Here is an 80,875-nt window from a genome sequence, read left to right as displayed (position 1 = left end):
ACCTACCGCACCGCACCCAGCCACCAGCCCGGCACCACATCGCGGCCCGCGCACCGTGCGTGCGCGTCCGCCGCGCATCGCACCGGCACCGCACCGTGCGGAGTCCGTCAACCCGTGCGCCGTTGACCGCTCCGTGCACACCTACCGCGCCGCACCCAGCCACCAACCTCGCACCGGGTCGCGTCCGGCGCACGGTGCGTCCCACGGCCTGGAGGCCCGGCGCACGTCCGCCCCGCACGCCGCGCTCGGTAGACTGCCGCTGCTCGCGGGAGTGGTGGAATCGGTAGACACGCAGGATTTAGGTTCCTGTGCCCCAGGCGTGAGGGTTCGAGTCCCTCCTTCCGCACCGAGTCCCTCCTTCCGCACCGTTGCGGTCATCCGCACGCCTCGAGCGGGTCAGCCCAGCGGGGGATGGCCGCGTCACCTCCGGGCGGTACCCTCATCCCGCGGGAGTCTCCCGTGACCCCGCCTCCACGACCGGAAGAACCATGCACTCCGTCGCACTCGCCCTGATCCCGTGGCTCGATCCGCAGTACATCCTCGACCACTTCGGGGCCATCGCCGTGCTCGTGGTGTGCGCGATCGTGTTCGCCGAGACCGGGCTGCTCATCGGCTTCATCTTCCCCGGCGACAGCCTGCTGGTCATCACCGGCCTGTTCGCCTTCGACCGCGGCGGCGAGATCGGCGGCATCCCGATCTGGATCGCGGCGCTGATGATCGGGGTCGCGGCGTTCCTCGGCGGCGAGCTCGGCTACTACATCGGCAAGAAGGCCGGGCCACCGATCTTCGAGCGGAAGGACAGCGGTCTGTTCTCGAAGGAGAACGTCGACCGTACCAACGCGTTCTTCCACCGTTTCGGTCCCGCCGCGGTCATCCTGGCCCGCTTCGTGCCGGTCGTCCGCACCTTCGCCCCGATCGCCGCGGGCGTCGGCCGGATGAACTACAAGAAGTACTCGCTCTACAACGCGATCGGCGCCGTCGTCTGGGGTGTCGGCGTGACGTTCCTCGGGTACTTCATCGGGCACATCCCGTTCGTGGCGCACATCGTCCGCGAGTACATCGACATCATCCTGCTGGCCGCGGTCGTCGTGACCGTCGTGCCGATGGCGCTGACGTACCTGCGCAACGCCCGCAAGGCGAAGCACGCGCACGACGCCGAGGCCACCACGGCCCCGACCGCTCCGACGGTCGACCCGACCGTCTGACCGCGCCGCGCCTCCACGGGGCGCTGGCACCCGTCCGTCGGCGCTCGTCGGGCCCGCGCACAACCGAAGTCGCCCCGAACCACGGACTTCCGTGGTTCGGGGCGACTGTGGTTGTGCAGATCGGAAAGCGCGTCAGACGCCGAAGTGCTCCCGCACGATCGGCGCGATGCCTCGGAACGCCTTGCTGCGGTGCGACAGCGCGTTCTTCTCGTCGCGGCTGAGCTCCGCCGACGAGCGATCGGCGTCGTCCGGCCGGAACACCGGGTCGTAGCCGTGCCCGCCGTCACCAACGGGCTCGGTCAGGACCTCGCCGTTCCAGACGGCCTCGACCACGTGCTCCTGGCCGTCGGGCGTGACGAACGCGGCGGCGCAGACGAAGGCGGCGGTGCGCTCGACGACGCCCTCCATGTTGGCGAGCAGCAGCGCGATGTTGTCGGCGTCCGACCGGGTCCCGGCGTACCGGGCCGAGTGGATGCCCGGTGCCCCGCCGAGGGCGTCGACGGCGATCCCGGAGTCGTCGGCGAGCGCCGGCAGCCCCGTGTGGGCGACCGCGGCGCGGGCCTTGATCAGGGCGTTCGCGGCGTAGCTGTCGCCGTCCTCGACCGGCTCCGGGCCGTCGTACCCGACGAGTTCGACGCCCTCGCCCAACGCCGACCCGAGGATCTCACGCAGCTCGACGACCTTGCCCTGGTTGTGGGTGGCCAGCACCACCTCGCGGGACGTCACGCCAGACCCAGGACCGAACGCTGGATCGCGGCGAGCGACTGGTTGCCGGCCAGGCCGAGGTCGAGCAGGACGTTCAGCTCGTCACGGTCGAACGGGGCGTGCTCGGCCGTGCCCTGCACCTCGATGAACTTGCCCGACCCGGTCGTGACGATGTTCATGTCGGTGTCGGCGGCGGAGTCCTCGGTGTAGGCGAGGTCGAGCATCGGCTCGCCCTTGACGATGCCGACCGAGATCGCCTGCACGCTGTCGGTGAGCGGGGTGGCCTTCTTCGCGATGAAGCCCTTCGCGCGGCCCCACTCGATCGCGTCCGCCATCGCGACGTACGCGCCGGTGATCGACGCCGTGCGGGTGCCGCCGTCGGCCTGCAGCACGTCGCAGTCGATGACGAGGGTGTTCTCGCCGAGCGCCTTGGTGTCGACCACGGCACGGAGCGAGCGGCCGATCAGCCGGGAGATCTCGTGCGTGCGCCCGCCGACCTTGCCCTTGATGGACTCACGCTGCATGCGCTCGTTCGTCGACCGCGGCAGCATCGAGTACTCGGCGGTGACCCAGCCGGTGCCCTTGCCGGCGAGCCAGCGCGGCACGCCGTTCGTGAAGGAGGCGGTGCAGAGCACCTTCGTGTTGCCGAACGAGATGAGCGCGCTGCCCTCGGCCTGCGTGCTCCACCCCCGCTCGATGGTGACGGGACGGTGGTCGGTGGCGGTGCGGCCGTCGACGCGGAGTGTGTCGGTCATGGGGTCCTTTCGGTGCGGGGCAGCGTGATGGCCCCCGTCTGGAGGTGGCCGACGCTCGAGACCTCGGGACCGAGGAAGCGCCGGGCGAGCCGGATGAAACCGTTCTTGTCGTCGCCCGTCGCCTCGAACGAGTACGTCGGGGCGGTGGTCGCGGTGCGCTCGAGCCCGTGCTCCACGAGCCGTCGGTAGACGTCGTTCGCGGTCTCCTCGGCGCTGGAGACGAGCGTGACCTCCGGGCCCATGACGAACTGGATCGCGGCGGACATGAGCGGGTAGTGGGTGCAGCCGAGCACGAGGGTGTCGACGTCGGCGGCACGGATCGGGTCGAGGTACCCGGCCGCGATCTCGCGCAGGGACGGTGACGAGGTGTCCCCGGCCTCGACGAACTCGACGAACCGTGGGCACGCGGCGGTGGTGAGCCTGACGTCGGCGGCGACCGCGAAGGCGTCCTCGTAGGCGCGCGACGCGATGGTGCCGACGGTACCGATGACCCCGATGCGGCCCGTGCGGGTCTGCTTGACGGCGGCGCGGGCGGCGGGCTGGATGACCTCGACCACCGGGATGCCGTACGCCTGCTCGTACCGTTCGCGAGCGTCGCGGAGCACGGCGGACGAGGCGGTGTTGCAGGCGATCACCAGGGCTTTCACGCCCTGCTCGACCAGGTCGTCCATGACCTCGAGCGCGTAGCGGCGGACGTCCGCGATGGGCTTCGGGCCGTACGGCGAGTGCACGGTGTCCCCGACGTACCGGATGCTCTCGCGCGGGAGCTGGTCGATGATGGCGCGGGCCACGGTGAGGCCGCCGACCCCGCTGTCGAAGACTCCGATCGGTGCATCCGTCACGGCACCAGCGTACCGACGCTCGCCCCGGACCCTCGCACCGTGCGAGGTCCGCCCACGCGCCGTGCGAGGTTCCGGACTCGGTGCGACCCTCGGCGGGTACCACCGAGTACGGAACCTCGCACGGACCGAACCGTGACACCGGGCGGCCGAGGTGATCCGGGCCTCCCCACCGTCACGTCACTAGTGTCGGAGACGTGACCAGCGCGCTCCTCACCGACCAGTACGAACTCACCATGGTGGACGCCGCCCTGAAGGACGGGACCGCGAACCGCCGATGCGTCTTCGAGGTCTTCGCCCGGCGGCTGCCCGACGGGCGCCGGTACGGCGTCGCAGCCGGGCTCGGACGCTTCCTCACCGCACTCGGTGACTTCCGCTTCGGCGACGAGGAGATCGGCTTCCTGCGCGACCGCGGCGTCATCGACTCCGGCACCGCCGCGTGGCTCGCCGACTACCGGTTCCGCGGCGACGTCCGCGCCTACCGCGAGGGCGAGGTGTACTTCCCGAACTCCCCCATCCTGCAGATCGAGGGCACCTTCGCCGAGGCCGTCGTGCTCGAGACGCTCGCGCTGAGCATCTTCAACGCCGACTCCGCGATCGCCTCGGCCGCCGCCCGCATGGTCTCCGCCGCCGACGGCCGCCCCCTCGCCGAGATGGGCTCCCGCCGCACGGGCGAGTGGAACGCCGTCGCCGCGGCCCGAGCCGCGTACATCGCCGGGTTCGGTGCGACGAGCAACCTCGAGGCGGGGCGCACCTGGGGCATCCCGACGATGGGCACCGCCGCACACGCCTTCACGCTGCTGCACGACTCCGAGGAGCAGGCGTTCCGCTCGCAACTCGACGCGCTCGGCAGCGGCACGACCCTGCTCGTCGACACCTACGACATCGAGGCCGCGGTCGAGACGGCCGTCCGGCTCACCGACGGCAAGCTCGGCGGCGTCCGGATCGACAGCGGCGACCTGCCGTCCGTCGTCGCGGCCGTGCGCGCGCAGCTCGACCGCCTGGGGGCGACGGGCACGAAGATCACGGTGACGAACGACCTCGACGAGTACACGATCGCCGCGCTCCGGGCCGCCCCGGTCGACTCGTACGGCGTCGGCACGTCGGTCGTCTCGGGCTCCGGCCACCCGGCCGCCGGCATGGTGTTCAAGCTCGTCGCACACCGGGACGCCGACGGCGGCGACTGGGTCCCCGTCGCCAAGAAGTCGGCCGACAAGGCGTCGATCGGCGGCCGGAAGGAGGCGGGCCGACGGCTCCGCAACGGCGTCGCCACCGCCGAGATCGTGCTCACCGGCGCGCAGGTCGGCCCGGACGAGCGGCCGCTGCTGGTCCCCGTGGTCACCGGCGGCGAGGTCGACCCGGCGTTCCTCGGCACGCAGGGGGTCGAGGCCGCACGCGCGCACCACAAGCGCGCGAAGGCGGAGCTGCCCGCCGATGCGTCGCGCATCGGTCGCGGCGACCCCGTCATCCCGACCCTGGTGATCTAGGGCACGCACGCACGCACGCGTGTGCGTCGCGGCGCATCGCGGCGCATCGCCGCTTCGTGAGCAGAAATGGTCGGGTGTCCCAGGGCGACCCGACCTTTTCTGCTCACGATGTGCGACCAGCAGCGCAGACGACGGACGGGAGGCCCGTGGCGGCGTCGCCACGGGCCTCCCGTCCGTCTGCTGGTCGCGTCTACTCGGCCTTCATCTTCTCGTAGATCGCCTTGCAGTCCGGGCAGACCGGGAACTTCTCCGGGTCGCGACCCGGGATCCACTTCTTGCCGCACAGGGCCTTCACCGGCTTGCCGGACAGGGCCGACTGCAGGATCTTGTCCTTCTTGACGTAGTGCGAGAACCGCTCGTGGTCACCGGGTTCGATCGCTTCGTCTTCGAGGAGCTTCTCGAGCTCCCGGTCCATCACGTCGAGGCCGCCGCCTGGTTCCGTCATGCTCATGCAACCAGGGTACGACGGTCTGCCCTCGGGCGCGTTGCTCCTGGTCGGGTTGCTAGTTGCGCTGCGCCGCCGCGAGCAGGTCGGGGCCGCGACGGTCGAACAGGCGACCGCCGGCGGCGACGCCGATCACCAGCACGACGGCACCGACCCCGATGCCCACCAGGAGCGTCAGCACCGACCAGGGTTCCGGACCCTGCACGGCGGCGAGCACCGCGAGCCAGGCGGCGGGGACCGTGCAGAGCACGATGCCGATCACCATGGACGCCTGCGCCACGGTGGCGGTGACGCCTGCGGCCTGCGGCTGCTGGAAGGGGTGGTCGCCCGGTCGGACGGTCGGGTACGGCATGAGCACGGACAGGACACTCGACAGCCCGAGGCCGGACAGCAGCGCGCTCGCACTCACCCCGATGAGGAGCGGGAACGCCGCCCAGTCACCGAACAGCCGAGCGGACAGCGCGGCTCCGGCCACGATCGCCGGTGCGCCCACGACGAGCACGGGCACGACCCGACCGAGCCGGTCGCTCCACCCCGGTGCTCCCGAGGCCACGTGCAACCAGACGGCGGTGTTGTCGTAGGAGACGTCGTTGTGCGGCAGGAACCCGGCGATCAGGGCCATCAGCGGCAGCGGCACGAGGGCCGTCCACTGCCACGGCACCCCGGCGACGCCGAGCGGGATGACGACGATCGGCACCAGCAGGATGATCAGGTAGGACGCGCGGTAGCGCGGGTCGCGCACCCAGTACGTGAGCGCCCGGGCCGCGACGGCGGACACCGGGGCCGACCCGAACCGGTCGAACCAGCCGAGGCCCTGGTAGCGGCGGGTCCGGGCCCGGTCGTCGACGGTCTCGAGGGCACGGCCGACGAGCGACCACCACGCCCAGGCGAGGAGGGCGACGACGGCGACCGCGACGAGCAGCTTGAGGACCCCGGTGCCGACGTGGCCGCTCGCGACCTCGGCGGGCACGGCCCAGGCGGCGCCCCACGGCGTCCACCCGGCGACGTCCGCGACGCGCTGCATCTCGGCGCCCTGCGGGTCGAGCCAGTCGACGCGCAGCAGCAGCGCCACCGTCGGGATCGAGAGCGCGATGATGACGAGTGCGACGAGCCACCCGGCGTCGCGGGAGCGGTCCGGGCCGATCAGCCGCGAACCGACGGTGCAGCAGACGCGGACCAGGAGCGCGCAGGTCGCGACGGCGAGCAGCCCGCCGACGACCGCGAGCAGTGCGAGCCCTGGGTCGCGGGCCCAGGCGACGACCTGGCCGACCGCGACGACGACCACCCCGATGACCGGGATGCCGACGAGACCGGCCACGACGAGCCCGACCGCGAGTCGACGTCGTTCGATGCCGAACACGGTGAAGCGACGCGGGTCGAGCTGGTCGCTCCGGCCGACGACGAGCGGCACGACCGTGAACCCGAACGTGATCAGGGTGCCGACGGGCACGACGACGGCACGGGCGACGTCCGGGTCGGCGCTGCCGAGCGCGATGGTCTGCGCAGCGACGAACACGGCGGCGAGGAGTCCGGCGAGGCTGCCGAGCACGACGGCGACGGACCGGCGGGCGGTGCCGCGGACCTCCCCCGCGAGCAGGTCCGCCCTCAGCCGGAGAAGCTGTGCAACCATTCCATGCTCTCTGCGACGACACGTCCGCCGGCGAGTTCGACGAACTTGTCCTCGAGGCTCTTGCGCCCTCGGACCTGGGCCATGGTGCCGGAGGCGAGGACCTTGCCGCCGACGATGATGGCGACCGAGTCGCAGGTGCGCTGGACCAGCTCCATCGAGTGGCTCGACAGCACGACGGTGCCGCCGCCCCGGGTGTACCGGCGGAGGATGTCCGTGATCGTTGCCGCGCTGACGGGGTCGACCGACTCGAACGGCTCGTCGAGCACGAGCACCCGCGGTGAGTGGATGAGGGTGGCGGCCAGGGCGATCTTCTTCGCCATGCCGACGGAGTAGTCGGCCACCTGGCGGCCCAGTGCCTCGCCCAGCCCGAAGGCCTCGGCGAGGTCGTCGCTGCGCTGGCGGGCGGTGGCCCCGTCGAGCCCGCGGAGCGTGGCCGAGTAGTAGAGGAGCTGCGCGCCGGTCAGCCGGTCGAACAGGCGGAGCCGGTCGGGCAGGACACCGAGACTGCGCTTCGCCGCGGTCGGGTCGGCCCAGACGTCGTGGTCGAGCACGGTCACCGATCCGGCGTCGGGGCGGAGCAGTCCGGTGATCATCGACAGGGTCGTCGTCTTGCCGGCGCCGTTCGGTCCGACGACGCCGAAGATCGAACCCTGCCGGATCTCGAGGTCGACCTCGTCGACGGCCAGGGTCTGCCCGTACCGCTTGACGAGTCCGCTCGCGGCGAGCACGACGGGCTGGAGCTTCTGCGGCTGCTTGGGCGCGGCGGTGCGCGGTGCGCGCTTCTTCGCCGGGGGCGCGGCTGCCGTGGCGGCGGTGTCGACGTCGGTCGCGCTTCCGGCGTCCGTCACGTCGTCGTCCGCAACCGGGACGGGAGGCACGGCGCCGGTCGGAGCGTCGGCCTTCGCCGGGCGCTTGGTGCGTCCCTTGCCGGCACGCGCCTTCGCGGGGCGCGGCACGGTGGGCGTCGCGTCGCCGCCGAGCGTGTCCGTCGTGTCGTCGGTACGGGTGTCCGTCGTGTCGTCGGTACGGGTGGCCGTCGTGTCGTCGGTCATCGCGTGATCAGTGGCGGCGTCGTCCGCATCCGTGTCCCCCGTGTCGTCGTCGACTGCGTCGTCCTGCGCAGCCGCGGCGTCCGCCTCGTCGGCGTCCCCCGCTTCGGTCATCCAGGCAGCGTCGGCCGTGGCGTACACGTCCTCGTTCTCCGCGCGGGCTGGCATCGACCCACCGTACCAACGCTCTCCGCGCGGCGGGAACCGTGCTGCCCAGGGTCACGAATTGAGTACGAAGCGCGCAGACCCGTACCCCACGAGGGGGTGTTTCCGTATCATTCACCAGGGCACGAAGGAGTGTTCACCACTTGGAAACCTGCTCCAGCAGGCGATCCCGGCGGCCTCCTCGCACCGACGTCCCACGTCGACGCGATCGGTTCTCGGGCAACTCGGACGTTGGAAGCGCAGACTCGACGAGGCCCGCCCGTACCCCAGGGTGCGCGGGCGGACACCAGAAGGGACCAGCATGACCACGCAGATCGTGATCCTCGCAGCGGGGATGGGCAGCCGCCTCGGCCGCAGCCTGCCGAAGCCGCTCACGGAGCTCAGCGACGGCCGCACCATCATGCAGCAGCAGTTCGACAACATCCGCGCCGCGTTCGGCTCGAGCGCCCGCGTGACGATCGTCGTCGGCTACAAGTCGGAGCACATCGTCGAGGCATTCCCCGACGCGAACTTCGTCTACAACGAGTCCTACGACTCCACCAACACCTCGAAGAGCCTGCTGCGCGCCCTCAAGGCGACCGGCAAGAGCGGTGTCCTCTGGATGAACGGCGACGTGGTCTTCGACCCGATGGCGCTCGTCCGCGCGGCCGACATGATCGACGAGGGCCGTTCCTTCGTCAGCGTCAACACCGACAAGGTCTCCGACGAAGAGGTCAAGTACACGGTCGACGCCGAAGGCTTCATCCACAAGCTCTCCAAGCAGGTCGTCGGTGGCCTCGGCGAAGCCGTCGGGATCAACTACGTCTCCGCTGCCGACAAGCAGGCCCTCATCCGCCAGCTCGGGCGCGTCGACGACCAGGAGTACTTCGAGGGCGGCATCGAAGCTGCCATCGCCGAGGACGGGCTACGCTGGACGCCGATCGACATCTCCGACCTGTACGCGGTCGAGATCGACTTCGCCGAGGACCTCGAGCGCGCGAACAACCTGTTCGCCTGATCCACCGTCAGGACCCCTCGGCGGTTCCGCCCGAAGGGAAACCGTGACCACAGCGAGTGCGCCGACCGCGCCCGCGGCTGCCGCACCCGCGACGCCCCGGAGCGCCGGTCGGCGTTATCGTCAGGCCCTCTGGCTGCTGACCGTCCGCGACCTCCGGGTCCGGTACTCGACGTCGGCGCTCGGCTACGTCTGGTCGATCCTCGACCCGCTCGTGATGTCGGGGATCTACTGGTTCGTCTTCACGCAGGTGTTCCACCGCGGGTCGGTCGGTGAAGATCCGTACATCGTGTTCCTGCTGTCCGCGCTGCTGCCGTGGATGTGGTTCACCGGGGGTGTCTCGGACTCCACCCGGGCGTTCATCAAGGAATCGAAGCTGATCCGCTCGACGACGATCCCCCGCACCATCTGGGTGGCCCGGATCGTCGCGTCGAAGGGCATCGAGTTCCTGCTGAGCCTGCCGGTCCTGGCGGCCTTCGCGATCGCGACCGGAGCACACCTGCACTGGCAGGTCGTGTTCTTCCCGCTGGCGATCGTGCTGCAGTGTGCGCTGGTCTACGGGCTGGGGCTCATCGTCGCCCCGCTCGTCGTCTTCTTCCGCGACCTGGAGCGTGCGACCAAGCTCGTGCTGCGCTTCCTGTTCTACGCGTCGCCGATCATCTACGGCACGCACGCGCTCCCCTCCGCCCTGCGCGACATCGCCGCGATCAACCCGCTCACCGGCATCTTCGGCATGTACCGCGCGGCCTTCTTCCCCGGCCAGCTCGACTGGCTCGAGGTCGGGGCCTCGGTGGTCGTGACCGGCATCGTCCTCGTCATCGGCTTCGCGGTGTTCCGTCGCAGCGAGCACCGCGTGCTGAAGGAGCTGTGATGACCGCGACCGACCAGACCCGCCGCACCGAGACCGTCGCCCCGGTCATCTCCGTGCGCGACGCCGGCATCTGCTTCAAGCGCAACCGCCGGGCGAGCCGGAACTTCAAGGACCTGTTCGCCGGACGTGGCCGCCGCAAGCGCGCAGACGAGTTCTGGGCGCTCCGCAACGTGTCCTTCGACGTCCGCCCGGGCGAGGCGATCGGTGTCGTGGGTCGCAACGGGCAGGGCAAGTCGACCCTCCTGAAGCTCGTGGCCCAGGTCATGCTGCCGGACGAGGGCCGCATCGACGTGGGTGCCGGCGTCGCACCGCTCATCGAGATCACCGGTGGCTTCGTCGGCGACCTGACGGTGCGCGACAACGTCTACCTGACGGCCGGCCTGCACGGGATGTCACGCGCCGAGATCCGCGACGCCTTCGACGAGATCATCGACTTCGCCGAGATCGCTGACTTCGTCGACACCCCCTACAAGCACCTGTCGAGCGGCATGAAGGTCCGCATCGCGTTCGCGGTGATCTCCCGGCTGGACGAGCCGGTGATCCTCGTCGACGAGGTGCTGGCCGTGGGCGACAAGGCCTTCCGCGAGAAGTGCTACAAGCGCATCGAGGAGCTCCTGGCCGGCGGCCGGACGCTGTTCTTCGTGTCGCACAACGACAAGGACCTCCGTCGCTTCTGCGACCGCGGCCTGTACCTCGACAAGGGCCGGCTGCAGCTCGACGACACCATCGACGCCGCGCTGGCCCGGTACGCGGCGGACTACGGCTCCTGATCGGCCGGGGTACTCCCCCTGCACGAACACGGGTGCCGCGGGCTCCCTCCACAACCCCGGCCCCTCGTGGTCGCTCCCGGGGGCCCACCGTCAGACCCTCCCCCTAGCGTTCCCCCCATGCACCACCCACCAACCGCGTACGCCGTCCCGTTCGCCGTCGACCGATCGCACGCCCCGCGTCGGTACGACCTCGTCAACACCGGCCCCGAGCCGGTCGACGGACTCTCCCTCACCCACCTCGGCAACGGCTACTGCCCACCGCTCGCGGTGCGCCGACTCGAACCGGGCCGGTCGCTGTCACTCGCGGTCTTCGGCGCGGACCCCGAGGACACCGGGGTCGTCATCGTGCGGTGGCGACGACCGGACCGGTCCGAGTACCTCTGGCGGATGTCACTCGTCGGGCCCGGTCTGCAGCCGTGACGCCGTTCCGGGCGCCGGCGGGGACGGGCCGGCTTGCCGACCGACCGTCAGCGCCCGTCGCGCTCGGCGGCGACGGTCCGCCACCGCTCCAGCAGCCACTCGACAGCCGCGTGGAACCGCCTCGTCGCGACCCCCGGGGTCGTGTCGCCGAAGTACCGGACGACCCAGTGCTGCAGGCGCGCGAGCTCCTCGGCGTCGCTCGCAGCGGCGTCCACACGGGCGAGCACCGACGGCGCATCGGCCGCGGTCAGCCAGTTGGCGTCGCTCAGGTACCCGCGCTCGTCGACGTCGGCCTCGGGCGACACCGGACGCGTGACGATGAGCGGCTTGCCGACCGCCAGCCGGTCGTAGATCATCGCGCTGATGTCGGTGATCGCCACGTCGGCGTCCGCCAGCTGCCAGCCCAGGTCGCCGCCGTCGTCGTGCAGGTGGTGTGCCGCCGGGTCAGCGGCGTTCGCGGCCGTGATCGCCGCGACGATCCGCTCGTGCGCGGCGCGGTACGCCGGGTCGAGCACTCCGCTCCGTGGGTGCGGGCGGTACACCAGACGGTGCCGGGGCGATGCGAGCACCTGCTCCGCGATGGTCGTGCCGTGGGACGCGATCGACCCGTACGCCGCGGCGCCCCGGTCGCCCTCCCACGTCGGCGCGTACAGCACCACGGTCCGGTCGTCGTCCGGGTACGGTGCCGCCCCGGCGAAGTGATCCGCCTGCGGACGACCGATCGCGATGGTCCGCGCGTCGAGGTCGTAGTCCCACAGCGCCTCGGCCAGACGATCGCGGGCGGCGTCCCCGGCGATCAGGGCGTAGTCGTACGCCTTGAACTGGTTGGTGGTCATGTACATCTTGTCGCTCTCGCCGTGGTTGACGAAGACGTGCCACATCCGCCCGTACCGCATCATCTGGAAGTTGCGGGCGTTCTGGTTGACGTACAGCACCACCTTCGGCGCCTGGGTGTCGACGAAGTGCTCGAGGTCGACCACCTGCCGAGCGTAGACCGCGGGCACGGGCGACTCGTCGAGCAGGGTCAGCATGGTGCCCGGGCTCCGCGAGACGATCGCCACCGGGTGCGTCTTCGCGAGCTCGGCCAGCGGCGCGTACCACTGGCGCACCTGGTACATGTTGACCGGGCCGTCGGCGAAGTACACCGCGATCTCGATCGATCCGGGCGCTGGCCGGGCGGCGGACGGCAGTCGTCGTGCGAGCTGCCGACGGCTCCGGCGCGACGTCAGGAGTCGCTCGACGAGCCGCAGCGCGGTCCGCAGGTCGCTGATGATCGACATGGTCCTTCTCCGGGTCTGCTCTGGTGTGACGGGGCGGGCGGGTCAGACGACCGGCGGCCGCCCTGCGATGGTCATCCGTGCGACTGTGAGCCAGCCCATCGGGCGCACCGGCCCGCAGTCGGTCGTCCATCCTTCACGGATCCCGGCGAACCAGGTGGCCAGGCGTCGCGGGTGACGCCACCAGCGCGCGATCTGGATCGCGGCCCACGAACCCACGTAGAGCGGCCGCAGCACCGCCGGCAGGTTGCGGCGGGCGAGCCACACGCGGTTCCGGGCGTTCAGCCGGTAGTACTCGGTGTGCCGTGCCGGGTCGATCGCGGGGTGGTGCGCGACGAGGTCTCCGGCGTACCAGGTGCGACGACCGGCGTCCCACACGCGCCAGGCGAGCTCGATGCCCTCGTGGGCGTAGAAGTACTCGGCGCCCCAGCCGCCGACGGCCCGGTACACGTCCATGGGCAGGACGACCGCACCTTCCCACACCGAGAACACCGGCGACGAGTGGTCCGGCTCGCCTTTCCGGATGCGCGGCACCCAGCGGCGGGGGTTCGCAGCACCGGCAGGGTCGACGACGCGGGGCTGCACGAGCCCGAGCGACGGGTCGTGCTCGAACAGTGCGACGGCGTCCCGCAGGAACGTCGGCGACGGCACCGAGGCATCGTCGTCGAGGAAGAACACGTAGTCACCGTCGACGGTCTCGGCTCCGGCGTTCCGCCCGGCTGGGATCCCGACGTTCTCGGGCAGGGCCAGCGCCCGGACACCGTCGGGCAGGCCCGTCGGCACCCAGCCGTTGCCGACGCAGACGACGTCGAGCTCGACGCCCTGCTGCGCGAGCACGCTCTCGAGGCCACGACGCAGGTCCTCCGGCCGGGTGCCCTGCGACAGGCTCACCACGGCGACGCGGGGTCGTTCGCGGTGCACCACCGCGTGGCGCCGGACGGTGCCGGGCACGGTCGGGGACTCGGTCACGCCTTGACCCGCTTCGAGGCGATGATCGCCAGGAAGTGCCCGACCGTCGCCAGCACGGCCAACGGCAGCAGGGCGCCCACCAGGATCCGGCTGGCCAGCGGATCGCCGATCACCAGGGCGAGCAGGGCGAAGACGAACGCGAGCATGCTCAGCTCGACCGAGTGGTACAGGCGGTGGAACGGCAGGAACCGTGCCAGGCGGCGGAGCGAGGCGAGCTTGCGGCCCGACGGTGCGGTCGAGGCGTCCCGACGGTCGACCAGCTTGTCGAGGCCGGCGTTGGCGCGAGCAACGTGCACCATGTCGTTGAGCGCCTTGTTCAGCACGATGACCAGGCCGAGCGCGCAGCCGATCGTGGTCCACATCCAGTCGGCGTCGTGGATCGGCCAGGTGGCGGCCCGGATGCCGAGCGCGATCGGGATGAGCCCCTCGGTCGTGTAGTGCCCGACCTTGTCCAGGAACACCCCGGCCGGCGACTTCGTGCCGCGCCACCGGGCGACCTCGCCGTCGGAGCAGTCGACGAGCATCTGCAGCTGGCCCAGCACGAGCGCCAGCGCGGCACCCCAGATCCCGGGGATCAGCAGGGCGGCCGCGACGCTCCAGCCGACCAGGATCATGAGGCCGGTGACCTGGTTCGCGCTGACGCGGGTCTTCAGGAGCACCCAGGTCAGGTAGGGCGAGACGTCTCGCAGGTACAGCGAGGCCGTCCAGTGCTCGGCGTTGGCGCGGGCACGGACCTCGTCCGGCTGGGCGACGGCCCGGAGCTCGGCGATCGAGGTCGGCCGTGCGGATCCGCGGCCGGTCGTGGGCTGGTCGGTCATTCGGTCACCGTCCCGTGTGGGTGGTCAGCTCGGACGTGCGGGTCAGGAACCCGATGATGAACCCGAGCCCCCAGCCCACGTGGATGCAGGGCAGCACGACGAGCAGCCAGAGGAGCGTCGGCAGCCCGGAGCGGCGCGCCACCACGACCGACCCGAGCACGACGAAGAGCAGGTAGACGGCGGGCACGACGAACCCGAGCAGCGCCCACGCGAGCGGGGTGCCGAGGACGGCGCCGACGATCCCGACGAGCCCCGCGACGATGCCCAGGGCCATCGCCGCGACCATCGCCGGCGGCACGAAGTAGCGCAGGCCGTTGTTGGCCGGGAACCGGCGGGCGAGCTCACCGCGCCAGAGTCCGGTGGCGACGAACTGCCGCACCAGGCGCTTCAGGCTCGGCCGCGGCCGGTAGGTCACGACGAGCTCGGGCGTGAACCAGACGGTCCCACCGGTCTGCCGCAGCCGCCGGTTGAGCTCCCAGTCCTGCCCGCGCTTGATGCCCTCGTCGAAGAGCCCGACGTCGAAGAGCCGTTCCCGGCGGAAGACGCCGAGGTAGGCGGTCTCGGCCGGCCCGGCGGTGCCGCCGACGTGGTGCGGCGTGCCCCCCAGCCCGACACGGCTGCCGTAGGCCAGGGCGACGGCTCGCTCGAAGGGGGTGCGGCCCTCGGCGCGCATGATTCCGCCGACGTTGTCCGCGCCGGAGTCGAGGAGCGTGCGCACCGCGATGCGCGTGTAGTCGGTGGGCAGCACCGAGTGCGCGTCCACGCGGATGACGACGGGGTGGACGGACGCCCGGATCGCGACGTTCAGACCGGCCGGCGTCGATCCGACCGGGTTGTCGATCGCGCGGATCCGCGGGTCGGCGGCGCTCATCTCGGCGACGAGTTCGTTCGTGCCGTCGATCGACGGCCCGAGCGCGAGGATGACCTCGAAGGGGCCCGTGTAGTCCTGGTCGAGCAGGCTGCCGACGGCGGCCCGGACCTCGGTGACCTCGTTGAGCACGGGCATCACGTACGAGACGCCCGGCAGGGGCTGTCCGTCTGACTGCATGCGTACCTCGGGGTGCTGGCTGGCGGCACGGGACGCACCGGGGACGGTGCCGCCCCGCAGAGCGACCATGAGCCTATCAAGAGGCCGAACCAGTCACCTGCGCGGGCGCGCGACGCACCACGGGACGCACTGGAGGCCCGGCGCACGTCGTGCCCCGGGCCTCCTGTCCGTCTGGTGGTGGCATCAGCCCTTGCTGTCGAACGTCCCGAGCTTCACGTCGGCCTGCCGGGTCTGACCGTCGCGGACGTAGCTGATCGTCGTCGAGGCGCCGCCGGCGAAGTACCGCACCTGCGCGGTCAGGTCGGTGGCGTCGGAGACCGTCGCCGAACCGATCTTGGTGACCACGTCGCCCTTCTGCAGGCCGGCCTTCGCCGCTGCGCCGCCGGAGGAGACGGACTTGATGAGCGCGCCCGTCTGGGTGGCCGTGGCGTCCTCGGAGGCGTCGCCGACCGAGGCACCGAGCAGGCCGTGCGTGGCCGAGCCGTTGTCCTTGATCTCGTTCGCGACGCGCTTGACCAGGTTCGACGGGATCGAGAAGCCGACGCCGATGCTGCCGGCCGCCGACTCGGACGACGACGAGCTGCCGGCCGAGGCGATGGCGACGTTGATGCCGATCAGGCGGCCCTTCGAGTCGAGCAGCGCGCCACCGGAGTTGCCCGGGTTGATCGAGGCGTCGGTCTGGATGACCGGGAGCGAGACGGTGGTGTTCGCCGACGAGCTGCTGCCGTTGTCACCGTTGCCCCAGAAGTCGAACGGGCCGGAGCCGCCGTTGCCGCCCTCGTTCGAGTCGCCGCCTTCGCTCGGCGCGCTCGAGGTGACCTGGATGCTGCGGTTCAGCGTCGACACGATGCCGTCCGTGACGGTGTTCGACAGACCGAGCGGCGCACCGATCGCGACGGCCGTGTCACCGACGTTGAGCTTGGAGGAGTCCGCGAACTCCATCGGCTTGAGGTCGGTCGCCTCGATCTTGATGACCGCGAGGTCCACGGTCGGGTCGGTGCCGATGAGCTTGCCCGCGTAGATCTTGCCGTTCGAGGTCGTCACCCGGATCGAGCCGTTCGAGCTGTCGCCGTCGAGGGTCACCACGTGGGTGTTCGTGACGATGTAGCCGTCCTTGCTCATCACCACGCCGGAACCGGTGCCGGCCTCGTTGCTCGAGGACACGTTGATGGTGACGACGGACGGGGTCGCCTGTGCGGCCACCGCGGTGACGACGGTGGCGGAGTCGTAGTCGTTGACGGTCAGGTTGCCGCCCTGCGAGGAGCCGGAGGACACGACGGTGCCCCCGTCGTTGCTGGAGGAGACGGCCCAGCCGGCACCTCCGCCCACCAGACCGCCCGCGATCGCGGCAGCGATGATGGGCAGGAGGAGCCTGTTCCGGCCGGAACGGTCCTTGGTGGTCGTGGTCGCCGCGCCGGAGGCGTCGTCGCTGAAGTAGTGGCCGTTCCGCTGGTTCGCGCCGTCGACGTCGCCGAAGGCGCTCGTGGCGGACTGCGGGGCGTGCGCCGAGGCGGTGGCGTACTCGGACGACGAGGTCGGAGCGGCCGATGACGTCGGCTGGGCGTACTCGCCGTAGCGGGGGCGTTCGCCGCCGGGCTGGCCGTACTGCGACTGCTGACCGTACGGGTTCTGGGCCTGCTGGGCCTGCTGGCCGTAGGGGTTCTGGGCCTGCTGACCGTACGGGTTCTGGCTCTGCTGACCGTACGGGTTCTGGGGCTGCTGACCGTACGGGTTCTGGCTCTGCTGACCGTAGGGGTTCTGGGCCTGCTGGCCGTACTGGGACTGCTGGCCGTACGGCGACGTCTGCTGGCCGTAGCCGCCCTGTTGCGCGCTCGAGGCGTCGCCGGAGACGGCGGGGTACGGCGCGGTGTAGCGGTCGGTGGGGTGGTCCGTCGACGACGGGATCGCGTCCGTGTGGTCGGCGTTCGCCGCGTCGTTCTGCTGCGGGCGAGGCGTGTCGCCCTGCTGGTCGGAGTCGTTCGGCATCGACGTGTTCCCTCTCGTGGCCGCTGCTGCGGCGTCCTCACTGGCGGCAGGCGGAGCCGCATCGTCCGGACGGCGGTCGTCGCCCTGCCCGTTGGGCGTGGTGTCGGTCATGCTGGACGTGCTCCTTTCAAGCTCGTGCAGTCTGTCGCAGGCACCTGAGCGGTCCTTCTGGCGAGGCTGCGAGCCACCCCTGGCGATCTTATGCGTGCCCTGTACGCCGGTGTCCCGGTTCGCCGCTGGACGGACAGCTAGGTTGGGGTCCGTTCAGCGCGACACGTCGTCGCCGGCACGGGAGGGGAACCACATGCGTCAGGCAGGACCGTGGCTGCGAGCCGCCGACGGAGCGATGCTGCTCGGACCGGACGGGGTCCCCGCACCGACGGTGTTCGCCGAGATGAGTGCCCTCGCCGCCAGCACCGGCGCGGTCAACCTGGGACAGGGGTTCCCCGACGAGGACGGCCCGGCCGAGGTGCTCGAGGCCGCGGTGCAGGCGATCCGCGACGGCGTGAACCAGTACCCGCCCGGCCGGGGCACCCCGGACCTGCGAGCGGCCGTTTCGGAACACCAGCAGCGGTGGTACGGACTCGAGGTGGATCCCGACCGTGAGGTCCTCGTCACGGCCGGTGCCACCGAGGCGTTGGCCGCGACGCTCCTCGCCCTGGTCGAGCCCGGTGACGAGGTGGTCACCTTCGAACCGTTCTACGACGCCTACGGGGCGCTCATCCGGCTGGCCGGCGGCGTGCACGTCACGGTCCCGCTCAGCGCGCCCGACTTCCTGCCCGACGAGCGCACGCTCCGTGCGGCCTTCACCGACCGCACCCGCGCCGTGCTCGTGAACACCCCGCACAACCCGACCGGTCGAGTCCTGCCCACCGAGGTCCTGCAGGCCGTCGTCGACCTCGCCACCGAGCGCGACGCGGTGATCATCACGGACGAGGTCTACGAACACCTGACGTTCGACGTCCCGCACACGCCCATCGCGACCCTGCCCGGCGCCGCAGAGCGGACCGTGTCGGTGTCGAGCGCCGGCAAGACGTTCAACACGACCGGCTGGAAGATCGGCTGGCTCACCGCTCCCCCGGCGCTCGTCGACGCGATCACCACGGTCAAGCAGTACCTGACGTTCGTGAACGGCGCTCCCTTCCAGCCGGCCGTCGCCGTGGGCCTGCGCCTTCCAGACGCGGTCTTCACCGGCATCGCGGCCGACCTGCGCGCGAAGCACGAGCTGCTCGCCGACGGACTGCGGACAGCGGGCTTCGACGTGATGCGACCCGACGGCGGCTACTTCGTGCTCGCCGACGCGGCGCCGTTCGGGTACGACGACGCCCGTGCACTCTGTCTCGAACTGCCCGCGATGGCGGGGGTCGCCGGCGTCCCGGTCTCGGCGTTCGTGCGACCGGACCGCGTCGCCGGGTACCGGTCCCTCGTGCGCTTCGCGTTCTGCAAGCGGCGGAGCGTCCTCGAGGACGCCGCCACCCGCCTGGCGACCCTCGGAGCGCGGCCCCGCGCCTGAGACGCGACCGCGTCGGGACGCCACGTATGCGTCAGAGCTGCTCCGGGCCTCCCGGCTGGGCGCGCAGCGTGACGTCGTACCGCCGGAGCGACAGCGACGGGTTGACCCGCCGGACCGCGTCGGTGACGGCGGTGTCGACCGTCGCGGTGAGCGTGCCCGGCGTGGCGCCGGCCGAGGCGACCGCGACGCCGGACGGGTCGAGGACGACGGACCCGCCGACGCCGATCGGGGGCGTCTGTCCGACCCCGACCACCCAGACGGTGTTCTCGATGGCACGGGCCGTGAGCAGGGTGCGCCAGTGGTGCTCCTTGCCGGGACCGCGTACCCACTCCGCGGGGAGCACGACGACGTCGACCGCACCGAGCTCCGGGGCCGCGAGCCGCCGGGTGACCTCGGGGAAGCGGAGGTCGTAGCAGGTCTCGAGGCCGATGCGGAGCCCGCCGAGCTCGAAGACCGGCAGCTGCTCGGGATCGCCCGACTCGATGCGGTCCGACTCCCGCGAGCCGAAGGCGTCGTAGAGGTGGACCTTCCGGTACGTCGCGGCGAGCTCACCGGTGGGGAGCACGGCGACCAGGGTGTTCCGGAAGCGCTCCGGAGTGTCCGCGGACTCGGCGACCCCGACCACCAGCGCGATGCCGGTCTCGCGGGCGACGTCGCGGAGGCCGGAGACGAACGGCCCGTCCAGGGGCTGCGCGGCGGCCACGAAGCGGTCGTCGATGTCCACGGTGAAGTACGACGTGTACTCGGGCGTGACGAGGAGGTCCGCGCCGCGCGCTGCCGCATCCACGGCGGCGGCGCGCACGGTGTCGAGGTTGGCGACGGGATCGTCCGCGGGGGCGAACTGCGCCGCCGCGATGGTGAGGGTGGCCATGCCGCGAGCGTACCCGGGGGGCTGTGTCCGGCGGACGTCCGGGGACGGGGCGCGGGACGCTGCGGCGCTCTCGGGTACGAAGAAGGCCCCGGTCCTGTCGGACCGGGGCCTTCATGTGACGCTTGGTTGCGGGGGCAGGATTTGAACCTACGACCTCTGGGTTATGAGCCCAGCGAGCTACCGAACTGCTCCACCCCGCGGCACGTTTAGAAGCCTACACGGGGCCGTGGCGGGACACAAATCGAGTGTCCCGCCACGGTGTGTCTCAGTTCCCGTTCTCTGCTGCGGTGGCTGCCTCGATCGCGTCCTGGAGGCGCTGATCGGCTTCCGCCGCCGCCACCAGGTCGTTGTCGGCGTACGCCTCCTGGCGGTCCTGCAGCGCGTCCTTCGCGTCGGCCAGGGCTTCCTGCAGGGCGTCGTTGTCGACCGTGCCGGTGCCCGTACCCGTGCCCGTACCCGTCGACCCACCGGTCGAACCCGAGTCCGTGTCCGAGCCGGAGCCCGTGTCGGTGTCAGTGTCCGAGCCGGATCCGCTTCCGGAACCTGAACCGGAGCCGCTGCCGCTCGCGCCGGAGTCGCCGGCCGCGGCACCCGAGTCGCCGCCGAACAGCGAGTTCAGCGCCTCGTCGAGGGTGTCCTCGAACGCGATCTTGTCACCGAAGGCCACGAGGACCTTCTGCAGCAGCGGGTAGGACCCACTCGAGGTCGACTGGACGTAGACCGGCTGCACGTAGAGGAACCCACCGCCGACCGGGAGCGTGAGCAGGTTGCCCTGCTTCACGGTCGAGTTGCCGCGCTTCAGGATGTTGAGCTCCTGCGACACCGTCGAGTCACCGTTGAAGAGGCTCTGCACCTGTCCGGGACCTGGGATGTTGTCGGTCTTCGGCATCGTCAACAGCGTGAGCTTGCCGTAGCCCGACGCCTTCTCGCCCTTGCCGGCACCACCCGCGTCGGAGTTCACCGCCAGGTAGCCGGTCAGCACGTTGCGGTTGTTCGCCCCGGCCGACTGCTGCGGGATGTAGGTCGTGTACAGCGAGTACGCGGTCCCCTGCCCCGGCACCTTCATCGTCAGGTAGTACGGATCCTGCAGGTTCGCCCTGCTGGCCGTCGTCGTCGTCTGCGCGCCGAGCGCGTTGGTCGACGTCGCCGCGGTGTCGGCGTCGCTGTCCGACGTCGCCGTGCTCGTCGGTTCCTGCGGGGTGTTCCACGCGTCGTCACCCGAGTAGAACGAGTTCGCGTTCGTCACGTGGTACGTGCCGAGGATGGAGCGCTGCACCTTGAACAGGTCGGTCGGGTAGCGCACGTGGTCGAGGAGTTCGGCGCTCATGCTCGACACCGGCTTCATCGACGTCGGGAAGATCTTCTGCCAGGTCTTGAGGACCGGGTCCTTCGTGTCCCAGGTGTACAGCGTCACCTTGCCCGTGTACGCGTCGACCGTGGCCTTGACCGAGTTCCGGATGTAGTTCACCTGGTCGGTGCGGTAGGTCGAGGACTCGGCGCCGGCGATGCTGTCCGACAGGCTCTGGCTCTGCGAGTACGGGTACGCGTCGCTCGTGGTGTAGCCGTCCACCACCCACTGGATGCGGTGGTCGACGATCGCCGGGTAGGCGTCGCTGTCCACGGTCAGGTACGGCGCGACCTTCTGCACGCGCGTGATCGGGTCGCGGTCGTAGAGGATCTGCGAGTCCTTGTTCACCGCGTTCGAGAGCAGGACCTGCTCCGACTGGAACTTCGCGGCGTAGACGAGCCGGTTGAAGAAGTTGCCGAGGCTCGGACCGCCGTCGCCGGCGTACGTCGTGGTCGCGTTGCCGCCGTTGGCGTCGTCGGACCCGGCCGGGTAGTCGAGCTCGACGTCCTTCGTGCCCTTCGGGGCACCGACGATCGAGTACGGCGGCGAGGTCTCGCCGAAGTACACGCGCTGCTGGAAGTCGCCCAGTGCGCCGTTCGAGGGGATGCCCGACTCGAGGAACACCGGCTTGCCGTCGCTCGCGCGCTGGTTGCCGTACGCCGCGGTGACGCCGTAGCCGTGGGTGTAGACGAACGCCCGGTTGTACTGGGTGTTCGCGGCCGAGCTGAGGCCATCGAGGTCGATGTCACGCACCGCGATCACGGTGTCCTCGGTCTCGCCCTTGACGTCGTAGCGGTCGACGTCGAGCTCGTCCGGGAACTGGTAGTACTGCCGGTACTGCTGCAGCTGGCTGAACGTGTCGGAGACGATCTTCGGGTCGATGAGGCGGATGTTCGCCGTCGTCTGGGCGTCCTGCGCCAGGGCGCCGGAGCTCGCCTCGGTCGTGGCGTCGTAGTTCTGCTCCTCGACACCGGCGACGCCGTACGCGTCACGGGTGGCCTTGATGTTCCGCTCGATGTAGGCGGATTCGAAGGTGCGCTCCGAGGGCTTCACCTGCAGACGCTGGACGATCCACGGGTAGATGCCGCCGATCACGATCGCCGCGACGAGCAGCAGACCGGTGCCGACGATCGAGATGCGCCAGCGGCCGATCACCGCGGTGACGATGAAGAGCAGGGCGACGATCGCCGCGATGCCCGCCATGATCTCGCGCCCCGGGATGACCGCGTTCACGTCGGTGTACTGGGCACCGGTGATGAGCGAGTTCGACTTCGTCAGCGCTGCGTACTGGTCGAGCCAGAGACTGACCGCCTGCAGTGCGACGTAGAGCGCTGCCGTGACGGCGAGCTGGATCCGAGCGGCACGGGAGATCCGGACCTCACGACCGCCGAAGCGGAGCGCACCGTAGAGGTAGCTCGCAGCGAGGGCGGCGAGACCGGCGATGAGGACGACCGCGGACGAGTAGGCCACGATCGAGCGCCAGAACGGCAGCTCGAAGACGTAGAACCCGATGTCGAGGCCGAACTGCGGGTCCGTCTTGCCGAACGGCGTGCGGTTGAAGTACTCGAGGACCATGCTCCAGCGCCCCGCGGTCGAGAGCCCGGCGAAGATGCCGAGCACGACCGGGATGCCGATCATGACGGCGCGCCGCAGCGGTTCGATGACCTGCTGGTAGCGGTCGAGCTGCGAGTTGAGCTTCGCGTAGACCGGCCGGAACCGGAACGCGAGCGCGATGCTCACGAAGACCGGGACGGCCATGCCGAGGAAGCCCGCCAGGAACATCAGCGTCCCGGCGACCCACCGGGTCGTGAGGACCTGCTGGAACCCGAGCTGCGCGAACCACGCGTAGTCGGTGTACAGGCTGGCGAAGATGAAGAAGGCGATCACCAGTGCGGCCAGCACGATGATCGTGACCACGATGGGGACCCGCGGCGAACGCCGCCCCGAGGTGGACGAGGTTGTCGTCACTTGATGTGCTCCAGACGTGTCGGACCGGCGGGCCCGGCTCGCGGCGGGCCGTCAGTGACACTGATCCTATGGGACCGGACCGGACGTGAACCTGTACGGGGGCTCAGGACCGGGTCAGGAACCGCAGCGGGCGAGCTTCGCGGTGCTCTTGCCGTCGGCGATCGTCTGCAGGTCGGTGACGGCCTGGTCGAGCGTGGAGACGCTGTAGACGTCGAGTCCGTCCGGCACGTGCCCGACGACCTCGTCGCAGTTGTCCGCGGGGGCGAGGAAGACCGTGGCTCCCGCGTCCTTCGCCCCGTAGAGCTTCTGCCGGATCCCGCCGATGGGGCCGACCTCGCCGTCCGCCGTGATCGTGCCCGTGCCGGCGACGTGCTTGCCGCCGTTGAGCTTGCCCGGCGTGATCTCGTCGATGATCCCGAGCGCGAACATCATGCCGGCGGACGGTCCGCCGACGTCCTGCAGGCGGATCGACACCTTGAAGGGGAACTCGTAGCGCTCGGTGACGCCGACCCCGAGCAGCGCCGTGCCCTGCTCGCTGCGCGGCGTCACCCGGACGTCCTTCGTCGCGCCGTCCCGTTCGACGGTGACGGTCGCGGGGCGCGAGGTGCCGTGCTGCGCGACGGCTTCGCGCAGGCTCGCTGCGTCGGCGTTGGTCGTGAGCGACTTGCCGTCGAACGCCGTGATGACGTCGCCCTCCTCGATCGCGCCGTCGGCCGCTGAGCCCTCCTGCACGGCGCTGACCTCGAGTTCCGTGGGCAGGTCGTTCCCCTGCTGGATGAGCGCGGCGGCGACGGCCGACTGCTGCGACGCCTGCATGTCGGCGGAGTCCCGCTCGTTCACCTGCTCGGTCGTGGTGCCGCTCGGGTAGATCGCCTCGACCGGGATCACCGCCTGCGACCTGGTGAAGATCGCGCGGATCACGCTGGTCCAGGACGGGCGGTTCGTGGCGTCGCCCTGGATGCCGACGGTGAGCATGTCGAGGGCGCCGGCCGTCGGGTACGTCTCATGGCCGGACACCTGGATGAGCTTGACGTCCTTCGCGTCCTTGCCCGTCCCCTGCTTCTGCGTGCCGATGGTGTTGTAGACCGGCCCCGGGACCTCGATGAGGTAGGGGCTGGGCAGCAGACTCGCCAGCAGGCCCAGCACGACCGCGCCGATCAGGAACGCCCACCCGACCGTGCGGGCACGCGAGCGACGACGGGGCGCGGGGGCGAAGAGGGTCACGCGGGGTCCTTCCGGGGTGGGCACCCGCGCCTGGCGGCAGGGTGGTCGCCCACGTCTCGCGACGGGGCTGTTCGCCCTGGGCGCAGCGCTTCGGGCGTTCCCACGGGGGCATCCCAGGTGCGGCCCCGTGAGCAGCGATTAGCGTAGTCGGCATGCCTGATGAACCACAGCCGGGGCCGGACGACGACTTCCAGGAGATGCTGCGCAAGCTGCTCTCGGGCGAGGGGCAGATCGACCCGTCGCAGCTCGCCGGTGCCGCCGGTCTGCCGAACGACCCGGCCTCCGTGGCGAACCTCATGAGCCAGCTCCAGCGCGCCGCGCAGTCCGGTGGTGACGGCATCGACTTCTCGGCCACCGCGGAGCGCGCGACCGCGATCGCCCGTGACGGCGGGCACCCGGTCGACCCGGCGACCTCGCAGGCCGCCGACCAGGCGTTCCAGGTCGCCGCGCTCTGGCTCGACGAAGTCACGACGGTCGCCGAACTGACCGCGACGCCGAGCCTCTACACGCGGGAGCAGTGGGCGAAGGCGACCACCCCGGTGTGGACGCAGATCGCCGAGCCGGTGGCCTTCAGCATCGCCGACGCCCTGACCGAGGCGATCGACCAGCGTGCGCCCGAGCAGCTCAAGGCCATGCTCGGCGACGTCTCGAAGGCGATGCGGGGGATCGGCGGCGCGCTGTTCGCGATCCAGCTCGGCCAGGTCGTCGGCCAGCTGTCGAAGGAGGTCGTGTCCGGCGGTGACGTCGGTGTGCCGCTCCTCGACGAGCAGGTCGCCGCGCTCCTGCCCCAGAACGTCGCCGAGTTCGCCGAGGGCCTCGACGTCTCCGAGGACGAGGTGCGCATCTACCTCGCGGTCCGCGAGCTCGCACACGCCCGGCTGTTCCGGTCGGCACGCTGGCTCCGGCTGCACATCATCTCGTCGATCACGGACTACGCACGGGGCATCCACATCCCGTTCGACCGCGTCGAGGAGCTCGCGGCCGACATCGACCCGACGAACCAGGAGCAGCTGCGCGACGCGCTGGCCTCCGGTGCCCTCATCCCGCCGCGCACCCCCGAGCAGGACGCCGCGCTCGCCCGCCTCGAGACGATGCTCGCCCTGGTCGAGGGCTGGGTGGACACGGTCACCGCGGCAGCCACGGTGCGCCTCCCCAAGGCCGGGGCGATCGCCGAGATGGTGCGCCGTCGCCGGGCCGCCGGCGGCCCGGCCGAGTCGGCGTTCGCCACGCTCGTCGGTCTCGAGCTGCGGCCGCGCCGACTGCGCGAGGCCGCGGCGATGTGGCAGCGGGTGACCGACGAGCTCGGTGCGGAGCAGCGCGACGCCCTCTGGTCGCACTTCGACCTGGTGCCGACCTCGGAGGACGTCGACGCGCCCGACGTCCTCGTCGCGCGGCTGCGGAACCCGTCCCAGACCGACGAGGACGACGCCTTCGACAAGGCGCTCGAGGACCTGCTGAACGACTCGACCGGTGCGCGCCCCCACGAGGACGAGTCGGGCGGCGTGGCCGAGGACACGGGCACCGACCCCGACGGGCGCGACGGGTCCGACGGGTCCGACGGCGAGCCGGGGAACGACACCGGCGACCAGCCCGGCACCGATCCCCGGCCCCGCTGAGTTCTCCACAGATCCATCCCGTGACCCCACGCCTGCCGCACACTCCGGCACCGTGGGGTCATGGGCATCCGCATCGATCCGACGCTCGAGTTCGTCTGGCGTGACCCCGCCACGGTGCAGCTCGGGGTCGATCCCCCGCGTGCCGTCGTCGCGGTCCCCACGACGGGTGAGGAGCGGTTCCTCAGTGGGCTCCGGCGCGAGACCGGACACGACGTGCTGTCGGGCCTCGCCGTCGCGTCGGGGTGTTCGCCGGAGCGCGCCGCCGGGGTGCTCGGAGCGGCGTCGCCCGCGGTGGTCGAGGTCCTGCCCGAGCCACTCGAACGGGTCGAGGTGCACGGCGACGGGGTCCTCGCCGACACGGTGGCGACGTTCCTCTCCGGAGAAGGTGTGACGGTCAGCCGCACCTCCGCCCCCGCCGGGGGCCCGGTCGTCCTGCCCGACCCGGAGCCCCGGCTCGCCGTGGTGGTTGCCGACCACGTCGTCGACCCGGCACTCCGCGCCGCGTGGACCCGCCGGGGCGTCCCGCACCTGGCGGTCGTCGTCGGCGACGGACGCATCCGTCTCGGACCGTTCGTCGTCCCGGGAGCCGGGCCGTGCCTCCAGTGCGCGGAGTACGCGCGCGTCGACCACGACCCCGCCTGGCCGGCCATCGCGGCGCAGGTGTGGGGACGGCACCCCGCACCGCTGTCACCGTGGCGCTCGGCGGCGGTGGCCGCCGCGACGACGCGCATGCTGGCGGAACGCCTGCCGCTCCGGACCCAGCGTGCAGCACCCGACCAACTCGTCTTCGAGCGCGACGACCTGTCGGTCAGCCGTTCGACGGTGCTGCCCCATCCGCGGTGTGCGTGCCGAGCGCTGCCAGGAAGCGACTCGGAGCCCGGGCTCCCCCACGCCTGGAGCCCTGTTGCGACCACGTGATCGTCACCGACCGGCGGGCACGGGTGAGCCCGACGTAGAACAGACGCCGTTCCTCGTCCACCTCGGTGTCAGTGGTCGCGTGCGAGATCGGCAGGAGCCCCTCGGCAGCGCCGGCGATGACCACGTGCGGCCACTCCAGACCCTTCGACGAGTGCAGGGTCGCGAGGGTCACGGCGTCGACCTCGGGTTCGTGGTGCGTCGCCGCCCGGTCCACCAGGTCCTGCGTGAACTGCTGCATGGTCGTGCCGGCCGGCGCGTCCTCGGCGAGGCCCATGATCGCCTGCAGGGCCTCCCACTGCTCGCGGACGGCCCCCGTGCCCTCCGGCGGCGTCTCCGACCAGCCGCTGACCTGGAGCACCAGCCGGACCCGTCGGGTCAGCTCGTCGTCCGTCTGCCGGATCGCCTCGCCGCGCATGTGGTGGACGGCCAGCTTGACCTCGGGGCGGTTGAAGAACCGGGTCCCGCCCTGCACGCGGTACGGGATGCCGTTCCGGCCGAGTGCGGACTCGAGCGCGGCCGACTGCGCGCCGACGCGGAAGAGCACGGCGCAGTCCCCGTAGGACGCCCCGGCACCGACGAGCTCGGCGATGCGGCGTGCGATCGTCTGTGCCTCGTCACCGTCGTGGACGCAGGACAGCACGATCGGTTCGGGGCCCGGCTCCTGGCTCTGGGCGATCAGGTCGAGCGCACCAGGCTGACCGCGCATCAGGGTGTTCGCCGCGTGCACGACCTCACGGGTGGAGCGGTAGTTCCGCTCCAGGCGCAGGACCGAACCACGCGGGAACTCCGACCCGAACCCCAGCAGGTAGTCGCTCGACGCCCCGGCGAACGAGTAGATGGTCTGGCTGGCGTCGCCGACGACACACAGGTCGTCGCGGCCGCCGAGCCAGGCCCGCAGCAGGTCGTGCTGCACCGGCGAGACGTCCTGGTACTCGTCGACGACGAAGAAGCGGTACTGCTGCCGTACGTACGACGCCACCCGCGGCTCGGACTCGACCATGCCGAGGGTCGCGAGCAGGACGTCCTCGAAGTCGAGCTGCCGACGGTCGTCCTTCAGCCGCTCGTACGCCTTCATCAGGTCGATGACGCGGCGCGGTGTGGTGTCTCGCGGCATCACCCGGTCAGCCGCGGCGGCCTCGTACTCGTCGAGGGAGAGCATCTGCACCTTGCGCCACTCGACCTCGGCGGCCAGGTCGCGGAGCACCGGGGTGTCGACCTGCATGCCGACGGTGTCGGCCGCGTGCGCGATCATCCGCCCCTTGGACTCGACGATCTTCGGCGCGTGCCCGCCGACGGTGTCCGGCCAGAAGTAGCTGAGCTGCGCCATCGCGGCGGCGTGGAAGGTGCGCGCCTGGACGGTCCCGGCACCGAGCGCCCGCAGTCGGGAGCGCAGCTCACCGGCGGCTCGGGTCGTGAAGGTCAGCGCGAGGACGTGGTTGGGCGCGTAGGTGCCCGTCGCGACCCCGTAGGCGATGCGGTGCGTGATGGCGCGGGTCTTGCCCGTCCCCGCACCGGCCAGCACGGCGACCGGACCGAGCAGGGTGCGGGCGACCGTGCGCTGTTCGGCGTCGAGCGCGGCGAGCAGTTCGTCGGGCGACGGCGGCCGGGGCTCGACGGCCCCTGCACCGCCCGCAGCGGCTGCGCCACGTGGACCGGCGACGCTCACGGCAGGTCCAGCGGCCCGCCGTACCACTCCTCGATGATGGCGCGGGCGATCGAGGTGCGTCCCGGCAGCAAGAGGGTGTCCCCGGCGCGCTGGCGGATCTCGTCGCGCGAGAACCACCGCACGTCGAGGATCTCCACCCCGTCGGGACGGGCGGTGGTCGGGTCGCCGCCGGCTGCACGTGCGCGGAAGCCCACCATCAGCGACGCGGGGAACGGCCACGGCTGCGAGCCGAGGTACTCGGGCTCCTCGACACGGACCCCGGACTCCTCCCAGACCTCGCGGCGGACGGCGTCCTCGAGCGACTCCCCCGGCTCGACGAACCCGGCGAGCAGCGAGTACCGGTTCGCGTCCCACGCGGCGTTCGAGCCGAGCAGGATCCGGTCGTCGGCGTCGACGACCCCGACGATGATCGCCGCGTCGGTACGCGGGAAGTGGTCGTGCCCCTCGGGGTCACGACGGACCCATCCACCGCTCACGACGGCGGTGGCCGACCCGGTACGCGGGGAGAACCCGTGCACGGCGTGCCAGTTGGCCATCGCCACGGCCTCGACCGCCAGGCCCTGGTCACGCGGCGACAGCTCGGTGCCGAACATCCGGAGGCTCTGCCACGCGTCGTCCGACGGTTCGATGGCGGTCGCCGTCCCGCCGTCGATGAAGGCGGCGACGAACCGGGTGCCCGCGGCGGCGTCCGGTGCGTCGGAGACGGCGCGACCGAGGTACAGGGTCACGGTGTCGACGGGGATCTCCGCCGCGGTCACGAAGCGCAGGGTGCCGTCGGGGTTCCGGAGCATCTCGGCTCCGCGCACCGGCAGGTACCGGGTGCGCTCGTCCTCGCGCAGGACACGCTCGAGGTCGTCGGTCGTGCGGAACTCGGCGTCGCGGTCGAGTTCGTTGCGGGAGAGCGGGAGCCGGGCGGCGAACTCGACGGTCACGGCGGGAGAGCTCCTCGGATCGGGTGCGGACGTGCAGGAGACGTGCGGTGGGCGTGCGGGCCGCCGAACAGCGTGGCGTGCAGCCGTGTACGCGTCACGCGCCTACCCTGAGGGGCATGGCGGGATCCCAGTTCACTCTAGCCGCGTTGGCGACGACGGCCGTTCCAGGTCTCCTCGTCACGGGCACGCGCACGCTCGGCTCGGCCGCGGCCGGCGACTACGAGTCGGCGCTCCTCCGCGACGCCGACGGCACCGAGATCGTCATCCGCCGTCCCCGGAACCAGCGCGCCGAGGCCCGGCAGTCGGCCGACCTCGTCGCCATCCGTGCGTTGAGCGCGGGGATCCGCACACGCCTGCCGTTCGGGGTGGCCGAGTACCGCGGACAGGCACCGATCGGTTCGACGCGCGCCATCGTCACGACCCGCCTGGCCGGGACCCACCCGACCCTCGCGTCGCTCGTCGACCGCCCCGACCTCGCCACCAGCGTCGGCCGTGCCGTCGCCGCGATCCACCAGCTGCCGACGAGCTTCGTCTCCGACGCCGGACTGCCCTCGCTGACGCCGTTCGAGGTGCTCCGCTCCGCCGTCTCGGTGATGGACCGCGCGGTGGCGACGAAACTCGTCCCCGCCGCGCTCGTCGAACGCTGGGAAGGTGCGGCGCGCGACCAGCAGCTCTGGCAGTTCACGCCGACCGTCGTGCACGGTTCGCTCGGCACCGGGGCGCTGCTCGTCGACGGCGATGCGGTCAGCGGGATCCTCGACTGGGGTGAGCTCCGGCTCGGCGACCCCGCCAAGGACCTCGCCTGGGTGCTCGCCGGCCGCCGTGACGCCTTCGACACCGTCCTCAGCGCCTACGAGGCGAACGGCGGCGGGCGTGACCGTCAGCTCGCACAGCGTGCGCGGGTGCACCACGAGCTCGAGACGGCGCACTGGCTGCTGCACGGCGTGCAGGCGAAGAGCACCGAGGTCGTCGATGACGCCGTCGCGATGATGCACCGCCTGGTCGACGCGGTCCACGCACCGAGTGCGGAGCCGCTGCAGTCCGTCTCACCGGAGACGATGGAGATCGGCGAGGTGGAGCAGTTGCTGTCCTCCACCGAGCGACGCCACGGCTGACGCCGTCGGCCTGCCCTTCGTGAGCAGGAATGGTCGGGTTGCTGCGGCGTACCCGACCATTGCTGCTCACGAAGGCCCGGCAGGGGCCGTGCTCGCGACCGCCTGGAGGCCCGGTGCCGTTCCCTGGGACCGGCTTCGGGCCTCCAGGGCGGAGCGCGCCCGTCCAGGGCGGAGCGCGCCCGTCCAGGGCGGAGGGGCCCGCAGGACGTCAGCCGATCGCCTCCGACCACGCGCGCTCGAGACCGGCGCGGTCCAGCAGCTCGGTCGGACGGACCTCGAGGTCGTCGGCGACGAAGTAGAACACCGCGTCGACCTGGTCGAGCGGCCGACCGGTGAACTCGGCGTACGCGACGCGGTACAGCGCGAGCTGCAGGGTGCGACGGGCGAGGTCGTCGGCGCCCGACGGTGCCTTGCCGGTCTTCCAGTCGACCACCTCGGCGCGTCCGTCGATCTCGTAGACGGCGTCGAGCTTGCAGACCACGCTGTGCCCGAGGAACGGGATGTGGATCTCGCGTTCGACCTCGATGGGGGTCAGCCCGGCCCACCGGGAGCGGGCGAACGTGGCCTGGAAGTCCGCCAGTCGACGGGCGTCGTCGTCGGTGACCACGGCGTCCGGTGATGCGTCCGCGAGGTCGTCGGCGTCGAGGTCGAGTTCGCCGTCCCACACGTCGAGCGTCTCGAGGGCACCACCGCTCCGCGCCCGCTGCTCCACCCACTGGTGGAAGAGCGTGCCCAGCCGGGTGGCGCGGTACGGGCGCTCCGGCATCGGCCGACGGAGCCGCTCCGCCACGGAGTCGGGTTCGGTCAGGTAGTCCTTGAAGCCCGACGCCGGGACGCGGTGCGGGACGGCGACCGCGTGCCTCGCGTTCCGGGTGGCATGCCGTTCGGCGAGCAGCAGGTCGATGTCGGCCGCGAACCGACCGGAGGCACCGGGGTTCGCGTTCCGCACCCGCTCGGCGGCGGCCAGGACGCGCGGTGCACGCTGCCCGAACGGCACGTGCGGCCAGGTCTGGGTCGCGCCGCTCTCACCCATCGGGTTCTCGTCGTGCACCGTGGTCTCCGGGATCGCCGCTCCGTCGATGACGCCCGCGTCGACCAGGTCACGGAGGTACCGGCTCGGCTCCGTCGGCCGGACACCACCGGCCCAGAAGGAGCCGGACACCAGCAGGTCGTGCTTGGCACGGGTCAGGGCGACGTACGTGAGTCGACGTTCCTCGTCCTCGTTGCGGGCCTTCACCTGTTCCTTGAAGGCGTCGATCGCCGTGGTGACGTCCTTCTGGGTCTCCTGCCCGCGCCACGCGAGCCGGGGCAGTTCGGCGGCGTCGCCGCGGAACTCGTACGGCAGTCGGCCGAAGCCGAGCCACCCGGACGAGCCCTCCTGCGGGCGCGCGGGCAACCCGCCCTCGACCATCCGGGGCACCGCGACGGCGTCCCACTCGAGGCCCTTGGACCCGTGGATGGTCAGGATCTGGACGGTGCCGGCCTCCGGTTCCTCGGACCGCGGGCCCATGTCGTCGCGCCGAGCGGCGGCGTCGATCCACCCGAGGAACGAGCCGAGGTCGGCACGGTCGTCGGTCGAGACGAACCCGGCGAGCTCGTCGATGAAGGCGTCGAGGTAGGCGCCGCTGCCCTGCTCGTGCGCGGCGACCTCGATGTCGAGCCGCATCTCCTGCACGACCAGGGTCACGAAGTCGACCAGGTCGCTTCCCGCACGGGACCGGAGCATCGCGAGCTGCTCGCCCAGGGCACGCATCCGGCTGCGACCGGCCGGGGTGATGCCCTCGAGCGCGCCGTGCTCGTCGGGGGCGGTCGCCACGAAGTCGAGCGCATCGACGATGGAGCCGTGCTCGCCGGCGGCCACGGAGGCCCGGAACGCAGCGGTCAACTCGTCGTCGAGGCGCTGCTGGGTGTGGTCGCGCTGGAACAGCCAACGGGCGAGCTGGTGCAGGGCGACGATGTCGGCCGCACCCACCCGCCACCGGGCTCCAGCGAGCAGCCGGATCAGGTCGTTGCCGGCGGCCGGGTCGTGCAGCACGCGCAGGCAGGCCACCAGGTCGACGATCTCCGGGCGCTGGAGCAGGCCCCCGGTGCCGAGCACGTGGTACGGCACCCCGCGGGCACCGAGCGCCGCCGTGAACGACGCCAGGTCCTTCCGGGCCCGCAACAGGAGCGCCATCGAGCCGGCCGGGTCCCGGCGGCGGCGGTCCTGGAACCAGGCGGCGACCTCGTCGGCCTCTTCCGGCAGGGTCTCGGGGAACACCACGCGCACGGTGCCGGCATCCGCACCGGGGCGCGGCGAGAGCCGCTCGACGTCCACCTCGGACGCCTCGGAGAGGGGCGCGACGATCGCGTTCGCCCCGGCGAGCACGTCGACCGGGTTGCGCCAGCTCGTCGACAGCGCGAACGTGACCGGTTCGGCGACCCCGGGCTCGTCGCCGCCGAAGTCGTGCGGGAACCGGGCGAGGTTCGCCGCACTGGCACCGCGGAACCCGTAGATGGACTGGTGCGGGTCGCCGACCGCCATCACCGAGTGCCCGCGGAACAGCCGGGCGAGGAACCGGGTCTGCACCACCGAGGTGTCCTGGTACTCGTCGAGGAGCACCACGCCGTACCGGCTCCGCAGGTCCGTCACGACCCGCGGAGCCGACTCCGCAGCGGCGAGCGCCAGGGCGATCTGGTCGGAGAACTCCACGAACCCGCGGTCGACCTTCTGTCGGCGGAACTCCGCGACGAGGTCAGCCAGGGGTTCGAGGGCACCGATGGCGGCGACCGCGTCGGTGATCGCCTTGTAGGGCTTGCCGCGGTTGCCGGGGAGTTCGAGCAGTTCGGAGAACTCCACTGCGAACCGGCGGAGGTCCTCGGGCTCGACGAGGTGCTCGGAGGAGGCTCCGGCGAGCGCCACCACGGCGGCGGTCAGCGTGTCGACGTCGCGGTCGAGCCCGGCGAGCCGGTCGTCGCGAGCGGCCACCACCACCCGGCGGGCGAGCTGCCAGGCCGATGGCTCGGTGAGCACCTGGGACTCGCCGTCGCGGCCGACGAGCAGCGCGTTCTCGCGGAAGACGGCGTTGGCGAAGGCGTTGTAGGTCGAGACGGTGGGCGCTTCGAAGGCGTCGCCGGGGGTGATCAGGCCGACGTCCTCGAGCGCGCGGATGCGGTCGTTGATGCGGACAGACAGTTCACCGGCGGCCTTGCGGGTGAAGGTCAGGCCGAGGACCTCGTCGGGGCGGACGTGGCCGTTGGCCAGCAGCCAGACGACGCGCGAGGCCATCGTCTCGGTCTTCCCGCTGCCGGCACCCGCGACGACGAGGGCCGGCACGAGCGGCGACTCGATGACGGCACGCTGCTGGGCCGTGGGGCGCGGTCGGCCGAGGGCGTCGGCGATGGCGTCGGCGCCGTGCCGGACGACGGGCGGAGCAGCGGCGGCCGTGCCGGCCATACCGGCCGCGCCAGCCACATCAGCCGCGCCGGCCACGCCAGCCCTGTCGGCAGTGTCCGCCGTGTCGGTCGTGTCCGCCGTGTCGGCAGTGTCGGTCGTCTCGCTCACCAGGTCACCTCCGCCACCACGTGGATCCGGCACTCGACGCCGGTCCGGGCCTTCTCGCAGTGGTCGTCCACGTTCGCCACGAAGGTCCTCCCGGCCATGCCCCGCGCCACACCGTGCAGTCGTTCGCGGTACGCCTCACGTGCCTCGGCGTCGAACGCGTGCTGCGTGCGCTCGGAGAAGGCGTTCCCACCGCGGGGGTTCTGGACGAACACGAGCCGGGCATCGGCCATCGGCGATCCGGCCGGCACGCCCTCGACCGCGCCGTCCTCGACCGCGAGCTGGTAGGCGCCGAGCTGCGGGTGGTCGGGCATGTCGTTCTTCTCGCTGGGCATCGAACGGCCGGTCTTCAGGTCGACCACGCTGACGCGTCCCTCGGGGTCGACCTCGATGCGGTCGATGCTGCCCCGGATGCGCGCGGGCCCGGTGACGAGCGCGAACGAGGTCTCGGCGCCGAGCAGCCGTCGACCGGCGCTGGCGAACGTCCGGAGGTAGTCGCTCAGTCCCTCGATCATCCGCCGGGTGCGCGCGCGTTCGCGGTCGGCGACCCAGGGCGACTCGAACGTCAGCTCGTCCCACCGTGCCTCCACCCGGTCCCACAGCGACTCGACGTCGATCTCGGTGGCGTGCTCCATCGCTTCGTGCACGATCGTGCCGATGCCCATCGCGGGGCTCGGGGCGCCACCGCCGAAGGTCTGCGCGAACCAGTGCACCGGGCACTCCTCGAAGGTGCCGATCCGCGACGGCGACACCGACACGGCCGGTGCGACGGGCTCACCGCCCTCGACCTCGGGCGCAGGCTCGGCGTCGAGGTCGACCAGGGGGTCGTCCGTGGTCGGCTCGGCGAGTCCGTACCACTCGTCCGGGGCGGCGCCGGGCACCTCGGCCTCGGCCAAGCGGGCGAGGGCGGACGCGGCCTCGTGGTCACCCGAGGCGACGACCCGACGGCGCAGCGACCCGGCGAGGCCGCGCAGGGACAGCGGGTGCACCGTCGGCTGGCGGTCCGGCGGCACGGGGACGAGTCGGACGAAGGGCGACGGGGATTCGTCGTCGTTCGCGACGGTGCCGATGACGACCTGGGTGGTCGCACGCGACACGGCCCGGGCGAACAGGCGGAGTTCGTCGGCGACGACGGCGGCGCGGTCGTCGATCGGCGAACGTTCGACGCCGGCGGCGGCGCGGACCAGGCCGTCGGGGTCGAGCAGGCTGCCGCGGACCCGGGTGTTCGGCCAGACGCCGTCCTGCAGGCCGAGCACCACGACCACGTCGCACTCGAGTCCGATCGTCGCCGAGGGCGTCAGCACCCGCACCCGGCCGGCGGTCCGGTCCGGGCCGATCGAGTCCTCCGGCAGGTCGGCGCCGAGCAGGTCGTCGACGAAGACCCGCGCGGGGGCGTCCGGGGTGCGCTCGACGAAGCGCTTGGCTGCGGTGAACAGGCCGACGACGGCATCCAGGTGTCGATCGGCCTCGCCGGCACCGACCCCGCCGGCTGCGGACTGGGCACCCCAGGACTTCGCGAGGCCGCTGCGTTCCCAGAGCCCCCAGAGGATCTCCTCGATGCTCGAGCCGGACTCGGCGTCGGTGCGGGCCTGCACCAGGCTCCGGGCCAGCCGGGTCGCCCGACGCGCGAAGCCCGCGTCCACCGTCGCGAGGCGCTCCGGTGCCCCCAGCGCGTCGACCAGCAGCTCGTCGGCGGTGCGGCTGCCGTCGCCCGCCAGTTCCTCTCGCCGCAGCGCGAGCCGGAGCCGTCGCATCGCCAGGGTGTCGAGGCCACCGAGGGGCCCGGTCGCGAAGGCGGTGGCCAGGGCCGCGTCGAGCGGCAGGACGCCGAGCGCCACAGCGGCCGCGTCGAGCAGGGCCCGCGCCGCCGAGTCGTCGCGCGGACGGACAGGTGCGGCACCGGCGGTCGCCGGGACCTCGGCCACGGAGAGCGCACGGACGAGCTCGGGGATGGCCGCACCGCTCCGGGTGACCACCGCCATCCGGTGCCAGGGCACGCCGTCGAGCAGCCGGTGTTCACGCAGCCGGCGGGCGATGGCGACCACGAGGGCGGACCGGCTCGCGGCTTCGAGGTGCACGACCGCGTCGGAGCGGGCGTCCGCGTCGTCCGCGGTCGCGCTGCGTTGCCGTCCGGCGGCTGCGGTGCCGATCCGGCCGGTGACGCCGGTGACCAGCGCGCGGATCGGGGCGGGGTGGCGGTGCACCGTCAGGAGGAAGAGCTCGTCGACGCGGTCCACTCCGAGCCGCACCGCGAGCCGACCGAGCACGTCCGGTTCGGCGCCGCGGAACGCCGACGCGGCGATGTCCGGGTCGCCGAACGCCACGACCTGCACGCCGGAACGAGCGAGTGCCCCGAGCAGGGCGATCTCGCCCTCCACCAGTTCTTGCGTGTCGTCGACCACGAGCAGGCGGAGGGCGGCGATGCTCGCGGGCAGCTCGTGCCGCAGCACCGCTGCGGTGGCGTAGGCCACGAGCTCGCCGGAGTCGAGTCCGGTGGGCCGGAACGCGGTCACGGAGGCCCGGTAGTCGTCGACGAAGTCGCCCACCGACCGCCACTCGGGGCGTCCGAGCTCGTCGCCGAGTTCCCGCATGTCGTCCGGTTCGACACCGGCGGCGACCGCGCGCATCATCACGTCGCGCAGAGCCGTGCGGAACCCCGCTCGCTCACGGACGACGGCGGTGATCGGGTCGGGCCACGCGGGTCCGGTGCCGTCGAGTTCGTGCCCGGCGAGCAGGTCGGCGATGATGCGGTCCTGCTCCCCGCCGGTGAGGAGCGTCGGCGGTTCCTGGTCCTGCGTCGCCGCCGCGTGGGTGACGATCTGGAACGCCAGTGAGTTCACGGTGCGAGCGAGGGCGCCCGGCACGACCCGGTCGACCGCCGTGGCCAGTCGGTCACGCAGCGCGGTCGCGGCCGTGCGGGACGAGGTCAGGGCGAGGACGGTCGCGTGGCCGTCCGGGGTGATCGCACCGGCGCGGTTCAGCCGGTCGGCGACGAGCCGTGCGAGCGTGGTCGTCTTGCCGCTGCCCGGCGCACCGATCACCGCGGCGTGACGGCCGTCCGGCAGCGCCAGCACCGCCGCCTGCGAGGGGTCGTCCACCAGTGCGCGCGCGAACCCGGCATCCTCGGGAGCGGGCATCAGCGTGGTCAGCGGCACGCTCGTACGGTACCCAGGACCGCCGACAGCACCGCTGCGGACGCGCGGGGCTCTGGTCGTGTGACCGGCCGAGTGCGCCCGCGGCGAACGGCCGATACCGCACGGGACCCCTCGGATACGCTGTGGTCGTGGACATCAAGATCGGCATCATCAACAGCCCGCGCGAGATCGCGTTCGAGACCGCCCAGACCGCGGACCAGGTCGAGAAGGCCGTGTCCGAGGCCCTCACCGCGCAGGCGACCCACCTGTCGCTGCAGGACGACAAGGGCCGTCGCTTCATCGTGCCCGTCGCATCGCTCGCCTACGTCGAGGTCGGCGCGGAAGAGGCACGGCGCATCGGCTTCGTCGCCTGACGACGTGGAACTGCTCTTCGCCGTCCTCGGCGGCGTCCTGATCGGTGCCGTCGCGCACGTGGTCCTGCCGTGGCGGTCGAGCCGTGGCGTGCTCGTCGGCCCGGCGGTCGGCGGCATCGCCGCGGCCGTCCTCTGGGAAGCCCTGACCTGGGCCGGGTGGCGGTACGACGGCACCTGGATCTGGGTCGTGGCCCTGGTGGGGTCCGGCGTGGTCGCACTGGTGGTCGAGTGGCTGCTCGGGACGCAGCGCGACAAGCGCGACGCGGCGTACTACGAGCAGCTCAAGACCCGCGGCGCCTGACCCTCGAGCAGTCTGACCGCTCAGGCCGTCAGCCCGAGGGCGTCCATCCGTCGGGTGTGCGCAGCGATGAGCTCGGTCCAGACCGGCTCGAGTCGCTCCTGGTCCTCACGGGCATGCGACGCCAGTGCCGATCGCGCCACCAGCAGGGTGTCGCCGACCAGCCGTCGGCCCCACATCGCGAGCCGCGACCCGATCTGCGGGTCGTCCTCGATGTGTGCCGTGAGCTCCACGACGACCGCGGCTTCTTCACGCGCGTCGAACACCGAGCGCAGGCGCTGCCGCACGTCGACGGGCAGCGAGCGGAGCAGGTTGCCGAACAGGTCGTTCAGGATGCCGGCGGTGACGTACCCGGTCAGCATCGACTCGTACCAGTCGGCGCCGCTCGTGCGCTCGAGGAACAGGTCGATCGCCTCGCGGTGCGGGGCCATCAGCGCCGCCGGGTCCTCGCCGAGGCGCTCGATCTCGGCCACGATCGTCCGGTGCCGCTCGAGCGCCGTGGTCGCCAGGACCCCGGTGACCAGTCGGCCGGACAGGGTCGGAGCCGAGGCACCGGCCCGTCCCATCGTCTCGTAGACGGAGAGCTGCAGGTACGCGGCCTGCCCCAGGTAGACGTCGAGCTCGGGACTGACGTCATCGAGCGCGAGACGCTTGACCTGTGCGGCTCCGCGGGGGTTCCGCGATGCGAGCCATGCGGCAGCGAGCTGCGCCGCGCGCTTCCGGTTCCACCACGACACCACCCGACCAGCATAGAGGGCGCACCCCGAGGGACCTGCCGGTCGCCCCGCCAGGTGCCCGGACCGGACCGCCCGACTCCCCCAAGCACCCCGGCGCGCCCCGGAGGACGGCCCCATCGGTAGACTGGCCCGGACTTCCACCAGAACTAAGGTGATTCTTTGACTTTCTCAGACCTCAACATCGACCAGGACATCGTCGATGCACTGGCCGGCAAGGGCATCATCGAGCCCTTCCCGATCCAGGAACAGACCATCCCGCTCGGCCTGACCGGCCAGGACATCATCGGCCAGGCCAAGACGGGTACCGGCAAGACGCTCGGTTTCGGCCTGCCGCTGATCCAGCGACTCGGCGCCGACCCGGCGCACGGCGTGAAGGCGCTCGTCGTCGTCCCGACCCGTGAACTCGCGGTCCAGGTCACCGAGGACCTCGAACTCGCGGCCTCGAACCGCCCGACCACGATCGTCTCGATCTACGGCGGCAAGGCCTACGAAGGCCAGGTGGAGCAGCTCAAGGCCGGCGCCCAGATCGTCGTCGGCACGCCCGGGCGACTCATCGACCTGCAGCGGCAGCGTCTGCTCGACCTCTCCCACGTGCAAGAGGTCGTGCTCGACGAGGCCGACCGCATGCTCGACCTCGGGTTCCTGTCGGACATCGAGCGCATCTTCCAGGCCGTCCCCGAGGTGCGGCACACGATGCTGTTCTCGGCGACGATGCCGGCGCCGATCGTCGCCCTCGCCCGCCGGTTCATGAGCCGTCCGGTGCACATCCGGGCGACCGACCCGGACGAGGGCCTCATGCAGGCCAACATCAAGCACCTCATCTACCGGGCGCACTCGCTCGACAAGGACGAGGTCATCGCCCGCATCCTCCAGGCCGAGGGCCGCGGCAAGACCGTGATCTTCACCCGCACCAAGCGTGCGGCGGCGAAGCTGGTCGAGGAGCTGAAGGACCGCGGGTTCAACGCCGCGGCGGTGCACGGCGACCTCAACCAGGAGCAGCGCGAGCGCGCGATGGCGGCGTTCAAGGCCGGCAAGCGCGACGTGCTCATCGCCACCGACGTCGCCGCCCGTGGCATCGACGTCGACGACGTCACGCACGTGATCAACCACACGATCCCGGACGACCCGGACACGTACCTGCACCGTGCGGGCCGCACCGGCCGCGCTGGCAAGACCGGCATCGCGGTCACGTTCGTCGACTGGGACGACCTGCACAAGTGGACGCTGATCGACAAGGCCCTCGAGTTCGGCATCCCCGAGCCCGTCGAGACCTACTCGTCGTCGCCCCACCTGTTCGAGGAACTCGACATCCCCAAGGGCACCAAGGGCCGCCTGCCCGGCTCGTCGTCGCACGCGGCTTCCGCGGGCGCCCCCGCCGAGAAGCGCAGCGGCGACCGCCCGGCCGCGGGTGCTACGGGTTCGCGTGACGCGTCGCGTTCCCGGTCGCGCAGCCGCACCCGGTCAGGAGGCTCGGAGCAGTCCGCCCCGCAGGCGGCACCCACCGAGTCGGTCGCCCCCACCGCCGCGGCCGGCACCGAGGACGGCGCAGCCGCCGAGGGTGGTCCGACCACCGACGGCGCCGCGAAGCGCCGCCGTCGTCGCCGTCGTCGCGGTGCCGGCACCGGCGATGCCTCCGCGACCACCTCGGCACCGCAGGCCACGTCGGACGGCGAGTAGCGCCTCCAGACCGAAGGGCCCGTCGCTGACGCGACGGGCCCTTCGTCGTCCCCACCCGCGGACCGGCCCACGCGCGCAGCGACGGTTCACGTGGATGCAGGCGCGTGACCTGTCGCGCAGGCCGAAGACTCGTCTGTCGGCAGGTCGGCCGATGGGCCTGCCGTCAGGCCAGGCGGGAGCCGGGGCCGACGACCGGCGCGCTGCCGGTGGCCTCGGACACGATGGTGTCGAAGGAGACACGTGCGGTGCGGTGCTCCCCCAGCCGGTTCGGCTTGCCGGTGCCGTGGTAGTCGCTCGAACCGGTGACGAACAGGCCGTAGCGCGTCGCCCAGTCGAGCAGGGTGCGCTTGCCGTGCGCCAGGTTCTCGCGGTGGTCGACCTCGAGCCCGCCGAGCCCGGCGTCGACGAGGTCGCGGAGCATCGGCTCGTCGATGACGATCCCGCGCGAGGACGCCGCCGGGTGCGCGATGACGGGCACGCCGCCCGCCTGCCGGATGAGTTCGACGCCGCGCAGGGGCGAGGGTGCCTCGTGCGGTTCGTAGTAGCCGGACGCCGGGTGCAGGATGCCGCGGAACGCCGCGGACCGGTCGGACTCGAGCCCGCGGGCGACCAGGGCGTCGGCGATGTGCGGACGGCCGATCGTGGCACCGGGGCTGGACTGGGCCAGCACGTCCGCCCAGGTGATCGGGTGGTCCTCGGCGATGCGGTCGACCATGCGGTGGGCGCGGGAGAGCCGGCCGTCGCGGATGCGGGTGGTCTCCTCGACCAGGCCGGGGTGCTCGGGATCGACCAGGTAGCCGAGCACGTGGACGCTGCGGTACCCGATGCGGGTGCTCAGCTCGAGCCCGGGCAGCAGGGTCAGGGGCAGCTCACGAGCCGCGGCCGTGGCGTCCGCCCAGCCCGCGGTCGTGTCGTGGTCGGTCAGCGCGACGGCGTCGAGTCCGGCGGCCGCGGCCGCTCGGACGAGCTCCGCGGGACGCTCGGTGCCGTCGGAGACACTGGAGTGCGCGTGCAGGTCGATGAACGGGTCTGGCACGTCGCCAATGCTATCCACAGGTGAGCGGCCGCACAGGCCGGGTGTCCCCGGGCGGTGCGATGATGGACGCATGGCCGACACGACTCCCCGCGCGACGAGCAACCGATCCACGACCCCCGGGTCCTCGACCTTCAAGGACTTCATCGGGTCGCAGTGGGCCGACCGCGGTGAAGAGCAGCCCGAGCCCCGCGAGCAGGCCGCGTTCGCCGCCGAGCGTCGCGCCCGCATCTCCGAGCTGCACCCTGGTCGCACGATCGTGGTGCCGGCCGGGCAGGCCAAGGTCCGCTCGAACGACTGCGACTACCCGTTCCGCCCGCACTCCACCTTCGCGCACCTGACCGGCTGGGGCACCGACACCGTCGTCGGCTCCGTGCTCGTGATGACGCCGAACGGTTCCGGCCACGACGCCACGCTGTACTTCCGCGCCACCGCCGGCCGCGACTCCGAGGAGTTCTACGCCAACCCCGAGATCGGTGAGTTCTGGGTCGGTCCGCGTCCATCGCTCGACGCCGTCGCCGCCGACCTCGGGCTGGCCACGGCCGACCTCGGCGAGTTCGCTGCCGTCGCCGACGCACTCGACGCCTCCGCGCTGCTGGTGCGCGAAGCCGACGACGACCTGACCCGCTCGCTCGACGTGCGCATCGGCAGCGCGATCGGTGGCGCCGACGAGACCGAGGGGTCCCCGGCGACCGACGACCTGCTCGCCCGCGACCTGTCCGAGCTGCGGCTGGTGAAGGACGCGTACGAGGTCCGTGAGCTCCGCAAGGCCGTCGACGCCACGAAGCACGGGTTCGACGACGTCATCGCCGACTTCGACGCCGTCCTCGCGCACCCGCGCGGGGAGCGCATCGTCGAGGGCACGTTCAACCGCCGCGCCCGCGCCGACGGCAACACCGTGGGCTACGACACCATCGCGGCCTCGGGCCACCACGCCTGCATCCTGCACTGGACCCGCAACGACGGCGCCGTGCAGCCGGGCGACCTCATCCTCATCGACGCCGGGGTCGAGGTCGACTCGTTCTACACCGCCGACATCACCCGCACGCTGCCGGTGAGCGGCACGTTCTCGCCCGTGCAGCGCATGGTCTACGAAGCCGTGCTCGAAGCCGCCGACGCCGCGTTCGCGATCGTCAAGCCGGGCATCACGTTCCGCCAGGTGCACGCCACCGCGATGGAGGTCATCGCACGCAAGACCGCCGAGTGGGGCTTCCTGCCGGTGTCCGCCGCCGAGTCGCTCGAGCCGGACAACCAGTTCCACCGTCGCTACATGGTGCACGGCACGAGCCACCACCTCGGTCTCGACGTGCACGACTGCGCCAAGGCCCGCCGCGAGATGTACCTCGACGGCGTCGTGCAGGCCGGCATGGTATTCACGATCGAGCCCGGGCTGTACTTCCAGCAGGACGACCTGACCGTGCCGGAGGAGTTCCGCGGCATCGGTGTCCGCATCGAGGACGACATCCTGGTGACCGAGGACGGCGCCGAGAACCTGTCGATCGGCATCCCCCGGACCCCCTCGGAAGTGGAGGGGTGGATCGCCCGCTCCGGCCGCTAGCCTGAGCGGGTGACGACGCCCGAGGTCTCCCCGAACACCTTCTCGATCGAGGTCGAGCACTTCGACTCCCCCGACGCGCAGCGGCTCCGCGCAGCCCAGCGCCTGGAGATCGACCGGGCGTACGGCGGTGACACCGAGCCGGGCGAGAAGCCGACGGCCGAGTCGATCGCGGTGTTCTTCGTCGCGCGTGACGAGTCGGGCACGCCGTTGGCCTGCGGGGGCCTCCGGGTCGTCGAGGACAGCATCACCGAGATCAAGCGGATGTACGTCCGACCGGAATCCCGCGGCTCCGGTGTCGCGGCCGCCCTGCTGCGTCGGCTGGAGGAAGCCGCGCTCGACCTCGGGTCCCCGGCACTCGTGCTCGAGACGGGCACCGAGCAGAAGCGTGCCGTCGGCTTCTACCAGCGTGAGGGGTTCCGCCGGATCGCGAACTTCGGGCCCTACGTCGGTGCGCCCCTGTCGGTCTGCTACTCGAAGCTCCTCTAGGCGCGCCGAAGCCGCCCGGACCGCGCCGCGCGCAAGACCGCACTGTGCCCGCGCCCGCACTTCGCCCGGTCATAACGTGCCGTCTACTCGAGGTCGAGCGGTCACGAACCGTCGTCGGGGCCGGCGCCGAACGACGATCTCTGACCGCTCGACGCCGTGCGCACGGGGTGTTGCGACCGCTGGACCGCCCGGACCGCCTGGACGCGCCGCTGCGGCCGCACGAAGTGCCGCCCGCGAAGCTCGTCGGCGACATTTCGTGCGACTTCGGCGGACGTGAGTGGCGTGTCGAGCGACCTGGCGGTCCACCGACCACGGAGCACGCGCGCCGGGGCCCGAGCGCACCAGCCGGAGCGCGGCTAGCGGCGGTCGCTGTCCCCGCCGCTGTCGCCGTCACGCTGGGCGTCCGGCGAGGACGAGGGCTCCGGCGGCGTCGCCCCGGTGACCCGCTCGCCGTAGCGCGGCGGTTCCTCGGGCCGGCGCTCCGGGACCGGCGGGGCCGCGGGGGCTGGTGCCGTCTCCGGGGTCTCCCCGTACCGGGGTCCGTCGTTCGTGCCGTAGCGCGGCGGGCCCGAGGGCGCACCGGTCTGCGCGCCGGGTGCCGACGTGCCGGGGTGCTGCGGGCCTCCCGGCTGCTGGTGCGGCGTGGCGTGCCCGCCGTACGGCGACTGCTGCGGCGGGACCCCACCGGGGCCCGGACGCCACTGCTGCTGCTGCTGCTGCTGCTGGGGAGCGTCGTTCCAGTGCGTGGACGGGGTCGCCCCGTGCTCGCCGAGGATCCGCTGCGCCTGCCCGGTCAGCTGCGGATTGACGACGATCTGGTAGTTCGTGGCGAGCACCTGGTGCACGCTCGTGAAGTCCCGCTGCCGCTTGGTGATCGCGAACGAGGCGATGCCGTAGAGCATGCCGAACGCCGCACCGATGATGGCCGCCGCGAGGATCAGGCCACCCGCGCTCGGCGAGAAGAGCGTGAGCACGATGCCGAAGAAGATGCCGAGCCAGAGGCCCGACAGGGCGCCGGCGATGGCGGCACGGCCGTAGGTCATCTTGCCGGTGACCCGCTCGACCGTCTTCAGGTCGTTGCCGACGATGGAGAGCTGGTTGACGGGGAAGTCGGCCTCGGCCAGCTTCGCCACCACGCGCTGCGCATCGGGGTAGCTGTCGTACGTTCCCAGGACGTCGCCCTTGGGCAGCGTGGGGAACGCCTGGGCGGTCCTGCCGGCGAAGGGGCTCTGATTGCTCACCCAGCCATCATTCACCGCACACCTTGCAATCGCACGTGCACTCTCAGGGAAGCAGCCGATCCGAAGCCGCCGTCCGGCGCGAGGGAACGTCCACACGCGAGCGACTACGCTGGGTCGGGTGAGCGCCACGAAGGTCTTCGTCGCCCGCCTCGCCGGGTGCTCCGTCTTCGACCCCGCGGGCGACCGCGTCGGAAGGGTCCGGGACGTCCTGGTCGTCTACCGCCGGGCCGACCCCCCGCACGTCGTCGGGCTCATCGTCGAGGTGCCGGGCAAGCGCCGCATCTTCGTGAGCATCGGCCGCATCACCTCGATCGGTGCCGGGCAGGTCATCACGACCGGGATCGTGAACATGCGCCGCTTCGAGCAGCGCGGCGGCGAGGTCCGTGTCATCGCCGAGATGCTCGGCCGCAAGGTGCTCATCAAGAACCAGCGGATCCGCGCCACCATCGAGGACGTCGCGATCGAGGACCGCGGGCAGGGCGACTGGGAGGTCGCGCAGCTCTTCCTCCGCAAGCCGAAGACCACGCCGTCGCCGTTCGGCAAGGGCCCCACGACGTTCGCGACGTGGAACGAGGTCACCGAGGACGAGCTCCCCGGCGAGGCCCAGTCCGCCGAGCACGTCATCGCCGCGTACTCCGACCTGGTGCCCGCCGACCTCGCGTCGACGCTGCTCGACCTGCCCGCCGAGCGCCGGTTCGAGGTCGCGGAGGAACTCCCCGACGACCGGCTCGCCGACGTGCTCGAGGAGATGCCCGACCAGGAGCGCATCGAGATCCTCACGCGGCTGACGGACGCCCGTGCCGCCGACGTCCTCGACCAGATGCAGCCGGACGACGCCGCCGACGTCCTCGCCCAGTTCTCCGACGAGCGGAGCGAGGCGCTCCTGCAGCTCATGGAGCCGGAGGAGGCGCAGGACGTCCGCATGCTCCTGGAGTACGAGCCGGACACCGCCGGTGGTCTGATGACCACCGAGCCCGTGATCGTCTCCGCCGACGCCACCGTGGCCGAGGGCCTCGCGCTGGTCCGCCGCCACGAGCTGGCCCCGGTGCTCGGCGCCGCCGTCTGCGTCACCCTGCCGCCGTACGAACCGCCGACCGGCCGGTTCCTCGGGCTCGTGCACTTCCAGCGGATGCTCCGCTACCCGCCGAACGAGCGGCTCGGCACGCTCATCGACCAGCAGACCGAACCGGTCCGGGTCGACGCGAGCGCCGCCGAGGTCACCCGCATCATGGCGACCTACAACCTGCTGTCCGTCCCCGTGGTCGACGACGCCCACCGTCTCGTCGGGGTGGTGACGATCGACGATGTCCTCGACCACGTCCTGCCGGACGACTGGCGAAGTCAGGGCGAGGGGGAACCCTCGCCGCTTCCACGCCAACGCCCGCGCAGGACACCCGTGACGACGGGAAGGAGGACCACCCGTGGCCCGAACGGATGACAACCGTCGCGACCGAGACCGTCAAGAGGTCCGGCTCGACTCCCCCAAGGGCATGCGCACGCGTGTGCTCCCCACCCGCCGCCGCGGTCGCGGGGACACCTTCGGTCGCGCGACCGAAGGCATCGCACGCGGCATGGGTACGCCGTGGTTCCTCATCGGCCTCACGCTGTTCTGCGTGGTCTGGATGGGCTACAACACCCTCGCGCCGAAGCCGTGGCAGTTCGACTCGGCCGCGATCGGCTTCACGGCACTGACACTCGTGCTCTCGCTGCAGGCGTCGTACGCCGCCCCGCTGATCCTGCTCGCGCAGAACCGGCAGGACGACCGTGACCGCGTGCAGTTCGAGCAGGACCGTCAGCGGGCCGAGCGGAACCTGGCGGACACCGAGTACCTGGCACGCGAGGTCGTCGCCCTGCGCCTCGCGATGCGGGACATGGCCTCGAAGGACTTCATCCGCGCCGAGCTCCGCTCCCTGCTCGAGGAACTCGATCGCCGCGACGCCGACGAGGCTGGCTACGCGGACGAACACGACAGCTCCACCCGTGGCTGACGCCCTCCCCACCGACGAACAGCTCGGCACGGCGGTCCTCGCCGCGCTCGGCCGCGTCATCGACCCCGAGATCCGTCGCCCCGTCACGGAGCTCGACATGATCCGTGGGGTCGACGTGCAGCCGGGAGGCGCGGTGCGCGTCGACCTGCAGCTCACGATCGTCGGGTGCCCCGCCGCCGACACCATCGAGCGCGACGTGCGCGTCGCCGCCGGTTCCGTCCCGGGGGTCGCCGCGGTGGACGTCGACGTGTCCGTGATGGACCCCGCGACGCGCGCCGCGCTGACCGAGCGGCTGCGGGCTGGCCGGCCCAAGGAGGTCCAGTTCACCGCGGACTCGCTCACCCGGGTGATCGCCGTGACGAGTGGCAAGGGTGGCGTCGGCAAGTCCACGGTCACCGTGAACCTCGCCGTCGCGCTCGCCCGCCGGGGCTTGCGGGTCGGGGTCGTCGACGTCGACGTGCACGGCTTCAGCGTCCCCGGGCTGATGGGCCTGACGGACGAGCACGGCGTCGCACCGCGCCCGACTCGCGTGGACAGCATGATCCTGCCGCCGGTGGCCCACGACGTGAAGGTCGTGTCGATCGGCATGTTCGTCGACGACGTCTCCACCGCGGTGTCGTGGCGCGGCCCGATGCTGCACCGCACCGTGAACCAGTTCCTGACCGACGTGTTCTTCGGCGACCTCGACGTCCTGCTGCTCGACCTGCCGCCGGGCACCGGCGACGTCGCGATCTCGGTGGGGCAGCTGCTGCCGCACGCCGAGGTCCTCGTCGTCACGACCCCCCAGGCCGCAGCCGCCGACGTCGCCGAGCGCAGCGGGATCGTCGCCCGTCAGACCGGGCAGCGGGTCATCGGCGTGATCGAGAACATGGCGGGGCTCGTGCAGCCCGACGGCTCGGTCCTGCACCTGTTCGGCGAGGGCGGTGGCGCCGAGACCGCCGCACGGCTCTCCCGGGGGCAGGACAGCCCCGTGCCGGTGCTCGGCAGCGTGCCGCTGTCCGTGCCGCTCCGGCAGGGCGGGGACACCGGCCTCCCCGTGGTGCTCGGTGCTCCCGAGGACCCGTCGGCGGTGGCCCTGACGGCGATCGCGGACCGGATCACGACGATGGGACGCGGGCTCGCCGGCCGGAAGCTCGGGTTGTCGCTGTCCTAGGCTCGACGGCATGAGCTCGGATCACGTCGACGTCGACTGGGACCACGCACGCGCCACGAACCGGGCGAACTGGGACGACCGGGTGCCGATCCACGAGGGCGCCTACGCGGTCGACGCCCTCGCCGACCCCGACCACCGCTCCGACGTCGTGCGCGAGGACCTGCCTGCCCTGACGCCCTGGCTGCCGAACGGCTCGCTCGACGGCCTCGACGTCTGTCACCTGCAGTGCCACATCGGCACCGACACGGTGTCACTCGCCCGCGAGGGCGCCCGGCTGACCGGCGTCGACTTCTCCCCCGCCGCACTCGCCTCGGCAAGCGGGCTCGCGTCGCGACTCGGACTCGACGTCACCTGGGTCGAGACCGACGTCCTCGACGCCCGGGCAGCGGTCACCGGGGACTTCGACGTCGTCTACACGAGCATCGGCACGATCTGCTGGCTCCCCGACCTCGATCGGTGGGCCGCGCAGGTCGCCGGCCTGCTGCGCCCCGGCGGGGTGTTCTTCATCCGGGACGGCCACCCCGCCCTGTACGCCCTCGACGAGGACGCCGACGAGCTCGTCACCCGCTACCGCTACTTCCCGGACGGCACGGCACAGCAGTGGGACGATGCCGGCACCTACGCGGGCGACGGCACGGTGGCGAACACCCGGACCTTCGAGTGGCCGCACCCGCTGTCCGAGATCGTCAACGCCCTGCTCGGCGCCGGACTCCGGCTCCGCCGACTCGACGAGGGTCGCACCCTGCCGTGGCGGTTCAGCCCCCGCATGGTCGAGACCGGCACGGGGTCGTGGGCATGGCCGGAACACGACCGCGACCGCATCCCGACCACCTACACGATCGTCGCCACCCGCGACTGACGACGCGACCCCACGACGGACTGGAGGCCCGGTGCCAGCTGGCACCGGGCCTCCAGTCCGTCGCGTGGGGACGTGACGGGCGTCAGGTCGCCTCGGCGTCGAAGGGTGCCGGTTCACCGGCTGCCAGCGGCACGACGGGAGCCGTCGCACGCACCTTGGACGCCGTGACCTGCGCCGTCTGGACGGCTGCGGCACCGGAGCCGGAGTCGAGCAGGGCGTCTCGGATGATGCGGCGCGGGTCGTACTGGCGCGGGTCGAGCTTCTGCCACTCGATGTCGTCGAACTCGGGGCCCATCTCGTCGCGCATCCGCTCCTTGGCGGTGTCGGCGAACCGGCGCACGGCCTTGACGAACTCGGCCAACTTCTGGGCGTACATCGGCAGGCGCTGCGGCCCGAGCAAGAGGACGCCGATGACCCCGATGATCAGGATCTTGTCGAGCGGGATGTCCACGCGAGCGAGCCTAACGCGTGCTGCTGCGTTGCACCTCTAGAGTTGTCTCCCGAACGGAGTGTGCGTGTCAGAGAAAGAGTCGAACTGGAAGTTCGCCGAGGACATCGTCTCGGAGACCGAGGCGATCGCCCGTGCTCGGGAGCACTCCCTGGAACTCGGGGTCGAAGCGATCTCGCCCGCGATCGGTGCGCAGATCGGGGTCATCGCCGCAGCCTCGCGAGCCACGAGCATCATCGAGATCGGCACCGGACTCGGCGTCTCCGGCCTGTACCTGCTCGCCGGTGCCCCGAACGCGACCCTGACGACGATCGACGTCGAGGTCGACCACCAGCAGTTCGCCCGCGACGCCTACATCAGCGCCGGCACCGCCCCCGCACGGATCCGGCTCATCCCCGGTCGGGCGAACCAGGTGCTCCCCCGCATGAACGAGGCCTCGTACGACGTCGTGCTCGTCGACGCCGACCCCGAGCACGTCATCGAGTACGTCGAGCACGGACTTCGGCTCGCACGCCTCGGTGGCACCGTCCTGGTGCCGCACGCGCTCTGGCGCGGACGTGTGGCCGACCCGGTGAAGCGCGACCGTGCCACCACGGACTTCCGGCTGCTGCTGACCGAGGTGTCGACCTCCGGTGCGGTGCGCAGCGCGCTGTCGCCGGCCGGTGACGGGCTGCTGCAGCTGACGAAGGTCACCAACTAGCGCTTGACCCGCCGGCGCTCGCGCAGGTCAGTCCAGGTGCCGCAGGTACCGCTCGGGCGACTCGAGGAACGCCCGCTGGTTCCGTACGAGGTCGAGATCGCTCCACGTGGTGCGCCGCAGACCCCACTCGCCGACCTCGTGGATCTCGGCCCCGGGGAACGCCGCGAGCACGGGTGAGTGCGTCGAGAGCACGATCTGTCCGACGCCGGTCTCCACGATGGACTGCAGCAGCCCGATGAGCGCCAGGCAGCCCGAGAACGACAGGGCCGACTCCGGCTCGTCGAGGATCCAGAGCCCGGGCCACTGCGACCGGTGGATCACGAAGTCGAGGAACGACTCCCCGTGGCTGCGCTCGTGGAACAGCGGTTCGTTGCCCCCGGGGTGCTCCTCGAGGTAGGTGAACACCCCGTGCATGGTCTCGGCACGCAGGAAGAACCCGGACCGCACGGCCCCGGGTTCGCGGTGCAGGGCGATGTGCTCCCAGAGCTGGGATTCGCTCGGGCGGGTGCTGTGCCCGGACTTCGTCGAACCGCCCTCGGGTCCCATGCCGAACGCGAGCGCCATCGCCTCGACCAGGGTGGACTTGCCCGCACCGTTCTCGCCGACCAGCACCGTCACCGGAGCGAGGTCGAGCCCGTCGTCGAGCAGCTGCCGGACGGGCGCGAGGGTCGCGGGCCAGGCGTCCCGGCGCATCGGGTCCGGCGCGTACTCCTCGACGCGGCGGATCGGCAGTCTCGTCCTCGGCACGGCCCCATCCTGCCGGAGCCGACCGACACCGCGGAGTGCAACCGGCTGCGGGCGGACAGACGGGAGGCCCGGAGCGTACACGCTCCGGGCCTCCCGTTCTGGTGCTTCGACGTACTAGGCCGAGACGACCTCAGCGAGTGCGTCGTGGAGTTCCTTGGCCTCGGCATCGTTGACCGAGACGACCAGGCGGCCTCCACCTTCGAGCGGAACCCGCACGATGATGAGTCGACCCTCCTTAACAGCCTCCATCGGCCCGTCACCGGTCCTCGGCTTCATGGCTGCCATCAGATGTCCCCTTTCGTGCAGTAAATGCAGCCCCATTATCCCGTATGGAGGGGGCAACTGCGAAACCGCCCAGGTTGGGGGTGTCGAACGTGCCGTCCGGATGCTCCGCAGAACGCGGATCCACGGGCCTCCGGCGCCCCGCATCGATCACGGCGGGGTCCAGTCGTAGCCGTCGACCCACCACGTGTAGTACAGCCAGACCCACTGCAACCCGACGAACGCGACGACGACGGCCACGCGGTACACCCGCGACCGCGGCAGCGCGACGATGCCGAGCAGCGGTGCGATCGGCACGAGGATGCGCCAGGTGCTCGACTGCGGGAAGAACACCGCGAGCAGGTACACCAGGTACGCCACGCCCCAGAGTCGCAGCTCGATGCCGATCCGGCGTGCGGCCGGCATGCAGACGAACGCGGCGAACCCGACGAGCGCCACGACGAGCAACACGGTGCCCGCGGGCTGCCCGAACCACCACCCGAACCCCTGCACCCAGGGCGCGAACGGCACGAGTTCCTTCCAGCCGATGTACGACGACCGCCAGGCGAGTTCGGTGTCCGTGTACGCCTTCGGCACCCCGGTGACCGCCCAGGCGATCGCGGGCCAGGCCAGGCCGACCAGACCGGACACCGTGGCGACCACGGCGGGCGGCACGAGCCCGCGGAGGGTCAGCGGCTCCGACGACCGCACCCACGCCGGACGGATGGCCCACGCGCCCACGAAGAGCACCACGAGGAAGGCGAAGGCGAGCCCGGTCGGCCGGGTCATGCCGAGCAGCAGCACCACGGGCAGCATCGCCCACCACCGCCGGTCCACCATGAGCAGCAGCGCGACGAGCAGCAGGAAGAGGCCCATCGCCTCGGCGTAGGCGACCTGGAACATCGCCGACACCGGCGCGACGCAGAACAGCACGGTGGCGAACGTCGCCCGGGCCGGGTCGAGGAACCGGCCCATGAGCCGGCGGAACACGAGCGCGGCACCGAGGCCGGCGAGCAACGACACCGAGACCGCGACGAACTCGAACGACGCCCCGGTGAGCAGCATGAGCGCCCGGACCAGGAACGGGTACGCGGGCATGAACGCCCACGCGTTCTCGGTCACGTGCCCGGCGGCGTCGACCGGCAGCGTCGACGGGTACCCGCCCGTGGCGATCACGCGGTACCAGGCGCCGTCCCAGATCGACGCGAACGACAGGTAGCCCGGGCTCTCCACGGTGAACGAGTTCGCCGCCTGGACGCCCGCGAACGCGAGCATCATCGCGCCGGTGACGAGCCGGGCGAGCACGTAGACGATCGTGATGCGAACCCACCACGGCACGACCCGGTACCGGGCGCGCCAGCGGGTGCGAGCAGGGGTCCTCCGGGTGGCCCCCGCCGTCGTCAGGCCGTCAGCCACCGACGCAGCCCGGCCTCGACCGCGGTGATCTGCGCGACCGGGACCTGCTCGTCGTCGTGGTGGGCGAAGACCGGCTCACCGGGGCCGTAGTTGACCGCGGGGACGCCGAGCGCCGAGAACCGGGCGACGTCGGTCCAGCCGTACTTCGGGCGGGGTGCCGGACCGCCGACCGCTGCGACGAAGTCCTGCGCGAGCGGGGCGTCGAGGCCGGGGCGGGCGCCGGCGGCGAGGTCGACGATCGTCACCTCGTACCCGTCGAACAGCTCGCGGATGTGCGCGACGGCCTCGTCGGCCGAGCGCGACGGGGCGAACCGGTAGTTCACGTGCACCATCGCCTCGTCCGGGATGATGTTGCCCGCGATGCCGCCGCTGATGCCCACGGCGTTCAGACCCTCGCGGTACTCGAGCCCGTCGACCGTGACGGTGCGCGGCTCGTACGCGGCCAGGGTGGCGAGGATCGGGGCGGTCTTGTGGATCGCGTTGTCGCCGATCCAGCTGCGCGCACTGTGCGAGCGCTTGCCGAAGGTGCGGATCTCGGCGCGCAGGTTGCCGTTGCAGCCGCCCTCGATCTGCGCCCCGGAGGGCTCCCCCAGGATCGCGAAGTCACCGGTGAGCAGCTCGGGCCGCGTGCGTGCGAGACGGCCGAGGCCGTTCAGGGCGTCGCTGACCTCTTCGTGGTCGTACCAGACCCAGGTCACGTCGACGGAGGGGTCGACCAGGTCGTACGCGAGCTTGAGCTGCACCGCGCAGCCGGCCTTCATGTCGACGGTGCCGCGGCCCCAGAGGATCTCGGTGCCGTCCTCGGCGGTGCGGAACTCGGTCGGCAGGTTGTCGTTGAGCGGCACGGTGTCGATGTGACCGGCGATGACGACGCGGCGGTCGCGGCCCAGGTTCGTCCGCGCCACGATCGCGTCGCCGTCACGGATCACCTCGAGGTGCGGCAGCGGTGCGAGCACGGCCTCGATCGCGTCGGCGAGGGCCTGCTCGTTGCCGGACACCGACTCGATGTCGCAGATGGCACGGGTGATGTCGATGGACGAGGCGGTGAGGTCGAGGTGCTCCGGCATGCGGGCAGCCTACCGGCCACCCCTCGCACCGCCCCGGCAGTCCGGACGGTCGGGAACCCCGCCGCCCCGGCCGTCCGGCCGGACGGTGCCCGTCGACCGGCGCTCGGTACCCTGGAGCCGTGACCGACACGATTGCCTCCGACCGCCCGACCCACGCCTGGGGCCACGGCCTCGCGACGATCGCCGCCGACGGCACGACGCTCGACACCTGGTACCCGGAGACGCGCCTCGGGGCGCTGCCCGCCGACGCCGTGTTCCCGGCCGAGCTGCAGGCGCACGTCGGTGACGACCCCCGCCGCGAGGTCCGGGTCGAGGCCGTCACCACCGAGATCTCGATCGACGCCGCCCCGGCGAGCACCCCGGACGCGTACCTGCGCCTGCACCTGCTGAGCCACCTGCACGTCCGCCCGAACGCGGTGAACCTCGACGGCGTCTTCGGCCACCTGCCGATCGTCGCGTGGACGAACGCCGGCCCGGTGCACCCCGAGTCCCTGACGCGCCTGCGCCCGTCGCTGCAGCGCGCCGGGATCGCCGTGCACGCCGTCGACAAGTTCCCGCGCCTGCTCGACTACGTCGTGCCGGACCGCGTCCGGATCGGTGACGCCAACCGGGTCCGCCTCGGCGCCCACCTGGCACCGGGCACCACCGTCATGCACGAGGGCTTCGTGAACTTCAACGCCGGCACCCTCGGCGACGCCATGATCGAGGGCCGCGTCTCGCAGGGCGTCGTCGTCGGCAACGGCACGGACATCGGCGGCGGGGCCTCGATCATGGGCACGCTGTCCGGCGGCGGCACGCACCGTGTCTCGCTCGGGGAACGCGCGCTCCTCGGCGCGAACGCGGGGCTCGGCATCTCGCTCGGCGACGACTCCGTCATCGAGGCGGGCCTGTACGTCACGGCGGGCACGAAGGTGGTCCTGGTCGGCGCTGCCCCGAACCCCGACGGCACCCCGAAGACCGTCAAGGCCGCCGAGCTCTCCGGCACCCCGAACATCCTGTTCCGCCGCAACAGCCTCAGCGGCGCCGTCGAGGCGCTGCAGCGCAAGGGCGAGGGCATCCAGCTGAACACCGCGCTGCACGCGTAGCGCCCCGCACCCGACGCACCCGCCTGGAGGCCCGGCGCCGGTCCACGAGACCGGCACCGGGCCTCCAGGTCGTCGCGTCCAGTGCCCCGCCCCGCGAGCGGTCACGACACACCGTCTGCGGGCGCCGACGGCGCACGAACCGTCGTTTCGTCACCCTCCGGACGACGGTTCGCGACCACTCGGCGGAGGTGATCGGCGCGTCCTGCCGCCCCGCGGTCGGTCAGCGCTTCGGGACGTCGCGCTCAGGCGCCCCCACGTAGAGCTGCTGCGGGCGACCGATCTTGTTGAGCGGATCGTTGTTGAGTTCGCGCCACTGCGCGATCCAGCCGGGCAGGCGGCCGATCGCGAACAGGACGGTGAACATCCGCGGCGGGAAGCCCATCGCCTTGTAGATGATGCCCGTGTAGAAGTCGACGTTCGGGTAGAGCTTGCGGCTGACGAAGTACTCGTCCTCGAGCGCGATCTGCTCGAGCTCCATCGCGATGTCGAGCAGGTCGTCCTGCACCCCGAGGGATTCGAGGACCTCGTGCGCGGACTCCTTCACGAGCTTGGCGCGCGGGTCGTAGTTCTTGTAGACGCGGTGCCCGAAGCCCATGAGCTTGACGCCCTGCTCCTTGTTCTTCACCCGCTCGACGAAGCGCGTGACGGGCTCGCCCGAGTCCTTGATCTGCTGGAGCATCTCGAGCACGGCCTCGTTCGCACCACCGTGCAGCGGACCGTACAGGGCGTTGATGCCGGCCGAGATCGAGGCGAACATGTTCGCCTTCGTCGAGCCGACCATGCGCACCGTCGAGGTCGAGGCGTTCTGCTCGTGGTCCTCGTGCAGGATCAGCAGCCGCTCGAGCGCCTTGGAGAGCACCGGGTTCGGCTGGTAGGTCTCGGCCATGGTGCCGAAGTTCAGGCGCAGGAAGTTGTCGACGAACGACAGCGAGTTGTCCGGGTACAGGAACGCCTGACCGATGGCCTTCTTGTGCGCGTAGGCGGCGATGACCGGGAGCTTGGCGAGCAACCGGACGGTCTGCAGCTCGACCTTCTCGGGGTCGTCGACGTCCATGTCGGCCTCGTAGTACGTGGACAGGGCGCTCACGGCGCTCGAGAGCACCGACATCGGGTGCGCCGAGTGCGGCAGGGCATCGAACAGCCGACGGAGGTCTTCGTGCAGCAGCGTGTGCCGGCGGATGCGGGCGTCGAACTGCTCGAGCTCGGTGGGGGTCGGCAGCTCGCCGTAGATCAGGAGCCAGGCGACCTCGAGGAAGGTGCAGTTCGCGGCGATCTGGTCGATCGGGTACCCGCGGTAGCGCAGGATCCCCTGGTCGCCGTCGATGTAGGTGATGGCGCTCTTCGTCGCACCGGTGTTCACGAACCCGTAGTCGAGCGTGTTCATCCCGGTCTGCTTCTTGAAGGTCGAGATGTCGATCGCGGACGCGCCGTCGACGCTCTGCAGGATCGGGAACTCCGCCGTGCCGCCCGGGAACGTCAGCGTCGCGGTCGCGCCCTGCTGTTCGGCGGCGGGACTCACGGGGACGGGCGTGGTGGGCGGTGTGGCCGTCTTCTGAGCGTCATTGGCAGTGTCAGTCACGAGGACAGCCTAATCGCGGCACCTGTCGCTCGTGCACACATCCCAGGTGACGATTTGGTGGTTCCCGCGGATTGCGGGCACCGACCGATGTACTCGTGTCCGTGCTACGCGGTGCCGAGTCGACGGCTGCTCGCCAGGCGCTGGGAGGCTGCGGCGATGCGTTCGTCGGTCGCCGTCAGGGCGACACGGACGTGCTCACCACCGGCCGCACCGTAGAACGTGCCCGGTGCGACGAGGATCCCGCGGTCGGCGAGCCAGGCGACGGTGTCGAGTGCCGGTTCGCCGCGGGTGGCCCAGAGGTAGAGCCCCGCCTCGCTGTGGTCGATGCGGAAGCCGGCGCCTTCGAGTGCCTGCCGGAGCATGTTCCGTCGAGCCCGGTACCGGGCCTTCTGCTGCTGCACGTGGGTCTCGTCCTGCAGCGCGACGACCATGGCCTGCTGCACGGGCAGCGGCGGCATGAGTCCGGCGTGCTTCCGGACCGCCAGGACGTCGGCCAGGATCGCCGCGTCACCTGCGACGAACGCGGCACGGTAGCCGGCGAGGTTCGACTGCTTCGACAGCGAGTACACGCTCAGCACGCCGTCGAGCGAGTCGCCGACCACCCGGGCGTCGAGGATCGTGGGGGTCGGGGTGGTGGCGTACTCCGTGTCCCAGCCGAGTTCGGCGTAGCACTCGTCGCCGACGATGACGGCGCCGAGTTCGCGCGCGCGGGCGACGGCGGCGCGGAGCTCGTTGATCGACAGCACGCGGCCGTCCGGGTTGCCCGGCGAGTTGAGCCAGACGAGCTTCGTCGTGGCCGGCCAGGCTGCGGGGTCGTCCGAGGCGATGGCGTCGGCCCGGACCAGGGCTGCGCCGAGCTCGTACGTCGGGTACGCGGCTGCCGGGAACACCACGGTGTCACCGGGGCCGATGCCGAGCCAGAGCGCCAGGCCGGCGATGAACTCCTTCGAGCCGATCGTCGGCAGCGCGTTCGCCTCGGTCAGTGCGACGCCGTGACGCCGGCCGTACCAGTCGGCGATGGCCTGCCGCAGCGCCGGGGTGCCGGCGACCTGCGGGTAGGCGTGCGCGTCGGTGGCGGTGGCCAGTGCGGTCCGGACGACCTCGGGCGTGGGGTCGACGGGCGATCCGACGCTGAGGTCGACGATGCCGCCCTCGTACGCCGCGGCGCGCTGCTTGAACGGGACGAGCTGGTCCCAGGGGAAGTCGGGGAGGTCGAGCGCCACGAGGTGACCGGTCAGCTGCGCGGGGGCTCGGCCATGACGACGGGGTGGTCCTTGTGGATCACACCGACCTTCGCGGCACCGCCGGGCGAACCGACCTCTTCGAAGAACTCGACGTTGGCCTTGTAGTAGTCGGCCCACTCGTCGGGCAGGTCGTCCTCGTAGTAGATGGCCTCGACGGGGCAGACCGGCTCGCACGCACCGCAGTCGACGCACTCGTCGGGGTGGATGTAGAGGGAACGGTCACCCTCGTAGATGCAGTCGACGGGGCATTCGTCGATGCAGGCGCGGTCCTTGACGTCGACACAGGGCTGGGCGATCACGTAGGTCACGGTTCGGGTGCTCCCTTCGACGAGCGGGTTCGAGTCTACTCGTGGCCCGGGGCCGTCCGGGACCGCAGCCCCGACAGGTCCGGCCAGGCGAGGACGAGTGCGGCGATCACCGCGGGGGCGAAGGTCCACACGTAGCCGGCCGCGTTGGCGAGGACGAGCGGCGAGCCCGCTCCCCCGACGGACACGAGCACCTGCGTCGCGACGAGGATCCCGATGCCGATCGCGGCGACCATCGCCCGGGAGCGGTAGACGAGCCGCACGCCGACGGTCAGGCCGAGCACGATCAGCGTCGTGATGACGAGGCCGACCGGGAACGAGCCCAGCGTCTGCTGGTGCGTCACCGTCCCGAGGCCACCGGCGAGCAGCCCGAGCAGCAGCGAGACCACGACCGCCGTGACCTTGCCCTGACCGGACATCTCCGCGTAGGTCTGCGGCGCCGCCGGCTGCGGGGCCGCGTCGTGCCGGAACGCCTCGACCGCCGGGGCGTGCTGCCGGACGCCGTGCGGCATCACCCACGACAGGGCGCTCGGGTCGGTGGGGTCCGCGGGGTCGACGGCGACCTGGGAGCGGTACTGCTCGACGGCCGCCCGCACCTTGGCCCGGACCGGCAGGACGTCGACCGTGACGTCGGCCTGCCCGCTGGCGGGGTCGACGATCATCGAGAACGGGACTTCTTCGGCACGAGCCGCGTACTGCGCCGCGTGGTGCATCCGCACGTGGTCCGGGTGCCCGTAGCCGCCGTCGTCGGCGTAGCTGATCACGGCATCGGCTCCGGTGGAGCGGATCGCGGCGCGCACGTCGTCCACCACCTCGCCCAGGTCGGCCGCGGTCAGCGAGTCGGCCGGGGCGTCGGCCGCGGCGGTCGCGCGCCCGTCGGGGCCCCACTGCATGCCCGAGTCGACGTAACGACGCTCCGGCAGGTCGGTGGGCCGGGCACCCGCGCCGCCCAGCCAGAGGTGCTGGGGCCCGCCGAGTGCGGCGAGGGCCGCGGCGATCTCGGTCTCCCGGTGCCGCGCCACCCGCGCGGGATCACCCGCGAGCGGGACCAGCTGCTCCGTGAGCATCTCCCCGCGCTCACCCCGCGTCGCGGTGAGCACGGTCACCTCGGCACCGCGCTCGAGCAGGGTCGCGATGGTCCCGCCCGACGAGAGCGTCTCGTCGTCGGGGTGGGCGTGCACGATCAGGACGCGCTCGGGGCGCGTGACGGGGGCCTTCGACATCGTCCCCAAGGGTACGGGACTAGCGGGGCGTGACGATGTAGGTCGCCGTGACGCCGCCGCTGTCCTTGCTGTCCGAGAAGGTCAGGACGACGCGGTACCCGTCGCTCCGGAACATGCCGAACGCACTGGACGAGTCGGCACGCTTCGCCGACTCGGTGTAGCCGGCGTCGGTGAGCTGCTGGGCGGCGGTCTGGAAGTCGTCGACCGAGGCCGCCCGGACCTGTGCGACCCACCCGGAGCCGTTCGGGCCGGCTCCCCCACCGAGCACGGTGCCGTCGACGAGCGGGACGTCGGCCGACGGGAACCCGTCCGGCACCTTGCCGTCCGAGGTCACGTCCGCGCCCTCGAGCGCGGTGTCGAGCGCACCGTCGATGCCACCCGCGACCGAGGACATGCCGTCCTGGATCGCCTTGCCGTCGATGCCGGACACCCCGTCTGCCACGTTCGAGGCGACGGAGGACCCCAGGTCGGTGGCCTGCTGCACGGCCTCGGTCGAGCAGCCGGTGAGTCCGGCCAGGGCGATGCCGGCAGCCACGGCGGCGATCAGCGGGGTACGGAGGGAACGCATGGCGCGACCGTAACGGACCTTTCGGGAGGCCCGGCGCGAGTTGGCTGTGAACGTCCCGTCCCCGGGGCGGTCACGTGGGCGGCGGGGCCGCCCCGGGCCTCCCCATCGGAGGCGGACCGTTCCGGGCGTACCGAGCGGAAACGGGCGTACCTGGTCGTTCGTTCCGACCAGGTACGCCCGTTCCCGCTTCCCACCGCACGTGCGATGGGAAGGAACGGTCAGGCGACGTACGCGCGCGTCGCCGCGACCAGGGCGTCGACGCCGACCGGGATAGCGGTCTCGGCCTGCGGCGCGTAGAACGGCGAGTGGTTGCTCGGGATCTCCTCGCCGCGGCGGAAGCGCTCCGGGTCGGTGATGCCCGTGAACCAGTACACGAGCGGCGCTCCGGCGGCGGTGGCGAGCTGCCCGACGTCCTCCGACGCCATGGCGAGCCCGATCTCCAGGTCACGGGCACCCGGCACGTCGGCGCGGATGGCCTCGAGCACGGTGGCGGCGGCCTCGGCGTCGTTCACGGTGACCTCGGCCCCCGGTGCACGGACGATCGTCGGCTCGGACAGTCCACCCGCCGTGCTCTCGGCGCGGACGATGCGCTCGATCGAGGCGATGATGCGCTGGCGGGTCTCCTCGTTGCGCGCACGGGTCGAGATCTCGATCACCGCCTCGTCGGGGATGATGTTCGCCCGAGTGCCGGCGTGGAAGCTGCCGACGGTGACGACGCCGGCGTCGCTCGGCGAGACCTCGCGGGCGACGACGGTCTGCAGCCGCACGACGGCCGACGCCGCGGTGACGACCGGGTCGAGGGAGGCCTGGGGCGCCGAACCGTGCGCCCCGCGGCCGTTGAACGTCACGGTGAGCCGGTCGCTCGACGCCATCACGGGGCCGGTGCCGACGGCGACGATGCCGACCGGTGCGGGCGCGGAGTGCTGCCCGAGCACGACGTCCGGCTTCGGGAACCGGTCGACCAGGCCGTCCTCGACCATCGCGCGGGCACCGGAGATCACTTCCTCCGCAGGCTGGAAGACGGCGACGACCGTTCCGCGCCAGTCCCCCGTCGTCGCGACGAGGCGCTCGAGCGTGCCGAGCAGCCACGTGACGTGGATGTCGTGGCCACAGGCGTGCATGGTCGGGACCTCGCGGCCCTCGTCGTCGGTGCCGACGTGCTCGCTGGCGTAGGGCAGGCCGGTCCGCTCCTGCACCGGCAGGCCGTCCATGTCGGCGCGGAGCCACACCACGGGGCCCTCGCCGTTCGTGACCACGCCGACGACGCCGGTGCCGCCGACGCCCGTCGTCACCTCGATCCCACCGATCTCGGCGAGCTTCGCGGCGATGACACCGGCGGTGCGGTGCTCCTGGAAGCCGAGCTCCGGGTGGGCGTGCAGGTCCTGGTAGATCGAGAGCAGGTCGAGAGTCACGCTGACCACGGTACAACCGCGGACGGCCCGGCCACCTGCTGCAGGTGACCGGGCCGTCGGACGGAGGGCGGGCCTCCGGGGTGTTGCTCGTGCTGGGGCGCTTACGCGTCCTGGCGCTTCAGGCGGGCGTACGAGCGCTGGCGAGCCGACGCGTCGAGCTCGACCTTGCGGATGCGGACGGCGTCGGGGGTGACCTCGACGCACTCGTCCTCGCGCGCGAACTCGAGGCACTCCTCGAGCGAGAGCTGACGCGACGGGGTCATCGACTCGAACGTGTCGGCGTTGGCCGAACGCATGTTCGTGAGCTTCTTCTCCTTGGTGATGTTCACGTCCATGTCGTCGGCGCGCGAGTTCTCGCCGATGACCATGCCCTCGTAGACCTCTTCGGTGGGGTTGACGAAGAACGTCATCCGCTCCTGGAGGTTCGTGATGGCGAAGGGCGTGACCACGCCGGAGCGGTCGGACACGATCGAGCCGTTGATGCGGGTCTGGATCGAACCGGCCCACTCGTCGTAGCCGTTGAAGATCGCGTTGGCGATGCCGGTGCCGCGGGTCTCCGTGAGGAACGACGTGCGGAAGCCGATGAGGCCACGCGACGGGACGATGAACTCCATGCGCACCCAGCCGGTGCCGTGGTTCGTCATGTTCTCCATGCGGCCCTTGCGCGCGGCCATGAGCTGCGTGATCGCGCCGAGGTACTCCTCCGGCGTGTCGATCGTCATGTGCTCGTACGGCTCCTGCAGCTTGCCGTTCTCGTCACGCTTCGTGACGACCTGCGGCTTGCCGACGGTGAGCTCGAAGCCCTCGCGACGCATCTGCTCGACCAGGATGGCGAGCGCCAGCTCACCACGGCCCTGGACCTCCCACGCATCGGGGCGACCGATGTCGAGGACCTTGAGCGAGACGTTGCCGATGAGCTCGCGGTCGAGGCGCTCCTTGACCATGCGGGCGGTGAGCTTGTGGCCCTTGACCTTGCCGACGAGCGGGCTGGTGTTCGTGCCGATCGTCATCGAGATCGCCGGGTCGTCGACCGTGATGGTCGGCAGCGGACGGACGTCCTCGGGGTCGGACAGGGTCTCACCGATGGTGATCGTGTCGAAACCGGCGACGGCGACGATGTCACCGGGGCCAGCCGACTCGGCCGGGTAGCGCTCGAGCGCCTTGGTGATGAGGAGCTCGGTGATGCGGGCGTTGACGACGGTGCCGTCGTGCTTGACCCACGCGACCGTCTGGCCCTTCTTCATCGTGCCGTGGAAGATGCGGAGCAGCGCGAGGCGGCCGAGGAACGGCGACGCGTCGAGGTTGGTGACGTGCGCCTGCAGCGGGTGCTCGTCGTCGTACTTCGGCGCCGGCACGTGCTGCAGGATGGCCTCGAACAGGGGCTCGAGGTCGTCGTTGTCGGGCAGCTCGCCGTCGTTCGGCTTGTTGCGCGACGCGGCACCGTTGCGGCCGGAGGCGTAGACGACGGGCACGTCGAGGATCGCGTCGAGGTCGAGGTCGTCGACCTCGTCCGACAGGTCGGAGGCCAGGCCGAGGAGCAGGTCCTGCGACTCGGAGACGACCTCGTCGATGCGGGAGTCGGGGCGGTCCGTCTTGTTGACGAGCAGGATCACCGGGAGCTTCGCGGCGAGCGCCTTGCGGAGCACGAAGCGGGTCTGGGGCAGCGGGCCCTCGGACGCGTCGACGAGCAGGACGACACCGTCGACCATGGACAGGCCACGCTCGACCTCGCCACCGAAGTCGGCGTGGCCGGGAGTGTCGATCACGTTGATGGTGATGGGACCGTCCGAGCCGAACTCGGTCGCGTGCTTCCCGTTGTAGAGCACCGACGTGTTCTTCGCGAGGATCGTGATGCCCTTCTCGCGCTCGAGGTCGTTCGAGTCCATCATGCGGTCTTCGCCCTCGAAGTGGGCGTCGAACGAGTTGGTCTGCGTGAGCATCGCATCGACGAGGGTGGTCTTGCCGTGGTCGACGTGTGCCACGATGGCGACGTTGCGCAGGTCGGACCGGGTGGCGAGCGCCATACAGGACATCCTTCAATTTCTGGGAGAGTGTCGGGCCAGCTGGTGATCAACCCTGTTGGTCGATCGGCACCGCACCCGTGGGCAGAACGCCCGACACGCCAGTCTACCGGTAGTTCGCAACAGACAGGAGTACTCACGATGAGCCGTCGGCGAACGTGGGCCGAGATCACGATCGTCCTGCTGCTCTCACTCGGTGCCAGCGCCCTCTGGTCGATCCTGCAGATCGTCGACGACCTGTCGCAGACGACCCCGCTCGGCGAGCAGTCGACGGCGCTCAACACGTCGTCGACCACGGTGGAGTACGTCGACCTGGCCCGGCAGCTACTCGGCATCGCGGTCGACCTGGCTCCCGTCGCACTCGTCTGCTTCCTGCTCTGGAGCACTTCGCGGCCGCACCTCGGCCGGCTCGGCATCGACCGCTTCCGCGTGAAGCCCGACCTGGGTGGCCCGGCGCTCATCGCCCTGTGCATCGGGATCCCGGGCCTCGCGCTGTACTTCGCCGGTCGGGCCCTCGGCATCACGGTCGCCGTCGACCCCGCCGCCCTCAACTCGTACTGGTGGACGATCCCGGTCCTGCTGCTGTCCGCGATCCGCTCGGGCCTGCAGGAGGAGGTCATCGTCATCGGGTACCTGTACGCCCGGCTCGGTGACCTCGGGTGGGGCCGCTGGCAGATGATCCTGTCCACCGCCCTGCTGCGCGGCAGCTACCACCTGTACCAGGGCTTCGGCGCGTTCGTCGGCAACGCCGTGATGGGCGTCGTGTTCGGCTGGATCTACACGAAGTGGGGTCGGTTGCTGCCCCTGGTCATCACGCACTGCCTGCTCGACGCCGCGGTGTTCGTCGGCTACCCGTGGGTGGCGAACGCGTTCCCCGGGCTGTTCTCGTAGGCCGCGGAGCGCATCCACAGTCCGCACACAGCGCGCCGAGGGACAACCTCCGTGCCGCGCCCCTACCGTGAGACCCATGAGCATCCCCGCGATCGGCGAGTCCGCCCCGTCGTTCTCCCTGCCGGGGATGGTCGTGCGCGCTGGCGTCCGGACCGACGACGAGTACGACCTGTCCGCCGAGATCGGCCGGACCGTCGTGCTGGCCTTCTACCCCGGCGACGCCACCGTGGTCTGCACGGCCCAGCTCTGCAGCTACCAGGCGGAGCTCGACGCGTTCACCGACCTCGGTGCGACGGTGTGGGGCATCAGCCCGCAGGCACTCGACTCGCACGAGGGGTTCGCCCGCGACTCCTCGCTCGCGTTCCCGCTCCTCAGCGACACGGCGGGCTCCGTCATCCGGGCGTACGGGGTACAGGCACCGGGCATCGGTCTGCGACGATCCGTGTTCGTGATCGGCCCGGACGGCGTGGTCCGGTGGCGGCACGTCGGGCTGGTCGGTGTCCGGTTCCCGAAGGCCGAGACCATCCGAGAACAGATCGAACTGCTGGTCTCGTAGCGCTCGGCGTGGGAGTGCTCTGAACAGGCCGAGATGGGGTGTTGACACCCCGACCGCGGGCGACGACCATGGTCGGCACGAGGGTCCGTCCAGGATCTGCCTCCCCGGGGAATCGGGTCGTCCGGAGATACGCGCCGGTGTGTCACACCCGCTCCCCGGGCGTCTCCGGGGAGGCATCTCGTACCCTCGTCCGGTGCACACCACCATCGTCGCCCCGGGCCTGCGCGCCCTCGCCGTCGTCCTCTGGGTCGTGGCCGTCGTGCTCGTCCCACTGGCCCTGCTCGGCGGCGGCGCCCCCTGGCTCGTGCCGATCCCGAGCATCGCCGTCGCGTTCGTCGCCTGGGCAGCGCTGTGGCGGCCCCGGATCGAACTGACACCCGAGCACCTGCGCATCGTCGACGTGCGGCGGACCAGCACCTACACCTGGTCACGCATCAGCGAGGTCCGCACCAAGTACGGCATCGAGGTGGTCACCAGCGAGGGCGTGCGCCGCGTCTGGATCGCGACCCGCCCCACAGCGCGGCTCGATGCGCACACCGGTGAGCAGCCGGGAGGCCCGGATCACCTGGACGTCGACGCTGCGGCCGCGCGGATGCTGGCCCGCGTGCCCGCCCCGGCACCGCAGGACGGCCCACCGCCCGCGAGCGTGACGGCTGCGCCGATCACGCACCGGACGCACGGGTGGACGATCCTGGCGATGGTCGTCCTCGGGATCGCGGCGTCGATGGCGGCGGCGCGGCTGTAGGCCCGGACGCGTGCGGCGCCCGGGGCGCCGACGCAGAACGACACCCCCGACGTCGTGCGACGTCGAGGGTGTCGTTCGGGTGCGGATCGTCCGTGTGCGGAGTGGGGACTACTTCGTGTAGCCGACGTCCTCCCACTTGACCGAGGACTGCTGGAACTGCGCCGGTCCGTAGTTCACCAGGTCCTTGCGCACGCCCCAGGCGTACGGCTCGGCGAACAGCGGGATCGTGCCGGCGACCTCGACGATCTTCTTGTCGATCTCCTGCGCGTCCTTGATGCGGGCGTCGGCGTCGAGCTCACCGTTCGCCTTGTCCCACGCGGCGCCGAGCGAGTCGTCCGTCACGCCGGCGTAGTTCTGCCCGGCGTCGGCGGGGTAGAAGATCGACTTCAGCGACGAGATCGGGAACGGCGTGCCCTGCCACGCGAAGTACGTGGCGTCGAAGTCACGCGTCTCGGTGGTGATGTACTTCGTGAAGAAGTCGTCGGTGGGCACGGTGTCGATGGTCACCTTGAAGCCAGCCTGCTTGGCCTGCTGCTGCACGAGCTGGGCGATGTTCGCCGAGTTCGGGTTGTCCGACGGGATCACGAACCGGACCTCGAGCGTCTTGCCGCCCTTGGTCGCGTAGCCGTCCGAACCGATCTCGTAGCCGGCGTCCTCGAGCTTCGCCTTGGCCTTCTCGACGCTGTAGCCGTAGACGCTCGACGCGTCGTCCTCGTAGCCCTCCTGGCCGGGCAGGTAGACGAGGTTGTTGAGCACGTCGCCCGGGCTCTTCACCGGCGACAGGATCGCCTGGGCGAGGACCTTGCGGTTGAGTGACTGGGCGAACGCCTGGCGGACGTCCTGGTCCTTGAAGACCTCGGACGTGCCGTTCAGGGTCACGTGGCGCCACGTCGTGCCGAGCGACCGCTCGATCTTCGAGTCGGAGCGCGAGTTCGCCGTCTTGAAGTTGTCGGCGCTGCCGTTCAGGTTGAACGCGTCGAGCTCCTTGTTGGCGTACGCCTGGGCGACACCGTCACGGGAGACCGTCTTGAAGACGATCGTGTCGAGCTTGCCCTCGTCGCCCCACCACTTCGGGTTCTTCTCGAAGGTCACGACGCCACCGTTGGCGTCGAAGGACTTCAGGATGTACGGGCCACCGGAGACGTAGGTCTTGCCGTCGGCGGCGTACGGTCCCTTGGCCCACGCGGTGTTGAAGTGCTCGGGGGTGTCGACGGCCCAGTACGGGTAGATCGCGGTGAAGACCGAGGCCCAGTCGGCGTTCGTCTTCGAGAAGGTGACGATGACGTCGCGCTCGTCGGAGCCCTGCTCGACCGAGTCGACGTCCTCCCACACGTTCGTGGCCAGCGGCGCGAAGGCCTTGTTCGTACCGTTCAGCGCCTTCCAGTTCGCGATGACGTCCTTCGCGCTGATCGGGGTGCCGTCCGACCACACGGCCTTCGGGTTGATCTTGATCTCGACGGTCTGGGGCGACTCCTTCGTCAGCTCGATCGAGTCGACGAAGTCCTTGTTCGGCTCCCACTCGCCGTTCTCCTTGAACTGGATGAAGCTCGGCAGGTAGGCGCCGGAGATCGTGTTGTCGTCGACCGTCCCCGAGTCCAGGTTCTGCAGCTGCCAGTTCGCCGGAGCCGTGTCGATCGGCAGGGTGATGGACCCACCGTCCTGCACGTCCGCGCGGTCCGCGACGGTCCAGCCGGTCGACTTCAGCGACGACTCGGCGACCGCGGAACTGCTGTTGCCAGCCTGTCCGCCACCGGAGCAGCCCGCCAGCACGACGGCGGCAGCCGCAGCGGTGGCGAGGACGGCGATGCCCTTGATCCTCTTTCGCATGGCGAGGATTCCCTTTCGTTGTGGTTCGCGCAGATCGCGCTGGACCGCGGCGGCCCCCGCCGTCGCGTCTTGTTGGTTGAGAACCCTAGCCACATCCGAAGGCTGCACAAGGGGCTGTGCGATCAATCGAAACACGCTCGTAACGAATGTTGCATAACGTCACTTCCGTCGTCCCAGCCCCTCGCTCGAACGGCTAGCCTGTCGCCACCGACAACGCTGTCCGGACGGACGGCCGCACCCAGAGGTCACGAAGTACATGCTCGCCTTCATCGCAAAGCGGATCGTCAACTACGTCGTCCTGACGATCGTGGCGACCACGCTCGGGTACATCCTCGCCAGCAGCACGCTCAACCCGGCCGCCCGGTTCCTCGGGCGCAACCCGGCCGTGCCGCAGGGCACCATCGAAGCGTCCCTGCGCAAGCTCGGGGCCGATCCGGACACCCCGCTCCTCGTCCGCACCTGGGACTGGTGGGTCGGTCTGGTGACGCACGGCTCGCTCGGCATGAGCACCCGCGGCACCGAGGTGACCGCCGACATCGTCGCCCGGTCCGGCACGAGCCTCCGGCTGCTCGTGATCGGCACGCTGCTCGGCGCGATACTCGGTGTGCTGCTCGGCGTCTGGAACGCGGTCAGGCAGTACCGCACGTCCGACCAGGTCTCGACGTACCTGTCGTTCGCGGTCCTCGCCACCCCGACCTTCGTCATCGCGGTGGTGCTGATGATCCTCGCGACCTCGCTCAACCAGGGCGTCGGGACGCAGGTGATCCGGTTCACCGGCGAGTACACGCCGGGGGTGAGCGGGTTCTTCCCGGTGCTCGGCGACCGGCTCGTGCACCTGCTGTTACCGACGATCTCGCTGACCATCGGCGCCGTCGCGACCTACTCGCGCTACCAGCGCTCGGCGATGCTCGACGTCCTGTCGAACGACTTCATCCGCACGGCACGGTCGAAGGGTCGCACCCGCGGCTCCGCGATCATGCGGCACGGCGTGCGGGTCGCCCTCATCCCGATGTCGACCTTCTTCGCGTACTCGTTCGGGTTGATCCTGACGGGTGCGAGCATCACCGAACTGGTCTTCAGCTGGCACGGCATGGGTGAGTACTTCGTGCAGAGCATCAGCAACAACGACATCAACGCGGCCGCGGGCACGATCCTCTTCACGGCGATCCTCGTGCTCATCGCAGGGACCCTCGCGGACCTGCTCTACGCCGCGCTCGACCCGCGAGTGAGGGTGTGACCCGTGTCTGTTCTCGACCCCACGACCACGACCACCGCCGGTGACCCCGGCGACGGCAACGCGGGCGTCCCGGCGCACGTGATCGAGGCGAAGGGCAGCCGCACACCCCTGTGGCGCAAGGTGTTCGGCACCTGGCGTGCACGGATCGGCGCCAGCGCCCTGCTCCTCATCATCCTCTGGGCGTTCCTCGGCCCGTACCTGTACCACTGGAACGCCGTCGACTCCGACGGGCTGGCATTCGGGATGCCACCGAGCGCCGCGCACTGGTTCGGCACGAACGACATCGGCCAGGACATCTACGCGCAGACCCTGGTCGGCCTGCAGAAGTCGCTGCTCATCGGCCTGATCGCCGGTCCCGCAGCGACCCTGATCGCCGGCATCGTCGGCGCGGTCGCCGGGTACTTCGGCGGCGTCACCGACCGGCTGCTCGTGTGGGTCATCGACCTGCTGCTCGTGATCCCGTCGTTCTACGCGCTCGTGCTGCTCAGCCCGGTGTTCAAGGACCTGACGTGGGTGGCCCTCATCGTCGGCCTCGCGGTGTTCAGCTGGATGGTGATGGCCCGTGTGATCCGCGGTCAGACGATGTCGCTGCGCGAACGCGACTACGTCAAGGCCGCCCGGTTCATGGGTGTCCCGGCGTTCACGATCATCCGGCGTCACATCCTGCCGAACGTGGCGTCGCTGCTCATCATCGACGCCACCCTCGGTGTCGGCGCCGCGATCCTGGCGGAGAGTTCGCTGAGCTTCTTCGGCTTCGGCATCCAGATCCCCGACGTCTCGCTCGGCACCCTGCTGGCCGCCGGCAGCCAGTCCGCCGTCACCCGCCCGTGGCTCTTCGTCCTGCCCGCCGCGACCCTCGTCGCGACCGTGCTCTCGACCAGCCTGCTCGGCGACGCCCTCCGCGACGCCATCGACCCCACCTCCGGAGCCAACCGTGACTGAACCGCTGCTCACCGTCTCCGACCTCTCGGTGACGTTCAACCCGAAGACGAAGCCGGTCTACGCCGTCCGCGGGGTGGACTACACCGTCGCACCCGGCGAGTTCCTCGGCATCGTGGGCGAGTCGGGGTCCGGCAAGTCGGTGTCCTCGATGGCGGTGATGGGTCTGCTGCCGTCGTCCGCCCAGGTGCAGGGCAGCATCACGTTCGACGGCCAGGAACTCGTCGGCAGGAACGACCGCGAGATGTCGCGACTGCGCGGTCGCGACATCGCGATGGTGTTCCAGGACCCGCTGTCCGCCCTGACGCCGGTGTACACGATCGGCCAGCAGATCATCGAGGGTCTGCGTCTGCACGACCGCTCGCTCACCCAGCACGCCGCACGCACCCGTGCCGAGGAACTCCTGCGGGTCGTCGGCATCCCGAACCCGGCGCGACGCCTCGAAGCGTTCCCGCACGAGTTCTCCGGCGGCATGCGGCAGCGCGCGATGATCGCGATCGCCATCGCGAACGACCCGAAGCTGATCATCGCCGACGAGCCGACGACCGCGCTCGACGTGACCATCCAGGCGCAGATCCTCGACGTGCTGCAGACGGCGAAGGACATGACCGGTGCCGCCGTCGTGCTCATCACGCACGACCTCGGCGTCGTCGCCGGCAACGCCGACCGCGTCGCTGTGATGTACGCCGGCCGGATCGTCGAGACGGCGCCGGTCGTCCCGCTGTTCCGCGAGCCGGTGATGCCGTACACGATCGGGTTGCTCCGCTCGATGCCGAACATGACGTCCGCCCGCACCGAACGCCTCGTTCCGCTCGACGGCCGTCCGCCGCTGCTCACGCAGAAGCCGACCGGCTGCCCGTTCGCCGACCGCTGCCCGGCCGTCATCGACGCCTGCCGCGACGGTGAGCCGGCCCTCGTCGCACCGACGGTGCCGCAGAGCGCCGACAACCCGGTCCTGACCGGTGCCGTTCCGACGATCGGCAACGGGACCCTGCTCGACGACCACACCGCCGCGTGCATCCGCCGCGACGAGATCGCCGCCGGCACCCTCGAGCGCTCGGAGATCTTCCCTCGCCCGGACGACGTCCCCGAGGCGGCCGTCGACCACGGCGACGACGTCGTGCTCGAGCTCGCCGATGTGGTGAAGACGTTCCCGCTCACGAAGGGCGCGCTGTTCCGGCGGCAGATCGGCGAGGTGCACGCGGTGGACGGCGTCTCCCTCACGCTCAAGCGCGGGCAGGTGCTCGGCCTGGTCGGCGAGTCCGGCTGCGGCAAGACGACCACCATCATGGAGGTCCTCGAACTCGCCGGGGCCCAGCACGGCACGATCCGGGTGAACGGCGTCGACACCGCTTCGCTGTCCAAGAAGGACCGTCTCGCGCTGCGCCGCGACATCCAGGTCGTGTTCCAGGACCCGATGGCGTCGATCGACCCACGGCTCGACATCGGCTCGGTGATCGGTGAGCCCCTCACCGTGCACGGGGTGCTGAAGGACGAGATCCGCCGACGGGTACGCGAGGTGCTCGAGCTGGTCGGCCTCGAGCCGAGCTACATCGACCGGTACCCGCACGAGTTCTCCGGCGGCCAGCGGCAGCGCATCGGCATCGCCCGTGCGCTCATCGTCGAGCCGAAGATCCTGGTGCTCGACGAGCCGGTCTCCGCGCTCGACGTGTCGGTGCAGGCCGGTGTGATCAACCTGCTCGAGGACCTCAAGCACCGCCTCGGGCTGTCGTACCTGTTCGTGGCGCACGACCTGTCCGTGGTCCGGCACATCGCCGACGACGTCGCGGTCATGTACCTCGGCCGCATCGTCGAGTACGGCGACGGCGACGCGGTCTTCTCGGACCCGCAGCACCCGTACACCCGGGCACTGCTGTCGGCCGTGCCGGTGCCGGACCCCATGGCCGAGGCAGCCCGCGGGCGCATCCTGCTCGACGGCGACCTGCCCTCCCCCACGGAGCGCATCGACGGCTGCCGGTTCCGCACGCGCTGCCCGCTCTACCAGCTCCTGGACGAGGGCCGGCAGGAGCAGTGCCGCACGATCGACCCGGGTCTCGAGCCCGTGCACGGCCGCGGTGTCGCCTGCATCCAGACCGACCAGGAGCACCTGCTCACCGAGCGGGCCGGCGCGGTCGTCTGACGACGCCGGTCACGCCGTGGACGTGACCAGCAGACGGACGGGAGGCCATGTACCAGCTGGTACCGGGCCTCCCGTCCGTCGTCTGGTCGCGATCGCGAGCCGCGTCAGGCTCCCAGCCACAGGCTGAGCAGCGAGGCGGCGAGCAGCGCCAGCGCGGCCGCGCCGACCGCCAGGGCGGGTGTGTCCCAGCCGCGCACGACGTCACCGTCACCAGTGGCACCGCGGCGCTCCGACCACCGGTCGAGCAGCACCGTCATCTCGTCGGGCTGCCGCAGGACGGCCCGCTCACCGCGCCGGGCCGGTTTCGGCCGCGGCAGCGACGGCCCGCCCCAGCACTGGACCTTCCGGCCGGCGACCGTCTCGATCACGATCTGCCAGCGGAGCCGGACGTCGGCGACGGCGTGCCACGGCACCACGGTACGGCGGAGCGGGTTGCGCACCGTCACCGCATGGTCGTCGATGACGATGCACGGGCGGTAGGTCAGGACCCAGAGCGCCCAGACGAGCACGGCGATCGGGCCGGCGGCACGGAGGACGACGTCCCAGCTCCCCCGGAACGCCGCATCGCCGAGCAGGAAGAGGCCCAGGACGGCGACGAGGCCGGACGCCACCGCGCCCCCGCGACCAGCGCGGAGGACGACGGGGCGTCCGGCCTCGTTCGTGTCCAGGTGGATCAGCGTCCGAACTCGAACCCGGCGCCGGGGATGGCGGCCAGGAGGTCCTTCGTGTACTGCTCCTTCGGGTCGGCGAAGACCTCGTCGGTCGTCGCCTTCTCGACGATCTGACCACGTCGCATGACGCACACGTTGTCCGCGACGAGGCGGACGACCGCGAGGTCGTGCGTGATGAACAGGTACGTCAGGCCGAGCTCGGTCTGCAGCTCGGTCAGCAGGTCGAGGATCTGCCCCTGCACGAGCACGTCGAGCGCGGAGACGGCCTCGTCGAGGACGATGACCTCCGGCTTGAGCGCGAGCGCGCGGGCGACGGCGATGCGCTGCCGCTGGCCGCCGGACAGCTCGTTCGGGTAGCGGTTCACCATCGACTTCGGCAGTGCGACCTGGTCGAGCAGCTCGAGCACGCGGGCCCGGCGCGAGGCCTTGTCTCCCACCTTGTGCGTGCTGAGCGGCTCGGCGATCGTGTTCCCGACGTTGTACATCGGGTCCAGCGAGCCGTACGGGTCCTGGAACACCGGCTGCACGCGGCGGCGGAAGTCGAAGAGGTCCTTGCCCTTCAGCGCGCCGATGTCGATGCCGTCGAACTGCACGGTGCCGCTCGTGATGCTCTCGAGCTGCAGGACGAGCTTCGCGACGGTCGACTTGCCCGAACCGGACTCGCCGACGAGCGCCGTGGTGGTGCCCTTCTGGATCGAGAACGACACGTCGTCGACGGCCTTGAGCTCGCGCGTGGCGAGGTTCTTGCCGCGCAGCTTGTAGACCTTCTCGAGGTTCTTCACCACGATGAGGTCCTCGGCCGGACGGTGCTCGCGCTCCTGGGCCCGGGCGATCAGCTCGGCGTCGTCGTTGCCGGCGTCGGCGATGTCGACCCGCTGGTGCTGCACCTTCGACTGGATGCGACGGCTGGCCAGCGACGGGGCCGCTGCGACGAGGCGCTGCGTGTACGGGTGCTGCGGGTTCGCCAGGATCTCCTTCGAGGGCCCGGCCTCGACGACCTGGCCCTTGTACATCACGACGAGCTTCTCGGCACGCTCGGCGGCGAGCCCGAGGTCGTGCGTGATGAACAGCACCGAGGTGCCGAAGTCGCGGGTCAGGGTCTCGAGGTGGTCGAGGATGACGCGCTGGACAGTGACGTCGAGCGCACTCGTCGGCTCGTCGGCGATGAGCAGCTGCGGGCGGCTCGACAGACCGATGCCGATGAGCACGCGCTGCCGCATGCCGCCGGAGAACTCGTGCGGGTACTGCTTCAGGCGGGTCGACGCGTCGCCGAGGCCGGCTTCCTGCAGGACCTCGACGGCACGGTCGCGGACGGCCTTCTTGCCGGTCGCCATGCCGTTCGCGCGGATCGCCTCTTCGACCTGGAAGCCGATCGACCACAGCGGGTTGAGGTTCGACATCGGGTCCTGGGGGACGTAGCCGATCTCCTTCCCGCGGATCTCCGACATCTCCTTGTCGCTCAGCCCGACGAGCTCGCGCCCGTTGAACTTGATCGAGCCGCCGGTGACCTCACCGGTACCGGGGAGGAGCTTGATGATCGCCTGCGCGCTCGTCGACTTGCCGGAACCGGACTCTCCGACGATCGCCAGACGCTCGCCCTGCTCGAGGGTGAGGTTGACGCCGCGGACGGCCTGCACGAGGCCGCTCTGGGTCTTGAAGCCGACCTGCAGGTCGGTGATCTCGAGCAGCGGTGCGCCGGAACCGCCGGTGCGGCTGCTGTTCGGCTGGGTCAGTGTCTCGCTCATCGGCGGGCCCTCGCCTTCGGGTCGAGCGCATCGCGCACCACGTCACCGAGGAGCAGGAACGCGAGCACGGTGATGGACAGGGCGGCGGACGGCCAGAAGATCGTCGCCGGGTTGGTCCGGATCGACGTCTGGGCGGTGCCGATGTCGAGGCCCCAGCTGAGCGCCGACGGCGGGAGACCGATGCCGAGGAACGACAGCGTGGCCTCCGCGACGATGAACGTGCCGAGCGACACGGTCGCGACGACGATGACCGGAGCCAGCGAGTTCGGGATGACGTGACGGACGAGCGTCTTGAAGCGGCTGACGCCGAGCGCTGCCGACGCCATCACGTAGTCGGACTGCTTGGCGCTCAGGACGGCACCGCGCATGATGCGGGCGATCTGCGGCCAGGCGAAGGCCGCGAGCACGAGCGCGACCGTGATGGCGTTCCGGGCGGGGATCACCGACATGATCACGATCGCGCCGAGGATCGTCGGGATCGAGAAGAAGATGTCCGCGATGCGGGACACGATCGTGTCGAGCCAGCCGCCGTAGAAACCGGCCAGCGAACCGATGATGATGCCGACGAGCGACACCAGGACCGTCGCGACGATGCCGACGATGACCGAGTTCTGGGCGCCCCAGATCACACGGGCGTAGACGTCGTAGCCCTGCCGGGTGTAGCCGAGGGGGTGGCCGGGACGCGGGCCCTCGTCACTGAAGTCGAGGTTCGACGCCCGCGGGTCGACGTGCGTGAAGAGTCCGGGGAAGATCGCGACGACGACGATGAGCAGGATCAGGACCGAGGAGATCCAGAACGTCGGGCGGGTCCGCATGGACTCCCACGCGTCGGTCCACAGCGATCGGGTCTTCTCGTCCTCGTTGACCTGGTCCACCGCCTGGAGCGGGGTCTCCTCGATCGGGGCGACGTAGTGCGTCGCCGAACGGGGTGCGGCGTTACTTGGCATAGCGGATCCTCGGGTCCAGGACGGCGTAGAGCAGGTCGACCAGGAGGTTGGCGAGCATGAAGATGATGACCATCACGGCGACGAAGGACACGACAGTGGGGCCCTCGCCGAGCTTGACGGCGCGGAACACCGTGCCGCCGACACCGTTGATGTTGAAGATGCCCTCGGTGACGACCGCGCCGACCATCAGGTTGCCGATGTCGACGCCCAGGTAGGTCACCACGGGGATGAGCGAGTTGCGGAAGATGTGCACGCCGACGACACGACGACGCGGCAGGCCCTTCGCGGTGGCGGTCCGCACGAAGTCGGCGCTGGTGTTCTCGGCGACGCTCGCACGGGTCAGGCGCACGATGTACGCGAACGACACCGACGCGAGCACGATCGCCGGCAGCACGAGCTCCGACCAGGGTGCGTCACCGGACACCGTGACCCGGAACAACCCGAGCTTGATGCCGAACACGTACTGCAGGACGAACCCGACGACGAAGGTCGGCACCGAGATGAGCAGCAGCGACACGACGAGCGCGGTGGCGTCGAACAGCTTGCCCTTGCGCAGACCGGCGATGACACCGACGACGATGCCGGCGACGGCCTCGAACACGAGCGCCAGGATGGCCAGGCGTGCGGTGATCGGGAAGGCCTGGGCGAGCTGCGAGCTGACCGGCTGGCCCGAGTAGGTCAGACCCAGGTCACCGCGGAAGACGCCACCGATCCAGAGCAGGTACTGGATGATGAACGGCTTGTCGAGGTTGTACTGCTGTCGCAGCGTCTCGATCACCTGCGGCGACGGCTGGCGGTCGCCGAACAGCGCGGCGATCGGGTCGCCGGGCAGCGAGAAGACCATGAAGTAGATGAGGAACGTGGCCCCGAAGAACACGGGGATGAGTTGCAGGAGGCGCTTGCCGAGGTACCAGAGCATCAGATCACTGCCCGGTCCGGAGCGATGTCGATCAGGTTCATTGTGGTGAGGGGTGGACGGTCCGAGGGTCGGCACGGAAGTCCGGTGCGGGAGGGCGCCCGCGGTGTGGGGAAGGTCTTACCGCCGCGGTACGGGGGTTCGGGGACCTGAGTGGTCCCCGAACCCCCGTCCGGTGGTCGCGAGGCAGGATACCTGCTCGCGTGGTGGTCTCTACGAGACCAGGGTCAGTTCTTGACCTCGATGTCGTAGTACAGCGGCACCGAGTTCCAGCCGAACTTGACGTTCGACACGTTGTCCGCGTTCCAGACACCGGTCACGTTGGAGTACCAGAGCGGGATCTCGGGCAGGTCCTCGAACAGGAGTTCCTGAGCCTGGTCGAAGATCTTGTTGCCCTCTTCGACGGTCGCAGCCGAACGGCCCTCGGCGAGCAGGTCGTTGTACTCCTTGGAGTCGTACCGGGAGTAGTTGTTCGACGAGCCCTCACCCATGGTCGGGCCGAGGAAGTTGTACAGCGACGGGTAGTCGGCCTGCCAACCGGTGCGGCTGCCGCCCGTGAGCTTGTCGTTCGTCTGGAGGTCCAGGGCTTCCTGGAACGTCGGGATCGCGTTGCCCTCGGCCTTGATGCCGAGCGTGTTCGAGATCGAGTTCGTGACCGCGGTCACCCAGGCCTCGTGTCCACCATCGGCGTTGTACGTGATGGTGAGCGTGTCGTCGTACTTCGAGATCTTGTCGGCCTCGGCCCAGAGCTTCTTGGCCTCGGACTTGTTGAACTCGAGCACGTCGGCGCCCTTGAGGTCGTCGCTCCAGCCGTCGATCACCGGGGAGGTGAAGTCCTTGGCGGGGGTACGGGTGCCGTCGAAGATCTTGTCGGTGATCTGCTCACGGTTGATCGCCATCGAGACCGCCTCGCGACGGAGCTTGCCCTCTTCGCCCTTCCAGTGGTCGAGGTAGTAGGGCAGGTAGATCGCCTGGAAGATCGCGGCGGCCTGGTTGACGTTCGAGTCCGGGAAGTCGGACTTGTAGGTCGCGAAAGCAGCGTCCGGCACGGCGTCGAGGACGTCGAGGTTGCCGCCCTGGGCGTCGGAGTACGCGGTGTCCTGCGAGGTGTAGAACGTGATCGTCAGACCACCGTTCTTCGGCTTGCGCTTGCCCTCGTAGTCCTTGTTGGTGACGAGCTTGATCGACTGGTTGTGCGTCCAGGCGTTCTTGCCGTCGAGCTTGTAGGGACCGTTGCCGATCGGGTTCTCGCCGAACGCCTTGGTGTCGTCGTAGAACGCCGACGGCAGCGGCACGAACGCCGAGTAGCCGAGCGACAGCGGGAAGTCCGACTGCGCCGACTTCAGCGTGACGGTGAACTCGTCGTCGTCGACGACCTTGAGGCCGGTCAGCTTCGAGTCCTTCTCGGCGTCGTAGCCCTCGATGTTCTCGAAGAAGTAGCTCGCGCCCTGGGCGTTCGACTTCTGTGCAGCCCAGTCCCACGCCTTGGTGAACGACTCGGCCGTGACCTTCTCGCCGTTGGTGAAGGTGTAGTTCGTGTTGAGCGTGATGTCGAAGGTCTTCGAGTCATCGGTGTCGATGCTCTTGGCGACCTCGTTGACCGGCTTGCCGTCAGCGTCGTACGAGACGAGGCCTTCGAAGAGCGAGTCGATGATCTTGCCGCCACCGGTCTCGGTGGTGTTCGACGGGATCAGCGGGTTCTGCGGCTCGCTGCCGTTCGTGGTGACGATCCCGGACGCGTTCGCCGAGCCCGAGTCACCGCCGTTCGACGAGCTGTTGCTGGAGCAGGCGGTCAGGGCGAGTGCTGTGGCCCCGAGCACGGCGAGGGCTGAGAGCCCGGCGCGCTTCTTGATCAAGGTTCCTCCTGGTGCATGGGACGCGCAAGGGCACAGCGGTGTCACCCGGGCGCGTTTGACCTTTGCACTGTAGGCAAGGTGAACAGCGGCGTCCAAACCCTGGGGCGAACGGTTACACGCCGGTAACCAACTTGCACGATCGTTGCGGGACGATGCAAGATTCGCGCGCGTGCCGGTGAAGGGTGCGTTTTTGTTGCATCTGCATGAAATCCGTTGCAGTCCGGCACACTTCTGTGCAAGTCGGCGACGGCCGAGCATCGCTCAGGGGTGTGCCTCAGGAGCGCTGTCGAGTGGTCACGACCTGCCGTGGGTACCGCGTCGAGTGGTCACGAACAGTCGCTCGGCGCGGGTCCGGACGACGGTTCGCGACCAGTCGACGGAACTGAGCGGTGTGTCGTGACACGCCCCGTCGGCCGATCCCGCCGGGACGCCACCGTGCCCCGCCCGGAGGACCGGACGGGGCACGAAGCGCGGGGCGACGAGCACGACGGGGCGTCGGCGCCGGTCGGGATCAGGCGAACGCCTCGATCGGCGGGCAGGCGCAGACCAGGTTGCGGTCACCGTAGGCCTGGTCGATGCGACGCACCGGCGGCCAGTACTTCCGGCCGCTGATTCCGGGCAGCGGGTAGACGGCCTGCTCGCGGGTGTAGGCGTGCTCCCACTCCCCCGAGATCACCGACGAAGCGGTGTGCGGCGCGTGCACGAGCGGGTTGTCGTCCGCCGGCCACTCCCCGCGCTCCACCGCTGCGGCCTCGGCCCGGATCGCGAGCATGGCGTCGACGAAGCGGTCGAGCTCGGCGAGGTCCTCGCTCTCCGTCGGCTCGACCATGAGCGTGCCCGCGACCGGGAACGACATCGTCGGCGCGTGGAAGCCGTAGTCGACCAGGCGCTTCGCGACGTCGTCGACCGTGATGCCGGTGGTGTCACGCAGCGGGCGGAGGTCGAGGATGCACTCGTGCGCGACCAGTCCGTCGTCGCCCGTGTACAGCACCGGGAACGCGTCGCGGAGACGGGCCGCGATGTAGTTCGCGCCGAGCACGGCGGCCTCGGTCGCCCGGGTGAGGCCCTCGAGCCCCATCATCCGGACGTAGGTCCACGTGATCGGCAGGATGCTCGGGCTCCCGTACGGCGCAGCGCTCACCGGACCAGCGGCGTGCGCCAGGCGGTCGTCGGCCCCGGCCACCGTCGCGCCGGAGCGCCGGTCGGCCTGCTGCGCGAACGGGTGCCCGGGCAGGAACGGCGCCAGGTGCGCCTTCGCGGCGACGGGACCCACGCCGGGGCCGCCACCGCCGTGCGGGATGCAGAAGGTCTTGTGCAGGTTGAGGTGCGACACGTCGCCGCCGAAGTCGCCGAAGCGGGCGTGCCCGAGGAGCGCGTTGAGGTTCGCACCGTCGACGTAGACCTGGCCGCCGGCGTCGTGCACGGCGTCGCAGATCTCGCGGATGTCGTGCTCGTAGACGCCGTGGGTGGACGGGTACGTGATCATCAGGGCCGCGAGGGTGTCGGCGTGGGCGGCGACGCGGGCCCGGAGGTCCTCGAGGTCGACGTTGCCGTTCTCGTCGCAGGCCACCACGACGACCTTCATGCCGGCGAGCACCGCGGACGCGGCGTTCGTGCCGTGCGCGCTCGACGGGATCAGGCAGACCGTCCGGTCCTCGTCGCCACGAGCCCGGTGGTACCCGCGGATGGCCAGCAGGCCGGCGAGTTCGCCCTGGCTGCCGGCGTTCGGCTGCAGGGACACCGTGTCGTAGCCGGTGACCTCGGCGAGCCACGATTCGAGGTCACCGATCATGTCGAGGTACCCCTCGACGTCCTCGCGCGGCGCGAACGGGTGGATGTTCGCGAACTCCGGCCAGGTCACGGCGGCCATCTCGGTCGCCGCGTTGAGCTTCATCGTGCAGCTGCCGAGCGGGATCATGCCGCGGTCGAGCGCGTAGTCCTTGTCGGACAGGTGCTTGAGGTACCGCATCATGCGGGTCTCGCTGCGGTGCGCGCTGAACACGGGGTGAGTCAGGTAGTCGCTCTCGCGCTGCAGGGCGGCCGGGAGGCCCGTGGCCGCGTTGCGCACGGCGGTCTCGGTCGCGGGGACCGTCACGTCCACCGCCCCGAGCACGCGGGCGATCGCCACCACGTCGTCGGGTGTGGTCGTCTCGTCGACGGACAGCTGGAACGTGTCGGCGTCCACGACGTGCAGCAGGTAGCCGGCGTCCTGTGCTGCCGCGACGATCGCCTCGGCGCGGCCGACGGCCCGCAGGGTGAGCGTGTCGAAGAAGGCGTCGTGCACGACCTCGACCCCGGCGTCACGCGCCACGGCGGCGAGCGCACCGGTGTTGCGTGCGACCCGGCCGGCGATGAACCGCAGGCCCTCGGGCCCGTGGTAGACCGCGTACATCGAGGCCATCACGGCGAGCAGGACCTGCGCGGTGCAGATGTTGCTCGTCGCCTTCTCGCGGCGGATGTGCTGCTCACGGGTCTGCAGGCTGAGGCGGTAGGCCATCTGACCGTCGGCGTCGAAGGACACCCCGACCAGGCGACCGGGGAGCTGGCGCTCGAGGCCGGCGCGCACGGCCAGGTAGCCGGCGTGCGGGCCACCGAAGCCGAGTGGCACGCCGAAGCGCTGGCTCGTCCCGACGGCGACATCGGCGCCGAGGTCGCCGGGGCTGGCGAGCAGGGTCATCGCGAGCAGGTCGGCTGCGACGACGGCGATGCCGCCACCGGCGTGGACCCGCTCGATGGTCGACGACGGGTCGACGATGCGGCCCGAGGCGCCCGGGTACTGCAGGATGACGCCGAACGCGCCGTCGAGCTGGTCGTCACTCGGGCCGTCGGCAGCGTCGAACGCACGCAGCGTGATGCCCACCGCGTCGGCACGGTGGTCGAGGAGTGCACGGGTCTGCGGCAGCAGGTCGGCGTCGACGAGGAACGCGTCGCCCTTGACCTTCGAAGCCCGGCGGGCGAGGAGCATGCCCTCGACCACGGCGGTGCCCTCGTCGAGCATCGAGGCACCGGCGGTGGCCATGCCGGTCAGGTCGGACACCATCGTCTGGAAGTTGATGAGCGCTTCGAGGCGGCCCTGCGAGATCTCGGGCTGGTACGGCGTGTACGCCGTGTACCAGCTCGGGTTCTCGAGCACGTTGCGCTGGATCACCGCGGGGGTGTGGGTGCCGTGGTAGCCGAGGCCGATCATGGCGCGGCGGACCGTGTTGCGACCGGCCTTCGCACGGAGCTCGGCGAGTGCCTCGGTCTCGCCGACGGCGGCCGGGATCACCGAGTCGACGACGGGGCCGACGTGGATGGACTCCGGGATCGCGGCACGGACCAGGGCGTCGAGCGACGGCTGCCCGACGACGTCGAGCATGGCCTGCTGGTCGGCCCGGGTGGTGCCGATGTGGCGGTCGGCGAAGGAGGTCTGGAGGTTCTCGAACGCGGTCATGCGATGGAGGCCCGGTACGCGTCGTGGTCCATCAGGTCCTCGGGGAACGAGGCGCCGTCGACCTTGATCTTCACGAGCCAGCCGGCACCGAAGGGGTCCTGGTTGACGGTGTCGGGGGTGTCGACGACGGCGTCGTTCACCGCGATGACCTCGCCCTCGATCGGGGCGAAGAGCTCGCCGACGCTCTTGGTCGACTCGATCTCACCGATCTGC

67 protein-coding genes, 2 tRNA genes and 1 pseudogene (1 of these 70 cut by a window edge) are annotated in these 80,875 nt (G+C 71.0%); 28 read left to right on the top strand and 42 right to left on the bottom strand.

Annotated elements, in window-relative coordinates; all coding sequences use genetic code 11:
* Positions 1-265: 265 nt before the first annotated feature.
* Together KK087_RS11595 and KK087_RS11590 are read left to right on the top strand one after the other, a co-directional pair.
* Positions 266-346: transfer RNA gene (locus tag KK087_RS11595), tRNA-Leu, on the top strand.
* A 142-nt stretch (positions 347-488) separates the two neighbouring features.
* On the top strand, positions 489-1,205 hold the full coding sequence (locus KK087_RS11590; protein WP_214531669.1) for a DedA family protein: 717 nt from the start codon (positions 489-491) through the stop codon (positions 1,203-1,205).
* A 132-nt stretch (positions 1,206-1,337) separates the two neighbouring features.
* Here KK087_RS11590 and rdgB read toward each other — a convergent pair whose 3' ends face one another.
* The 3 genes from rdgB to murI are packed head-to-tail and all read right to left on the bottom strand — an operon-like array spanning position 1,338 to position 3,507.
* Positions 1,338-1,931 carry an RdgB/HAM1 family non-canonical purine NTP pyrophosphatase gene (gene rdgB, locus KK087_RS11585; RefSeq protein ID WP_214565405.1) on the bottom strand — a complete coding sequence of 198 codons (594 nt, stop codon included), beginning with the start codon at positions 1,929-1,931 and terminating at the stop codon, positions 1,338-1,340.
* On the bottom strand, positions 1,928-2,665 hold the full coding sequence (gene rph / locus KK087_RS11580) for a ribonuclease PH (RefSeq protein ID WP_111223806.1): 738 nt from the start codon (positions 2,663-2,665) through the stop codon (positions 1,928-1,930). The genes rdgB and rph overlap by 4 nt, the downstream gene beginning before the upstream one ends.
* Positions 2,662-3,507, bottom strand: coding sequence for a glutamate racemase (murI, locus tag KK087_RS11575; protein WP_214531671.1), 846 nt, complete (start codon positions 3,505-3,507; stop codon positions 2,662-2,664). Before murI ends, rph begins: the two co-directional genes overlap by 4 nt.
* Positions 3,508-3,695: 188 nt before the next feature.
* Here murI and KK087_RS11570 point away from each other — a divergent pair.
* Positions 3,696-4,991: pseudogene (locus KK087_RS11570) on the top strand (nicotinate phosphoribosyltransferase); the annotation flags it as partial.
* A gap of 190 nt (positions 4,992-5,181) precedes the next feature.
* On the opposite strand, the gene KK087_RS11565 reads toward KK087_RS11570, so the two are convergent.
* The 3 genes from KK087_RS11565 to KK087_RS11555 are packed head-to-tail and all read right to left on the bottom strand — an operon-like array spanning position 5,182 to position 8,283.
* The gene (locus KK087_RS11565; protein WP_099051947.1) at positions 5,182-5,442 is read right to left on the bottom strand and encodes a DUF3039 domain-containing protein; all 261 of its coding nucleotides are present in this window, start codon (positions 5,440-5,442) and stop codon (positions 5,182-5,184) included.
* Between the two features lie 52 nt (positions 5,443-5,494).
* A complete protein-coding gene (locus KK087_RS11560; RefSeq protein ID WP_214565401.1) occupies positions 5,495-7,066 on the bottom strand; it encodes an ABC transporter permease in 1,572 nt (523 codons plus the stop codon).
* Positions 7,042-8,283 (bottom strand): ABC transporter ATP-binding protein, encoded by a 1,242-nt coding sequence (locus tag KK087_RS11555; RefSeq protein WP_250901032.1) that lies wholly within the window; start codon positions 8,281-8,283, stop codon positions 7,042-7,044. Before KK087_RS11555 ends, KK087_RS11560 begins: the two co-directional genes overlap by 25 nt.
* A 298-nt stretch (positions 8,284-8,581) precedes the next feature.
* Here KK087_RS11555 and KK087_RS11550 point away from each other — a divergent pair, with 298 nt between their 5' ends.
* The 4 genes from KK087_RS11550 (at position 8,582) to KK087_RS11535 (ending at position 11,335) form a co-directional block, all read left to right on the top strand.
* On the top strand, positions 8,582-9,277 hold the full coding sequence (locus KK087_RS11550; RefSeq protein ID WP_110862735.1) for a phosphocholine cytidylyltransferase family protein: 696 nt from the start codon (positions 8,582-8,584) through the stop codon (positions 9,275-9,277).
* A 43-nt stretch (positions 9,278-9,320) separates the two neighbouring features.
* Positions 9,321-10,145, top strand: a complete 825-nt coding sequence (locus KK087_RS11545; RefSeq protein WP_214531674.1) for an ABC transporter permease — start codon at positions 9,321-9,323, stop codon at positions 10,143-10,145.
* Positions 10,145-10,915, top strand: a complete 771-nt coding sequence (locus KK087_RS11540) for an ABC transporter ATP-binding protein (RefSeq protein WP_214531675.1) — start codon at positions 10,145-10,147, stop codon at positions 10,913-10,915. The genes KK087_RS11545 and KK087_RS11540 overlap by 1 nt, the downstream gene beginning before the upstream one ends.
* Before the next feature lie 117 nt (positions 10,916-11,032).
* A complete protein-coding gene (locus KK087_RS11535) occupies positions 11,033-11,335 on the top strand; it encodes a hypothetical protein (protein WP_214529054.1) in 303 nt (100 codons plus the stop codon).
* 47 nt (positions 11,336-11,382) lie between these two features.
* Here the strand turns inward: KK087_RS11535 and KK087_RS11530 are convergent, their stop codons facing one another.
* The 5 genes from KK087_RS11530 to KK087_RS11510 form a co-directional block, all read right to left on the bottom strand.
* Positions 11,383-12,615 (bottom strand): CDP-glycerol glycerophosphotransferase family protein, encoded by a 1,233-nt coding sequence (locus KK087_RS11530; RefSeq protein ID WP_214565399.1) that lies wholly within the window; start codon positions 12,613-12,615, stop codon positions 11,383-11,385.
* A gap of 42 nt (positions 12,616-12,657) precedes the next feature.
* Positions 12,658-13,581 carry a glycosyltransferase family 2 protein gene (locus KK087_RS11525; protein WP_439647646.1) on the bottom strand — a complete coding sequence of 308 codons (924 nt, stop codon included), beginning with the start codon at positions 13,579-13,581 and terminating at the stop codon, positions 12,658-12,660.
* Entirely contained in the window at positions 13,578-14,399 is an 822-nt protein-coding gene (locus tag KK087_RS11520) for a CDP-alcohol phosphatidyltransferase family protein (protein ID WP_214565397.1), read from the bottom strand. Before KK087_RS11520 ends, KK087_RS11525 begins: the two co-directional genes overlap by 4 nt.
* Before the next feature lie 4 nt (positions 14,400-14,403).
* A complete protein-coding gene (locus tag KK087_RS11515) occupies positions 14,404-15,447 on the bottom strand; it encodes a glycosyltransferase family 2 protein (protein WP_214565395.1) in 1,044 nt (347 codons plus the stop codon).
* Positions 15,448-15,630: 183 nt separating this feature from the next.
* The gene (locus tag KK087_RS11510) at positions 15,631-17,544 is read right to left on the bottom strand and encodes a S1C family serine protease (RefSeq protein WP_250901031.1); all 1,914 of its coding nucleotides are present in this window, start codon (positions 17,542-17,544) and stop codon (positions 15,631-15,633) included.
* 193 nt (positions 17,545-17,737) lie between these two features.
* Between KK087_RS11510 and KK087_RS11505 the strand changes: the two genes are divergently transcribed.
* The gene (locus tag KK087_RS11505) at positions 17,738-18,946 is read left to right on the top strand and encodes an aminotransferase class I/II-fold pyridoxal phosphate-dependent enzyme (RefSeq protein WP_214565392.1); all 1,209 of its coding nucleotides are present in this window, start codon (positions 17,738-17,740) and stop codon (positions 18,944-18,946) included.
* A 31-nt stretch (positions 18,947-18,977) separates the two neighbouring features.
* On the opposite strand, the gene KK087_RS11500 is transcribed toward KK087_RS11505, so the two are convergent.
* The 4 genes from KK087_RS11500 to KK087_RS11485 form a co-directional block, all read right to left on the bottom strand.
* Positions 18,978-19,817: a carbon-nitrogen hydrolase family protein gene (locus KK087_RS11500; protein WP_214565385.1), complete on the bottom strand. Its 840-nt coding sequence runs from the start codon at positions 19,815-19,817 to the stop codon at positions 18,978-18,980.
* Positions 19,818-19,940: 123 nt separating this feature from the next.
* Positions 19,941-20,017, bottom strand: a tRNA-Met gene (locus tag KK087_RS11495).
* Between the two features lie 65 nt (positions 20,018-20,082).
* On the bottom strand, positions 20,083-23,133 hold the full coding sequence (locus KK087_RS11490; protein WP_307860043.1) for a UPF0182 family membrane protein: 3,051 nt from the start codon (positions 23,131-23,133) through the stop codon (positions 20,083-20,085).
* A 114-nt stretch (positions 23,134-23,247) separates the two neighbouring features.
* Complete coding sequence (locus KK087_RS11485) at positions 23,248-24,357, bottom strand: YlbL family protein (RefSeq protein WP_214565383.1); 1,110 nt, start codon at positions 24,355-24,357, stop codon at positions 23,248-23,250.
* A 152-nt stretch (positions 24,358-24,509) separates the two neighbouring features.
* On the opposite strand from KK087_RS11485, the gene KK087_RS11480 reads away from it, so the two are divergent.
* Positions 24,510-25,973 (top strand): zinc-dependent metalloprotease, encoded by a 1,464-nt coding sequence (locus KK087_RS11480; RefSeq protein ID WP_250901030.1) that lies wholly within the window; start codon positions 24,510-24,512, stop codon positions 25,971-25,973.
* 60 nt (positions 25,974-26,033) lie between these two features.
* Positions 26,034-26,891: a TOMM precursor leader peptide-binding protein gene (locus KK087_RS11475; protein ID WP_214565381.1), complete on the top strand. Its 858-nt coding sequence runs from the start codon at positions 26,034-26,036 to the stop codon at positions 26,889-26,891.
* On the opposite strand, the gene KK087_RS11470 is transcribed toward KK087_RS11475, so the two are convergent.
* Both KK087_RS11470 and nudC read right to left on the bottom strand, forming a co-directional pair.
* On the bottom strand, positions 26,782-28,557 hold the full coding sequence (locus tag KK087_RS11470) for an ATP-dependent helicase (RefSeq protein ID WP_214529045.1): 1,776 nt from the start codon (positions 28,555-28,557) through the stop codon (positions 26,782-26,784). The two genes, KK087_RS11475 and KK087_RS11470, sit on opposite strands and share 110 nt — an antisense overlap.
* Complete coding sequence (gene nudC, locus KK087_RS11465) at positions 28,554-29,489, bottom strand: NAD(+) diphosphatase (protein WP_214529044.1); 936 nt, start codon at positions 29,487-29,489, stop codon at positions 28,554-28,556. Before nudC ends, KK087_RS11470 begins: the two co-directional genes overlap by 4 nt.
* Before the next feature lie 116 nt (positions 29,490-29,605).
* Between nudC and KK087_RS11460 the strand changes: the two genes are divergently transcribed.
* Positions 29,606-30,604: a phosphotransferase gene (locus KK087_RS11460; protein WP_214565371.1), complete on the top strand. Its 999-nt coding sequence runs from the start codon at positions 29,606-29,608 to the stop codon at positions 30,602-30,604.
* A gap of 208 nt (positions 30,605-30,812) precedes the next feature.
* Here the strand turns inward: KK087_RS11460 and KK087_RS11455 are convergent, their stop codons facing one another.
* Positions 30,813-34,040 (bottom strand): ATP-dependent DNA helicase, encoded by a 3,228-nt coding sequence (locus KK087_RS11455; protein ID WP_214565420.1) that lies wholly within the window; start codon positions 34,038-34,040, stop codon positions 30,813-30,815.
* Between the two features lie 104 nt (positions 34,041-34,144).
* Positions 34,145-37,300, bottom strand: coding sequence for a UrvD/REP family ATP-dependent DNA helicase (locus KK087_RS11450; RefSeq protein WP_214565369.1), 3,156 nt, complete (start codon positions 37,298-37,300; stop codon positions 34,145-34,147).
* Positions 37,301-37,428: 128 nt separating this feature from the next.
* Between KK087_RS11450 and KK087_RS11445 the strand changes: the two genes are divergently transcribed.
* Both KK087_RS11445 and KK087_RS11440 read left to right on the top strand, forming a co-directional pair.
* Complete coding sequence (locus KK087_RS11445; protein ID WP_214529041.1) at positions 37,429-37,653, top strand: DUF3107 domain-containing protein; 225 nt, start codon at positions 37,429-37,431, stop codon at positions 37,651-37,653.
* Positions 37,654-37,657: 4 nt separating this feature from the next.
* Entirely contained in the window at positions 37,658-37,954 is a 297-nt protein-coding gene (locus tag KK087_RS11440) for a hypothetical protein (RefSeq protein ID WP_214544059.1), read from the top strand.
* Positions 37,955-37,974: 20 nt separating this feature from the next.
* Here the strand turns inward: KK087_RS11440 and KK087_RS11435 are convergent, their stop codons facing one another.
* A complete protein-coding gene (locus tag KK087_RS11435) occupies positions 37,975-38,688 on the bottom strand; it encodes a ferritin-like fold-containing protein (RefSeq protein ID WP_307858367.1) in 714 nt (237 codons plus the stop codon).
* A gap of 159 nt (positions 38,689-38,847) precedes the next feature.
* On the opposite strand from KK087_RS11435, the gene KK087_RS11430 reads away from it, so the two are divergent.
* Positions 38,848-40,365, top strand: coding sequence for a DEAD/DEAH box helicase (locus KK087_RS11430; protein WP_214529038.1), 1,518 nt, complete (start codon positions 38,848-38,850; stop codon positions 40,363-40,365).
* 163 nt (positions 40,366-40,528) lie between these two features.
* On the opposite strand, the gene KK087_RS11425 is transcribed toward KK087_RS11430, so the two are convergent.
* Positions 40,529-41,401, bottom strand: a complete 873-nt coding sequence (locus KK087_RS11425) for a PHP domain-containing protein (protein WP_214529037.1) — start codon at positions 41,399-41,401, stop codon at positions 40,529-40,531.
* Between the two features lie 70 nt (positions 41,402-41,471).
* Here KK087_RS11425 and KK087_RS11420 point away from each other — a divergent pair, with 70 nt between their 5' ends.
* Positions 41,472-42,956, top strand: coding sequence for an aminopeptidase P family protein (locus KK087_RS11420; protein WP_214565365.1), 1,485 nt, complete (start codon positions 41,472-41,474; stop codon positions 42,954-42,956).
* A 9-nt stretch (positions 42,957-42,965) separates the two neighbouring features.
* Complete coding sequence (locus tag KK087_RS17455; RefSeq protein ID WP_214529035.1) at positions 42,966-43,442, top strand: GNAT family N-acetyltransferase; 477 nt, start codon at positions 42,966-42,968, stop codon at positions 43,440-43,442.
* Between the two features lie 356 nt (positions 43,443-43,798).
* On the opposite strand, the gene KK087_RS11410 is transcribed toward KK087_RS17455, so the two are convergent.
* On the bottom strand, positions 43,799-44,683 hold the full coding sequence (locus KK087_RS11410) for a YflT domain-containing protein (RefSeq protein ID WP_214565363.1): 885 nt from the start codon (positions 44,681-44,683) through the stop codon (positions 43,799-43,801).
* A 118-nt stretch (positions 44,684-44,801) separates the two neighbouring features.
* On the opposite strand from KK087_RS11410, the gene KK087_RS11405 reads away from it, so the two are divergent.
* From KK087_RS11405 to KK087_RS11390, 4 genes are read left to right on the top strand one after another with little or no spacing between them, the layout of a single operon-like run.
* A complete protein-coding gene (locus KK087_RS11405) occupies positions 44,802-46,121 on the top strand; it encodes a magnesium transporter MgtE N-terminal domain-containing protein (protein ID WP_214529033.1) in 1,320 nt (439 codons plus the stop codon).
* A 52-nt stretch (positions 46,122-46,173) separates the two neighbouring features.
* A complete protein-coding gene (locus tag KK087_RS11400) occupies positions 46,174-46,671 on the top strand; it encodes a DUF1003 domain-containing protein (RefSeq protein WP_214529062.1) in 498 nt (165 codons plus the stop codon).
* The gene (locus tag KK087_RS11395) at positions 46,664-47,824 is read left to right on the top strand and encodes a P-loop NTPase (RefSeq protein ID WP_214565362.1); all 1,161 of its coding nucleotides are present in this window, start codon (positions 46,664-46,666) and stop codon (positions 47,822-47,824) included. The genes KK087_RS11400 and KK087_RS11395 overlap by 8 nt, the downstream gene beginning before the upstream one ends.
* A 10-nt stretch (positions 47,825-47,834) precedes the next feature.
* On the top strand, positions 47,835-48,683 hold the full coding sequence (locus KK087_RS11390; RefSeq protein WP_214565360.1) for a class I SAM-dependent methyltransferase: 849 nt from the start codon (positions 47,835-47,837) through the stop codon (positions 48,681-48,683).
* Between the two features lie 82 nt (positions 48,684-48,765).
* Here KK087_RS11390 and KK087_RS11385 read toward each other — a convergent pair whose 3' ends face one another.
* Positions 48,766-49,134 carry a twin-arginine translocase TatA/TatE family subunit gene (locus tag KK087_RS11385; RefSeq protein WP_214529030.1) on the bottom strand — a complete coding sequence of 123 codons (369 nt, stop codon included), beginning with the start codon at positions 49,132-49,134 and terminating at the stop codon, positions 48,766-48,768.
* 64 nt (positions 49,135-49,198) lie between these two features.
* Between KK087_RS11385 and KK087_RS11380 the strand changes: the two genes are divergently transcribed.
* On the top strand, positions 49,199-49,831 hold the full coding sequence (locus KK087_RS11380) for an O-methyltransferase (protein ID WP_017887052.1): 633 nt from the start codon (positions 49,199-49,201) through the stop codon (positions 49,829-49,831).
* 27 nt (positions 49,832-49,858) lie between these two features.
* Here KK087_RS11380 and KK087_RS11375 read toward each other — a convergent pair whose 3' ends face one another.
* From KK087_RS11375 to dapE, 4 genes are all read right to left on the bottom strand, one after another.
* Positions 49,859-50,578: an AAA family ATPase gene (locus tag KK087_RS11375; RefSeq protein WP_307858368.1), complete on the bottom strand. Its 720-nt coding sequence runs from the start codon at positions 50,576-50,578 to the stop codon at positions 49,859-49,861.
* Positions 50,579-50,692: 114 nt separating this feature from the next.
* The gene (locus KK087_RS11370) at positions 50,693-50,863 is read right to left on the bottom strand and encodes a DUF3117 domain-containing protein (RefSeq protein ID WP_017887054.1); all 171 of its coding nucleotides are present in this window, start codon (positions 50,861-50,863) and stop codon (positions 50,693-50,695) included.
* 147 nt (positions 50,864-51,010) lie between these two features.
* Positions 51,011-52,255, bottom strand: a complete 1,245-nt coding sequence (locus KK087_RS11365; RefSeq protein WP_214565358.1) for a hypothetical protein — start codon at positions 52,253-52,255, stop codon at positions 51,011-51,013.
* Positions 52,240-53,322, bottom strand: a complete 1,083-nt coding sequence (dapE, locus tag KK087_RS11360) for a succinyl-diaminopimelate desuccinylase (protein ID WP_214544064.1) — start codon at positions 53,320-53,322, stop codon at positions 52,240-52,242. The genes KK087_RS11365 and dapE overlap by 16 nt, the downstream gene beginning before the upstream one ends.
* 119 nt (positions 53,323-53,441) lie before the next feature.
* Here dapE and dapD point away from each other — a divergent pair, with 119 nt between their 5' ends.
* The gene (gene dapD / locus KK087_RS11355; protein WP_214565356.1) at positions 53,442-54,407 is read left to right on the top strand and encodes a 2,3,4,5-tetrahydropyridine-2,6-dicarboxylate N-succinyltransferase; all 966 of its coding nucleotides are present in this window, start codon (positions 53,442-53,444) and stop codon (positions 54,405-54,407) included.
* A gap of 220 nt (positions 54,408-54,627) precedes the next feature.
* On the opposite strand, the gene KK087_RS11350 is transcribed toward dapD, so the two are convergent.
* The 7 genes from KK087_RS11350 to typA all read right to left on the bottom strand — a co-directional run bounded on the left by KK087_RS11350 (position 54,628) and on the right by typA (position 62,762).
* Positions 54,628-55,926: a citrate synthase gene (locus KK087_RS11350; protein WP_214529060.1), complete on the bottom strand. Its 1,299-nt coding sequence runs from the start codon at positions 55,924-55,926 to the stop codon at positions 54,628-54,630.
* Positions 55,927-56,090: 164 nt separating this feature from the next.
* Positions 56,091-57,209, bottom strand: a complete 1,119-nt coding sequence (dapC, locus tag KK087_RS11345) for a succinyldiaminopimelate transaminase (protein WP_214565349.1) — start codon at positions 57,207-57,209, stop codon at positions 56,091-56,093.
* Positions 57,210-57,220: 11 nt separating this feature from the next.
* Positions 57,221-57,538: a ferredoxin gene (gene fdxA, locus KK087_RS11340; protein ID WP_214565347.1), complete on the bottom strand. Its 318-nt coding sequence runs from the start codon at positions 57,536-57,538 to the stop codon at positions 57,221-57,223.
* Between the two features lie 35 nt (positions 57,539-57,573).
* Entirely contained in the window at positions 57,574-58,758 is a 1,185-nt protein-coding gene (locus KK087_RS11335; protein ID WP_214565345.1) for a PIG-L family deacetylase, read from the bottom strand.
* 19 nt (positions 58,759-58,777) lie between these two features.
* On the bottom strand, positions 58,778-59,326 hold the full coding sequence (locus tag KK087_RS11330; RefSeq protein WP_214529024.1) for a hypothetical protein: 549 nt from the start codon (positions 59,324-59,326) through the stop codon (positions 58,778-58,780).
* 218 nt (positions 59,327-59,544) lie between these two features.
* Positions 59,545-60,738: an amidohydrolase gene (locus KK087_RS11325; protein ID WP_214529023.1), complete on the bottom strand. Its 1,194-nt coding sequence runs from the start codon at positions 60,736-60,738 to the stop codon at positions 59,545-59,547.
* Between the two features lie 101 nt (positions 60,739-60,839).
* On the bottom strand, positions 60,840-62,762 hold the full coding sequence (gene typA / locus KK087_RS11320; protein WP_214529022.1) for a translational GTPase TypA: 1,923 nt from the start codon (positions 62,760-62,762) through the stop codon (positions 60,840-60,842).
* A gap of 138 nt (positions 62,763-62,900) precedes the next feature.
* Between typA and KK087_RS11315 the strand changes: the two genes are divergently transcribed.
* The 3 genes from KK087_RS11315 (at position 62,901) to KK087_RS11305 (ending at position 64,951) form a co-directional block, all read left to right on the top strand.
* Entirely contained in the window at positions 62,901-63,650 is a 750-nt protein-coding gene (locus tag KK087_RS11315; protein WP_214529021.1) for a CPBP family intramembrane glutamic endopeptidase, read from the top strand.
* 76 nt (positions 63,651-63,726) lie between these two features.
* The gene (locus tag KK087_RS11310) at positions 63,727-64,206 is read left to right on the top strand and encodes a peroxiredoxin (protein ID WP_214544068.1); all 480 of its coding nucleotides are present in this window, start codon (positions 63,727-63,729) and stop codon (positions 64,204-64,206) included.
* 193 nt (positions 64,207-64,399) lie between these two features.
* Positions 64,400-64,951 (top strand): PH domain-containing protein, encoded by a 552-nt coding sequence (locus KK087_RS11305; RefSeq protein ID WP_214565343.1) that lies wholly within the window; start codon positions 64,400-64,402, stop codon positions 64,949-64,951.
* A gap of 108 nt (positions 64,952-65,059) precedes the next feature.
* On the opposite strand, the gene KK087_RS11300 is transcribed toward KK087_RS11305, so the two are convergent.
* Entirely contained in the window at positions 65,060-66,778 is a 1,719-nt protein-coding gene (locus KK087_RS11300; protein WP_214565341.1) for an ABC transporter family substrate-binding protein, read from the bottom strand.
* A gap of 256 nt (positions 66,779-67,034) precedes the next feature.
* On the opposite strand from KK087_RS11300, the gene KK087_RS11295 reads away from it, so the two are divergent.
* Genes KK087_RS11295 through KK087_RS11285 form a run of 3 tightly spaced genes read left to right on the top strand, consistent with a single transcriptional unit; the run spans position 67,035 to position 71,094 of the window.
* A complete protein-coding gene (locus KK087_RS11295; protein ID WP_214529017.1) occupies positions 67,035-68,015 on the top strand; it encodes an ABC transporter permease in 981 nt (326 codons plus the stop codon).
* A gap of 3 nt (positions 68,016-68,018) precedes the next feature.
* Positions 68,019-68,957, top strand: coding sequence for an ABC transporter permease (locus KK087_RS11290; protein ID WP_214565339.1), 939 nt, complete (start codon positions 68,019-68,021; stop codon positions 68,955-68,957).
* Entirely contained in the window at positions 68,950-71,094 is a 2,145-nt protein-coding gene (locus KK087_RS11285) for a dipeptide ABC transporter ATP-binding protein (RefSeq protein ID WP_214565337.1), read from the top strand. Before KK087_RS11290 ends, KK087_RS11285 begins: the two co-directional genes overlap by 8 nt.
* A gap of 104 nt (positions 71,095-71,198) precedes the next feature.
* Here the strand turns inward: KK087_RS11285 and KK087_RS11280 are convergent, their stop codons facing one another.
* The 7 genes from KK087_RS11280 to gcvH all read right to left on the bottom strand — a co-directional run.
* Entirely contained in the window at positions 71,199-71,705 is a 507-nt protein-coding gene (locus KK087_RS11280) for a PH domain-containing protein (protein ID WP_214529014.1), read from the bottom strand.
* Positions 71,706-71,767: 62 nt separating this feature from the next.
* Positions 71,768-73,510, bottom strand: coding sequence for a dipeptide ABC transporter ATP-binding protein (locus KK087_RS11275; RefSeq protein ID WP_214529013.1), 1,743 nt, complete (start codon positions 73,508-73,510; stop codon positions 71,768-71,770).
* On the bottom strand, positions 73,507-74,457 hold the full coding sequence (locus tag KK087_RS11270; protein ID WP_214544072.1) for an ABC transporter permease: 951 nt from the start codon (positions 74,455-74,457) through the stop codon (positions 73,507-73,509). The genes KK087_RS11275 and KK087_RS11270 overlap by 4 nt, the downstream gene beginning before the upstream one ends.
* On the bottom strand, positions 74,447-75,376 hold the full coding sequence (locus KK087_RS11265) for an ABC transporter permease (protein WP_110860579.1): 930 nt from the start codon (positions 75,374-75,376) through the stop codon (positions 74,447-74,449). The genes KK087_RS11270 and KK087_RS11265 overlap by 11 nt, the downstream gene beginning before the upstream one ends.
* Before the next feature lie 224 nt (positions 75,377-75,600).
* A complete protein-coding gene (locus KK087_RS11260; RefSeq protein ID WP_214529011.1) occupies positions 75,601-77,229 on the bottom strand; it encodes a peptide ABC transporter substrate-binding protein in 1,629 nt (542 codons plus the stop codon).
* 511 nt (positions 77,230-77,740) lie between these two features.
* Positions 77,741-80,662 (bottom strand): aminomethyl-transferring glycine dehydrogenase, encoded by a 2,922-nt coding sequence (gcvP, locus tag KK087_RS11255; protein ID WP_214565335.1) that lies wholly within the window; start codon positions 80,660-80,662, stop codon positions 77,741-77,743.
* A protein-coding gene (gene gcvH, locus KK087_RS11250; RefSeq protein ID WP_214544075.1) for a glycine cleavage system protein GcvH crosses the window boundary here: on the bottom strand, positions 80,659-80,875 show its 3' portion. Its footprint extends 161 nt past the window's final position; the window shows 217 of its 378 coding nt (coding positions 162-378); its start codon lies off the right edge, out of view; it ends in the stop codon at positions 80,659-80,661. Before gcvH ends, gcvP begins: the two co-directional genes overlap by 4 nt.

This window comes from Curtobacterium aurantiacum, from assembly GCF_018598555.1.
In the GTDB taxonomy this organism is placed as follows: Bacteria; Actinomycetota; Actinomycetes; order Actinomycetales; family Microbacteriaceae; genus Curtobacterium; species Curtobacterium aurantiacum.
This window is presented reverse-complemented; position numbering and strand designations above follow the sequence as displayed.

Coding starts and splice junctions, on each gene's coding strand:
- gcvP (WP_214565335.1), bottom strand. CDS start 80,662: ATGACCGCGTTCGAGAACCTCCAGACCTCCTTCGCCGACCGCCACATC.
- KK087_RS11310 (WP_214544068.1), top strand. CDS start 63,727: ATGAGCATCCCCGCGATCGGCGAGTCCGCCCCGTCGTTCTCCCTGCCG.
- KK087_RS11400 (WP_214529062.1), top strand. CDS start 46,174: ATGCGCACGCGTGTGCTCCCCACCCGCCGCCGCGGTCGCGGGGACACC.
- KK087_RS11540 (WP_214531675.1), top strand. CDS start 10,145: ATGACCGCGACCGACCAGACCCGCCGCACCGAGACCGTCGCCCCGGTC.
- KK087_RS11390 (WP_214565360.1), top strand. CDS start 47,835: ATGAGCTCGGATCACGTCGACGTCGACTGGGACCACGCACGCGCCACG.
- KK087_RS11315 (WP_214529021.1), top strand. CDS start 62,901: ATGAGCCGTCGGCGAACGTGGGCCGAGATCACGATCGTCCTGCTGCTC.
- KK087_RS11530 (WP_214565399.1), bottom strand. CDS start 12,615: ATGTCGATCATCAGCGACCTGCGGACCGCGCTGCGGCTCGTCGAGCGA.
- KK087_RS11535 (WP_214529054.1), top strand. CDS start 11,033: ATGCACCACCCACCAACCGCGTACGCCGTCCCGTTCGCCGTCGACCGA.
- dapE (WP_214544064.1), bottom strand. CDS start 53,322: ATGCCGGAGCACCTCGACCTCACCGCCTCGTCCATCGACATCACCCGT.
- KK087_RS11505 (WP_214565392.1), top strand. CDS start 17,738: ATGCGTCAGGCAGGACCGTGGCTGCGAGCCGCCGACGGAGCGATGCTG.
- KK087_RS11295 (WP_214529017.1), top strand. CDS start 67,035: ATGCTCGCCTTCATCGCAAAGCGGATCGTCAACTACGTCGTCCTGACG.
- KK087_RS11330 (WP_214529024.1), bottom strand. CDS start 59,326: ATGCGTTCCCTCCGTACCCCGCTGATCGCCGCCGTGGCTGCCGGCATC.
- KK087_RS11335 (WP_214565345.1), bottom strand. CDS start 58,758: ATGTCGAAGGCCCCCGTCACGCGCCCCGAGCGCGTCCTGATCGTGCAC.
- KK087_RS11560 (WP_214565401.1), bottom strand. CDS start 7,066: ATGGTTGCACAGCTTCTCCGGCTGAGGGCGGACCTGCTCGCGGGGGAG.
- KK087_RS11555 (WP_250901032.1), bottom strand. CDS start 8,283: ATGCCAGCCCGCGCGGAGAACGAGGACGTGTACGCCACGGCCGACGCT.
- KK087_RS11265 (WP_110860579.1), bottom strand. CDS start 75,376: ATGCTCTGGTACCTCGGCAAGCGCCTCCTGCAACTCATCCCCGTGTTC.
- KK087_RS11520 (WP_214565397.1), bottom strand. CDS start 14,399: ATGACCGACCAGCCCACGACCGGCCGCGGATCCGCACGGCCGACCTCG.
- KK087_RS11500 (WP_214565385.1), bottom strand. CDS start 19,817: ATGGCCACCCTCACCATCGCGGCGGCGCAGTTCGCCCCCGCGGACGAT.
- KK087_RS11565 (WP_099051947.1), bottom strand. CDS start 5,442: ATGAGCATGACGGAACCAGGCGGCGGCCTCGACGTGATGGACCGGGAG.
- KK087_RS11455 (WP_214565420.1), bottom strand. CDS start 34,040: ATGGCCGGCACGGCCGCCGCTGCTCCGCCCGTCGTCCGGCACGGCGCC.
- KK087_RS11480 (WP_250901030.1), top strand. CDS start 24,510: ATGCCTGATGAACCACAGCCGGGGCCGGACGACGACTTCCAGGAGATG.
- rph (WP_111223806.1), bottom strand. CDS start 2,665: ATGACCGACACACTCCGCGTCGACGGCCGCACCGCCACCGACCACCGT.
- KK087_RS11300 (WP_214565341.1), bottom strand. CDS start 66,778: ATGCGAAAGAGGATCAAGGGCATCGCCGTCCTCGCCACCGCTGCGGCT.
- KK087_RS11370 (WP_017887054.1), bottom strand. CDS start 50,863: ATGGCAGCCATGAAGCCGAGGACCGGTGACGGGCCGATGGAGGCTGTT.
- typA (WP_214529022.1), bottom strand. CDS start 62,762: ATGGCGCTCGCCACCCGGTCCGACCTGCGCAACGTCGCCATCGTGGCA.
- KK087_RS11550 (WP_110862735.1), top strand. CDS start 8,582: ATGACCACGCAGATCGTGATCCTCGCAGCGGGGATGGGCAGCCGCCTC.
- KK087_RS11460 (WP_214565371.1), top strand. CDS start 29,606: ATGGCGGGATCCCAGTTCACTCTAGCCGCGTTGGCGACGACGGCCGTT.
- KK087_RS11270 (WP_214544072.1), bottom strand. CDS start 74,457: ATGCCAAGTAACGCCGCACCCCGTTCGGCGACGCACTACGTCGCCCCG.
- KK087_RS11275 (WP_214529013.1), bottom strand. CDS start 73,510: ATGAGCGAGACACTGACCCAGCCGAACAGCAGCCGCACCGGCGGTTCC.
- KK087_RS11420 (WP_214565365.1), top strand. CDS start 41,472: ATGGCCGACACGACTCCCCGCGCGACGAGCAACCGATCCACGACCCCC.
- KK087_RS11590 (WP_214531669.1), top strand. CDS start 489: ATGCACTCCGTCGCACTCGCCCTGATCCCGTGGCTCGATCCGCAGTAC.
- KK087_RS11510 (WP_250901031.1), bottom strand. CDS start 17,544: ATGACCGACACCACGCCCAACGGGCAGGGCGACGACCGCCGTCCGGAC.
- KK087_RS11475 (WP_214565381.1), top strand. CDS start 26,034: ATGGGCATCCGCATCGATCCGACGCTCGAGTTCGTCTGGCGTGACCCC.
- KK087_RS11515 (WP_214565395.1), bottom strand. CDS start 15,447: ATGCAGTCAGACGGACAGCCCCTGCCGGGCGTCTCGTACGTGATGCCC.